112 protein-coding genes, 1 tRNA gene, 1 other RNA gene and 1 riboswitch (2 of these 115 cut by a window edge) are annotated in these 111840 nt (G+C 64.6%); of the genes, 60 read left to right on the forward strand and 54 right to left on the reverse strand.

Annotated elements, in window-relative coordinates:
* A protein-coding gene (gene hisS, locus ACROSR_RS02415) for a histidine--tRNA ligase (protein ID WP_432682286.1) crosses the window boundary here: on the reverse strand, positions 1-1527 show its 5' portion. It extends 108 nt beyond the left edge of the window; 1527 of the gene's 1635 nt are visible here — the first part of the coding sequence; its start codon is at positions 1525-1527; its stop codon lies beyond the left edge, outside the window.
* A gap of 109 nt (positions 1528-1636) precedes the next feature.
* Here hisS and ACROSR_RS02420 point away from each other — a divergent pair, with 109 nt between their 5' ends.
* Entirely contained in the window at positions 1637-1831 is a 195-nt protein-coding gene (locus tag ACROSR_RS02420; RefSeq protein ID WP_432682171.1) for a SlyX family protein, read from the forward strand.
* On the opposite strand, the gene dnaE is transcribed toward ACROSR_RS02420, so the two are convergent.
* Positions 1828-5328 carry a DNA polymerase III subunit alpha gene (gene dnaE, locus ACROSR_RS02425; protein ID WP_432682172.1) on the reverse strand — a complete coding sequence of 1167 codons (3501 nt, stop codon included), beginning with the start codon at positions 5326-5328 and terminating at the stop codon, positions 1828-1830. The genes ACROSR_RS02420 and dnaE overlap by 4 nt on opposite strands.
* Positions 5329-5529: 201 nt before the next feature.
* Between dnaE and ACROSR_RS02430 the strand changes: the two genes are divergently transcribed.
* Genes ACROSR_RS02430 through ACROSR_RS02445 form a run of 4 tightly spaced genes read left to right on the forward strand, consistent with a single transcriptional unit; the run spans position 5530 to position 10200 of the window.
* Positions 5530-7047, forward strand: coding sequence for an ABC transporter ATP-binding protein (locus tag ACROSR_RS02430; protein ID WP_432682173.1), 1518 nt, complete (start codon positions 5530-5532; stop codon positions 7045-7047).
* 48 nt (positions 7048-7095) lie between these two features.
* Positions 7096-8178: an ABC transporter permease gene (locus tag ACROSR_RS02435; RefSeq protein ID WP_432682174.1), complete on the forward strand. Its 1083-nt coding sequence runs from the start codon at positions 7096-7098 to the stop codon at positions 8176-8178.
* The gene (locus ACROSR_RS02440; RefSeq protein WP_432682175.1) at positions 8178-9098 is read left to right on the forward strand and encodes an ABC transporter permease; all 921 of its coding nucleotides are present in this window, start codon (positions 8178-8180) and stop codon (positions 9096-9098) included. Before ACROSR_RS02435 ends, ACROSR_RS02440 begins: the two co-directional genes overlap by 1 nt.
* 28 nt (positions 9099-9126) lie before the next feature.
* The gene (locus tag ACROSR_RS02445; protein ID WP_432682176.1) at positions 9127-10200 is read left to right on the forward strand and encodes a BMP family ABC transporter substrate-binding protein; all 1074 of its coding nucleotides are present in this window, start codon (positions 9127-9129) and stop codon (positions 10198-10200) included.
* Between the two features lie 48 nt (positions 10201-10248).
* Here ACROSR_RS02445 and ACROSR_RS02450 read toward each other — a convergent pair whose 3' ends face one another.
* From ACROSR_RS02450 to ACROSR_RS02460, 3 genes are read right to left on the reverse strand one after another with little or no spacing between them, the layout of a single operon-like run.
* Positions 10249-10869 (reverse strand): class I SAM-dependent methyltransferase, encoded by a 621-nt coding sequence (locus ACROSR_RS02450; RefSeq protein WP_432682177.1) that lies wholly within the window; start codon positions 10867-10869, stop codon positions 10249-10251.
* Between the two features lie 12 nt (positions 10870-10881).
* Positions 10882-11580 carry a CDP-alcohol phosphatidyltransferase family protein gene (locus ACROSR_RS02455; protein WP_432682287.1) on the reverse strand — a complete coding sequence of 233 codons (699 nt, stop codon included), beginning with the start codon at positions 11578-11580 and terminating at the stop codon, positions 10882-10884.
* Positions 11581-11627: 47 nt separating this feature from the next.
* On the reverse strand, positions 11628-12290 hold the full coding sequence (locus tag ACROSR_RS02460) for a phosphatidylserine decarboxylase (RefSeq protein WP_432682178.1): 663 nt from the start codon (positions 12288-12290) through the stop codon (positions 11628-11630).
* A gap of 286 nt (positions 12291-12576) precedes the next feature.
* Here ACROSR_RS02460 and ACROSR_RS02465 point away from each other — a divergent pair, with 286 nt between their 5' ends.
* From ACROSR_RS02465 to ACROSR_RS02485, 5 genes are all read left to right on the forward strand, one after another.
* Positions 12577-13512, forward strand: coding sequence for an aldo/keto reductase (locus tag ACROSR_RS02465; RefSeq protein ID WP_432682179.1), 936 nt, complete (start codon positions 12577-12579; stop codon positions 13510-13512).
* A gap of 3 nt (positions 13513-13515) precedes the next feature.
* A complete protein-coding gene (locus tag ACROSR_RS02470; protein WP_432682180.1) occupies positions 13516-14172 on the forward strand; it encodes a DUF938 domain-containing protein in 657 nt (218 codons plus the stop codon).
* A gap of 71 nt (positions 14173-14243) precedes the next feature.
* Positions 14244-14585 (forward strand): carboxymuconolactone decarboxylase family protein, encoded by a 342-nt coding sequence (locus tag ACROSR_RS02475; RefSeq protein WP_432682181.1) that lies wholly within the window; start codon positions 14244-14246, stop codon positions 14583-14585.
* A gap of 51 nt (positions 14586-14636) precedes the next feature.
* Entirely contained in the window at positions 14637-15398 is a 762-nt protein-coding gene (locus tag ACROSR_RS02480; protein WP_432682182.1) for a glycoside hydrolase family 25 protein, read from the forward strand.
* A 105-nt stretch (positions 15399-15503) separates the two neighbouring features.
* Positions 15504-17459 carry an AsmA family protein gene (locus tag ACROSR_RS02485; protein WP_432682183.1) on the forward strand — a complete coding sequence of 652 codons (1956 nt, stop codon included), beginning with the start codon at positions 15504-15506 and terminating at the stop codon, positions 17457-17459.
* A 67-nt stretch (positions 17460-17526) separates the two neighbouring features.
* Here ACROSR_RS02485 and fdhF read toward each other — a convergent pair whose 3' ends face one another.
* From fdhF to cysQ, 3 genes are all read right to left on the reverse strand, one after another.
* The gene (fdhF, locus tag ACROSR_RS02490; protein ID WP_432682184.1) at positions 17527-20301 is read right to left on the reverse strand and encodes a formate dehydrogenase subunit alpha; all 2775 of its coding nucleotides are present in this window, start codon (positions 20299-20301) and stop codon (positions 17527-17529) included.
* 140 nt (positions 20302-20441) lie between these two features.
* A complete protein-coding gene (locus ACROSR_RS02495; RefSeq protein WP_432682185.1) occupies positions 20442-21242 on the reverse strand; it encodes a 3-deoxy-manno-octulosonate cytidylyltransferase in 801 nt (266 codons plus the stop codon).
* Positions 21239-22015 (reverse strand): 3'(2'),5'-bisphosphate nucleotidase CysQ, encoded by a 777-nt coding sequence (gene cysQ / locus ACROSR_RS02500; protein WP_432682288.1) that lies wholly within the window; start codon positions 22013-22015, stop codon positions 21239-21241. The genes ACROSR_RS02495 and cysQ overlap by 4 nt, the downstream gene beginning before the upstream one ends.
* Positions 22016-22173: 158 nt before the next feature.
* Here cysQ and ACROSR_RS02505 point away from each other — a divergent pair, with 158 nt between their 5' ends.
* On the forward strand, positions 22174-22995 hold the full coding sequence (locus ACROSR_RS02505; RefSeq protein ID WP_432682186.1) for an ABC transporter permease: 822 nt from the start codon (positions 22174-22176) through the stop codon (positions 22993-22995).
* 70 nt (positions 22996-23065) lie between these two features.
* Here ACROSR_RS02505 and ACROSR_RS02510 read toward each other — a convergent pair whose 3' ends face one another.
* Positions 23066-23746, reverse strand: coding sequence for an FkbM family methyltransferase (locus ACROSR_RS02510; protein ID WP_432682187.1), 681 nt, complete (start codon positions 23744-23746; stop codon positions 23066-23068).
* A 75-nt stretch (positions 23747-23821) separates the two neighbouring features.
* On the opposite strand from ACROSR_RS02510, the gene pth reads away from it, so the two are divergent.
* From pth to ACROSR_RS02525, 3 genes are all read left to right on the forward strand, one after another.
* The gene (gene pth / locus ACROSR_RS02515; protein WP_432682188.1) at positions 23822-24541 is read left to right on the forward strand and encodes an aminoacyl-tRNA hydrolase; all 720 of its coding nucleotides are present in this window, start codon (positions 23822-23824) and stop codon (positions 24539-24541) included.
* Positions 24542-24646: 105 nt separating this feature from the next.
* On the forward strand, positions 24647-24967 hold the full coding sequence (hmuQ, locus tag ACROSR_RS02520; RefSeq protein WP_432682189.1) for a heme-degrading protein HmuQ: 321 nt from the start codon (positions 24647-24649) through the stop codon (positions 24965-24967).
* Positions 24968-24990: 23 nt separating this feature from the next.
* Positions 24991-25362: a DUF2237 family protein gene (locus tag ACROSR_RS02525; RefSeq protein ID WP_432682190.1), complete on the forward strand. Its 372-nt coding sequence runs from the start codon at positions 24991-24993 to the stop codon at positions 25360-25362.
* 21 nt (positions 25363-25383) lie between these two features.
* Here ACROSR_RS02525 and ACROSR_RS02530 read toward each other — a convergent pair whose 3' ends face one another.
* Positions 25384-26079 carry an NUDIX hydrolase gene (locus tag ACROSR_RS02530; protein WP_432682191.1) on the reverse strand — a complete coding sequence of 232 codons (696 nt, stop codon included), beginning with the start codon at positions 26077-26079 and terminating at the stop codon, positions 25384-25386.
* A gap of 22 nt (positions 26080-26101) precedes the next feature.
* Positions 26102-26488, reverse strand: a complete 387-nt coding sequence (locus ACROSR_RS02535; RefSeq protein WP_432682192.1) for a DUF983 domain-containing protein — start codon at positions 26486-26488, stop codon at positions 26102-26104.
* Between the two features lie 224 nt (positions 26489-26712).
* On the opposite strand from ACROSR_RS02535, the gene ACROSR_RS02540 reads away from it, so the two are divergent.
* The 4 genes from ACROSR_RS02540 to ACROSR_RS02555 all read left to right on the forward strand — a co-directional run bounded on the left by ACROSR_RS02540 (position 26713) and on the right by ACROSR_RS02555 (position 28702).
* Positions 26713-27219, forward strand: coding sequence for an EF-hand domain-containing protein (locus tag ACROSR_RS02540; protein WP_432682193.1), 507 nt, complete (start codon positions 26713-26715; stop codon positions 27217-27219).
* A gap of 64 nt (positions 27220-27283) precedes the next feature.
* A complete protein-coding gene (locus tag ACROSR_RS02545; protein ID WP_432682194.1) occupies positions 27284-27877 on the forward strand; it encodes an RNA polymerase sigma factor in 594 nt (197 codons plus the stop codon).
* Positions 27867-28208, forward strand: a complete 342-nt coding sequence (locus tag ACROSR_RS02550; RefSeq protein WP_432682195.1) for a hypothetical protein — start codon at positions 27867-27869, stop codon at positions 28206-28208. The genes ACROSR_RS02545 and ACROSR_RS02550 overlap by 11 nt, the downstream gene beginning before the upstream one ends.
* Positions 28208-28702, forward strand: coding sequence for a periplasmic heavy metal sensor (locus tag ACROSR_RS02555; RefSeq protein WP_432682196.1), 495 nt, complete (start codon positions 28208-28210; stop codon positions 28700-28702). The genes ACROSR_RS02550 and ACROSR_RS02555 overlap by 1 nt, the downstream gene beginning before the upstream one ends.
* Before the next feature lie 66 nt (positions 28703-28768).
* On the opposite strand, the gene ACROSR_RS02560 is transcribed toward ACROSR_RS02555, so the two are convergent.
* The 4 genes from ACROSR_RS02560 to trpA form a co-directional block, all read right to left on the reverse strand.
* Positions 28769-29419: a 50S ribosomal protein L25/general stress protein Ctc gene (locus ACROSR_RS02560; RefSeq protein WP_432682197.1), complete on the reverse strand. Its 651-nt coding sequence runs from the start codon at positions 29417-29419 to the stop codon at positions 28769-28771.
* 162 nt (positions 29420-29581) lie between these two features.
* On the reverse strand, positions 29582-30745 hold the full coding sequence (locus ACROSR_RS02565; RefSeq protein WP_432682198.1) for an alpha-hydroxy acid oxidase: 1164 nt from the start codon (positions 30743-30745) through the stop codon (positions 29582-29584).
* Between the two features lie 202 nt (positions 30746-30947).
* Positions 30948-31436, reverse strand: coding sequence for an Hsp20/alpha crystallin family protein (locus ACROSR_RS02570; RefSeq protein ID WP_432682199.1), 489 nt, complete (start codon positions 31434-31436; stop codon positions 30948-30950).
* 163 nt (positions 31437-31599) lie between these two features.
* Positions 31600-32391: a tryptophan synthase subunit alpha gene (gene trpA / locus ACROSR_RS02575; protein WP_432682200.1), complete on the reverse strand. Its 792-nt coding sequence runs from the start codon at positions 32389-32391 to the stop codon at positions 31600-31602.
* A 127-nt stretch (positions 32392-32518) separates the two neighbouring features.
* On the opposite strand from trpA, the gene ychF reads away from it, so the two are divergent.
* From ychF to ACROSR_RS02635, 12 genes are all read left to right on the forward strand, one after another.
* On the forward strand, positions 32519-33616 hold the full coding sequence (ychF, locus tag ACROSR_RS02580; protein WP_432682289.1) for a redox-regulated ATPase YchF: 1098 nt from the start codon (positions 32519-32521) through the stop codon (positions 33614-33616).
* Between the two features lie 117 nt (positions 33617-33733).
* A complete protein-coding gene (locus ACROSR_RS02585; RefSeq protein WP_432682201.1) occupies positions 33734-34174 on the forward strand; it encodes an ion channel in 441 nt (146 codons plus the stop codon).
* A 236-nt stretch (positions 34175-34410) separates the two neighbouring features.
* Positions 34411-34513, forward strand: a riboswitch (TPP riboswitch).
* Positions 34514-34559: 46 nt separating this feature from the next.
* On the forward strand, positions 34560-35354 hold the full coding sequence (gene thiD / locus ACROSR_RS02590) for a bifunctional hydroxymethylpyrimidine kinase/phosphomethylpyrimidine kinase (RefSeq protein ID WP_432682202.1): 795 nt from the start codon (positions 34560-34562) through the stop codon (positions 35352-35354).
* Positions 35351-36337 (forward strand): FAD-dependent oxidoreductase, encoded by a 987-nt coding sequence (locus tag ACROSR_RS02595; RefSeq protein WP_432682203.1) that lies wholly within the window; start codon positions 35351-35353, stop codon positions 36335-36337. The genes thiD and ACROSR_RS02595 overlap by 4 nt, the downstream gene beginning before the upstream one ends.
* Entirely contained in the window at positions 36321-36518 is a 198-nt protein-coding gene (gene thiS / locus ACROSR_RS02600) for a sulfur carrier protein ThiS (RefSeq protein WP_432682204.1), read from the forward strand. The genes ACROSR_RS02595 and thiS overlap by 17 nt, the downstream gene beginning before the upstream one ends.
* A 1-nt stretch (position 36519) precedes the next feature.
* Complete coding sequence (locus ACROSR_RS02605) at positions 36520-37290, forward strand: thiazole synthase (RefSeq protein ID WP_432682205.1); 771 nt, start codon at positions 36520-36522, stop codon at positions 37288-37290.
* Positions 37287-37886 carry a thiamine phosphate synthase gene (locus ACROSR_RS02610; protein WP_432682206.1) on the forward strand — a complete coding sequence of 200 codons (600 nt, stop codon included), beginning with the start codon at positions 37287-37289 and terminating at the stop codon, positions 37884-37886. The genes ACROSR_RS02605 and ACROSR_RS02610 overlap by 4 nt, the downstream gene beginning before the upstream one ends.
* Entirely contained in the window at positions 37883-38860 is a 978-nt protein-coding gene (locus ACROSR_RS02615) for a ThiF family adenylyltransferase (RefSeq protein ID WP_432682207.1), read from the forward strand. The genes ACROSR_RS02610 and ACROSR_RS02615 overlap by 4 nt, the downstream gene beginning before the upstream one ends.
* Positions 38861-38863: 3 nt before the next feature.
* The gene (locus ACROSR_RS02620; protein ID WP_432682208.1) at positions 38864-39796 is read left to right on the forward strand and encodes an ABC transporter substrate-binding protein; all 933 of its coding nucleotides are present in this window, start codon (positions 38864-38866) and stop codon (positions 39794-39796) included.
* Positions 39793-40479, forward strand: coding sequence for a thiaminase II (gene tenA, locus ACROSR_RS02625; protein WP_432682209.1), 687 nt, complete (start codon positions 39793-39795; stop codon positions 40477-40479). The genes ACROSR_RS02620 and tenA overlap by 4 nt, the downstream gene beginning before the upstream one ends.
* 243 nt (positions 40480-40722) lie before the next feature.
* Entirely contained in the window at positions 40723-42237 is a 1515-nt protein-coding gene (gatB, locus tag ACROSR_RS02630; RefSeq protein ID WP_432682210.1) for an Asp-tRNA(Asn)/Glu-tRNA(Gln) amidotransferase subunit GatB, read from the forward strand.
* Positions 42238-42321: 84 nt separating this feature from the next.
* The gene (locus ACROSR_RS02635; RefSeq protein WP_432682211.1) at positions 42322-43950 is read left to right on the forward strand and encodes an AMP-binding protein; all 1629 of its coding nucleotides are present in this window, start codon (positions 42322-42324) and stop codon (positions 43948-43950) included.
* Positions 43951-44226: 276 nt separating this feature from the next.
* Here ACROSR_RS02635 and ACROSR_RS02640 read toward each other — a convergent pair whose 3' ends face one another.
* The 4 genes from ACROSR_RS02640 to ACROSR_RS02655 all read right to left on the reverse strand — a co-directional run bounded on the left by ACROSR_RS02640 (position 44227) and on the right by ACROSR_RS02655 (position 49058).
* Entirely contained in the window at positions 44227-45249 is a 1023-nt protein-coding gene (locus ACROSR_RS02640; RefSeq protein ID WP_432682212.1) for an aspartate-semialdehyde dehydrogenase, read from the reverse strand.
* A gap of 76 nt (positions 45250-45325) precedes the next feature.
* Positions 45326-46498: an MFS transporter gene (locus tag ACROSR_RS02645; RefSeq protein ID WP_432682213.1), complete on the reverse strand. Its 1173-nt coding sequence runs from the start codon at positions 46496-46498 to the stop codon at positions 45326-45328.
* A gap of 21 nt (positions 46499-46519) precedes the next feature.
* Complete coding sequence (locus ACROSR_RS02650) at positions 46520-47449, reverse strand: histone deacetylase family protein (RefSeq protein ID WP_432682214.1); 930 nt, start codon at positions 47447-47449, stop codon at positions 46520-46522.
* Between the two features lie 61 nt (positions 47450-47510).
* Complete coding sequence (locus tag ACROSR_RS02655; RefSeq protein WP_432682215.1) at positions 47511-49058, reverse strand: cation:proton antiporter domain-containing protein; 1548 nt, start codon at positions 49056-49058, stop codon at positions 47511-47513.
* Between the two features lie 371 nt (positions 49059-49429).
* Between ACROSR_RS02655 and ACROSR_RS02660 the strand changes: the two genes are divergently transcribed.
* The gene (locus ACROSR_RS02660; protein WP_432682216.1) at positions 49430-50113 is read left to right on the forward strand and encodes a hypothetical protein; all 684 of its coding nucleotides are present in this window, start codon (positions 49430-49432) and stop codon (positions 50111-50113) included.
* A 150-nt stretch (positions 50114-50263) separates the two neighbouring features.
* On the opposite strand, the gene ACROSR_RS02665 is transcribed toward ACROSR_RS02660, so the two are convergent.
* Positions 50264-51298, reverse strand: a complete 1035-nt coding sequence (locus ACROSR_RS02665) for a succinylglutamate desuccinylase/aspartoacylase family protein (RefSeq protein WP_432682217.1) — start codon at positions 51296-51298, stop codon at positions 50264-50266.
* Positions 51299-51427: 129 nt separating this feature from the next.
* Between ACROSR_RS02665 and ACROSR_RS02670 the strand changes: the two genes are divergently transcribed.
* Both ACROSR_RS02670 and ACROSR_RS02675 read left to right on the forward strand, forming a co-directional pair.
* Complete coding sequence (locus tag ACROSR_RS02670; protein WP_432682218.1) at positions 51428-52084, forward strand: class I SAM-dependent methyltransferase; 657 nt, start codon at positions 51428-51430, stop codon at positions 52082-52084.
* Positions 52081-52692, forward strand: coding sequence for a methyltransferase domain-containing protein (locus ACROSR_RS02675; protein ID WP_432682219.1), 612 nt, complete (start codon positions 52081-52083; stop codon positions 52690-52692). Before ACROSR_RS02670 ends, ACROSR_RS02675 begins: the two co-directional genes overlap by 4 nt.
* Here ACROSR_RS02675 and ACROSR_RS02680 read toward each other — a convergent pair.
* Entirely contained in the window at positions 52680-53420 is a 741-nt protein-coding gene (locus tag ACROSR_RS02680) for a glutamine amidotransferase (RefSeq protein ID WP_432682220.1), read from the reverse strand. The genes ACROSR_RS02675 and ACROSR_RS02680 overlap by 13 nt on opposite strands.
* Positions 53421-53598: 178 nt before the next feature.
* On the opposite strand from ACROSR_RS02680, the gene ACROSR_RS02685 reads away from it, so the two are divergent.
* Complete coding sequence (locus tag ACROSR_RS02685) at positions 53599-54819, forward strand: 3-deoxy-D-manno-octulosonic acid transferase (RefSeq protein ID WP_432682221.1); 1221 nt, start codon at positions 53599-53601, stop codon at positions 54817-54819.
* On the forward strand, positions 54816-55826 hold the full coding sequence (gene lpxK, locus ACROSR_RS02690) for a tetraacyldisaccharide 4'-kinase (RefSeq protein WP_432682222.1): 1011 nt from the start codon (positions 54816-54818) through the stop codon (positions 55824-55826). The genes ACROSR_RS02685 and lpxK overlap by 4 nt, the downstream gene beginning before the upstream one ends.
* 36 nt (positions 55827-55862) lie before the next feature.
* On the opposite strand, the gene ACROSR_RS02695 is transcribed toward lpxK, so the two are convergent.
* Complete coding sequence (locus ACROSR_RS02695) at positions 55863-56474, reverse strand: DsbA family protein (RefSeq protein WP_432682223.1); 612 nt, start codon at positions 56472-56474, stop codon at positions 55863-55865.
* Positions 56475-56500: 26 nt separating this feature from the next.
* Positions 56501-57016, reverse strand: coding sequence for a DUF721 domain-containing protein (locus ACROSR_RS02700; protein WP_432682224.1), 516 nt, complete (start codon positions 57014-57016; stop codon positions 56501-56503).
* A gap of 80 nt (positions 57017-57096) precedes the next feature.
* On the opposite strand from ACROSR_RS02700, the gene mutY reads away from it, so the two are divergent.
* Both mutY and ACROSR_RS02710 read left to right on the forward strand, forming a co-directional pair.
* Positions 57097-58155, forward strand: a complete 1059-nt coding sequence (gene mutY / locus ACROSR_RS02705) for an A/G-specific adenine glycosylase (protein WP_432682225.1) — start codon at positions 57097-57099, stop codon at positions 58153-58155.
* 22 nt (positions 58156-58177) lie between these two features.
* Positions 58178-59317 carry an alkane 1-monooxygenase gene (locus ACROSR_RS02710; protein ID WP_432682226.1) on the forward strand — a complete coding sequence of 380 codons (1140 nt, stop codon included), beginning with the start codon at positions 58178-58180 and terminating at the stop codon, positions 59315-59317.
* Here ACROSR_RS02710 and ACROSR_RS02715 read toward each other — a convergent pair.
* The 4 genes from ACROSR_RS02715 to petA form a co-directional block, all read right to left on the reverse strand.
* Complete coding sequence (locus tag ACROSR_RS02715; RefSeq protein ID WP_432682227.1) at positions 59314-59979, reverse strand: cupin domain-containing protein; 666 nt, start codon at positions 59977-59979, stop codon at positions 59314-59316. The two genes, ACROSR_RS02710 and ACROSR_RS02715, sit on opposite strands and share 4 nt — an antisense overlap.
* A gap of 125 nt (positions 59980-60104) precedes the next feature.
* The gene (locus ACROSR_RS02720; RefSeq protein ID WP_432682228.1) at positions 60105-60950 is read right to left on the reverse strand and encodes a cytochrome c1; all 846 of its coding nucleotides are present in this window, start codon (positions 60948-60950) and stop codon (positions 60105-60107) included.
* A 16-nt stretch (positions 60951-60966) separates the two neighbouring features.
* Complete coding sequence (locus ACROSR_RS02725) at positions 60967-62289, reverse strand: cytochrome b (protein WP_432682229.1); 1323 nt, start codon at positions 62287-62289, stop codon at positions 60967-60969.
* 12 nt (positions 62290-62301) lie between these two features.
* Complete coding sequence (gene petA, locus ACROSR_RS02730) at positions 62302-62865, reverse strand: ubiquinol-cytochrome c reductase iron-sulfur subunit (RefSeq protein ID WP_432682230.1); 564 nt, start codon at positions 62863-62865, stop codon at positions 62302-62304.
* Between the two features lie 222 nt (positions 62866-63087).
* Here petA and ACROSR_RS02735 point away from each other — a divergent pair, with 222 nt between their 5' ends.
* Positions 63088-63777, forward strand: coding sequence for an outer membrane protein (locus ACROSR_RS02735; protein ID WP_432682231.1), 690 nt, complete (start codon positions 63088-63090; stop codon positions 63775-63777).
* A 30-nt stretch (positions 63778-63807) separates the two neighbouring features.
* On the opposite strand, the gene ACROSR_RS02740 is transcribed toward ACROSR_RS02735, so the two are convergent.
* The 3 genes from ACROSR_RS02740 to dapF form a co-directional block, all read right to left on the reverse strand.
* A complete protein-coding gene (locus tag ACROSR_RS02740) occupies positions 63808-64410 on the reverse strand; it encodes a glutathione S-transferase (RefSeq protein ID WP_432682232.1) in 603 nt (200 codons plus the stop codon).
* A 77-nt stretch (positions 64411-64487) separates the two neighbouring features.
* A complete protein-coding gene (gene mtaB, locus ACROSR_RS02745) occupies positions 64488-65744 on the reverse strand; it encodes a tRNA (N(6)-L-threonylcarbamoyladenosine(37)-C(2))-methylthiotransferase MtaB (RefSeq protein WP_432682233.1) in 1257 nt (418 codons plus the stop codon).
* A complete protein-coding gene (dapF, locus tag ACROSR_RS02750) occupies positions 65741-66574 on the reverse strand; it encodes a diaminopimelate epimerase (protein ID WP_432682234.1) in 834 nt (277 codons plus the stop codon). Before dapF ends, mtaB begins: the two co-directional genes overlap by 4 nt.
* Positions 66575-66681: 107 nt before the next feature.
* Between dapF and ACROSR_RS02755 the strand changes: the two genes are divergently transcribed.
* Positions 66682-66757, forward strand: a tRNA-Lys gene (locus ACROSR_RS02755).
* 132 nt (positions 66758-66889) lie between these two features.
* The gene (locus ACROSR_RS02760) at positions 66890-67051 is read left to right on the forward strand and encodes a hypothetical protein (RefSeq protein WP_432682235.1); all 162 of its coding nucleotides are present in this window, start codon (positions 66890-66892) and stop codon (positions 67049-67051) included.
* A gap of 55 nt (positions 67052-67106) precedes the next feature.
* Here the strand turns inward: ACROSR_RS02760 and pncB are convergent, their stop codons facing one another.
* Complete coding sequence (pncB, locus tag ACROSR_RS02765; protein ID WP_432682236.1) at positions 67107-68399, reverse strand: nicotinate phosphoribosyltransferase; 1293 nt, start codon at positions 68397-68399, stop codon at positions 67107-67109.
* A gap of 162 nt (positions 68400-68561) precedes the next feature.
* On the opposite strand from pncB, the gene cuyA reads away from it, so the two are divergent.
* The 3 genes from cuyA to ACROSR_RS02780 all read left to right on the forward strand — a co-directional run bounded on the left by cuyA (position 68562) and on the right by ACROSR_RS02780 (position 72551).
* Positions 68562-69578, forward strand: a complete 1017-nt coding sequence (cuyA, locus tag ACROSR_RS02770) for a D-cysteate sulfo-lyase (RefSeq protein ID WP_432682290.1) — start codon at positions 68562-68564, stop codon at positions 69576-69578.
* Positions 69579-69690: 112 nt separating this feature from the next.
* Positions 69691-72090: a phenylalanine--tRNA ligase subunit beta gene (gene pheT, locus ACROSR_RS02775; protein ID WP_432682237.1), complete on the forward strand. Its 2400-nt coding sequence runs from the start codon at positions 69691-69693 to the stop codon at positions 72088-72090.
* Between the two features lie 14 nt (positions 72091-72104).
* Positions 72105-72551 (forward strand): YtoQ family protein, encoded by a 447-nt coding sequence (locus tag ACROSR_RS02780; RefSeq protein WP_432682238.1) that lies wholly within the window; start codon positions 72105-72107, stop codon positions 72549-72551.
* On the opposite strand, the gene ACROSR_RS02785 is transcribed toward ACROSR_RS02780, so the two are convergent.
* Positions 72548-72961: a universal stress protein gene (locus ACROSR_RS02785; protein WP_432682239.1), complete on the reverse strand. Its 414-nt coding sequence runs from the start codon at positions 72959-72961 to the stop codon at positions 72548-72550. The genes ACROSR_RS02780 and ACROSR_RS02785 overlap by 4 nt on opposite strands.
* Positions 72962-73299: 338 nt before the next feature.
* On the opposite strand from ACROSR_RS02785, the gene ACROSR_RS02790 reads away from it, so the two are divergent.
* Positions 73300-73638, forward strand: a complete 339-nt coding sequence (locus ACROSR_RS02790) for a hypothetical protein (RefSeq protein WP_432682240.1) — start codon at positions 73300-73302, stop codon at positions 73636-73638.
* Between the two features lie 75 nt (positions 73639-73713).
* Here ACROSR_RS02790 and ACROSR_RS02795 read toward each other — a convergent pair whose 3' ends face one another.
* A complete protein-coding gene (locus tag ACROSR_RS02795) occupies positions 73714-74112 on the reverse strand; it encodes a hypothetical protein (RefSeq protein WP_432682241.1) in 399 nt (132 codons plus the stop codon).
* Between the two features lie 304 nt (positions 74113-74416).
* On the opposite strand from ACROSR_RS02795, the gene ACROSR_RS02800 reads away from it, so the two are divergent.
* Positions 74417-75463, forward strand: coding sequence for a sodium:calcium antiporter (locus ACROSR_RS02800; protein ID WP_432682242.1), 1047 nt, complete (start codon positions 74417-74419; stop codon positions 75461-75463).
* Positions 75464-75499: 36 nt separating this feature from the next.
* On the opposite strand, the gene modC is transcribed toward ACROSR_RS02800, so the two are convergent.
* The 7 genes from modC to ACROSR_RS02835 all read right to left on the reverse strand — a co-directional run bounded on the left by modC (position 75500) and on the right by ACROSR_RS02835 (position 81386).
* A complete protein-coding gene (modC, locus tag ACROSR_RS02805; protein ID WP_432682243.1) occupies positions 75500-76609 on the reverse strand; it encodes a molybdenum ABC transporter ATP-binding protein in 1110 nt (369 codons plus the stop codon).
* 3 nt (positions 76610-76612) lie between these two features.
* Positions 76613-77290: a molybdate ABC transporter permease subunit gene (modB, locus tag ACROSR_RS02810; protein WP_432682244.1), complete on the reverse strand. Its 678-nt coding sequence runs from the start codon at positions 77288-77290 to the stop codon at positions 76613-76615.
* A gap of 1 nt (position 77291) precedes the next feature.
* Positions 77292-78065: a molybdate ABC transporter substrate-binding protein gene (gene modA, locus ACROSR_RS02815; RefSeq protein WP_432682245.1), complete on the reverse strand. Its 774-nt coding sequence runs from the start codon at positions 78063-78065 to the stop codon at positions 77292-77294.
* 65 nt (positions 78066-78130) lie between these two features.
* Complete coding sequence (locus tag ACROSR_RS02820; RefSeq protein ID WP_432682246.1) at positions 78131-78502, reverse strand: winged helix-turn-helix domain-containing protein; 372 nt, start codon at positions 78500-78502, stop codon at positions 78131-78133.
* Positions 78503-78573: 71 nt separating this feature from the next.
* Positions 78574-79605: an NADP-dependent oxidoreductase gene (locus ACROSR_RS02825; RefSeq protein ID WP_432682247.1), complete on the reverse strand. Its 1032-nt coding sequence runs from the start codon at positions 79603-79605 to the stop codon at positions 78574-78576.
* A 216-nt stretch (positions 79606-79821) separates the two neighbouring features.
* Positions 79822-80724: an ice-binding family protein gene (locus ACROSR_RS02830; protein WP_432682248.1), complete on the reverse strand. Its 903-nt coding sequence runs from the start codon at positions 80722-80724 to the stop codon at positions 79822-79824.
* A 269-nt stretch (positions 80725-80993) separates the two neighbouring features.
* A complete protein-coding gene (locus tag ACROSR_RS02835; RefSeq protein WP_432682249.1) occupies positions 80994-81386 on the reverse strand; it encodes a hypothetical protein in 393 nt (130 codons plus the stop codon).
* Between the two features lie 88 nt (positions 81387-81474).
* Between ACROSR_RS02835 and ACROSR_RS02840 the strand changes: the two genes are divergently transcribed.
* The gene (locus ACROSR_RS02840; RefSeq protein ID WP_432682250.1) at positions 81475-83991 is read left to right on the forward strand and encodes a cation:proton antiporter; all 2517 of its coding nucleotides are present in this window, start codon (positions 81475-81477) and stop codon (positions 83989-83991) included.
* A gap of 29 nt (positions 83992-84020) precedes the next feature.
* Here ACROSR_RS02840 and ACROSR_RS02845 read toward each other — a convergent pair whose 3' ends face one another.
* Complete coding sequence (locus ACROSR_RS02845) at positions 84021-85442, reverse strand: dihydrolipoyl dehydrogenase (protein ID WP_432682251.1); 1422 nt, start codon at positions 85440-85442, stop codon at positions 84021-84023.
* A gap of 153 nt (positions 85443-85595) precedes the next feature.
* On the opposite strand from ACROSR_RS02845, the gene ACROSR_RS02850 reads away from it, so the two are divergent.
* The 6 genes from ACROSR_RS02850 to phoU all read left to right on the forward strand — a co-directional run bounded on the left by ACROSR_RS02850 (position 85596) and on the right by phoU (position 91643).
* Complete coding sequence (locus ACROSR_RS02850; RefSeq protein WP_432682252.1) at positions 85596-85883, forward strand: sll1863 family stress response protein; 288 nt, start codon at positions 85596-85598, stop codon at positions 85881-85883.
* Positions 85884-86291: 408 nt separating this feature from the next.
* Positions 86292-87335, forward strand: coding sequence for a substrate-binding domain-containing protein (locus tag ACROSR_RS02855; protein WP_432682253.1), 1044 nt, complete (start codon positions 86292-86294; stop codon positions 87333-87335).
* A 69-nt stretch (positions 87336-87404) separates the two neighbouring features.
* On the forward strand, positions 87405-88781 hold the full coding sequence (pstC, locus tag ACROSR_RS02860; protein WP_432682254.1) for a phosphate ABC transporter permease subunit PstC: 1377 nt from the start codon (positions 87405-87407) through the stop codon (positions 88779-88781).
* Between the two features lie 12 nt (positions 88782-88793).
* Positions 88794-90098 (forward strand): phosphate ABC transporter permease PstA, encoded by a 1305-nt coding sequence (gene pstA / locus ACROSR_RS02865; protein ID WP_432682255.1) that lies wholly within the window; start codon positions 88794-88796, stop codon positions 90096-90098.
* 16 nt (positions 90099-90114) lie between these two features.
* Positions 90115-90912 (forward strand): phosphate ABC transporter ATP-binding protein PstB, encoded by a 798-nt coding sequence (gene pstB / locus ACROSR_RS02870; protein ID WP_432682256.1) that lies wholly within the window; start codon positions 90115-90117, stop codon positions 90910-90912.
* Between the two features lie 11 nt (positions 90913-90923).
* On the forward strand, positions 90924-91643 hold the full coding sequence (phoU, locus tag ACROSR_RS02875; protein WP_432682257.1) for a phosphate signaling complex protein PhoU: 720 nt from the start codon (positions 90924-90926) through the stop codon (positions 91641-91643).
* 54 nt (positions 91644-91697) lie between these two features.
* On the opposite strand, the gene ACROSR_RS02880 is transcribed toward phoU, so the two are convergent.
* The 8 genes from ACROSR_RS02880 to ACROSR_RS02915 all read right to left on the reverse strand — a co-directional run bounded on the left by ACROSR_RS02880 (position 91698) and on the right by ACROSR_RS02915 (position 99756).
* The gene (locus ACROSR_RS02880) at positions 91698-92840 is read right to left on the reverse strand and encodes a M20/M25/M40 family metallo-hydrolase (protein ID WP_432682258.1); all 1143 of its coding nucleotides are present in this window, start codon (positions 92838-92840) and stop codon (positions 91698-91700) included.
* 20 nt (positions 92841-92860) lie between these two features.
* Entirely contained in the window at positions 92861-93034 is a 174-nt protein-coding gene (locus tag ACROSR_RS02885) for a hypothetical protein (protein WP_432682259.1), read from the reverse strand.
* A gap of 1 nt (position 93035) precedes the next feature.
* Complete coding sequence (locus tag ACROSR_RS02890; protein WP_432682260.1) at positions 93036-94163, reverse strand: M20 family metallopeptidase; 1128 nt, start codon at positions 94161-94163, stop codon at positions 93036-93038.
* A 23-nt stretch (positions 94164-94186) separates the two neighbouring features.
* Complete coding sequence (locus ACROSR_RS02895; RefSeq protein ID WP_432682261.1) at positions 94187-95164, reverse strand: ABC transporter ATP-binding protein; 978 nt, start codon at positions 95162-95164, stop codon at positions 94187-94189.
* Positions 95161-96213, reverse strand: coding sequence for an ABC transporter ATP-binding protein (locus tag ACROSR_RS02900; RefSeq protein ID WP_432682262.1), 1053 nt, complete (start codon positions 96211-96213; stop codon positions 95161-95163). The genes ACROSR_RS02895 and ACROSR_RS02900 overlap by 4 nt, the downstream gene beginning before the upstream one ends.
* 4 nt (positions 96214-96217) lie before the next feature.
* Positions 96218-97102, reverse strand: coding sequence for an ABC transporter permease (locus ACROSR_RS02905; RefSeq protein ID WP_432682263.1), 885 nt, complete (start codon positions 97100-97102; stop codon positions 96218-96220).
* Positions 97103-97133: 31 nt separating this feature from the next.
* Positions 97134-98075, reverse strand: coding sequence for an ABC transporter permease (locus ACROSR_RS02910; protein ID WP_432682264.1), 942 nt, complete (start codon positions 98073-98075; stop codon positions 97134-97136).
* A gap of 67 nt (positions 98076-98142) precedes the next feature.
* On the reverse strand, positions 98143-99756 hold the full coding sequence (locus tag ACROSR_RS02915; protein WP_432682265.1) for an ABC transporter substrate-binding protein: 1614 nt from the start codon (positions 99754-99756) through the stop codon (positions 98143-98145).
* A 252-nt stretch (positions 99757-100008) separates the two neighbouring features.
* Here ACROSR_RS02915 and ACROSR_RS02920 point away from each other — a divergent pair, with 252 nt between their 5' ends.
* Positions 100009-100560 carry a cupin domain-containing protein gene (locus ACROSR_RS02920; RefSeq protein ID WP_432682266.1) on the forward strand — a complete coding sequence of 184 codons (552 nt, stop codon included), beginning with the start codon at positions 100009-100011 and terminating at the stop codon, positions 100558-100560.
* Between the two features lie 7 nt (positions 100561-100567).
* Here ACROSR_RS02920 and ACROSR_RS02925 read toward each other — a convergent pair whose 3' ends face one another.
* The 5 genes from ACROSR_RS02925 to rnhB form a co-directional block, all read right to left on the reverse strand.
* The gene (locus tag ACROSR_RS02925; RefSeq protein WP_432682267.1) at positions 100568-102001 is read right to left on the reverse strand and encodes an amidase; all 1434 of its coding nucleotides are present in this window, start codon (positions 101999-102001) and stop codon (positions 100568-100570) included.
* A gap of 96 nt (positions 102002-102097) precedes the next feature.
* Positions 102098-103348, reverse strand: coding sequence for a Zn-dependent hydrolase (locus ACROSR_RS02930; RefSeq protein WP_432682268.1), 1251 nt, complete (start codon positions 103346-103348; stop codon positions 102098-102100).
* Complete coding sequence (locus ACROSR_RS02935; protein WP_432682269.1) at positions 103327-103452, reverse strand: hypothetical protein; 126 nt, start codon at positions 103450-103452, stop codon at positions 103327-103329. The genes ACROSR_RS02930 and ACROSR_RS02935 overlap by 22 nt, the downstream gene beginning before the upstream one ends.
* Positions 103453-103532: 80 nt before the next feature.
* Positions 103533-104648, reverse strand: a complete 1116-nt coding sequence (locus tag ACROSR_RS02940; protein ID WP_432682270.1) for a site-specific DNA-methyltransferase — start codon at positions 104646-104648, stop codon at positions 103533-103535.
* Positions 104649-104745: 97 nt separating this feature from the next.
* Positions 104746-105369 carry a ribonuclease HII gene (gene rnhB / locus ACROSR_RS02945; RefSeq protein ID WP_432682271.1) on the reverse strand — a complete coding sequence of 208 codons (624 nt, stop codon included), beginning with the start codon at positions 105367-105369 and terminating at the stop codon, positions 104746-104748.
* 134 nt (positions 105370-105503) lie between these two features.
* On the opposite strand from rnhB, the gene ssrA reads away from it, so the two are divergent.
* The 7 genes from ssrA to flgK form a co-directional block, all read left to right on the forward strand.
* Positions 105504-105856, forward strand: a transfer-messenger RNA (tmRNA) gene (gene ssrA, locus ACROSR_RS02950).
* Positions 105857-106172: 316 nt separating this feature from the next.
* On the forward strand, positions 106173-107192 hold the full coding sequence (gene dctP, locus ACROSR_RS02955; protein ID WP_432682272.1) for a TRAP transporter substrate-binding protein DctP: 1020 nt from the start codon (positions 106173-106175) through the stop codon (positions 107190-107192).
* 71 nt (positions 107193-107263) lie between these two features.
* Positions 107264-107896: a TRAP transporter small permease subunit gene (locus ACROSR_RS02960; RefSeq protein ID WP_432682273.1), complete on the forward strand. Its 633-nt coding sequence runs from the start codon at positions 107264-107266 to the stop codon at positions 107894-107896.
* A gap of 12 nt (positions 107897-107908) precedes the next feature.
* The gene (locus ACROSR_RS02965) at positions 107909-109309 is read left to right on the forward strand and encodes a TRAP transporter large permease (protein WP_432682274.1); all 1401 of its coding nucleotides are present in this window, start codon (positions 107909-107911) and stop codon (positions 109307-109309) included.
* Positions 109310-109399: 90 nt separating this feature from the next.
* Complete coding sequence (locus ACROSR_RS02970) at positions 109400-110254, forward strand: flagellar motor protein MotB (RefSeq protein ID WP_432682275.1); 855 nt, start codon at positions 109400-109402, stop codon at positions 110252-110254.
* A gap of 92 nt (positions 110255-110346) precedes the next feature.
* Positions 110347-111669: a flagellar hook protein FlgE gene (locus ACROSR_RS02975; protein WP_432682276.1), complete on the forward strand. Its 1323-nt coding sequence runs from the start codon at positions 110347-110349 to the stop codon at positions 111667-111669.
* A 38-nt stretch (positions 111670-111707) separates the two neighbouring features.
* Positions 111708-111840, forward strand: partial view of a flagellar hook-associated protein FlgK gene (gene flgK, locus ACROSR_RS02980; RefSeq protein ID WP_432682277.1) — the 5' end (the start) only. Its footprint extends 1304 nt past the window's final position; 133 of the gene's 1437 nt are visible here — the first part of the coding sequence; it begins with the start codon at positions 111708-111710; its stop codon lies beyond the right edge, outside the window.

The raw sequence follows: 111840 nt of genomic DNA on the forward strand, positions 1-111840 counted from the left end.
CAGTTGCGCGCCAAGGATCAGGTCCTTGATCTGCACCACGCCCTTGTCGAACTCGTCGCTGCCCGCGATGATCGCGATGGGGCTGCCGCGCCGGTCGGCATATTTCATCTGGTTGCCAAAGTTCTTGGGGTTGCCGAGATAAACCTCGGCACGGATGCCCGCCTGCCGCAACTCGCCCACCATCGCCTGATACTCGGCCATCCGGGCGCGATCCATCACCGTGACAACGACGGGACCCTGCGCCGTGGTGTCCATGCGGCCCTTTTCGCGCAAGGCAGCGAGCAAACGGTCCACCCCGATCGAGACGCCTGTGGCCGGCACCGCCTGCCCGGTGAAGCGCTTAACCAGATCATCATACCGCCCGCCGCCGGCAACGCTGCCGAACTGGCGCGGACGGCCTTTTTCGTCAAGGATTTCAAAGGTCAATTCCGCCTCATAGACGGGACCGGTATAGTAGCCGAGACCGCGCACGACCGAGGGGTCGATGATGATGCGATCTGCATTGTAGCCTTGGGCGGCAAGAAGGGTCGCTATCTCTTCGAGTTCGGAGACGCCTTCAACACCTACCACTGAGTCCGAAACGATCTCATTCAAGTACTTAACAGTAAATTCATTTCTTATGGATTTCTCTTCGCTTCCAATTTCGAACTTTCGATTCATTTCGGGATCTTCAGACCAAGATGCCTTTTGCAACGCCACCGAATAGCTCGACCCATGACGATGTGCGATCATGGATTGATCGTGCAGTTCTTGTTCAATGCTTTCGGTCGCTTGAACATAACGCATGACAATCTCTGCCTGTGAATCTGAAAGAGCCGCCCCTTTGGTGAAATCACCTGAGTCGTCGCGGCGTCCTTGGCCCAGCAACTCCCGCACACCGACAGGTCCCAGCCTATCCAACTTGTCAATCGCACGCAGGACGATCCCGCGCTCATGGGCAAAACGCTCTGGCTCGGATGGATCAAACAGCCCTGCGACCTCCAACACCCCGTTCAAAACCTTCCGGTTATTCACCCGCACCACGTAATCGCCGCGCTCAATCCCCACGGCCTCAAGCGTGTCGGCGAGCATCGCGCAGATCTCGGCGTCGGCGGCCATGCTGCTCGTGCCAACCGTGTCCGCATCGCATTGATAGAACTGGCGAAACCGGCCCGGGCCCGGTTTCTCGTTGCGCCAGACCGGTCCCATGGCGTAACGGCGGTAGGGCGTCGGCAGATCGTTGCGGTGCTGGGCATAGACGCGAGCCAGCGGCGCCGTCAGGTCATAGCGCAGGGCAAGCCACGTGTCGTCCTCGTCCTGCCATGCGAACACGCCGTCATTGGGCCGGTCAACGTCGGGCAGGAACTTGCCAAGCGCCTCGACCGTCTCGACGGCGCTCGATTCCAGCGCGTCGAAGCCGTAGCGATGATAGACCCCGGCGATGGCGTTCAGCATCTCGGCGCGCTCGGTCACATCCGTGCCGAAATAATCGCGGAACCCTTTCGGCGTTTCTGCCTTGGGGCGCGGCTGTTTGCGGGGTTTGGCCATGGGTTGATCCTTGCGGCGGCTGTCGCGGCGCGGTCTAGCCGAAGGGTCGCGCAGGGGCAAGGCGGACGGCGTGATTGACCGCCCGCCAGCCCGCGCGTAAACCCCTTGCATGAGCGATATCGAGGAAAAGCTGGCCCACCTGATGCGCGCCGTTGATGACCTGTCCGACGTGATCGCGCGGCAGGACCGCGAGATCGACTGGCTGCGCGCCCGTGTGCAGATGCTGCTGGAGCGCGAAGCGGCGCGACAGGAGGATGACGGGGGCAGCGTGGTGCTGGCTGACACGCCGCCGCCGCATTACTAGATCTCCTCGACCATCATCACGCCGCTCAGGCTTTTGATCGCGCCCTTGATTTGCGGGGTGACGGGGTATTCGACGCCGCTGTCGATCTCGACCTCGCCGGGCAGCCCGTCGCCCATCACCCGGAAATGGATCGGTCCCGGCGCACCCGCGCGCGCCGTCCTTGCGGCCCCTTCCAGCACCGTGGCGACCGATCCGATCACCCCCGGCTGATCCACGAAGATGCGCAGGCCGACGGCCCCGGCATTCGCGACCATCCCGTCGATGGGTTGCACCGCGCGGCACAGCAGTTTCAACTGGTCGCTTTCCAGCGTCGCCTCGGCGGTGATGACGACCTGCGCGCCGGTTTCCAGGAACTCTCGGGATTTCTCCAGCACGTCGGAAAAGATCGTCACCTCGTAGCCGCCGGTGGTGTCGGACAACTGCGCGAAGGCAAAGCGGTTGCCGCGCGCCGACTTGCGCTCTTGCCGGCCGGCCACGACGCCGGCCATCTTGACCAGCGCCGGCCCGTGCTCGACCCGCGCCGTCACCTCGTCCAGCGTCTTGACCTCCTGCCGCTTGAGCACGGTCATGTAATCGTCCAGCGGATGGCCCGACAGGTAGAAGCCCACGGCGCGGAATTCCTCGGTCAGGCGTTCGGCGGGCAGCCAATCCTCGACCGGCACCAGCCGCGGCTCGGGCAGGTCATCGCCCGCCTCGCCGAACAGCGAAACCTGGCTGGAGTGCTTCTGCTCGTGAATGGCGGCCGAGTAGTTCGTCAGCGCCTCGAGGCTCTCAAAAACGCGGCGGCGGTTGCGGTCAAGTTCGTCGAAGGCCCCGGCACGCGCCAGCATTTCCAGCGGCCGCTTGCCGATCCGCTTGAGATCGACGCGCCGCGCCATGTCGTAGAGCGTGGCGAAGGGCCGGTCGGCGCGGCCTTCGACGATCAGCTTCATCGCCTCGACGCCGACGTTCTTGAGCGCGCCGAGCGCGTAGTGCAGCCGCCCCTGCCGCACGGTGAACATCGCCTCGGACCGATTCACGCACGGCCCCGCCCATGGCAGGCCGAGACCCTTCTTCACCTCCTGGAAATAGACAGCCAGCTTGTCGGTGAGATGGATGTCGCAATTCATCACCCCGGCCATGAACTCTACCGGGTGGTTCGTTTTCAGCCACGCGGTCTGGTAGCTGACCACGGCATAGGCGGCGGCATGCGACTTGTTGAAGCCGTAATTGGCGAACTTGTCCAGCAGGTTCCAGACCTCGATCGCCTTGTCGGTGTCGACACCGTTCTTGCCGGCCCCTTCGAGGAACTTGGGGCGTTCGGCATCCATCGCCGCCTGGATCTTCTTGCCCATGGCACGGCGCAACAGGTCGGCCTGCCCAAGCGAATAGCCCGCCATTTCCTGCGCGATCTGCATCACCTGTTCCTGATAGACGATGATGCCCTGGGTCTCGTCCAGGATGTGATCGACCGACGGGTGCAGGTTATCGCGCGCGCTGAGGCCGTTCTTGACCTCGCAATATTTCGGGATGTTCTCCATCGGGCCGGGCCGGTAAAGGGCCACAAGCGCCACGATATCCTCGATGCAGGTGGGCTTCATCCGCTTGAGCGCATCCATCATGCCAGAGCTTTCCACCTGGAACACGGCGACGGTCCGGGCGCGGGAATACAGCGCGTAGGTCGCCGGGTCATCCAGCGGGATCTGTCCGATATCGTTCTCGGCGCCCGGATTGGGCGTGTAGATCGTGCTGCCGCCCTGTGCTGTGTGCAGGTCGCGCCCCTCGGCGTGGATCTGTTCGATCGCGTTCTGGATCACGGTCAGGGTTTTCAGCCCGAGAAAGTCGAATTTCACCAGCCCCGCCTGTTCGACCCATTTCATGTTGAACTGCGTCGCCGGCATGTCGGCGCGCGGATCCTGGTAAAGCGGCACAAGGGCGTCCAGCGGGCGGTCGCCGATCACCACGCCTGCGGCGTGGGTCGAGGCGTTCCTGAGCAACCCTTCAACCTGCTGGCCATAGGTCAGCAGCCGGTCCACGACCTCTTCCTTCTCGGCCTCTTGTTTCAGGCGCGGCTCGTCTTTGAGGGCCTGTTCGATGCTGACGGGTTTGACGCCCTCGACCGGGATCATCTTCGACAGCCGGTCCACCTGCCCGTAAGGCATCTGCAGCACGCGCCCGATATCGCGCACCGCCGCCTTGGACAACAGAGCACCGAAGGTGATGATCTGGCCGACCTTGTCGCGGCCGTATTTTTGCTGGACATACTGGATCACCTCCTCGCGGCGATCCATGCAGAAATCGATGTCGAAATCGGGCATGCTGACCCGCTCGGGGTTCAGGAACCGCTCGAACAGCAGGTTGTAGCGCAGCGGATCGAGATCGGTGATGGTCAGCGCATAGGCCACGAGGCTGCCCGCGCCCGAGCCACGGCCCGGCCCGACCGGGATGTCGTGATCCTTGGCCCATTTGATGAAATCGGCCACGATCAGGAAGTAGCCGGGAAATCCCATGCCCTCGATGATGCCCAGCTCGAAGTCGAGGCGTTTTTCGTACTCCTCGACCGAGGCGGCATGGGGGATGACCGCCAGCCGTTTGTGCAAACCTTCCTGCGCCTGGCGGCGCAGCTCGTCGACCTCGTCATCGGCAAAGCGCGGCAGGATCGGGTCGCGCCGATAGGCCCCGAACGCGCAACGCCTCGCGATCTCGACAGTGTTCTCCAGCGCCTCGGGCAGGTCGGCAAACAGCGCCGCCATCTCGTCCTGGCTCTTGAAATAGTGCTGCGGGGTCAGGCGGCGGCGCGGCTCGCTTTGATCGACATAGGCGCCGTCGGCCACGCAAAGAAGCGCGTCATGCGCCTCGTACATCTCGGATTTCGGGAAATGGACGTCGTTGGTGGCCACCAGCGGCAGGTCCATCGCATAGGCCATCTCGACAAACCCGCGCTCTGTCTGACGCTCGGCCTCGGGGGGGCCGCCGTCGCCGGGGTGGCGCTGCAATTCGACGTAAAGCCTGTCGCCGAACGCGCCCGCCAGCCGCCGCATAAGCGTCTCGGCCGCCGGGCGCTGCCCGCCCTGCAAGAGCCGCCCCACGGGTCCGTCAGGCCCGCCAGTGAGGCAGATCAGCCCGTCTGCATGCTGCTGCAACTCGTCGGCCGTGACATGCGCGAGTTGCCCGTCGCCGCGCAGGTAAAGACACGAGTTGAGCTTCATCAGGTTCTGGTAACCGGCCTCGTTTTGCGCGAACAGTACCACCGGCGCGGGTGGCTTGGCGCGCTCTCCGGGGGCGGGCGTCAGGTATTCCAGATCCATCTGACAGCCCATGATCGGCTGCACTCCGGCCCCGTGCGCGGTGACGGAAAATTCGAGGGCTGCGAACATGTTGTTGGTGTCGGTGACGGCCACGGCGGGCATGTCGAAATCCGCGCACAGGCCCGGCAGCTTCTTCAGCCGCACCGCCCCGTCGAGCAGGGAATATTCGGTATGCACGCGCAGATGGATGAATCGGGGATTGCTTGTCATGGCATCGACATTAGCCCCGGCCCGCGGGGAACGAAAGCCGTCCCTGACCGCGCCGCGGGGCGGATCGTTGATGAAAACCCGCGCAAATCCGGCGGCATCGCGTGCCCGGCGACACGCAAATCCGCACTGGGCCATTGCCGTTGACACCAACGCTGCGTTACTGACGGCCCCATATGCCGCCAGCAGCCGGGGCCCGACCGCGTGACTTCGCCGCTTATCAGTATTGCCAGCCTGACCAAGGGCTATCCGGGGGTCGTCGCGAATGACGCGGTGTCGTTGGATATCCACGACGGAGAGGTGCATGCGATCCTCGGCGAGAACGGCGCGGGCAAATCGACGCTGGTCAAGATGATCTACGGCCTCGTGAAACCCGATAGCGGCAGGATGTACCTGCACGGGGTGCCCTATGCCCCGGCCGATCCGAACGCGGCGCGCAAGGCCGGCGTGGCGATGGTGTTTCAGCATTTCTCGCTTTTCGAGGCGATGAGCGTGGCCGAGAACGTGGCGCTCGGCATGGCGGAACCGCCCCGGCTGCGCGACCTTTCGGCGCGGATCCGCGAGGTGTCGCGGACCTACGGGCTGCCGCTCGACCCGGACCGGATCGTCGGCGACCTGTCGGCGGGCGAGCGTCAGCGGGTCGAGATCATCCGCTGCCTGTTGCAAGATCCGCGCCTGCTGATCATGGACGAACCGACCAGCGTCCTGACCCCGCAGGAGGTCGAGATCCTGTTTCACACCCTGCGCCAGCTGACCGCCGAAGGCGTCGCGATCCTTTACATCTCGCACAAGCTGGAAGAGATCCGCAGCCTGTGCGACCGCGCAACCATCCTGCGCCGGGGGCGTAACGTGGCCACCTGCGTGCCGCGCGAGACCTCGGCGCGCGAGATGGGCGAGATGATGGTCGGCGCCTCCTTCGCCGCACCTGAACACGTGGCACGCGCGCCGGGTGATCTGGCGCTAGAGGTCACGGGGCTGTCGATGCGCGCGCCCTCGGCCTTCGGCACGTCGCTCAAGGATATCAACCTGTCCGTGCGGCAGGGCGAAATCCTGGGTATAGGCGGCGTGGCCGGCAGCGGACAGGACGAATTGCTGTCGGCGCTTGCCGGCGAAACCGTGGGCACCACAGGTACGATCCGGATGAACGGTGTGGCAATCGGTCGGCTGGGCCCCAATGAAAGGCGCCGGCTGGGCCTGCTGACCGCGCCCGAGCAACGGCTGGGCCATGCGGCGGCCCCCGAGATGAGCCTGACGGAAAACGCCCTGATGACCGGCGCTCAGCGCGAGGGGCTGCTGTCGCACGGCTTCATCCGGTGGGGGGCGGCGCGCGATTTCGCGCGGGCGATCATCACCCGGTTCGACGTGCGCACCCCCGGCCCGGACGTGGCCGCGCGCGCGTTGTCGGGGGGCAACCTGCAAAAATTCGTGATCGGCCGCGAGGTTTTGCAGCGCCCCGCGGTTCTGGTCGTCAACCAGCCCACATGGGGGGTCGATGCCGCCGCCGCCGCCGCGATCCGACAGGCGCTGCTGGACTTGGCGACGAATGGTGCTGCGATCCTGTGCATCAGCCAGGATCTGGACGAACTGATGGAAATCTCCGACCGTTTCGGCGCACTCAACGCCGGGCGCCTGTCGGATATCCGGCCCGCACAGGGCCTCGGGGTCGAGGAGATCGGATTGATGATGGGTGGCGTCCACGGACCGGAGGCCGCGCATGCCTGAGCGGTCGGATTCGGGTATTTTTTCCAAGAAGAAGCACGGGCGCGCGCCATGCTGACGCTGGAACTGCGGGCGCAGCCCTCGGCGGTCTGGACCTATGCGACACCCCTTCTGGCGGTGGTGATCACCATGCTGGCCGGGGGGGCGCTTTTCGCGGCACTCGGCAAGGACCCGATCACCGCGATCGCCACGATCTTCTGGCAACCGCTGTTCGGGGAATTCGCCTATTACTACCGCCCGCAGCTGCTGATCAAGGGCGCGCCGCTGGTGCTGATCGCCATCGGGCTCAGCCTCGGGTTCCGGGCGGGGATCTGGAATATCGGGGCCGAGGGGCAGTACATCATGGGCGCGCTTGGCGGCGCGGGCGTGGCACTGGCCTTTTATCCGGTCGAGAGCGTGCTGATCTTCCCGCTGATGGTGCTGGCGGGGGCGCTTGGCGGGTGGATCTGGGCGATGATCCCGGCAGTACTGAAGCTGCGCTTTGGCACCAACGAGATCCTCGTGTCGCTGATGCTGGTCTACGTGGCCGAACAGTTGCTGGCCGCGATGGCGCTTGGGCTGATGAAGAATCCCGAGGGGCGCGGCTTTCCCGGATCGCGCAACCTGCGGGACTATGAAAGCGCGCATAACGCCGATCTGATCGCCGGGAGCGGCATGCATTGGGGGGTGGTCGCGGCGTTCATCGCGGTGATCCTTGCCTATGTGCTGCTGACCCGGCACAGCCTGGGCTATCACATCCGGCTGACAGGGCAGGCGCCGCGCGCCGCGCGGTTTGCCGGCGTGCGCACCGCGCGGCTGGTCCTGGTCTGTCTGGGCGGGGCGGGGGCGCTGGCCGGGCTGGCGGGCATGTTCGAAGTGTCGGGGCCCGCCGGGCAGGTGACCATAGATTTCAACGTGGGATACGGGTTCACCGCGATCATCGTGGCATTCCTGGGCCGCTTGCATCCGGTGGGGATCCTGCTGGCCGGGCTTTTGATGGCGCTGACCTATATCGGCGGTGAAATCGCGCAATCGTCGCTTGGCCTGCCGGCGGCCGCGATCCAGGTGTTTCAGGGTATGCTGCTGTTTTTCCTGCTGGCGCTGGATGTCTTGACCAATTACCGCATCCGCCATGCAAAACGAGAGGCCGCCTGATGGACATGGGATCGATCAGCCCGGCACTGCTGCTCGCCTCGCTGATGGTGGCGGCGACCCCGATCCTGCTGGCCGCACTGGGCGAGCTGGTGGTCGAGCGCGCGGGCGTGCTGAACCTTGGGGTCGAGGGCATGATGATCACCGGGGCGATCTGCGGCTTTGCCGTGGCGGTCAATTCCGGCTCTCCGCTGGTGGGGTTCGCGGCGGCGGCGGCTGGCGGGGCCGCCCTGTCGCTTCTTTTCGCGCTGCTCACGCAGTTCGCACTGGCCAACCAGGTGGCCAGCGGTCTGGCGCTGACGCTGTTCGGCCTGGGTCTGTCGGCGCTTCTGGGGCAGGGGTATGTCGGGATCAAGCCGCCGGCAACGCCGCGGATGGATATCCCGGTGCTGGGCGATATCCCGTTCCTTGGGCAGGTGCTCTTTTCGCATGATCTGGTGGTGTATCTCGGCCTCGCGCTGACCGCTTTGATTTGGTGGATGCTGCGGCACAGCCATGCGGGGCTGGTCCTGCGCGCGGTGGGCGAAAATCATCACGCCGCGCATGCGCTTGGGTACAAGGTCGTGCGTATCCGGGTGTTGGCGATCCTGTTCGGCGGCGCCTGCGCCGGGCTTGGCGGGGCGTATCTCAGCCTCGTGCGTGTGCCGCAATGGACCGAGGGCATGACATCGGGCGCCGGCTGGATCGCGCTGGCGCTGGTGGTCTTCGCCTCGTGGAAGGCGGGCCGCGTGCTGCTCGGGGCATGGCTTTTCGGCGGGGTTACCGTGCTGCAGCTCAACCTGCAGGCCGCCGGTGTCGCGATCCCGGTCGAGTACCTGTCCATGTCGCCCTATCTCGTCACCATCTTGGTTCTGGTCACCATGTCAGGCGACAAGTCGCGCGCGCCAGCCTCTCTGGGCCGCACCTTTCACGCTTCGCAATGAAACAGCCATGCAAACAAGGAGTTTTCGCATGAAAATCACACGGCTACTTACCTCTGCCGCGGTCGTCCTCGGCCTCGCCGCGGGTGCGGCGGCACAGGATCGAACCAAGGTCGGGTTCATCTATGTCGGCCCGATCGGCGACGGCGGATGGACCTACGAGCATGACAAGGCCCGCCTCGCCGTCGAAGAGCATTTCGGCGACCGTGTCGAGACTGTCTACCAGGAAAGCGTCCCCGAGGGTGCGGATGCCGAGCGCGCGATAAGCCAGATGGCGCTGCAGGGGGCGGACCTGATCTTTACCACCTCGTTCGGCTTCATGGAGCCGACGCTGGCGGTGGCCGAAAAGTTCCCGGACGTGAAATTCGAACACGCCACCGGTTACAAGACCGCGCCCAATGTCTCGACCTACTCGGCCCGTTTCTACGAGGGGCGCGCGGTGCAGGGCCATATCGCGGGGCGGATGACCGAAACCGATACCATCGGCTACATCGCCTCGTTCCCGATCCCGGAGGTCATTCGCGGCATCAATGCCGCGTTCCTGCATGCGCGCAAGGTCAACCCGGAGGTCGAGTTCAAGATCATCTGGGCCTACACGTGGTTCGACCCCGCCAAGGAGGCCGACGCGGCCACCGCCCTGATCGAACAGGGCGCGGACGTGATCCTGCAGCACACCGATTCCACCGCGCCGCAGGCGGCTGCGGAAAAGGCCGGTGACGTGATCACCTTCGGACAGGCCTCGGACATGGCCGAATATGCGCCGATGCCGCGCGTCAGCTCGATCATCGACAACTGGGCACCCTATTACATCGACCGCGTTCAGGCGGTGATGGACGGCACATGGGAAAGCCAGCAGATCTGGCACGGCATCGCCGAGGGCATGGTCGAGATCGGCGAGATCACCGATGCGGTTCCTGCGGATGTGCGCGACGAGGCGCAGGCGCTGGAGGCGTCGATGGCCGAGGGCGAGTATCACCCCTTCACGGGTCCGATCGCCCGTCAGGATGGCAGCGCGTGGCTGGCCGAAGGCGAGACAGCCGATGACGACACGCTTCTGGGCATGGATTTCTACGTCGAGGGGATCAGCGGCCAGATCCCGAACTGATACTGTGATCCGACCGCTGAACGGCCCCGCGCCCGGCGCGGGGCCGGGTCAGTGGGCGCGCTTTTCCAGAACCAGAAAGGTCATCAGCCCCATCGGCGGCAGGTCGCGGCGGATGGCGATCTGCAGGCGCGGGTCCTGCAGCACGGTTTGCATCTCGAAATCCGACTGCCAGCCCAGCATGTTCTCAAGCGGCGAGACCGCCCGCGCCAACCCGGCCCATAGTCCGCGGTCGTGCCTGAAATGGTTGGTGATGACCACCTGCCCGCCCGGCCGCAGCACGCGGGCGATCTCGGACATCACCACCTCGGGCTCGGGGACCACCGAGACCACGTGCATGGCCGCGACCGTATCGAAGCTGTCATCGGGAAAATCGAGCGCGCGGGCATCCATCTGGCGCAGCCCGGCGACATGGGTAAGGCCCTGCTTGGCCACCCGTGCGCGCGCCTTGCGCAGCATGTCCTCGCTGTAATCCATGCCGGTCACGCGCAACCCGCGATCATACGCCTCCAGCGACAGGCCGGTGCCGACACCCACTTCGAGCACGTCACCCCCGCGGGTATTGATATGGCGCACCGCGGCGCGGCGCCCGGCCTGGGTGATCCGGCCGAAGGTCGCGTCATAAACCGGCGCCCATCGGGCGTATGAATTCGAAACTGCGTCAAGCTCCATCGGTTACCTCGTTCATTGCAGATCTTCGGATCGCGTCCGGGGATACCAGACGAGAGCCGCCCAGATCGCGACCGCCATGTAGGCCAGGCACATCACGATCAGCGCGGCCCATGTGAAAAGCACCACGGCCGCCGCCACGCAGGCAAAGCCCAACAGAAAGAACTTGACGTTCTCGCGCGAAATGCGGGTCTGCTTGAAGGACCAGATCGGCACAGGTGATATCATCAGAAGGCCGACACCGGCCATGTAAAGCCCGACCAGCCACGAGGGCAGTTGCGGCCAGTCCGGCAGGGCGAACGCCACGAAAAGCGGCAGCATCGCCATAAGCGCGCCCGCAGGGGCCGGCAGGCCGGTGAAATACGCCCCCGATCCCTTGGAAGCCTCTTCCTTGGCGCTGACATTGAACCGGGCAAGACGCATGACACAGCATACCGCAAAGAACAGCACCGCGATCCAGCCCGCGTGGCGCATGTCCTGCAGGCCCCAGTAGTAGATCACCAGCGGGGCCGCGACACCGAAATTCAGGAAATCGGCCAACGAGTCGAGCTCGGCCCCCATGGCGCTGGAACTGCGCAAAAGCCGCGCAAGACGCCCGTCGAGGCCGTCAAGCACACCGGCGACCAACAAGAGCTGCACCGCGCGTACGTAATCGCCCTGCACCCCCATGCGGATCGCCGTCACGCCCGCGCAGATCGCCGCAACGGTCAGCATGTTGGGCAAGAGTTGCGCCAGCGTGACCTCTTTGCGGGACCGTCGTGTCACCTGTCCAGCTCCGCCAGCACGGTTTCCCCTGCGATCATGGTCTGGCCGACACGCACCTGCGGGACGACCCCCTCGGGCAGGTAGACATCCAGACGCGAGCCGAAGCGGATCAGCCCGAAGCGTTCGCCGCGTGACAGCGTCTTGCCGCGCTCCACGAAGCATACGATGCGCCGCGCCACCAGCCCGGCGATCTGCACCACCGGCAGAACACGGCCATCCGCCATCTCGATCACCACGCCGTTGCGTTCGTTATCCGCGCTCGCCTTGTCCAGCGACGCGTTTAGGAACTTTCCGGGGCGATAGGCGACCGCCTGCACCGTGCCGGCCACCGGCGCGCGGTTGACGTGACAGTCGAAGACACTCATGAACACGCTGACACGGGTCAGGGGCGTGTCGGGCAGCCCCAGTTCCGCGGGCGGCGCAACAGGCTCTATCAGCGAGACGATCCCGTCGGCTGGGCTGACGATCACGCCGGGACGCGCGGGCGTCACGCGCTCGGGATCGCGAAAGAAATAGTAGCACCAGACCGTCAGGCCGACCCCGATCCACCCCAGTTCGTCCGCGACCAGAAAGAGGAGCAACGTGACAGCGGCGAAGATCGCCACGAAGCGCCGCCCCTCTGGGTGCATCGGCTTGAGAAACGTCTCGTGCATCTTCATGCGGTCCGGCTCCTGCATCGGGCGAATGGGTACCGCGTAAGGCCCCGAACCCCGAGATGCAAGGTAACAGCGCGATCTCGGCGGGATCCAGCGCCTGCGGTGATGACGGTGGCGGCAGCGACAGGGTGACCCTCTTGCAGGTGGGAAAGGTCGTCGGGCGGTGGTGGCGATTGACCGGGTGCCCCCTGCATCCGCGACACCGCTCACACCCGCTTGATCCCGCGCAGTCGCTTTGCTGGGCATCACCCTGTTCCCTTTGCCGCGCGGCCATGGCACCGTGGCCGGCATGAGCATTCAGATCACCTCCCCCGATGGAACCCCCGCCAGTCGCTTCGCGTTTGGCACGATGCAATTCGGCGGCACGGCGGACGAAGCCGCGTCGCGCGCGATGTTCGACGCCTGCCTCGACGCGGGCATCACACATTTCGACACCGCGCATCTTTACACCGACGGCGCTGCCGAAACCCTGCTGGGCCGCTTTGCGGACAAGCATCGCGACCGATTGGTGATCGCCACCAAGGCCGGCTATTCCGGCGGCGCGGGGCGCGACACCATTCTGACCCAGTTCGAAGAGTCGCGCCGTCGGCTGGGAATGGATCAGGTCGATATCCTCTACCTGCACCGCTTTGATCCCGACACGCCCTTGCAGGAAACCATGGAGACCTTCGCGGATCTGAAATCGCGCGGGCAGATCCGCCATGTGGGTCTGTCGAATTTCGCCGCGTGGCAGGTGATGAAGGCCGACTGCATCGCGGCACGCTTTGACCTGCAGGTCTCGATCCTGCAACCGATGTACAGCCTCGTGAAACGGCAGGCCGAGGTCGAGATCCTGCCGATGGCCGCATCCGAAGGCATGGTCGTGGCAGGGTATTCACCGCTGGCCGGCGGCCTTCTGACCGGCAAGTACGCGCGGGGCGAGACCGGGCGCCTGACCGGCAACGAACGCTACGCGATCCGCTACGGGCAGGACTGGATGACCGACGCCGCCGAGGGGCTTGTCGCGATCGCACAAGAGCTTGGCACCGACCCCGCGACGCTGGCCGTCGCGTGGGCCGCGCATCATCCTGCCGCGCCGGTGCCGCTGATCTCGGGGCGATCTGCGCCGCAGATCGCGCCCTCGCTCGCCGCGCTTGATTTCCCGATGGATGACGCGCTTTACGAGCGCCTCTCGGCGCTGACACCCGCGCCGCCCCCGGCCACCGATCGTACCGAAGAGGGCTGAGGCGTGTCACGGCGCACCCTGCCCCCGAGCGCCTCTGTCGCGCATCAAGGCGCGGATGCGCGGATGCACGCCCCCGCCGCCGCGCGCAACGCCGACGCGATCACCGGGGCGCTGCGCGAGATTGCACCCGAGACCGGGCGCGCGCTGGAGATCGCCAGCGGCACGGGACAGCACGTCGTTGCCTTCGCCCGCGCGATGCCGGGGCTGGACTGGCAGCCCACCGAGATCGACGCCGACCGTCTGGCCAGCATCGACGCCCATGCCGACGCCGCAGACCTTGCCAACCTGCGTCCCGCGATACCGCTGGATGCGACCGCGGCGGGTTGGGGCGCACAGCATGGCGATCAGGCGCTGATCGTGCTGGTCAACCTGCTGCACCTGGTCAGCACGCCCGAGGGACGGGTGGTGATCGCCGAGGCTGCGAATGCCCTCGCCCCCGGCGGGGTGTTCGCCATCTACGGCCCGTTCCTGCGTGCGGGGCGCGCGACCTCGGACGGTGACGCGCGGTTTCACGCCAGCCTCGTCGCCGAGGACGCCACGCTTGGCTACAAGGACGTGGCCGACGTCGAGGGTTGGCTGACTGAAAGCGGCCTCGACCTGACACAGACCCGCGCCATGCCTGCCAACAACGTGTTTCTCGCGGCGCGGCGCGCCACCTGATCTGGATCAAGGCCCCGACTGGCACGCGGTGTTTTCTGCGCCGGACACCCCCAGAACCGAAAGGCCCCGACATGAGCTGGTCCGAGACCAACGACACCACCCGACAGAACCTGCGCCGCCTGAACGCGCTTATTCCCGACACCGCACGCGCTTTCGGCGGGCTCGGCAAGGCCGTGAAAGAGGGGGGCACGCTCGATTTCAAGACCAAGGAATTCGTCGCGCTCGGGATCGCGGTCGCCACGAAATGCGAGCCCTGCATCGCGCTGCATGTCGAGACGCTGATCCGCGCGGGCGCCACGCGTGACGAGATCGGCGACGTTCTGGCGATGTCGATCCAGATGGGGGGCGGGCCGGCGATGATGTATGCCGCCAAGGCGCTCGCCTGTTACGACGAATTGGCGGAAAAGGCCTGACGGCGCACAAATGTGCTGACCGGGCAGGGCGGGCAGGGTAAACCCGTGGGCATGATCCATGAGGGAGCCTCGATCATGCTGCGCGCGCTCGCCATTCTTGTCGCCCTTGCCGCCCTGCCCGCCGCCGCGGGCAACCCGTTCGGCGATTACGACCCGATCGATTTCGGACCCGGCGGACCGGCCGCCTATCCGGTGCACGGAATCGACGTGGCGCGTTACCAGAACCGGATCGACTGGCGGCGGGTGCGCCTGTCGGGCGTCGCCTTCGCCTATATCAAGGCGACAGAGGGCGGCGACCTGAAGGATCCGCAATTCGACCGGAACTGGCAGCTGGCAGCGCGCGAAGGCGTGCCGCGCGGGGCCTATCATTTCTACTACTTCTGCACGGATCCGGAGGTGCAGGCGCGCTGGTTCATCCGCAACGTGCCGCGCCGGGGCCACGCGCTGCCGCCGGTCCTCGATCTGGAATGGAACCCGTTCTCGCCCACCTGCACGGTGCGCCCGCCCGCATCCGAGGTGCGCCGGCAAGCGCGAGTGTTCCTCGATATCGTTGAACGTCACTACGGCAAGCGCCCGATCATCTACACCACACCCGAGTTTTACGCGCAGACCGGGATCGGCGACCTCCGGGCCCAGTTCTGGCTGCGCTCGGTGGCAAAGACACCCGACCGCGTCTATCCCGGCCAGCCTTGGGTCTTCTGGCAGTACACCGGTACGGGGATCGTGCCGGGGGTCGAGGGGGGCGTGGATCTCAACGTCTTTCGCGGGTCGCCGGCCGAATGGCAGCGATGGCTGGGCACGCATCACAGATAGGCCCGTCACCGCGCATCGGGACAACCGCGTGACCGCGAAAGCGGTTGCCCCCGCCAATGCGCCGCGCCTAGACTGGCGCGCAACTCGCGAACAGGGGGCCGGACCATGCGTTGGATCTTTCGTCTGATCGGAGCGGTCGTCGTGATGGCGGCGGTCGGTCTTGGTGCGCTTGTGTTCCTGCCGGGCGAGCGGATCGCGCAGATCGCCGCCGACCAGTTGTCCCGCGCGGCCGGGCGCCCCGTCACCCTGTCGGGCGAGACGACCCTGAGCCTATACCCGGTTCTCGGCGTGGCCACCGGCGCGGTCGAGGTGGCGAATGCCGACTGGGCCGGGGAGACGCCGTTGCTGCGCGCGGAAAGTCTCAAGATCGGGGTCGAGCCGATGGCGCTGCTGCGCGGTGACATCCGCATAACCGGGTTGGAGATCGCCGCACCGGATATCCGCCTGGAGCGGGCCGCGGATGGGCGGGTGAACTGGGAACTCGGGGTCGATGGCGTGGCCACGACCGGCCAGGCAGAAGGTGCGGCGGGGCCTGCGACGTCGAACAGGCTGTCGCTGACGCTTGACCGGGCACTGATCACGGCGGCGTCCCTGCGCTACACGGATCATCGCACCGGCGATGTGCAAACGGTTCGCGACATGGATTTCGACCTGCGCTGGCCCGATTACGACGGGCGGGCCACCGTCAAAGCGGTGTTGCGGCAAGCCGGTGATCCGGTCACGATTACCGGTCATGTCGATCATCTGGGCGCGTTCATCGACGGGGCGGTGACGCCTGTGGCGGCCGATATCGAGGGGCCGGGCGGGCGTATCGCCTTTGACGGGCGCGCCGCGGCGGCGCCGCAATTGCAGGGGCGGCTCGATCTCGACCTGTCCGACACAGCGGCGCTGCTTGCGGCGCTCGGCCTTGGGACGGTCGATATTCCCGAGGGGCTGGGCGCGCCTGTGACGGGCGGCGGCGATATCACGCTGACCGATGCGATGCGGCTGAGCGTGCGCGACATGGCGCTGGACCTGGGCGGCAACGCGATTTCGGGCGATGCCGATATCGACCTGTCGCAAGACGTGCCGCGCATCAGCGCCGAACTTGATGCGGGCGCGCTCGACCTGTCGCATCTGGCCGCGGCCAGGGGCAACGGGGGTGGGTCCGGTAGCGGCGGGGCCGACGGCGGATGGTCGCGCACGCCGATCGATGCCAGCGGTCTGGCGCTGGCCAATGGCGAGGTCGCGCTGGTGGCCGACAGCATCGATCTGGGCGATCTGACGTTTGGCAAAACGCGCTTGACGATCACGCTGGACCGGTCGCGCGCGGTCTTCGCACTGCAAGAGGTGCGCGCCTATGACGGGCTGCTGACCGGGCAATTCGTGGCCAACAACCGGTCCGGCCTGTCCGTCGGGGGCGATCTTACCGCAGAGGGCCTGGACCTGGAGCGTTTCCTGTCCGACGCCATGGGGATCACCCGCTTTGCCGCAACCGCCACCGGCACCGTGGACTTTCTGGGCGTGGGTCAGTCGGTGCACGCGATCATGAATTCGCTGTCCGGAACGGGACGGATCGGCACGGGGCGCGGCGTGATCTCGGGCATCGATCTGGACCGGCTCATGCGGTCGGGCGATGTGACGGGCGGCACGACCGTTTTCGACGAGATGAGCGCCAGTTTCACCATGGAGGACGGCAACCTCTACAATCGCGATCTTGCCATGCGGCTGCCGCTGGCGCGGGCCGAGGGCACCGGGCGCATCGGGTTGGGCGCACGCGATATCGATTACCTCTTCACGCCGGTGCTGCTGGAGGGCGAGACGAGCCGGGGCATTGCCATCCCGGTGCGCATCCGCGGGGCCTGGGCCGATCCGCGCATCACCCCCGATCTGGAAAAGGCGCTGGATCTGAACCTCAAGGACGAGCGCGAAAGACTGGAAGACCGGGCCGAGGAGCGTCTGGATCGAGAGCTGCGCGAAAGGCTGAACCTTGACGCCCGCGAGGGTCAGAGCCTTGAGGATGCGGTCAGGGACAAGATCGAGGATCGTGCCCTGAACTCCCTGCGCAAGCTTTTCGACTGAGCGCCGGATAAGTCGAGTATTTATGGAAAGGTGAACGGGACGGCGTGATGGCTGTCCCGTCCAGGCGTTATTCCGCCGCCATGTCCAATGGGTCCACGCGCACCGCCGAGTACTTGAATTCGGGGATCTTGCCGAACGGATCGACGGCCGGGTTGGTGAGGATGTTCGCTGCGGCCTCGACATAGGCGAAGGGCAGGAACACCATGTCCGGCGCAATGGCACGGTCGGCGCGGGCCATGATCCGGATCGAACCGCGCTTGGTGGTCAGGCGGACCATGCCGCCCGCCTCGACGCCCATGCGGCGCAAGGTCGAGGGGTGCAGCGAACAGCTTGCCTCGGGCTCCATCGCGTCGAGCACGCGCGCACGCCGGGTCATCGAGCCGGTATGCCAATGCTCCAGCTGCCGGCCCGTGGTGAGGACCATGGGATATTCGGCATCGGGCAGGTCATCGGGCGGGATGATCGCGGCAGGGGTGAAGCGCGCGCGCCCCTCGGGGCGCGGAAAGCCGTCGCCGAAGACCACCGTCTCGCCCGGACCGTCAGGTGTCTTGCAGGGATAGGTGATGGCATTCTCATGCTCCAGCCGGTCCCATGTGATGTTGTTCAGCGAGGCCATGTTCAGCTTCATCTCGGCGAAGACATCCGCGGGGCCGTCATACGTCCATTGCAGGCCGAGACGGTTTGCGAGGTCGACGGTGATTCGCCAATCCTCGCGCGCCTCGCCCGGCGGGGCCACGGCGGCGCGGCCCATCTGCACCTGCCGGTTGGTGTTGGTCACCGTGCCGGATTTCTCGAAGAACGCCGAGGCGGGCAGGATCACGTCGGCATAGTTCGCCGTCTCGGTCAGGAAGATGTCCTGTACCACCAGGTGATCGAGTTTCGCCAGCGCGTCGCGGGCGTGCTCCACGTCCGGGTCAGACATTGCCGGGTTCTCGCCGAGGATGTACATGCCCTTTATCTTGTCCTCGTGCACCGCATCCATGATCTCTGTCACGGTCAGGCCCTTTTCGGCACTGAAATCATCCGATTGCCAGACATCGGTGAAGCCGTGGCGCACGCGGTCATCGGTGACCGACTGGTAGTCCGGCAGGAACATCGGCACGAGACCCGCATCCGAGGCGCCCTGCACGTTGTTCTGGCCGCGCAACGGGTGCAGCCCGGTACCGGGACGCCCGACCTGACCACACATCAGCGCGAGACTGATCAGGCAGCGCGAATTGTCGGTGCCGTGGATATGCTGCGACACGCCCATGCCCCAGAAGATCATCGCGGATTGCGCGCCGGCAAACTCGCGCGCCACGGCGCGCAGCGTGTCGGCGGGGATGCCGCACAGCACCTCCATCTTCTCGGGCGGGAATTGCGCCAGATGCGCCTTCTCGGCCTCCCAGTTCTCGGTGAAGGCCTCGATATATTGCTGGTCGTAGAGCCCTTCCTCGACGATCACGTGGCAGATCGCGTTGAGCATCGAGACATCCGCGCCGGGCTTGAATTGCAACATGTGGGTGGCAAAGCGGCGCAGGCCCTGCCCGCGCGGGTCCATCACGATGAGTTTGCCGCCCCGCTTTGTGAATTGCTTGAAATAGGTGGCGGCGACAGGGTGATTCTCGGTCGGGTTGGCGCCGATGACGATCGCCACGTCGGCATTCTCGATCTCGTTGAAGCTGGCGGTCACGGCGCCCGAGCCGACATTCTCCATCAAGGCCGCCACGGAGGAGGCATGGCACAGCCGCGTGCAGTGATCGAGGTTGTTGTGGCCAAACCCTTGCCGGATGAGTTTCTGAAAGAGATACGCCTCTTCATTGGTGCATTTGGCACTGCCGAAACCGGCGACCGAGGCGCCGCCGTGGTCGTCCTTGAGGCGCTTGAGCCCGCCCGCGGCGACATCCAGCGCCTCGTCCCACTCGGCCTCGCGAAAAACCTGATCCCAGTTGCCGGGATCGACGTTGAGACCCTTGGCCGGGGCATCGTCGCGGCGCACCAGCGGTTTGGTCAGACGGTGCGGATGGTGAATGTAGTCATAGCCGAACCGCCCCTTGACGCAGAGCCGGCCCTCGTTGGCGGGGCCATTGATGCCGTCGACATACTTGACCGCGCCATCCTTGACCTTGAGCGCGACCTGGCAACCGACACCGCAGAACGGGCAGACGCTTTGCACCTCTTCGTCAAAGTCGGCGCTGTCGCCCTGTTGTGCGTCGTCCAGCACCGCGGCCTCCATCAGTGCGCCGGTGGGACAGGCCTGCACGCATTCGCCGCAGGCCACGCAGGTGCTGTCGCCCATCGGATCGTCGAAATCGAAGACCGGGTAGGCGTCATGCCCGCGCCCGGCCATGCCGATCACGTCGTTGACCTGCACCTCGCGGCAGGCGCGCACGCACAGCCCGCATTGAATGCAGGCGTCGAGATTGACGCGCATCGCGACATGGCTGTCATCGAGCAGCGGGACGCGGTCGCGCTCGACCTGTGGAAAGCGGCTATGGGTCACGCCCGTCGCGTCGGCCATGTCCCACAGGTGGCTGGAGGCGTCATGCGACGCGGCGCGGTCGGGCTGATCGGCGAGCAGCATCTCGACCACCATCTTTCGTGCGGTCTGCGCGCGGGTCGAATCAGTGGTGACGACCATGCCGTCCCTGGCCTCGCGGATGCAGGAGGCGATCAGCGTCCGCTCGCCCTCGACCTCGACCATGCAGGCGCGGCAGTTGCCATCGGGGCGGTAGCCCGGTGCGGGCGTGTGACACAGGTGCGGGATCTTCAGACCACGGCCATGCGCGACGTCCCAGATGGTCTGTCCCGCCTCGGCCTCGACCTCTTGGCCATCGAGGGTAAATGTGATCGTCCCGGTCATGCGCATGCCTCCTTGCCCAAGGATGTTACATCACGCGTGGCGCGCCGTCAGTCTGCCAATCACGACACCTTACCGCAATTTTACGCCAAGCCCCGCGGCGGGGTTTCCGATCGGCGTCACGGGCGCACCTCCGCGCCGGATCACTCCAGCCCCATCTCGCGCATCATCTGTTCGAGTTTCGGTGTGTCCTCGGGGTTGTTGAGCTCCCAGAACTGGCGCCCTCGGGCCGTCACTTCGACACAAAGCACGGATCGCCCGTTTTCCAGGAATCGCAGCTGTTCGAGGCCTTCCAGCCCTTCCAGCGGGCCGGGCTGCCAGCCGGGATAGGCCGCGAGCGGCGCAGGCCGGTAGGCATAGACGCCGACATGGTGAAAGACCGGCGTGGGTACATCCGGGGCGTAGGTGTGCGCGGTGTAGGGGATCACTTCCTTGGAGAAGTAGAGCGCATGCCCGCCGCGCGTGAAGACGGCCGTCGTACCACCGACCCGGCCGGCCGCGCGATCGGCCAGAAACCCGTTGAGCGCCGCCCCGTCACAGCGCAGCACCGGGGTGGCGACCTCGGCCGACGCATCGGCGCGCAGCCCCGCGACAAGATCCTCGACGAACCACGGCGGGGTCAGCGGCGCGTCGCCCTGCAGGTTGACCACGATCTCGTAATCGCCGCCGAGCGCGTCATGCGCCTCGGCGCAGCGCTCGGTGCCGTTGGCACAGTCGGGCGACGTCATCACCACCTCGGCGCCGAAGGCCTCGACGGCCGTTCTGATACGGTCGTCATCGGTGGCCACCACCACCCGCGCCACGTCGCGCACCGCGCGCGCGGCGTCCCACGAGCGCTGGACGAGCGATTTGGCCACGCCGCCCGCGCCGGTAAGCTGCGCCAGCGGCTTGCCGGGATAGCGCGAAGATGCGTAGCGCGCGGGGATGACGACCAGAACGCTCATGCGGTACCTGCCTTCAGCTCGACGCCGGGGGCATGGGCGATGAAGAACGGGTTCTCGTACCCGTCCTTGCCATAGGTCAGGGGCGCGTGATCGTCAAAGCGCACGACATGGCCGCCGGCACCCGCAAGCACGGCATGACCCGCGGCGGTGTCCCATTCCATCGTGCGGCCAAGGCGGGGATAGAGATCGGCCTCGCCCGTCGCCACAAGGCAGAACTTCAGCGAGGACCCGGCGCTGGTCATGTCCCTGACCGCGTACCTGCCGATATAGGCGTCGGTCGCGGCATCGCGGTGCGATTTGCTGGCGACGACCATCAGCGCGGCATTGTCGGGCGACGCGACGCGGATCGGGCGTTGCACGCCGGGGGTATCGCGGTCGAACGGCCCGACCTCTTCGACGGACGTGCCATCGGGCAGCGTGTAGAACATGCGGCCCTGCGCCGGGGCATAGACCACGCCGCGAATGGGCAGCCCGGCCTCGACATAGGCGATGTTGACGGTGAAATCCCTGCGCCGGTTGATGAATTCCTTGGTGCCGTCCAGCGGGTCGACGATCAAAAAGGTATCGACGCGCTGCGTGTGCGAGGCCGCCTGCTCTTCGGTTACCAGCGCGACATCGGGAAAGGCCGCGCGCAGGCCCGCTGAGATGCTCGCATCGGCGGCCTCGTCGGCTTCGGTGACGGGGCTTTCATCGGATTTTACCTTCACCTCGAAATCGTCGGCCTCGTAGATCTCCATGATGCGATCGCCGGCCTCGAAGGCCAGTCGCCGCATCTCTGCCGTCAGCGCATGATGGTCCAATGTCTGCTCCTTTGTCCGGCGGGCGATGCTGCGCCCTTAATGAATAGATCACGCTTTGCCCCTATGGTACATCTCGTGTCGAATGCAAGAAACGCGGATGCACAATCCCAAGGCAGTCAGGCAGTTTTCCGATGTTCCACACCGTGCGCCCGAGATCGAGCCTGCAATCGGCACTCATCATTCTGGAGCTGATCTATCACACGACCGTCCGGAACATTCGTCAGGGCCATGGCAACGCCGTCATCGCGCTTGTTCTCAACATCCTGACGGCCGTGATCATCGTGATGGCATTCTACGTGATGTTCAGCCTGCTCGGGCTGCGCGGGGCAAAGCTGCGCGGCGATTTTCTGTTGTTCATGATGTCGGGCATCTTCCTGTACCTGACGCATATCAAGGCCGTCGGGGCCGTGGTCGGATCAGAGGGGCCCGCCTCGCCGATGATGCAGCACGCGCCGATGAACACGATCGTCGCGATATGTGCCGCGGCACTTGGATCGCTTTACATCCAGGTGCTGTCGATGGGCGTCATCCTGTTCGTCTATCACGCGGCGTTCACGCCGATCACGATCCATCAGCCGGTGGCGGCCTTCGGCATGCTGATGCTGGCCTGGTTCACCGGGATTGCCGTGGGGCTGATCCTGCTGGCGATCAAGCCGTGGTTTCCGACCTTCGTGTCGATCTTCACCACCATCTATCAGCGCGCCAACATGGTCGCCTCGGGCAAGATGTTCGTGGCCAACAGCCTGCCCGCGTTCATGTATGACATGTTCTCGTGGAACCCCCTGTTTCACACGATCGACCAGGCGCGGGGGTTCGTGTTCATCAATTACTTTCCGCACAAGACGTCGCTCGACTATCCGATCTATCTGGGCATATGTTTTCTGGTCATCGGGTTGATGGGCGAATTCTATACCCGACAATTCGCCTCCAAAAGCTGGGACGCCCGGCGATAAACACGCCCTCTCGCCGTGCGCCACGACAATGTCCCCGGCATCCCGGTACCATCGCAGGCGGGATGCGCCGCTACCGCCCCCGGACGCGGCGACAGCACAGGACCCGGCCACAGGACGGCCCCGGATCGTAGGTCAGCCCCGATGCGGACATGCAATCAACGATGCGCTGGACGACCGTGTCGGCGTACCGACCGGGATGAAGTTCCATCATTACGCTGCGCACATGGGACGGCCACGGCGCATCGAACAGGTATTGTTCCGCCCCTTCGATATCCATGACCACGACATGCGGGCGCACATCGTCCAGCAACGCATCGAGGCCAAGCGCGGGCACGTCCACCTGGCGCGTGGCGTTGCGGCGATGATCGGCGATGCGCCCCGCCCAGAAACTCTTGCCCCGGTCAAACGCAATCGGCCCCGCCGGACTGTCCCGGCCGGTCACCGCCCCGTGCAACAGCGTCACGGCCCCGTATCTATTGCGGTCGAGGTTGGCGCGGATCACCGGCAGCATCGCGGGATTGGCCTCGACGCATGTGACATTTTCCGCGCCGGTCACACGCGCGCAGACGGCCGCGACATAGCCGATTCCCGCCCCCAGATCGAGAACCCGCGCACCCGCGCGCAGACGCATGCGCGCCGCGTGCGCCTCTTGCGCCTCGTAGGTGCCGTCGCCCAGCTTGGACGCGAGGCGCGCGGTAAGCAGCGCGTCGGGCACTGTCAGGTGCAGACCGTCGATCTCGTACTCTGCCATACCCGCACCGACCATTGCTTGATTCCATGGGGCCAAAGCCCTAGACCACCCTCGATCAAGACGGGAGTTTGGGCAATGCAGCTCTTTGTGGGCCTGGGCAATCCGGGGGCGAAATACGCACGAAACCGGCACAATATCGGCTTCATGGCCGTCGACGCGATCGCCGCCGATCACGGGTTCGGCCCATGGCGCGCCAAGTTTCAGGGCCAGATGGCCGAGGGCGTGCTGGCGGGCGAGAAGATCATCCTGCTGAAACCCGAGACCTTCATGAACCTCAGCGGACAGTCGGTCGCCGCGGCGGCGCGGTTCTACAAGCTCGGCGCCGCCGAAGTGACCGTGTTTCACGACGAGCTGGACCTCGCCCCCGGCAAGCTGCGCGTCAAGCAGGGTGGCGGGCATGCAGGCCATAACGGGCTGCGCTCGATGCAGTCGCATCTCGGGGCAGAGTATCGGCGCGTGCGGCTCGGCATCGGACATCCCGGACACAAGGACCGCGTCTCGCAGTACGTGTTGCAGGATTTCGCGAAGGCCGACGAGGCGTGGCTCGACGACATGATGCGCGGCATCGCCGACGGCGCACCGTGGCTGGCCGAGGGCAAGCCGGACAGGTTTCAGAACGCCGTCGCGCAGCGCATGGCCCCCGCACGCCCGACCAAACCGAACCCCGCGCCGCAACCAGCCCCCGAGACCCCGGGTCAAGGCGCGCCGAAACCCGACGCCACCCCGGACGACCCGGCGCCGACAGACGATGCCGCGCGCAGCCCATTGCAGCGGCTTGTCGACAAATTCCGGTGACCCGCTTGCGCTTGAATGGCGGACCGCTATGGTTTCGGTGAATTCCGGTACGCTTGCCCTTGCCCGGCCGGCCCCGGCCCGCGCAACCAGACAGAAGGGGGCGACATGACCTACATCGCCATGAACAGGTTCCGGGTGAAACCCGGCCATGAGGCCGCGTTCGAACGGATGTGGGCCGAGCGAGAGAGCCATCTTTCAAGCGTCCCCGGCTTTCGCGAGTTTCGCCTGCTGAAAGGTCCCGAGGGCGAGGGGCACAGGCTGTATTCCAGCCACGTGATCTGGGACAGCCGCGCGGCGTTCGACGCCTGGACGAAATCCGAGGCGTTCCGCGCGGCGCACAAGGATGCGGGCAACCAGTCGACACGCGACGCCCTGCTGGGACCGCCGGAGTTCGAAGGCTTCGAGACCGTGCTCGAAGAACGCTGACACCTGACCGAAAGGAAAACACCATGGAGATGGAGCAATCGGTGAACGTCCTCGGCGGTGCGCTCGAGCACTGCTCGGACGATCCGCTGACCGGGTTCTTTCGGGACGGGCATTGCAACACCTGTGCCGAGGATCAGGGCAGCCATACCGTCTGCGCGCTGATGACGGCGGAATTTCTGGCCTATTCGAAATATGTCGGCAATGACCTGAGCACGCCGCGCCCGGAGTTCGGCTTCGCGGGGCTGAAACCCGGCGATCAGTGGTGCCTGTGCGCCGGGCGGTTCCTGCAGGCGCATGACGAGGGATGCGCGCCGCAGGTGCGGCTTCAGGCGACGCATATCCGGGCGCTATCCATCGTGCCGATCGAGATCCTCAAGAAACACGCGCCCGAGTAACGCACGCGCCCGGCGGCGCGATCACTCTGTCGCCGGGGCGCCCTTGAGACGCAGGAACAGGCTTTCCTCGTCATCGTTGCGAAAGAACGGCACGGACGCGGGCGGCGTGCGATCATGCGCGCGGGCGGTGACCTCGGCCAGGACAACCTCGGTGATGAAGGGCAGGTCGAACTTGCGCACATCCGCCAGCGGGATCCATTGCAGATGGCTCAGCTCATCGCAGGCGTCCGAAAAGTCGTCCGGATCCCCGACAAGCGCCTCCGCATGCACGAGAAAAAACCGCGCGTCAAAGCGGCGTGGTCGGCCCGGCGGGGTGATAGCGCGAAACACGAATTGCAGCGGGTCCGCCACGGGCACGAGGTCGCGCGCAGCAAACCTTTCCCAGTCATCCGGCACCGGCCCCGGCCACGCGCCGGGCTGACCAAGCGCCAGCCCCGTCTCCTCGAACAATTCGCGCACCGCAGCCGTGGCAAGCGCATGGGCGATATCGCGGTCGCAATCCTCGCACAGACGTTTGGAACAAAGCGGCGGCAAAGGACGGGCAAGCGGGACATCCGCATCCGCCCGGTCTACCGCACCGCCGGGAAACACGAACTTGTTGGGCATGAAGGCCGCCGTCTTGCCGCGCTGGCCCATGAGGACATGCGGACGGTCGGTATCGCGCAGCACGATCACGGTGGCCGCATCGCGAATGGCGGTCTTGTCGATCTCGGTCATCTGCCCTCCCGGCTCGCAGGGTTCAGCGATCCTCACCGAACCCATGCATGAACCGCGCCCATTGAAAGGCCACTATGGCCCCCTTCAATCTGGGCAGAAGATACAGCGACAATGTGACCGTGCCAACGCCGAAAATGGTGAACAGAACCAGCGGCTCGGGCCGGAAATGCGTGAATGTCACATGAAGCAGAGGGGCCATCAGGTGCCCGACGATCAGGATCGTAAGATAGGCGGGCCCGTCATCGGCGCGATTATGGCTCAGATCCTCGCGGCATACCGGGCAGCTTTCACGCACCTTGAGATAGCTCTTCAGGATCGGCCCCTTGCCGCAATTGGGACATTTCCGGGAAAATCCCTTGCGCAACGCAGGCCACAAGGGGCGGTCGGTCTGGGCGGTGGTGTCATGCATGGCACTGGCCTTTCTGTGTCAGCCGCTAACCTGACGATTACGGCGCCGCATTGGAAGGGGACAGGGTGTCATTGCGGCGCGATGTCGCGAAAATCGGGGCGCGGTGTGCCGATGATGTCGTGATCGCGACGGAAACCCGCACGGGCGGCGTATCATGAACACGTTCGGATCGGCGGTCTCTTTCCCGCCGCGCCGACGTACCAGACACCACAGGAGATTTCACGATGAAAAATGTAATGCTGTTCACGGGGCTGGCGACGATCATTGCCTTTGCCGGACCGGACCGGGGAACCGCCGCAAGCCACAAGGATGGCATGCATGCGGGCGGAATGCACGGCTCGATGCAGATGCGACCCGGCTTCGACGAGATTGACGCCGATGGCGACGGCAAGATCACGACCGAGGAAATGACCATGCACATGCAGTCGCGATTCGACGGGGCCGATAGCGACGGCGACGACGTGATCTCGCGCGAGGAACTCGTCACGCACATGATGGCACGGCAGACCGAGCGCATGGGCCAGCGCGCCGATCACATGATCGAACGCTACGATAGCGATGGCGACGGGGCCCTCAGCATGCAGGAGATGCGGGACCGGCGGTCGGGCCGCATGATGAAACGCATGGATCTCGATGGCGACGGGGCGGTGTCCCGCGCCGAGTTCGAGACGGGGCACGGCCGCCACGGCGATCGGCACCACGGCATGAAAGACCGTAGCGCCGACCAGTGAGGGCACATATCTGCCCCCGGCGTCACTGGTCAAGGATGCGGGGGGGCGGGTACGCTCGGAGGCGATGCCGATGCCGTTCGACGCCATGGAGGATCTGCCCGACGAAGCGTTGCTCGCACGCTTTGCCGATGGCGATGCGGCGGCGGCACGTGTGCTGACCATGCGGCTCACGCCGCGGCTCTTCGCGCATGCCTGGCGCCTTCTCGGCAACCGCGCCGAGGCCGAGGACGTCACGCAAGAGGCGATGCTGCGCCTGTGGAAACAGGCGCCGGACTGGCGCGAGGGCGAGGCGAAGGTGACCACATGGCTCTACCGTGTGGTGGCCAACCTCTGCATCGACCGCCAGCGCCGCGCACGTGGCGGAACGGTCGCGATCGACGCCATACCAGAGCCCGCTGACGGCCGAGCAAGCGTGGTCGAGGACATGCAGCAGCGCGCCCGCGCCAACGCGCTGCAAGAGGCGCTGAACGATCTGCCCGCACGGCAGAGGCAGGCCGTCGCGCTGCGCCATATCGACGGGCTGTCGAACCCCGAGATCGCGGACATCATGGAGATCACGATCGAGGCGGTCGAAAGCCTAACCTCGCGCGGGAAACGTGCGTTGTCGGCGGCACTTTCGGGACGAAAAGAGGAATTGGGATATGCCGATGAGACATGACGATCACGACGACACGGTGCTCGATCCATTCTTCGACGCCGCCCGCGACGCCGCCCCCGCCCCGACCGAGGATATGCTGGCGCGCGTTCTGACGGATGCCGAAACGATACGGACCGCCGCGCTGTGGCCGGCACCACGACACAGCTGGACGACGCGTGTCCGGCACCTTCTGGGTGGCTGGCCAACCATGGCGGGGCTGACCACCGCGGCGCTGGCGGGGCTGTGGATCGGTGCCGGCCTGCCCGACCGTGTGATCGGCACGGACGAGGCGAGGTACCTTGTTGATATCACACCCGAAATGGCCTTCGATCTGGGCGATGGAGACGACTGATGGCAAACCCGACGCGCGGACTCCGCGGCGACCGCCTGACCCGAATCGTTCTGGTGGCATCGCTTGCGCTCAACCTGCTGGTCGTGGGGCTGGCGGCCGGCTGGGCCCTGCGGCACACGGATGGGCCACATCCGTCGCGGCTTGACATGGCGGGGGGGCCGCTGACCCGCGCCCTCAGCCAGGAGGATCGCCACGAGATCGGGCGACAGATGCGTCAGGCGTGGCGTCAGGTCGATGGCGGACGCGCCGACATGCGCGCCAGTCTCGACGCGATGGTGGCCGATTTGCGCGCCGTGCCGTTCGATCCCGCACAGGTCGCGGAACGGATGCGACAGCACCGCGCCCGCTTTGCCGTGCGCTTCGAAATGGGGCAGGACATCCTGGTCACGCACCTGTCGAACATGACCGACGCCGAGCGCCGCGCCTATGCCGACCGTCTGGAAGACAAGATCAGGGCCTATCGCGCGGCGCACGACCACCACCGTGGCGACTGAAAATGCAAAACGCGGCCACCATAGGGGGCCGCGTTCGATTGCGTCGCGAAAGATCCGACAGGCCGATCAGGCTTCGTCGGTGGCCGCCTCGGCCACCTCTTCGACATCCGCCTCTTCCTCGTCCTCGTCGTCCTGCGACTGAAGCGCCGACGGCGCGGAGATGTTGCAGATCACGAAATCGCGGTCGATGGTCGGCTTCGCACCCGCGGGCAGATCGACCATGGAAATGGTCATCGTGTCGCCGATGTTCTCCATCTTGGTCAGATCGACGACGATGTTCTCGGGAATGTCGCCCGCGGTCACGACAAGCTCGATCTCGGGACGCACGATCGTCAGGACGCCGCCCTTGCGCAGCGCCGCGCACTCTTCCTCGCCCTGAAAATCGATCTGGATGAACAGGTTGATCTTGGTCGTGCGGCGCAGGCGCAGGAAATCGACATGCGTCGGCAGATCCCGGACGATATCACGCTGGACGTCACGGCAGATCACGCGGACATCCTCGTGACCGTCGACCTTGAGATTGAAAAGCGTCGACTTGAACCGACCCGCCTTCAACCGCTTGATCAATGCATTGTAAGGCAGTTGTATCGGCAGCGGGTCCGTATCGCCCCCGAACACGATCCCCGGAACCAGATGCGCACGGCGCACCGCACGAGCGGCGCCCTTGCCCGTCCCCGTACGTTCCTGGGCGTGAAGATCAGGAATTTCTCCAGCCATCTTGAATACTCCATAGGTTAGAGCAGGGTGCCTCCAAGGCTGTCACCCCGCATGAGAGTGCGCTGATAGACCACGTCACCCGGCTTGAAAAGGCCCGAATCGGGTACTTTCCGGTTTCTTCTTGGCAAAAATACCCCGATCCACCGGTCGGGGGTCCGGGCGCTACTCCCAGCCGTCGGCGAACCCCTTGGGCACCATAAGCACATCGCGGTCGAGATCATGCACGTCGCGCCGCCCGCACAAACCCATCGAACTGTCGAGTTCCTTGTAGATGATCTCGAGCGCACGGGTCACGCCGGCCTCGCCCATGGCGCCCAGCCCGTAGGTCCAGGCGCGGCCGATATAGGTCCCCGTTGCGCCAAGGCTCAGCGCCTTTAGCACGTCCTGGCCCGACCGGATGCCGCTGTCGAGATGCACCTCGATCTTGTCGCCCACGGCATCCATGATCGCCGGCAGCGCACGGATCGCGGAAATCGCCCCGTCAAGCTGCCGCCCGCCATGGTTGGACACGATGATCGCGTCCGCCCCGACGTTCAGCGCCTCGGCGGCATCGCGCGGATCCATGATCCCCTTGATGATCAGCGGGCCGTCCCACATCCTGCGGAACTGCTTGATCCGCTCCCAGTCAAGCGCCTGGTCGAACGCCTCGGCGGTCCATGTGCTCAGCGACGAGGGGTCCGTCACCCCCTTGGCATGACCCACGATATTGCCGAAACTGCGCCGCTTGGTGCCCAGCATCCCCAGGCCCCAGCGAACCTTGGTCATCATGTTCGCCACGCTCGACGGTGTCAGCTTCGGCGGCGCGCTAAGCCCGTTCTTGAGGTCCTTGTGCCGCTGCCCCAGCAGTTGCAGATCGACCGTGATCATCGCCGCCGAACACTTGGCGTCCTTTGCGCGGTCGAACAGCCGTTGCATGAAATCGTCGTCCTTCAGCGTGTAGACCTGCATCCAGAACGGCTTGGTCGTGTGTGCGGCCACATCCTCGATCGAACAGATCGACATCGTGGACAGCGTGAAGGGCACTCCGAACGTCTCGGCCGCGCGCGCCGCCTTGATCTCGCCATCGGCGTGCTGCATGCCGGTCAGCCCGACCGGCGCCAGCCCGACCGGCATCGCCACATCCTGCCCGATCATCTTGGATGCCACGTTGCGGCCGGTCATGTCGATGGCGACGCGCTGTTTCAGGTGGATCTTGTCGAAATCCGAGGTGTTCTCACGAAAGGTCTGTTCGGTCCAGCTGCCGGATTCCGCGTAGTCATGGAACATCCGGGGCACGCGGCGTGCATATATGTCCTTGAGATCCTGAATATTCGTGATGACAGCCATGCGCCCTCCAGCCTAGATGCAAACTCCGTACAGATTTGCGCCTTATGGCACAATCGAACGACGTGTCGCAGGAAAAAGTTGCGGAGATGCGGCGCGCCATTGTGGCCCGCGTCCGGCCTCGAACGGGCGACCCGTCATGGCTTGACATGAAAAACGCGCCCCAATGGGGCGCGTTTTGGTCAACACGGACGGTGTGACCGGGTTACGAGGCTGACTTGATCTCGATCTGTTTGGCGTCCGATTTCGACTGCTCCGTCTTGGGCAGTGTCACGGTCAACTCGCCATTGCTGAAGGTTGCCGAGACGTTATCCTCGTCAATCTCGTACCCCAGCGGGATCTGCCGTGCGAACCGCCCGACGAACCGCTCGGATACGCGGCGGTCATTGTCGTCATTCTCGACCTTGCGTTCGCCGCTGAGCGTCAGGACGCCGTCTTTCAAGGTAAGTTCCACATCGTTCTCGTTCAGCCCCGGTACCTCGGCATCGACCCGAACGTGGTCTTCCGCATCGGTCACGTCGACCCGCGGCCAACCGCCAAACCCGTCGAGGGCCCACAGGTCGCGACCGAATTCACGAGAGGCGCTATCGAACAAGCGGTTCATCTCGTTGTGCAGTGCTGCGAAAGGATCGCGTTCGCCTGCCCAGTTTGCAGGGCTGCGGGTGTTCCATGGCATCAGTGATCTCATGTTCATCGCTTCCCTCCTTTTTGTTCCGTCTCGATCTTGGTGGAGGGGACGGCGACGCCGCCATTGCCGGGGCCTGCCATCCCCTTTCACCCCGAAAATGGGAAGAGCGAGCCGAACCTTCAAGGGGTTCGGATCATTTTTATCGTTCAAAAGCAGTGTATTGACCGGATCAGGCGCGATGTGCCCCGCCAGCCAGCCCGCGCACGAACTCGATCACGTCCGAGACCGGCCCGCCCTTGGCGATCTCGGCGACGATGGCCGAGCCGACGACACAGCCATCGGCCACGCCGGCGATCAACTGCGCCGTCTCGGGATTGCGGATGCCGAAGCCCACCACCACCGGAAGATCGGTCTTCGCCTTGATGCGCGCCACGTCCGGTTCGACATCGCCCGCCTCGGCCGAGGCCGCGCCGGTGATCCCGGTGATCGAGACGTAATAGACGAACCCGCTGGTATTCTCGAGAACCTTGGGCAGGCGCTTGTCATCGGTCGTGGGCGTCGCCAGCCGGATGAAGTTCAGCCCGGCCTTCGATGCGGGCAGGCACAGTTCGTCATCCTCTTCGGGGGGCAGATCGACCACGATCAGCCCGTCGATCCCCGCCGCCGTCGCATCGACCAGGAACCGTTCGACCCCCCAGCTGTAGATCGGGTTGTAATAACCCATCAGCACGATCGGGGTCACATCGTCGATCTCGCGAAAGCGCCGCGCCATCTGCAACGTCTTTTCCAGTGTCATGCCACCGGCAAGCGCGCGCTGCCCGGCCTGCTGGATCGTCGGCCCATCCGCCATCGGGTCGGTGAAGGGCACGCCCAGTTCGATCACGTCGACCCCCGCCGCGGGCAATCCCTTCATCACCTCGAAGGACCGTTCGACATCCGGATCACCCGCCATGATATAGGACACGAAGGCCTTTTTCCCGGCGGCTTTCAGTTCGGCAAACCTGGTGTCGATACGGGTCATGGGGGTGTGTCCTTCAGATGCGTTCCGGGCGGTTTGGCGCAAAGCGCGGGCGAAATCAATGCCCGGCTTGACCTTGCCCCGTCCGACCCCGTACATGCCCGCAATTCACGGGCTGGGAGAGTGGCAGATGGGCTTCAGGATGGGTATCGTCGGCTTGCCCAATGTCGGCAAATCGACGCTTTTCAACGCGCTCACCCGCACGGCGGCCGCACAAGCCGCGAATTTTCCGTTCTGCACGATAGAGCCGAACGTGGGCGAGGTCGCGGTGCCCGATGCGCGGCTCGACCGGCTGGCGGCGATCGCGAAGTCGAAACAGATCGTCCCCACCCGCATGACCTTCGTCGATATCGCCGGGCTGGTGAAGGGCGCGTCGCGGGGCGAGGGCCTTGGCAACCAGTTTCTCGCCAATATACGCGAGGTCGACGCCATCGCCCATGTCCTGCGCTGCTTCGAGGATGGCGATGTGGCGCATGTCGATGGCCGTGTCGATCCCGTCGCCGATGCCGACGCGGTCGAGACCGAACTGATGCTCGCCGATCTCGACAGCATCGAGAAACGCCGCGCCGGTCTCGCGCGCAAGATCAAGGGCGGCGACAAGGAGGCCGTGCAGGCCGACCGCCTGCTCGCCCTCGCGCAGACAGCCCTTGAAGAGGGCAAGCCCGCCCGCACCGTCGCAATCGACGAGGACGACCTCAAGGCGTGGAAGATGCTGCAGCTTCTGACCTCCAAGCCCGTCCTTTTCGTCTGCAATGTCGACGAGGCTCACGCCGCCGACGGCAACGCCCATTCAGAGGCCGTGGCACGCATGGCCGAGGCGCAGGGCGCGGCCTCGGTCGTGATCTCGGCGCAGATCGAAGAGGAAATCAGCCAGCTCGACGCCGAGGAGGCGGCGATGTTCCTGGACGAGATGGGGCTCGACGAGGCCGGTCTCGACCGGCTCATCCGCGCCGGCTACGACCTGTTGCACCTCGAGACCTATTTCACCGTCGGCCCGAAAGAGGCCCGCGCCTGGACCGTGCCCACCGGCACAACCGCGCCCAAGGCCGCCGGGGTCATACACGGCGATTTCGAACGTGGCTTCATCCGGGCTGAAACCATCGCCTACGACGATTTCGTCAGTCTCGGCGGCGAACAGAAGGCCAAGGATGCCGGCAAGATGCGCGCCGAGGGCAAGCAGTATATTGTCAAGGATGGCGACGTGCTGCATTTCCTCTTCAATACCTGACCCGCGCGCACCGGTCCCCCGCAGCACACATGGTGCGGCCCGAACGGCTGGATGGGACGCCCGCGTCCAGGCGGGTCACGGAACGCACGAAACCGTGGCAGGAGCCTTGTGACGTCAATGACCGCATTCATCATTCTTGCCGTTGCCGCGCTGCTGATTTCCGCGACGGTCCTGGTCCACTACGAGGCATTGCGCATGACCGGGCGGTTGATCCGCCATCTGCCGATCCGCCCGCGACAACGTGTTCTGGTCGTCATCTTCGCGTGCTTCGCCGCGCATCTCGTCGAGATCATCCTCTATGCCGCCGCGATCGCGGCGCTGCATCAAAGCGCGCGTTTTGGCGGGATCGAGGGTCAGGCCACGGCGACGGCGCTCGACTTCTTCTATTTCTCGATCACCAGCTTCACCACCCTTGGTATCGGGGATGTCTATCCCGAGGGACCGCTCAGGATCCTCGCCGGCATCGAATCCCTCAACGGGTTTCTGCTTATCACATGGTCTGCATCGTTCACCTATCTCGTCATGCGGCGCCACTGGCACCCGGATCTGGATGACTAGCGGCCGCGCTCGCCCGCATTGACGGGACCACGGCGCAAACCCCACCGCCCCGCGCCGTCTGTCCGGACTGCGTCCTACCGTTTTCATCTTTCTCCAAATACTCCCGCCGGAGGCGCGTCACACATCAGCGCGCGGTCGGGCGACTGGCGCAGAGATCAGTCCCGCCGGGCCGGGTCCCGACCTCGGGCGCCGCGGATGTCGCCCCTTGTCGGGTCGGCACCTAATTGCTATCTCGAAAGTATCCGTTGGGGTGCCCGATCACGGGGCTGAGAGGCAACAGGCCAACCCATCGAACCTGATCCGGGTCACACCGGCGTAGGGAACGGAGCCTTGTCTGCCAACCGGCGCAGCACCTTCGTTCCCGATAACGAGAGAGGAACGCAGGATGGCGACAACAGCGCTGACGATTGCAGGCTCCGACAGTGGCGGTGGCGCAGGCATTCAGGCCGACCTCAAGACATTCTCGGCGCTTGGTGTCTACGGGGCCAGCGTGATCACCGCCGTCACGGCGCAGAATACCGTTGCGGTGACCGACGTACACCCGATCCCCGAGGCCAGCGTCGCCGCGCAAATCGCGGTGGTGCTGGATGACATCCGGATCGACGCGATCAAGATCGGCATGCTGGGTGATGCCAGCCTGATCGAGACGGTTGCGCGGGCGCTTGCCGACCATGCCGGCCCCGTGGTGATCGACCCGGTCATGGTCGCGAAATCCGGGGCCCGGCTGCTGCCCGACAGCGCGCGTGCCGCGCTTTTGACACATCTGGTGCCACGCGCCGACCTGTTGACACCGAACCTGCCAGAGGCGGCGGCGCTTCTCGGGCTGCCCGAAGCGCGCAGCAACGCCGACATGCAGGATCACGGCGCGCGACTGCGCGACATGGGCGCGCGCGCGGTGCTGATGAAAGGCGGCCACGGCAAGGGCGAGACCTGCACCGACTGGCTGATCGGCGACGAGGCGATCCGCTTCGACGCACCCCGTATCGCCACGCGCAACACCCACGGCACGGGCTGTTCCTATTCCTCGGCCATCGCGGCGGGGCTTGCGAAGGGGCATACCCTGACGCAGGCGGTCGAGCGCGCGCATGGCTGGCTGCACGCGGCGATCCGGGCCGCAGATCGGCTACAGATTGGCGAGGGGCACGGACCGGTGCATCACTTTCACGAGGTCTGGACATGACGGCACATGTCACAATTCGCGGCGCAGGCGTCGTGGGGCTGTGCGTGGCGACCGAGCTGATGGCGCGCGGCGTGTCCGTCACCCTGCGCGACCCCAACCCGCTGCCCGGCCCCCATGCCTGTTCATGGTGGGCGGGCGGCATGCTCGCGCCCGAATGCGAAGGCGCCACCGCAGAGGAACCCGTGGTGCGGCTGGGGCGCGAGGCCGCCGATTGGTGGGCCGCACGCGGCGTGGCGGTGCAACGCCAGGGCTCGCTCGTGATCACACTGGGGCGCGACCGGCGAGAGCTTGACCAGTTCGCGCGTCGCACCACCGGGCACCGGCTGGTCACCGGCGACGATCTGACGGCATTGGAGCCGCATGTCGCCGACCGGCACGACCGCGCGCTGTGGTTCGAGACCGAGGCGCATATCGACCCGCGCGGGGCGCTTGCGCATCTGCGCCGGACGCTGGAAGCGGACGGTGCGCGTTTCGAGCAAAGCGATGAGGCCCCCGACGGCCCGGTGATCGATTGCCGCGGCCTTGCGGCGCAGGACGCCCTGCCCGATCTGCGCGGCGTCAAGGGCGAGATGGTCGTGCTGCGCAGCCGAGACGTGACCCTCACACGGCCGGTACGCCTGCTGCATCCGCGCTTTCCGCTCTATATCGTGCCGCGTGGCGACGGCATCTTCATGCTGGGCGCCACCCAGATCGAAAGCGGAGAGCGTGGCCGCGCCTCGGCCCGCTCGGTGATGGAGCTTCTGTCGGCGGCCTACGCCCTGCATCCGGCCTTCGGCGAGGCCGAGGTGGTGGAAATCGGTGCGGATGCCCGCCCCGCCTTTCCCGACAACCTGCCGCGCATCACGCGGCAAGACGACACGCTGCATGTCAACGGCCTCTTTCGTCACGGTTTCCTGCTGTCGCCCTCAGTGGCGCGGCAGGTGGCGGGGCTGGTGCTGGGCGACAATCAAAGACCGGAGATGTACCATGAAGATCACGCTTAACGGCACAAGGCACGAGACCGGCGCGGACAGCCTCGCGGCCCTTCTCGACGAGATGGGCTACGGCGACGTCAAGGTTGCCACGGCCGTCAACGAGGAATTCGTGCCGGCCGCGAACCGCGCCGACCACCGCTTGGCGGATGGCGACCGGATCGAGATCGTCACGCCACGCCAAGGGGGCTGACATGCCAACGTATTACGACACCGAAGTCGCCTCGCGGCTGATGCTGGGCACGGCGCAATACCCCTCGCCGGCGATTCTCGCCGAGGCGTTCAGACGTTCCGGCGCCGGGATCGCCACGGTGTCTGTGCGGCGCGAGGCCGGGTCAGAGCGCGCCGGCCAGGCGTTCTGGGATCTGATCCGCGATCTGGGCGTGCATGTGCTGCCCAACACTGCCGGCTGCCATTCGGTGCGCGAAGCGGTGACAACCGCGCAGATGGCGCGCGAACTATTCGATACCGACTGGATCAAGCTTGAGGTGATCGGCCACGCCGACACGCTTCAGCCCGATCCGTTCGGTCTGGTCGAGGCCGCGCGCATCCTGACCGATGAAGGCTTCAAGGTGTTTCCCTATTGCACCGAGGATCTGGTGATCTGCGAGCGGCTGGTCGAGGCGGGGTGCCAAGTGCTGATGCCATGGGGCGCGCCGATCGGCACCGGTCTGGGGCTTAACAACATCTACGGGCTGCGCACCCTGCGCGCGCATTTCCCCGATCTGCCGCTGGTCGTCGATGCCGGACTGGGCGTGCCCTCGCAGGCGGCCCACGCGATGGAGCTGGGGTATGACGCAGTGCTCTTGAATACCGCCGTTGCCAAGGCGGGAGATCCGGCGGCGATGGCCGACGGCTTTGCCCGCGCGCTGGAGGCTGGGCGCATGGGGTTCGAGGCCGATCCGATGATGCCGCGCGACATGGCCGCACCATCGACGCCGGTGCTGGGGCAGGCGTTCTCATGACGGATCTGCCGCGCTTCTACCCGATCTTCGATTCCGCCGACTGGCTGCGGCGCACGCTGCCGCTTGGCGTGAAACTGGCGCAGCTTCGGATCAAGGAACTGTCCGGCGACGCGCTGCGCGCCGAGATCGCGGACGCACAGGCGCTGTGCCGCGCGCAAGGTGCCATCCTCGTGGTCAACGATCACTGGCAGGTGGCGGTCGATGCAGGCTGCGATTGGGTGCATCTGGGACAAGAGGATCTCGATGACGCTGACATTCCGGCCATCCGCCGCGCCGGGCTGCGGCTGGGGATCAGCACCCATGACCATGCAGAGCTTGATCGCGCGCTGCAGCACGCCCCCGATTACGTCGCGCTCGGCCCGGTCTATCCGACCATCCTGAAAAAGATGAAATGGCACGAGCAAGGGCTCGACAAGGTGACCGAATGGAGGAGGCTGATCGGCGATATCCCCCTCGTCGCGATCGGCGGCATGTCGGTGGAGCGCGCGCCGGGCGCATTTGAAGCCGGCGCCGATATCGTCGCGGCGGTCACCGACATCACGCTGAACGACGACCCCGAGGGCCGCGTCCGGCAATGGATAGGGGCCACGGGATGAGCCGCTACGCCCGCCAGATTGCCCTGCCCCAGTTCGGCGAGGTCGCCCAAGGCAGGCTGACAGCCGCGCATCTGCTGGTCGTCGGCGCCGGCGGGCTGGCAGCGCCGGTGCTGCAATACCTCGTGGGCGCGGGCGTCGGTCGGATCACGCTGATGGATGGCGACCGCGTAAGCCTCACGAACCTGCACCGCCAGACGCTGTTCCGCATGGACGATATCGGCCGGCCCAAGGCCGAGGCGGCGGCGCGCCACATGGCCGAGTTGAACCCCGATTGCACCGTCACGGCGGTGCCCGAACCGCTCGACCCGGCGAACGCGCCGGATCACGTTGCCTCCGCCGATCTCGTGCTGGATTGCGCCGACAGTTTCGCGGCAAGCTACGTGGCCTCGGACACCTGCCTGGCGGCGGGCACCCCGCTGATCAGCGCCTCGGTGGTCGGCATGTCGGGCTATTGCGGCGGGTTCTGCGGTGGGGCGCCGTCCTTGCGCGCGGTCTTCCCCGACCTGCCCGAGCGCGCGGGCAGCTGCGCCGCCGACGGCGTTCTGGGGCCGTCGGTCGGCGTGGTCGGCAGCCTTCAGGCGCAGATGGCGATAGCCGTCCTGACCGGGATAGCACCGTCGCCGCTGGGGCAACTGGTCACGTTCGAGGCCACCGGTCACCGCTTTGGCGGGTTCCGCTTCGACGCGGCACCGGAACCCGGTGGCGGCTTTGCCTTCATCGCGCCGCAACAAGCCCGCCCCGATGACTGGCTGGTCGATCTGCGCACGGCGGACGAGGACGGGCCGGCCCTGCCGCGGGCCAGCCGCCGAACCGTGACCGATTTCGACCACCCCGACACCCGCCCCGAGGGGGCGCGCGCCGTGCTCGCCTGCCGCACCGGGCTGCGATCGTGGCAGGCGGCGACGCGGCTGCGCAGCACCTGGGACGGAGACATTGCCCTGATCGCCCTGGGCGATCTTCATGAAGGAGACTGACAGATGCGCTATCTTTCGCTGATCCTCGCGCTGCTGGCCGGACCGGCCATGGCCCAGGACAAGATGACCCTGATCCTGGACTGGTTCATCAACCCCGATCACGGGCCGATCATCCTGGCCGAGGAGCTGGGCTATTTCGAAGAGGCCGGGCTGGAGGTCGAGGTGGTCGCCCCCGCCGACCCCTCGGACCCGCCCAAGATGGTCGCCGCCGGGCAGGCGGACCTGGCCATTGCCTATCAGCCGCAACTGCATCTGCAGATCGAGAACGGGCTGCCCCTGCGTCGGGTCGGCACGCTGATCGCCACGCCACTCAACTGCCTGCTGGTGCTCGAGGACGGGCCAGTGAAATCCACCGCCGATCTCGAGGGCCGCAAGGTCGGGTTTTCCGTCTCGGGCGTCGAGGAAGTGCTCTTGTCCGCGATCCTCGGCCAGCACGACCTGACGCTCGACGATATCGAACTGGTCAGCGTCAACTGGTCGCTGTCGCCCTCGCTGATGTCGGGGCAGGTGGATGCGGTGATCGGGGCCTACCGCAACTTCGAGCTGAACCAGATGCAGATCGAGGGTGTGCCGGGCCGCTGCTTCTACATCGAGGAAGAGGGCGTGCCCGCCTATGACGAGCTGATCTACGTCGCCAATCCCGACCGCATGGATGCGGACATGCTGCGCCGTTTTCTGCACGCGACCGAGCGCGCCACGCAATACATCCTGAACCATCCGCAAGACTCGTGGGAGATATTCGCGGGCACCTCGCGCGAGTTGCAGGACGAGCTGAACGAAAAAGCCTGGGTCGACACCTGGCCGCGTTTCGCGACCCGGCCCGCAGCCCTTGATCACGCCCGTTACACCCGGTTCGAGCAGTTTCTGCTGGACGCCGGCATGATCGAGGACCACACGCCCGTCTCGGGCCTTGCCATGGATCTGAACGCCCAATGATACATGAGTACGGCACGACCTTTCCCCGTCTGCGCGATGCGGCTGGGCCGGTCTGGACGAAGTACACGCATCACGCTTTCGTCGAGGGGCTGCGCGAGGGGTCACTGCCGCGAAAGGCGTTCCTCGGCTATCTGGTACAGGATTACGTCTTTCTTGTGCATTTCGCGCGGGCCTGGGCGCTGGCGGTGACCAAATCGGACGCGCTGGAGGAAATGCGCGCCTGTGCGGCCACCGTCGATGCGCTGGTCAATCAGGAACTCAGCCTGCATGTGCAGACCTGCGCCGGTGAGGGGCTGAGCGAGGCCGATCTCTATCATGCCGAAGAGCATCCGGCGAACCTTGCCTATACGCGCTATGTGCTCGATGCCGGGCATGCGGGGGATTTCCTCGACCTGCTGGCGGCGCTCGCGCCCTGCGTGATGGGCTACGGCGAGATCGGCGTGCGGCTGGCTGCGGATGCGACGCCCGATCACCCCTATGCCGACTGGATAGGCACCTATGCCGGCGACGACTACCAGCAGGTGTGCCGCGACGCAGGTAAACTGTTCGACGGGGCCATGGCGCGTCGCCTCGGAGACACCCCAGAGGCAACCCCCGGCTGGGACCGCCTGTGCCACCGGTTCACCACCGCCACGCGGCTGGAGGTCGGGTTCTGGGACATGGGGCTGTCTTTCGGGCGCTAGTGGCCTTGAGCGGACGTTGAGAGTATAGCCTGCGCGGGAACAAGCCCGAAGGGCGCCGCGCATCGCCGGGCCGCCCCCCGGCACGGCGACGCGCGGCTCGTCACAAGATCTCCAACGACCGCTCCAAGCCATAACCGGCAGCGCCCCTCCGGGCACCTTGTCTCGGATGTCGAACGCGCACCCCTTGCCCCCTCGGGCCCCGCCGCGTAAATAGCGCATCAAACCCGAACATGGAGCGTCGCGATGCTGGACCTCACCTATGAAGCGCCCAAACCACGCGTCATCGCGGGCGCGAAACACGACTGGGAACTGGTGATCGGCATGGAGGTGCACGCGCAGGTCACCTCGAACGCCAAGCTGTTTTCGGGCGCCTCCACCCGCTTCGGGGCCGAGCCCAACTCCAACGTCTCCTTCGTCGACGCCGCGATGCCCGGTATGCTGCCCGTGATCAACGAGTTCTGCGTCGAACAGGCGGTGCGCACCGGGCTGGGCCTGAACGCGCAGATCAACCTGTGGTCGGCGTTTGATCGCAAGAACTACTTCTATCCGGACCTGCCGCAGGGCTACCAGATCAGCCAGCTATACCATCCATTGGTGGGCGAGGGCGAGATCCTTGTCGACATGGAACCAGGCATCGCCCGCAACGTCCGGATCGAGCGGATCCACATGGAACAGGATGCCGGCAAATCCATTCACGACATGGACCCGACCGCGTCCTTCGTCGATCTCAACCGCACCGGTGTCTGCCTGATGGAGATCGTCAGCCGTCCCGACATCCGCGGCCCGGAAGAGGCCGCGGCCTATATCACCAAGCTGCGCCAGATCTTGCGCTACCTTGGCACCTGCGACGGCAACATGCAGAACGGCAGCCTGCGCGCTGACGTCAACGTCTCGGTCTGTCGGCCGGGCCAGTACGAGAAATACCAGGAAACGCAGGATTTCAGCCATCTCGGCACGCGCTGCGAGATCAAGAACATGAACTCGATGCGGTTCATCCAGATGGCAATAGATCACGAGGCGCGTCGCCAGATCGCCATCGTGGAATCGGGCGGCGCGGTGGTGCAGGAAACCCGCCTTTACGATCCCGACAAGAACGAGACGCGGTCGATGCGCAACAAGGAAGAGGCGCATGATTACCGCTACTTCCCCGATCCCGACCTGCTGCCGCTGGAGATCGAGCAGGGCTGGGTAGATGCCATCAAGGCCACGCTGCCGGAATTGCCCGACGCCAAGAAGGCGCGCTTCGTGCTGGATTTCGGGCTGAACGAATACGACGCCTCGGTGCTCACGGCCGATCTCGCCAATGCAGCCTATTTCGAGGCCGTCGCGGCCGAGGCGGGCGACGGCAAGCTCGCCGCGAACTGGGTCATCAACGAGCTGTTCGGCCGCCTCAAGAAAGAGGACCACACGATCGAGGACAGCCCCGTCAGTCCTGCGCAACTGGCCGGCATCGTGCGGCTGATCAAATCTGACGCCATCTCTGGCAAGATCGCCAAGGACCTCTTCGAGATCGTCTATACCGAAGGCGGCGACCCCGAGCAGATCGTCGAGGCGCGCGGCATGAAACAGGTCACCGATACCGGCGCGATCGAATCCGCGGTGGACGAGATCATTGCCGCCAACCCCGCGCAGGTGGAAAAGGCGCAAGCCAACCCCAAGCTGGCGGGCTGGTTCGTCGGGCAGGTGATGAAGGCCACGGGGGGCAAGGCCAACCCCAAGGCCGTGAACGAGATCGTCTCGGCCAAGCTGGGGCTGTGACCCCCTCCGATCTATTGCTTTGAAAGCCATCCCGAATTCCCTACGCTCTGATGAACGGGCGGTGAGAGAATCAGGGAGGGCTTCATGGGCTGGATGACCGACGAGACCGGGCTGGAGCGGTGCGAGGCGAATTTCGTGCCGCTGACGCCGCTGTCGTTTCTCAAACGTGCAGCGCATGTCTACCCGGATCGCGAGGCGCTGGTCTATCACGGGTTCCGCAAGACCTATGCCGAATACCACGACCGTGTCACGCGGCTGGCCTCGGCGCTTGTCAAGCTCGGCGTCGCACCGGGCGAGGTCGTCTCGACCCTGCTGCCCAACCTGCCCGCCCATGCCGAGGCGCATTTCGGGGTGCCGGCGGCGGGCGCGGTTCTCAACACGATCAACACGCGGCTCGAGGCCGACACAATCGCCTACATCCTCGATCACGGCGAGGCGAAGGTGGTGCTGTGCGATCCGCAATTCCTGCCGACGCTGGTGCAGGCGACCGAGTTGATGGAGCGGGCGCCGCCGACGATCATCGAGGTGGCCGATGACGAGGCCGGGGTGCACGCGCACGGGCATTACATGGAATACGAGGAACTGCTGGCCACCGGCGATGCGGATTTCGCGTGGATCATGCCGCAGGACGAATGGGAAAGCCTTGCGCTGAACTACACCTCGGGCACCACCGGCAAGCCCAAGGGCGTGGTCTGCCATCATCGCGGCACGTACCTGATGACCATGGGCACGGTCGTCAGTTGGCAATTGCCGCGTTATGCGCGCTACCTGACCATCGTGCCGCTGTTCCACTGCAACAACTGGAACCATGTCTGGCTGATGCCGATGCTGGGGGCCACGGTGGTGGGCTGTCGCGACATCACCGCCAAGGCGATCTACGACGCCATCGCCGACGAGGGGGTCACGCATTTCGGCGCGGCGCCCATCGTGCTCAACACCATCGTCAATGCCAAGCCCGAGGAACGGCGCGAATTCGATCACGTGGTGGACGTGTTCACCGCCGGCGCCCCGCCCCCCGCCGCGACGCTGGCCGCGATCGAGCCCCTCGGCTTTCAGGTGACGCAGGTCTACGGGCTGACCGAAACCTACGGCCATGTCACCGAGTGCCTGTGGCAGGAACGCTGGAACGATCTGAAGGACGACGACCGCTACGCCATCAAGGCACGCACCGGGATCGCCATGCCGATGATGGAGGATATCACGGCGATGGATCCAGAGACCATGCGACAGACCCCGATGGACGGCAAGACGCAAGGCGAGATCATGATCCGCGGCAACGCGGTGATGAAGGGGTACTTCAAGAATCCCAAGGCGACGAAAGAGGCCTTTGCGGGCGGGTATTTCCATTCGGGCGATATCGCGATCCAGCATCCCGACGGCTATCTGCAGATCGCCGACCGGGCCAAGGACATCATCATCTCGGGCGGCGAGAATATCAGTTCGGTCGAGATCGAGGGCGTGATGATGCGCCACCCCTCGGTGCTGCTATGTGCGGTGGTCGCCAAGCCCGACCCGAAATGGGGCGAGGTGCCTTGCGCCTTTGTCGAATTGAAGGACGGCGCCACGGAAACCGAGGAGGCCCTGATCGCGTTCGCGCGCGAGAAACTCGCAGGATTCAAGACACCCAAGGCGGTGGTGTTTCAGGACCTGCCCAAGACCTCGACGGGCAAGATCCAGAAATTCGAGTTGCGACAGGTCGCCCGGTCGCTCTGAGCCGGACGTACCGACCGACCGATTGACGGGATAGTCCCAGCCGCGCATCGGCGGGCCGCGGTGCGGCGATCCCGCGTCAGGGCTGCAGCGCTTTATGGCAGCCAAATCCGAAAAAGACCCGAGCGGCGTGCAGGGTGCAGCCAAATCGCCGTGCCGTGGGGGCGGCCCGGCGATGCGCGGCGGCGTGCAAGCACGCCTTGGTTCCGCACATGAGTACCAGGTTCAGCTGGTCCGCGAACAGCCATCACCCGGCCCCACGACCATGACCCTTGCCGATCAGCCCTTCTTCAGCACCCGCTGGCCCAGCAGTTCGGCGATCTGCACGGCGTTCAGCGCGGCCCCCTTGCGCAGGTTGTCGCTGACGCACCACAGGTTGATGCCGTTATCGATCGTGGAATCCTGCCGGATGCGGCTGATGAAGGTCGCGAAGTCTCCGACGCATTCGATCGGCGTGACGTAGCCGCCATCCTCGCGCTTGTCGATCACCATGATCCCCGGTGCCTCGCGCAGGATGTCGCGCGCCTCGGCCTCGTCGAGATGATCCTCGAACTCGATATTGATCGCCTCGCCATGGCCGACGAAGACCGGAACGCGCACGCAGGTCGCAGTCACCTTGATCGACGCATCGACGATCTTCTTGGTTTCGGCAACCATCTTCCATTCTTCCTTGGTCGATCCGTCCTCGAGGAAGCCATCGATATGCGGGATCACGTTGAACGCGATCTGCTTGGGATAGACCTTGGCCTGATAGTCGTCGGTGGGGTTGTAGACAGACTTGGTCTGGTCCCACAGCTCGTCGATCCCCTCCTTGCCCGAGCCGGAAACCGACTGGTAGGTCGAGACCACTACGCGCTTGATCCGGGCCCGGTCATGCAGCGGCTTCAGCGCCACGACCATCTGCGCGGTCGAGCAGTTGGGATTGGCGATGATGTTCTTCTTGGAATAGCCCAAGACCGCGTCGGCATTCACTTCGGGGACGATCAGCGGCACGTCGGGATCGTAGCGATACAGCGACGAATTGTCGATCACCACGCAGCCCGCCTTGGCGGCCTTGGGCGCGTAGGTCTTGGTCGCGTCCGATCCGATGGCGAACAGCGCGATGTCCCAGCCGGTGAAATCGAACGTGTCGAGGTCCTGGGTCTTGAGGGTGCGGTCGCCAAAGCTGATCTCGGTGCCAAGGCTGCGGCGCGAGGCCAGCGCCGCGATCTCGTCCACAGGGAACTCGCGCTCGGCGAGGATGTTCAGCATTTCGCGGCCCACGTTGCCGGTCGCACCGACGACGGCGATTTTGTAACCCATGTGTATCATGCCTCCTGATCGGGGTTTGCGACGCGGGTCATACAGCGATTGCGGGCGATGCGAAAGGGGCCACCGGTCAGGCCATGCTGTCGTGACTGAACAGATAGATCACCAGTCCGGCCAGAAGGGCAAAGCCGAACAGCGCGAAGATCGCGGTGTAGCCGGCCAGCGGCCCCGCCTGTGCCGCCGTCGCATGCACCGGACCAGAGACGAACTGCGCCACGCCCACCCCGCCGATCCCGAAGAGGTTGAGCAGCGTGACACCACGCCCCGCCAGATGGGCGGGAAAGAACGCCTTTCCATGTGCGATGATCACCGGGAACGACGCCCCCGAAAAACCGATCACCGCCAGCAGAACGACAGAGAGGACAAGGCTTTTATCCGGCCAGATCATCAAGGTCAGCGTCGCCGTCGCACAGGTCAGGCTGCCCGTGAAGATGATCCATTTGCGGGTCTGAAAGATCCGGTCGAGCGGGCCATAGGTCAACGTTCCGGCAATCATCGCCAGCCCCATGACCAGTGTCGCCTGTCCCACCTGCGACGTGTTCAATGCGTAGACATCCAGCAGGTACGGCCCCGCCCAAAGCCCGCGCAACGCCGCACCCGGCGCATACGCCACGAACATCAGCGGCAGGATCGCCCAAAGCGCCGGCATCTTCAGCAGGTCGAGGATCGATCCGGGCGCTTCGCCGATCACCCGGCCGGGATCACGTACCAGAAGATAAATCCCCGCCGCGACGATGGCCGACAGGCTTGACAGCCCCCAAAGCGCCGCGCGCCAGCCCATCGTCTCGGCCGCGAAGGCCATCGGCCACGCTGCCACGAGATTGCCCACCGACCCGACGCCCAGCATCAACGCGGCAAGCGTCGCGAACCGCGCCGGCGGGAACTGAAGCGCGAAGATGTAATAGGACGCCATCAGAACCGGCGCACAGCCCACCCCGATCAGCGCCATCGCGGCTTTGACGTGCAGCGGCGTGGTGGCCAACGCAAACAGCGCCGCCCCGCCACCCCCGCCGACCAGCAGCAGCATGGCGGCGGTGCGACGTGGCCCGAACCGGTCCAGCGCCCATCCCACCGGCAGTTGCATCACCGCGAACGCGATGAACCACAGACCCGACGCAAATGCGAGATCATCCGGCGTCATCCTGATATCATCCGCCAGCGGACCGCTTAGAACGGCCAGAAAGGCGCGGAAAAACTGGCTCAGGACATAGGCAAGGCAGAGCAGGGCGAGACCGGCGCGCATGCGGGAACTTCCTTGATGCGGTCAGGCCACGCCGCGCGCGATCAGCACATCGACATGCGCCGCCGTGCTGTCGGCGAGCGCGTCAAGATCGTAGCCCCCTTCGAGGCTGCTCACCAGCCGCCCCTCGCACAGCTCGTCGGCCAGATCGCACAGCCGCTCCGTGACCCAGACGAAATCGTCGGTCTCAAGCATCAGGTCTGCCAGCGGGTCGTTGCTGTGCGCGTCGAACCCTGCGGAGACGAGGATCAGCTCTGGCCGGAACGCGCGGACACGCGGAAGGATCGTCTCTTCATAGGCACGACGGAACTCCGCACTGCCCGAACGCGGGGCCAGCGGCACGTTCAGGATCGTGCCATGCGGTCCGGTTTCGTGCGCCCCGCCGGTGCCGGGCCAGAGCGGGGATTGATGCGTTGATGCAAAAAGCGCCCGCGGCTCGTCCTCGAGCAGGTCCTGCGTGCCATTGCCGTGATGCACGTCGAAATCGACGACCGCGACACGGTCCAGACCATGATGGTCCAGCGCATATTTCGCCGCCGCGGCCACGGTCCCGAAAAGGCAGAACCCCATCGTGGTCTCCCGTTCGGCATGATGCCCCGGCGGGCGCATGGCGACATGCGCGTTGCGTACCTCGCCGCTCAGGACCAGATCGACGGCCCGCAACGCACCGCCAACGGCCCGGTGTGCGGCCGCAAGCGTACCGGGAGACATCCATGTATCCGCGTCGAGCGACACGAAGCCGGACTCGGGTGCGGCGTCACGGATGGCGTCGATATGGGTCTTTGGATGCACCCGCAGCAAATCGTCCTCGGCCGCCAGCGGGGCCTCCATGCGCATCAGATCCTTGCCGTCGAGCGCGGCCAGAACACGCTCCAGCCGGGCTATCTGTTCGGGGTGGCCCGGTGGCGTTTCGTGCGCGAGGCAGGCATCATGGGTAATGAGGGCGGTGGTCATGCGGCTCCTTTCAGGTCTCGTGACAGAGAACCCGGAATTCAAAGGATTGTCCAGCGCCCGCTCAGCCCTGTTGCATGGCCTGTTCGGTCTGCTGCGCAAGCGTGATGCCGGCCTGGCTCATGGTAAGATAGGTGTGATCGGCCCCGGCCTCTCGAATCTGCGCCTCGTGCGATTCATGCAGGGCATGCGCAACGATCGGCCCGGAAAAGCCACGCTGCCGCAACGAACGTGCGGCGATCAGCTTGGCTTCGAGATCATCCATCGCAAGGATCGCCGCCTTGATGCCGTCGAAATTGCAACTGCGCCAGAAATTGCTGTCCTCTGCATCGGCGAACACGACATTGCGCCCGGCCTTGGTGTGGGCCTCGGCCTTGTACTTGTCCGCGTCAAGGCCAATGGGTTTCAGCCCCTGCTCCGTGACATGCGTGTAGGCCGCGCTGCCGGTTCGCCCCATCCCGAAGATCAGGACGTCGGCATCGCCCATGTCCTTGGGTTGTTCATCGGGATGGATCGTGTCGCGCTCGTACCGGCGCAACCCGGCCTCGAACCGCTCGTAAAGGGGATGCGCAAAGCGGTTGAGCGGGGCCGAAATCACGAACGAGATCGACACGGCGATTGCCAGCGGTACAAGAAAGTCCGGCAGCACGCCTGCCGCCACGATCAGCCCGAATTCCGAGTAGGCCGTCAGGCTGAGCGCGGACAGAAACGCGCTGCGGGCGCGCAGCTTGAACGTCACCAGAAGCGCGAAGAACAGCGCCCCCTTGAGCGCCAGCGCGATCCCGACGGCCACGGCAAAGACCAGCGCGCCCCAATCCGGCAGACCGGTCAAGCCGATCTGCAGGAAAAAGCCCACAAGAAAGATCTCCTTGAGCGACCAGAGCGACGCCCCCAGTTCCTTGGCCCGGACGTGGGTCGACAGCAGAACCCCCATCACCAGTGCGCCGATCTCCGACGACAGCCCCATCGCCTCGAAGCCCATGCCGCCGATGACCAGCGACAAAAGCATGCCCATCAGCACCAGCAACTCGTCATGGCCCGCCAGGTCCAGCAGCCGGTGCAGAAGCGGCCGCAGAAGCGGCACGGCAAAGACCAGCAGCGCCCAGATATTCGGCGTCTGGCCCGACCAGATCGCAAGAACCACAAGCGCGATGATGTCCTGCACGATCAGGATGCCGATGGCGGTACGACCGTGAAAGGCGCCAAGCTCGCGCTTGGCTTCCAGCAATTTCGCGGCCAGCACGGTCGACGAGAACGACAGCGCGATCGCGACCAGCAGCGCCGTGTTCCAGTCAAGCCCCATGAGAAGTTTCAAACCGGGCATGAACACCAGCACCGAGATGGCGAAATGCAACAGCGCCCCGCCAATCACCTGCGGCTGCGCGATCTGGTTGAGCTTGAGCTTCAGCCCGACGGTAAACAGCAGCAGCAGAACACCGAGATGCGCGATATGATCAAGCGCCTCGCCACTATAGACCGGAAGACCCAGCAGGGGGCCGAATATGTTGATTGCGAAACCCGCGGCCAGAAAACCGACAAGCGGCGGCAGCCCGAACGGGCGCACGGCAATACCGAAAAGAAATGCGAAACTGATGGTAATGACTTCGAACAACGCACACGACTCCAACGGATCTCGGGGCAGTCAGGGCGTCATTGACCGGCCTCGTCCGGCAGGCACACGTTCGGATGGCGCCGATCCCCCTGACCGTGCGGGGTAGAGTGGCCGAGGAACGCCGTTGCGACAAGCCTCAATGTCGCGTTTTTTATCAAGGTCGGACCGGAAGGCTGAAAGTGTGACGCCGTCGCGTTTGTTTGTCTGACCCTCGCGTCGGTCTGCACATGTCCATGCGCCCTTTTGCCGACGGCGATCGTCATCCATCCGGCTTTCTTCCCGTGCCGCACCTGTCCAGACGCGGACTTGATACGCGATGATGCGTGCTGTATCGCATCACATCACGCTTTCGGAGGAACAAGGTCCCGATCATGCTGCGCGTCAATGAACCCTCCGGCCTAAGCCATGCCGACAGCCTGCTATTCGGCGCGGCCTACGCCACCCTGCTCTTCACGATACTCTATTACGTCACCGGGCTGCACGACGCATTCAGCGCAGGTTTCGCGATCGAGGACGGTCCGGTGGAATGGGCCACGGCGATGTGCCTGTTGCTCTCGTCGCTGGTTCTCGCGCACAACGCCGTCTCGCTCTGGTCCAGGCGAGGGGCCCGCGCCGGCGTGATCACGGCGATCTACGCCCTCGCGTTCTTCTTTGCCGCGGGCGAGGAGATCTCGTGGGGCTTTCGCCTTTTCAACTGGGAAGCAGGCGAATTCTTCCGAGAGCATAACACCCAGCAGGAAACCAACCTGCACAACCTCGTGCTCGGGGACGTGAAACTGGTCAAGACGGTGTTCGGCAGCGGCCTGACGGTCGTCATCATGCTGTATCTCATCGTTCTGCCGCTGGTCTACCGCCATGTCGCGCCGATCGGGCGGATCGCGGACTGGCTGGTCGTGCCCGTTGCCGATACGCGCCATGTCCTTCTCACCGTGGCCGCCAGCCTTGTGATGCTGTCCGTCGACATGCGTTTCAAATGGGAACCCTACGAATTCATCTTCAGTCTGCTGACGCTGTCGATCTTTCTGCGCCCACGCAACGCGACATCGGTCACCTGACCACCAGCCCCGAGGCGAACGCCGCAAGGCGTGCGCCGAGATATCCTGTGCGCCGCAGGCGCGCCTTTCTGATAGACCCTGTCGGCCGCGGCACGACTGGCCGCCACCATGCAGGTGGATAACGGGCCGTCGTGACGGCGGTCCGTGCTGTCAGATGATCTCGTCCTCGTCGTCCAGCGGGGCCGCGTCCAGATGCGCGCTGATGCCTTCGGCGGCGGCTTCGGCGCGGGATGTCTCTGCCACATGAAACAGGGCGTCGCCCTCGTAGACGACCGGCATGTTCGTGCGCCCGATGACGATACCGCTCTGCTCGGCGACGACATCGCTTTCGACATCCCCGAACGCGTTGGCAACCGCGCCCAGGACCGTACCCGGCTGCACCGGGTCACCGACCGCGATATAGCCACGAAAAAGCCCGCCGCGCGGCGCCCGGTACCAGGTGGAGCTGCGCGCCCGCACCGGCTTGACCCTGTTGCGCGGCACGCCCTTGGCCCCGATCATTCCAAGATGCCGCATGACACGCAGCAGACCCGATACCCCGGCCCGCGCCGCGAACTCGTCGAATCGCAGGCCCTCGCCCGCCTCGTAGAGCAGCACATCGACACCGGCCGCTTCGGCCGCCATGCGCAGCGATCCTTCGCGCAGCTTCGACTCCATCATCACCGGCGCCCCGAAGGCCAGCCCCAACTCCTCCAGCCGGTCATTGTCGGGTGTCAGCCGGATCTGCGGCAGGTTGGTGCGATTGATCGCGGCCGAATGCAGATCCACCCCGACATCGGCGCGCATCACCACCTCCTGCATGAAGATATGCGCGAGTTGCGAGGCCATGGACCCCGCGCTCAGGCCCGGAAACACGCGGTTGAGATCGCGCCTGTCCGGCAGGTAGCGCGAATGGTTGAGAAACCCGAAGGTGTTTACGATCGGCACCGCCAGCAGCGTCCCCGCCATGGTCTTCAGCGCGCCCGACCGCAACAGCCTGCGCACGATCTCGACCCCGATCACCTCGTCGCCGTGGATGGCCGCCGAAACGAACAGGACCGGCCCCGGCCGCTTGCCATGCACCACCTCGACCGACAGGTGCACCGGCGTGTGATTGGACAAGGTGCTGACCGGGATATCGACCCGCGCGCGCGTGCCGGGGGCCACCGTGGTGCCGCCGATCTCGAAGGGTTTGCGCTTGGCCATCGTGCTCCGTTCCGTCCTGTTTGCCGCCCGACCGGCTTAGGCAATCCATGCCGCCCTGTCCATGCCTTGGCGGCTTGATGTCGGGGCCGATCTCCGGCTAAGGCAAACGTGCCACAAGGAAAGCCGCGCATGCCGTCTGTCGCGCCCGCCATCTGCCCGGTCTGCCGGGATCCCGCGCCTGCCACCTTCGGTGTGTTCGACGGTCTTGGGTATTGGCGCTGCGGAGCGTGTCAGGCGCGCGGGATGAACCCCGCGCATCATCCACAGGCCGCCGACGAAAAGGCCGAATATGACCAGCACGAAAACAATGTGGACGACCCCGGCTACCGGCGCTTCCTGTCCAGGCTCGCCGATGCGCTGCGCCCGCATCTTGCACCGGGGGCGCAGGGTCTGGATTACGGCTGCGGTCCCGGACCGGCACTGGCGGCGATGCTGCGCGAGGCCGGGCACGATATGGCGGTTTACGATCCGTTCTACCAGCCGGACACGGATGCGTTGCACAAGCGCTACGACTTCGTCACCTGCACCGAGGTTATCGAGCATTTCCACCGCCCCGCCGCGGAATTCGACCGGCTTGGCGCGCTGTTGCGCCCCGGCGGATGGCTGGGGGTGACGACCTGCTTTCAGACCGATGACGCGCGGTTTGCGGGCTGGCACTACCGCAAGGACCCCACGCATGTGGTGTTCTATCGCGCCGTAACGCTGGAACACGTGGCTGCCACGCGCGGCTGGTCCTGCCGCATTCCGCGCAAGGACGTGGCCCTGATGCAGGTGCCCGGCCCATGACCACCGCGCTGCACGAGGAACGCTTGGCGGCCGTGATCCGCGCGGTCAACGAGACCGGCGCACAGACGGTCCTCGACCTCGGCTGCGGCACCGGCGACCTGATCCTGCGGCTTGCGATGCTGCCCCGGATCACGCGGATCACCGGGATAGATAGCGATCTGGCCTCCTTGCGCCTTTTGCGGGCAAGGTTGGCGGATCTGCCCGCCGACGCCCGCGCGCGGGTGCAGATCGCCCATGCCTCGATGACGCGCACGCATCCCAGCCTGCGCGGCTACGACTGTGCCTGCCTCGTCGAGACGATAGAGCATCTGCCGCCCGGCGATCTCAACCGGCTGGAGCGCGCGCTATTCGCCGACATGCGGCCGCAGCATATCATCGTGACCACGCCGAATGCCGACTATAACCCGGTGCTCGGTGTGCCGCCGCACCGCTTTCGCCACCCCGATCACCATTTCGAGTGGTCGCGCGACCGCTTCGGCCGGTGGGCCGACGGCGTGGCGGCGCGGGGCGGCTACAGCGTGACGCGACGCGACGTGGCGGGAACACATCCCGCACTTGGCGGGGCCAGCCAGATGGCGATCTTCCAGCGATCGGGTCAGGCCCCGTAGCGCCGCACGAAGTTGCGCAGGATCTTTTCCGGCGCGTGCACATCGGCGGCCCGGCACATGGCGATCAGGTCGTCGGCGGTCTCGGGCGGGAAATAGCCGCGATGACGGTAGATGCGGATCCGCGTCTCGAACCCCGCCGCGTCGGCCTCGGGGTGGAACTGCGTGGCGTAGACGTTCCGCCCGAAGCGCACCATCTGATAAGGGCAGGTGGGCGAGGCGACGAGGTGCACACAGCCCGCCGGCAGCGCCTGCAACGCCTCCTTGTGGCCCACGAAGGCGGCAAAGTCGCGCGGCACGTCGCGCAAAAGGGGATCATCCGAACCGGCCTTGGTCAGGGTGCAATCGGCGGTGCCGACAGGCTCGGCATGGGCGCGCTTGTCGACATCGCCGCCCAGATGCTTGCCGAGGATCCCGATCCCGTAGCAACAGCCAAGAAACGGCACGTCCTCGCCGGTGATCCGCGGCATAAGCGACAGCACCTCTGCCTCGATCCGCGCCTCTTGCGGGGTCTTGGCAGGGGCCGCGTCGCTGACGCAGCCGGGACCGCCCCCGACGATCACGCCCGCGACATCGGCAAGGTCCAGACCCTCCGGCAGGCCCTGCTGATCCAGTCGGATGCGGCGGGTCTGCGCCTCGGTCAGCCCGCCCTTGCGCAAGATCGCGGCGAACTCGTCATCGGCGGCCTCGTCTTCGGGACGCAGTTGCAGGATCAGGAACGGCTTTGGCATGGGGCGACCTTTCGGGGCTGGATCGTCGGTGCCCGCTCTTGTGCGCCGCGTCAAGCCGACAGCGCCGCCATCTTGACGCGCGGCACCAGAGGGATAGGGTGCGCCGACCAATGTTCGAGAATGTTCCATGACCCACAACATGCCGTCATCGCCCACGCGACAGCGGGCCTGATACACCTTGGCCCGCTCGCTCAGCCTTGCGGCCTATATGGCGTATGCGCGACGGGCCGGGTCGCCCCCTGCACCGCCCGAGACGCCCCGTCCCGACGGCCCGGTGATCTGGGCGCATGACGCGGATGCCCGGCGGACCGATACGCTGATCGAGCTGAGCAAACGACTGACACAGCAACGACCGGATCTGCACATGATCCTGACAGCCCCCCCGCGCGCGCCGCAGCGCATGACGCCCGGCGGGCCGGTCATCTTGCAGGACTTGCCAGACGACACCGGGGCGGCGGCAGCGGTCTTTCTGGACCACTGGCGCCCGGATATCTGCCTGTGGACGGGTGGAGACCTGAAACCGGCGCTGCTCGTCACCGCGGCGACCCGGAATATCCCGCTATACCTGGTCGACGCGGATGAGACATCCTTTGATCGTCCGGTCTGGCGGTGGTTTCCCGCGCTGCCCGGCGCCGTGCTGGGCCGCTTTGTCGAGATCCACGCCCGAAGCGACGCGGCCGCACGGCACCTGCGCCGCCTCGGTGCGCCGGACCGGATCGTGCATGTCGCGGGGCCGCTGCAGGAAGGGGCCCTGACACTGCCATACGACACGTCCGACCGCGAGGAAATGGCGCGGGTCCTGCGCGGGCGGCCGGTCTGGCTGGCCGCGATGGTGCAGACCGGGGAATTGGACACGGTCCTCGCGGCGCACGAGCAGATGAGCCGTGTGGCGCACAGGTCTCTTCTGATGCTGGTGCCGGATGATCCGGCCGACAGCCATGCCTTCGAGGCGCATCTGACCGGGGCACGCTGGCGCTACGTCACGTGGTCCAAGGGCGAGCTGCCCGGCGAGGCGACACAGGTGGTTCTGGCCGATACCCGTGGCGAGATGGGGCTGTGGTACCGGCTGGCCCCGGTCACCTTCATGGGGTCATCGCTGGTCTCCGGCCATCACGGCCGCAATCCGAACGAGCCTGCTGCACACGGGTCCGCCATCATCCACGGACCGAACGTCGCGCGCTATCTGGACCGCTACGCCCGCTACACCGAGGCGGGCGCGGCGCGCCTCGTGCGAGATGCCGGAACGCTGGCGGGGGCGGTGCAATCCCTGATGCCGCCCGATCAATCCGCCCTCATGGCGCAGGCGGCGTGGGATGTGGCGTCGAAGGGCGCGGCGGTCACGGATCGCATCGTGGACATGCTTCTCGACCGGCTCGATCAACAGGCGGCGGCACGATGAGACCCCCCGGCTTCTGGTTCACACCACCCGAGACACCCGGTCTTCGGGCGCGGCTTCTCTCGCCGCTTGGCTGGGTCTATGGACAGGCCACCGCGCGGCGCATGGCGCGCGGGACCGGATGGCGCGCACCGGTCCCGGTGATCTGCGTGGGCAACCTCAACGCCGGGGGGACCGGCAAGACGCCCACGGTGCAGGCCCTTGTCGAGCATCTGCAGACGCGCGGGGTCACGCCCGCGATCCTGTCGCGCGGGCATGGTGGGCAGCTTGACGGGCCTGTTGCGGTTGATCCGCGACAGCACACGGCGGGCGACGTCGGGGACGAGCCGCTTTTGGCCGCAGCCTTTGCGCCGACATGGGTGGCGCGCGACCGCGAAAAAGGCGCGCGCGTCATGCTCGGGACCGCGACGGATGCGGGCCAGAGGATCGATTGCATCGTGATGGATGACGGGTTCCAGAACCCGGGACTTGTCAAGGATCTGTCCCTGATCGTGGTGGACGCCGTCAAGGGCTTCGGCAATGGCCGCTGCATCCCGGCCGGCCCGTTGCGCGAACCCGTGGCGCAGGGTATGGCACGCGCTGACCTGCTGGTGTCGATCGGGCCAACCGTCGCGCAAGACGCCTTTCGGGCGACCTGGGGCGACACAATACCCATCCCCAGGCTTGAGGGCCGCATGGAGCCGTTACAGACCGGGATGGACTGGCACGGCGCGCGCGTTCTGGCATTTGCCGGGATCGGTCATCCGGAAAAGTTTTTCGCCACGCTCAAGGCGCTCGGGGCCGACCTGGTACGGGCCGAGGCCCTCGACGATCACCAGCCGCTGACCGAGTCGCTGATGACCCGTCTGGACCGCGAGGCGACACTGCTTGGCGCGCAACTGGTCACGACCGAAAAGGACGCGGTGCGTCTGCCCTACGCGTTCCGGCGGCAGGTCGTGACCTTGCCGGTCCGGCTGCGGATAAGGGAGTGGGGGGCACTCGACGCGGCGCTCGACCAGATCGGGCTGTAACGGGCGGGGGCCGGGGAAGACCGCCCCCGACACAATTCACTCGTCCAGTTCCTCGTCGATGATCGCCTTGAGATCGTCATAGGCCATGTTGGCATATTTCTGGTCGTTCACGATCAATGTGGGTGTCGAGTTGACCTCGTCGGCCTCGGCGTTTTGCTGATACCATGCAACAAGCGCCTTGGCCTTTTCGTCATCGCTCAGACAGGCCTCCAGCGCGTCGGGTTCCAGCCCCGCCACCTTGCCGATTCGGCGCAGGTTTTCAGCAATCTCCGTCGGCTCGCCCTGTGTCCAGTCACGCTGTTGCGCATAAATCATGTCGGCGATCCCAAAGAACTTTTCCTCGCCGCCGCAGCGCGCGACCATCGACGCCCAGAGGCCGAACCTGTCGAAATAGACGTCACGGTAGATGAACCGCACCTTGCCGCTGTCGATGTAATCCGACTTGAGCTGCTTGAAGGGGCCCGCGTGAAAGGTCGCGCAATGCGGACAGGTGAACGAGGCGTATTCGATCAGGGTCACCGGCGCATCCTCGGGGCCCATCGTCATCTCGGTAACCTGGGATGTGTCCGGCGAGTCGGTCTGCTGTGCCGTCACGGGGCCTGTCAGCATGGCAAGGGCAAGCACCCCGGTTGCGATCAATCGTTTCATCATCTCACCTTTTCAGTTCTGGACCATCAGCGTCGTGATCTGGTCAATACGTTGCACGCCAGCGATTCCAGCGCGGACCGCAATCCGTCATCGGCCACGGGAGCAGCCATTTCAGCAGCGGCACGGGTTGTCTCGGGGGCGGGTGTGATCGGCGTTTTCGACGGCGTTGCGGGTCGGTGATCGAAATTCACCTGACCTTCGGCAAAGCCGGTCGAGGCCGTTTGCGTGATCCGGATGCGCGCGATGGCGTTGTAGCCGTAGACCGCATTCACCTTTTCGCGCAGCTTTTCCTTCTGCATTTCCAGCATAGGCGCCTGTGCGCCGGTGGTCAGCAATGTCAGCGTCGCGCCCATGCCTTTGCGTGCGTAGGACACTTCGACCGGACGCGCGATCGCGGCGATGTCCGCGCCGGCGATCTCGGGCCAATGGGTTAGCAGGCGCGACTGTGCAAAGCCCCGGCTTTCCGAGGCACGACGCACGCTGGATTGCACCAATGCCGACGTGCGCTTGAACCCGTATGTCGTCGAGTGTCGACCGGCCATGCTTGGCACCCTCCCATTGCCGCCTAACTTATGGCATGTGACGGCGGATGCCAGACCAGATTGAGCGTGGATCATAAACTATGCGTTATCGTGCCGATGCGGAGGACCTTCTGGGATGGTACGACACCCATGCGCGCAGCCTGCCCTGGCGTGTGGGCCCGGACGCCCGCGCGGCCGGCCTGCGCCCCGACCCCTACCGCGTCTGGCTAAGCGAGGTGATGCTGCAGCAGACGACCGTCGCGGCCGTGCGCAGCTATTTCGAGCGGTTCACGACGCTCTGGCCGACGGTTGCCGATCTCGCCGCCGCACCCGATGCAGAGGTGATGGGCGAATGGGCGGGTCTTGGATACTATGCGCGGGCGCGCAACCTGCTGAAATGCGCGCGGGTGGTGACCGACGACCATGGCGGTGTCTTCCCGCAGACCCGCGGGGCGCTGATGGACCTGCCCGGCATCGGCCCCTATACCGCCGCCGCGATCGCCGCCATCGCGTTCGACCGCCCCGAGGTGGTGGTGGATGGCAATGTCGAGCGCGTGATGGCCCGGCTGTTCGACATCCACACCCCCTTGCCCGCGGCCAAGCCGGAACTGACGCGCGCAGCCGCGCATCTGACCCCCGAGGACCGGCCCGGCGACTACGCGCAGGCGGTGATGGATCTGGGCGCGACAATCTGCACGCCAAGATCGCCCGCCTGCGGGATCTGCCCGTGGATGGACATCTGCGCCGCGCGGGCGGCCGGTACGGCCCCCGATCTGCCCCGCAAGACCCCGAAGAAGGCCAAGCCCGTGCGCTTTGGGTATGCCTATGTCGCGCGCCGGTCCGATGGCGCCTACCTGCTGGAGGAACGGCCCGCAAAGGGTCTGTTGGGCGGCATGCTGGGATGGCCGGGCAGCGCGTGGGACGACGACCCCGCGCCCGCCCCGCCCCTTGCGGCCGACTGGGACATGATCGACGCCGAGGCGCGGCACACCTTCACGCATTTCCACCTGCGGCTGCGCGTGCTGGTGGCGGACGTTCCCCTTGACGCGTCATCGGACACCGGGGCATTTCGCGATCCCGGCAGCTTTCGCCCCGCACATCTGCCGACCCTGATGCGAAAGGTGTTTGACCTCGCGCAGGGTGCGTTCGAAAATGACTGAAACCACTGTCAAAGGACCGACCATGATCCCCTCAAGCCGGGTCGCCCGATTGCACCGTGCCTTGCCCTTCTGGCTGTCCTTGCTGCTTGTGCCTGTCGCGGTTGCGGGCGCGGTGATCGGCGGTTGGTCGGTACTCCTGCTGCCTGTCGTGACATGGTACCTGTTTTCGATCCTCGACGCGCTTCTGGGGCTTTACACCGAGAATGCCGACCCCGAAACGCCCGAGCATCAGCTGAGCTGGTACAAGGCGATCACGGTGATCTGGGTGCCGGTGCAGTTCGGGCTTCTCTACTGGATGATCTGGTACGTGACCGGCCCCGGAGATGCGCATCTGTCAGCCCTGGAAACCATCGTGCTGTTCTTCGGCGTCGGCGCGATCACCGGCACGGTCGGGATCAATTACAGCCATGAGCTGATGCACCGGCGCAACCGGGTCGAGCGGTTCCTCGGCGACGTCCTGCTGGCCATGGTGCTCTATTCGCATTTCCGGTCCGAGCACCTGCAGGTGCATCATCGCCATGTCGGCACGCCGGGCGACCCCGTGACGGCGCGGTACAACGAGGGGTTTCACCGTTTTTTCCCGCGCGTGCTGAAACAGTCGCTTGTGTCGGCCTTCCGCGCCGAGACGGCCATGCTGGCACGCAAGGGGCGCCCATGGCACGATTCCGCCAATCCGTTCTTCCGCTATTGGGCATTACAGGCGATCATGCTGGGTCTGGCCGTGCTGGCCGGCGGCTGGATCGGTCTGGGGCTGTTCCTGTGGCAGGCCATTGTCGCGATCTGGCAGCTGGAGCTTGTGAATTACATAGAGCATTACGGGCTGACACGCGCGCATCTGGGCGGCGGCAAGTACGAGCATGTGAAACCGCGCCATAGCTGGAACGCGGCGCACAGGGCCTCCAATTGGCTGCTGATCAACCTGCAACGGCATTCGGACCATCATTACAAGCCCGATCGGCGATTTCCACTATTGCAGACCTATACCGAGGCCGAGGCTCCGCAATTGCCTTATGGCTATCCGCTCATGACCATGGCGGCGATGGTGCCGCCGCTCTGGCGACGGGTGATGAATTCGCGCGTGCGGCGCTGGCGCCGGAGATATTATCCCGAGGTGGCGGACTGGACACCCTACAATACGGCAAGCAATCCCCAGCCGCGTTAAGCTGCCTGATCCGCCAGATGCCCCGTTTTCACGTAAATCAGGCAACCGTCATCCGAAAACGGCGCGTGTTCCGACAGATGCGGGTTCCGGATCCACGTGCCCGCGGGGTAGTCGCCATTCTCATCCTGAAAGGTGCCGCTGATCACGAAGATCTCTTCGCCGCCATTATGTCTGTGCGTGCCCAACCGGGTGCCGGGCGCCCATCTGACCAGCGCCACGTTCTCGTTCACGGCGCTGTGCAGCGGTAGCACCTCTAGCCCCGCAACCTGGCCGGGCCGAAACGTGGCACGGTTGGTGTCGATATGGAACTGGTCCGTATCCGACGGGTCGAACTGGTGCAGCTTGACGAGGATCGTGCAGCCGTTTCTCGTGTGGGGCTTGTGGCGCGTTCCGATCGGATTGCGGACATAGGTGCCGGCCGGGTAGTCGCCCGATTCGTCGGAAAAGACGCCGTCCAGCACGAGATATTCCTCGCCGCCGCCATGGGTGTGCGCATCGAACCATGAATCCGGCGCGAAGCGCACGATTGTGGTGGCCCGCGCCACCTCGTCCCCCACACGGTCAAGCATCATGCGATCCACACCGCCCGCCGGGGACTGGACCCAGTCGTAATCCTCGGGGCGGATGACGACCCGTTTCGAGAAATCGGCATTGATATGCATCACGGATCTCCTTGTCTGACACCTGGCAGAGATAGGCATACGCTAGGCCGGGTCAATGAACCCACAAAAAACCCCCGCAAGCCAAGGCTGCGGGGGCATGATTGCGGCGCGGTGACCAGCGTGCCTTAGTGGTTTTTCTTGCCCTTGACCGGCGCCCAGATGCGCTTGTTGGTCAGGTAGAGCAACACGGAAAGAACGGTCAGGAAGATGACCCCGGTCAGACCGGCATTCTTGCGTGCCATCATCTTGGGTTCCGCGGTCCACATCAGGAAAGCGGCCACATCCTCGGCCTGTTGCTCAATCGTGGCCTGGGTGCCGTCGTCAAACTCGACATCATCGCCCCAGAGCGGCTGCCCCATGTTGATCCAGCTTCCGGGAATGGTGCTGTTGCCTTTATCGTCCTTGCACTCGGACGGGACCCCGCCGGCACCGAAGGCCACGTTGTAGCTGCCCTCCATGTCGTCCGGCGCGCAGGCCGGCGGATCCTCGTAGCCGACCAGCAGCGAGTAGATGTATTCAGGCCCGCCCATACCGTTGACGAGCTGCGAAATCCCGGTTCCGTAGGGCCCGTGGAAGCCCGCGCGCTTCTTCGCCATCAGTGACAGGTCGGGCGCGTTTTCCAGTGCCGACATCGGGAAGTCGTCCGTCGGCGTCGCCTCGCGGTACTCGTCGGCTTCCTCGTCGTAGACCTCGTATTGCGCCGCATAGGCCCGCATCTGATCTTCAGGCAGGTTCGGCCCGCCGTCGTCCGACAGGGTTCGCAGCGGCACATATTGCAGGCCGTGACACGCCGAACAAACCTGCGTGTAGACCTTCAACCCACGCTGAAGCTGGGTCTGGTCGAAGGCGCCGAAGGGACCTTCGAAAGAAAAGTCCCGGTCCACGATCACGGTTTCGGCGCTGGCAGCCCATGCGCCGCCCCCCGCAAGGGACAGCGCCGTCAGGGCGGCAATGCCTGTTTTCTTGAACATCGATCTTCGTCCTTTCTTATTCGGCCGGTGCCTGAGACGGGGCGTGATTCGCGGCGAAATCTTCCTCGATCGTGGCGGGTGCCATCTCCGGTTTTTCGATCACGCCAAGCAGCGGCAGAATCACCAGGAAGTACGCGAACCAGTAGGCCGAGCCGATCAGCGCGATGGTCGGATAGATCCCCTCGGCCGGCATTGCGCCCACCCACATCAGCAGCATGAAGTCGACCACGAGAAGCGCGAACCACCACTTGAACATCGGGCGGTACCGGCCAGAGCGGACCGACGACGTGTCGAGCCACGGGGCCAGTGCCATCACCGCGATCGACCCGAACATGGCGAGCACGCCGAAGAACTTGGCGTCGATGATCCCGCCGGTGATCCAGCCTGCGAACATCACGACCCAGACACTGTCGTCAAAGGCGCGCAGGATCGCGTAGAACGGCAAGAAGTACCATTCGGGCACGATATGCGACGGCGTCACAAGCGGATTCGCCTCGATGTAGTTATCGGGGTGACCCAGATAATTGGGCATGAAGCCGACGATCGCGAAAAAGATGACCATGATCACGGCGAGCGCGAAGAGGTCCTTGATCACGAAGTAGGGCCAGAACGGAAGCGTGTCCTTTTCGGCATCCGCCTTGGAGGTGCGACGCACTTCGACGCCCGTGGGGTTGTTGTTGCCCGTGGTGTGGAACGCCCAGATGTGCAGCGCCACCAACCCCGCGATGATGAAGGGCATCAGGTAGTGCAGCGAGAAGAACCGCGTCAGCGTCGCGTTGTCGACGGCGGGGCCGCCAAGCAGCCAGGTCTGGATGGTCTCGCCCACGAAGGGGATCGCACCGAACAACCCGGTTATCACCGTGGCGCCCCAGAACGACATCTGCCCCCAGGGCAGCACATAGCCGGTAAAGGCGGTGGCCATCATCAGCAGGTAGATCAGCATGCCGATGATCCACGTGATCTCGCGCGGGGCCTTGTAGGACCCGTAATAGAGGCCGCGGAAGATGTGCAGGTACACCGCGACAAAGAACAGCGACGCGCCGTTCATGTGAAGGTAGCGGATGAAGTGCCCGCCATTCACATTGCGCATGATGTGCTCGATGGACGCGAATGCCATGTCGGCATGCGGCGTGTAGTGCATCACCAGAACGATGCCGGTGATCATCTGCAACGCGAGGCAGAACGTAAGAACAATACCCCAGATCCACATGAAGTTGAGGTTCTTGGGGGTCGGGATCATGATCGTGTCATACATGAGCCCCGCGATTGGCAGACGCTTGTGCAGCCACCTCTGCCCGCTCGTGGTCGGCTCGTAATGATCGTGCGGAATACCGGACATCGTGTTGTTTCCTTATCCCAGTTGTATCGTCGTGTCGTCGACGAATGAGGCGACGGGAATGTGCAGGTTCTCGGGGGCCGGACCCTTGCGAATACGACCGACACCGTCGTAGTGCGATCCGTGGCAGGGGCAGAACCAGCCCGAGAAGTCACCGGCCTTGTTGCCGCTCGGCACGCAGCCGAGATGGGTGCAGACGCCGATCTGGACCAGCCATTCACCCGCCTCGTCGAGCGTGCGATTTGCGTCGGTTGCCGGCGCATCGTCTGGCATGTTCGGGTTTCGCGCGATCTGGTCGGGCAGATCTTCGACTGCGGTGTTGCTTCCCGCTTCGATCTCATCCTGCGTACGGCGACGGATGAAGACCGGCTTGCCGAGGTAGCTCACACTCAGCTCCTGGCCGGCCTGCACGCCACTGATGTCCACCCGGATGGTGGACAAGGCCTGCACGTCGGCCGACGGGTTCATCTGATTGACAAGCGGCCAAATGGCCGCCCCGGCTGTGACGGCACCTGCCCCGGCTGTGGCAAAATACAGAAAGTCCCTGCGGGTGCCTTCTTGGTCGTCAGTGTGGGACACGAGGTTCACTCCATCTGTCAGAGCCAGTACCGCTTGCTCGAAATGGCTGGACAGCAGTATGGCGATACGAATTGTAACTGCCTATCTAGCGGGGCTGACCCAAGGCGTCCAGCCTGCATTACCCGAAGATGTGACCGGGGCGCGCTTCTGTCGCGCTTGTCGCCTGTCCTGCGGCAGTATAGACACGCGCGAAAGCCGTTTTTTCATGCGAAAGCTCCGAACATGCTGACCAAGCTCAAATATGCCGTGCTGGCATTGACCTTCACCGCGGCCCCGGCCGCCGCCGAACTGGAACTCAGCCTCTACCTGGGTGTGCAGGGGGCCTATAGCGGCACCGATTCCGTACGATTGCCCGGCGGGACGACGCAGCGGCGCAACATCGACTGGGATGTCGATTCGTTCGACAACCCGCCCTACTATGGCGGACGCGCGATCTGGTGGACCGACAGCGATTTCGGCTTCGGCATCGAGGGCACGCACGCCAAGGCCACCGCGACGTCGGCAGATCGCACCGCGCTTGGCGTCGAAAGCCTGGAATTCACCGACGGGCACAACATCATCACCGCCAATGTGATGAAGCGCTTTCCGGGGGCCTTTGCATCAGCCCCGAAATTCACGCCTTATATCGGCGCCGGTGTCGGCGTGGCGATTCCGCATGTGGACATCCGTGTGGCGGGAGCGGGCAACCGCACCTTCGGGTATGAAACGACCGGGCCTGCCCTGCGCGGCATATCCGGGCTGAAATACGCGATCAACGACGACTGGGCGGTTTTTGCCGAGTACCAGGTCACCTGGTCCGACAACGACGCCACCATCGATCCCGATATCTCCATGCCGGGTCAGACGCCCGGCAAGCTCGAGACAGAGCTTGTCACGCATGCGGTCAATGTCGGGCTGAGCTACAGCTTCTGATCCGCAGTGTGGCATGCGCATGGCGCCCGGTCATTCCGGCGCCGTAATGCGCATGCTGTCACGCAGCGAAAACTCGGCGTACCACGCGTCGAGCGCGGGCCGCCCGGTGCGCCAGCCGCGTGCGTTATGGCGCAGGTCAAGATAGCCCAGCATGCAGCCGGTGGCGATATGGCTCATGTCCAGCGGCCCCGCGAGATGGCTCATCCAGCGGGCCTCGATGGCGTCCAGCGCACGCGCGATCTTGGCCCATTGCGCCTCGACCCAGGGCTCATAGCGCATGTCTTCGGGCCGAAACCGTCCCTCGTAGGCCATCAATACGGCCGCATCCATCATGCCCTCGGCGGTGGCTTCCAGTGTCAGGACCTCCCACAGCCGCGATTGCGGGTAAAAGCCGCCTCCGGCCAGGTCATCGAGATAACGGGTGATGACCCGGCTATCGAATAACGTCGCTCCGCCGTCGCGCACCAGTGCGGGGATCTTGCCCAACGGGTTGGCCGCGGCGGCCTGCGCGTCGGTTTCCAGCGGCGTAGTGGTGACATTGACCACCTCGACGCTTTCGACGAGGTCCGCCTCGACCAACAGAACGCGCACCTTGCGCACGAATGGTGAAAGCGGCGAGGCGATGAGCTGCATGATGTGACCCCTTGAGTTTGCAGGCGCGACGCTAGGCGCTTGCAACCGGGGTGTAAAGCCGCGCCGCGGCTCTGGTGTCAGGCCGCAACGAGTTGCGTGTCGGTATGGCCGGTCACGGTAGCGGTCACGATTTCACCTTCCGGTCGATCCGCACCGAAGCTGACTTCGGTGAATTGCTCGGTCCGGCCCATGCGCGGATGCTCCATCAAGACGCGATGCACACGACCCGTCTGTCCGGCAAGATGGGCCGCGACCCTGTCCGACCCGGCCGCGCGCAGGCGCGCGGCACGGTCCTTTATGGCGCGCCCGTCGACTTGCGGCATGCGCGCCGCGGGCGTGCCGGGGCGGGGCGAATAGGGAAACACGTGCAGCCACGTCAGGTGGCACTCCTCGACCAGCCGCAGCGCATTGGCGAACTGCCCCTCGGTTTCGGTCGGAAACCCGGCGATGATATCGGCCCCGAAGGTCATCTCGGGGCGCAGGCGCCGCGCCTCCTCGCAAAAGCGGATCGCATCGTCGCGCAGGTGGCGCCGTTTCATCCGCTTCAGGATCAGGTCGTCGCCATGCTGAAGGCTGAGATGCAGATGCGGCATGAGGCGCGGCTCGGTCGCGATGGCCTGCATCAGGTTTTCGTCCACCTCGATCGAATCGATCGAGCTGATACGCAGGCGCGGCAGGTCGGGCACCAGCTTGAGGACACGCATCACCAGATCGCCCAGCCGTGGCTGCGCGGGCAGATCCGCGCCCCAGCTTGTCAGGTCGACACCTGTCAGCACCACCTCGTTGTAGCCCGCATCGACCAGACGCTTGATCTGGTCCACGACGACCCCGGCGGGCACGCTGCGCGAATTGCCGCGTCCGTAGGGAATGATGCAGAAGGTGCAGCGATGGTCGCAGCCGTTCTGGATCTGCACGTAGGCGCGGCTACGGGTGCCGAACCCGTCGATCAGGTGGCCCGCGGTCTCTGTCACGCTCATGATGTCATTGACCTGAACGCGCTCTGTTTCACCCACGAAATCGGCGGCAAGCCGGCCCCACGTGTCGCCCTGCATCTTCTCGGTATTGCCGATCACGGCGTCGACCTCGGGCATCGCGTCGAATGTTTCGGGCTCGGTCTGCGCGGCGCATCCGGTCACGATCAGGCGCGCGTCGGGATTTTCCCGGCGCAGGCGGCGCACCTCCTGCCGGGCCTTGCGCACGGCCTGCGCCGTCACCGCGCAGGTATTGACCACAAGCGCGTCCGTCAGCCCCGCCTGCGCCGCCAGATCCTTCATCGCCTCGGTCTCATACGCGTTGAGACGGCAGCCGAGCGTGGTGAACTTTGGAGCAGTCATGCGAACCTCTGCAGGAATTCGGGGGTCAGGACGCCGGTCGCGACATGCGCGGTCTCGCCAGTCATCCAGACACCATCGTCTCGCCAGTCGATATCAAGCGTGCCGCCGTCGAGATCAATCCGTACGCGGCGCCCCGTCAGCCCGCGTCGCGCGGCGGCCACCGCGGTGGCACAGGACGACGACCCCGACGCCAGCGTGATGCCGACGCCGCGCTCCCACACGCGCATTCGAATGCGATCGGGGCCGACAAGCTGTGCGACCTGCACATTCGTCCGCTCCGGGTAAAGCGGATGATGCTCGTAGCGTGGACCGAACCGGTCAAGCGGCACAGCCTCGGCATCCGCCACGAAGAAGGTGCAATGCGGATTGCCCATGCCGGTGCCCGTGGGGCCACCCTCAATCGGCAATTCCAGCGTCTCCATCCGTTCGGCCAGGGGAATGGCGTCCCAGTCCAGCTGTGGCTGGCCCATGTTGACGGATACCCGTCCATCGCCCGCGTCCACCGCCTCCAGATGTCCGCGCGCGGTGGTCAGCCGCAGGCTGGTCTGGCCCGTCTCGTCCATCAGGTAGCGCGCGATGCAGCGCGTGGCATTGCCGCAGGCCGCCGACAGCGACCCGTCGGCGTTGTAGAAGACCAGATGCGCATCCTCGCGGCCCGCCTCGATCACGGCAAGCTGATCGAAACCGATGCCGCGATGCCGGTCCGCGATGCCCGTGACAAGCGCAGGGGACGGCACGACCCCGCCGGCACGCCCGTCGAGCACGACGAAATCGTTGCCGAGGCCGTGCATCTTCATGAAAGCCAGTCCGGGATCGCGCGTATCAGTCATGACCCCGCATATAACGACGCTTTCGGGATGAATCCATATGGGGCCTTGGAATACAGTCACTTTCGGGGTTGACCGCCCGCGCCGCTGTTTCTAGTTAGCGCGTCAGTGGGCCGTTAGCTCAGTTGGTAGAGCAACTGACTTTTAATCAGTGGGTCGCAGGTTCGAATCCTGCACGGCTCACCACTGACACCTTGGGAAAAAGACGTTCGCAACAAACGCAGGACGGGTTTGACGACAGATCCTGTACGCGGCACCGCATGTGTCCCCGTAAGGAAAGGTTTGTCACCGGGCGGGGAGTCGTGCACCCTGACAACCATGACACTCAAAAAGTTCCGCCGGTTCCTCTACATGCTCTCGAAGTATCTCGGCGACGCTCAGGCGGTCACGTCGACGCGCAAGGGTTCTGTATCCCGCCGCGTCGGGCGCAGGATCGCGGGGCGCATCACCGGGAAGGGACTGGGCAAGCTGTTCAGATGAATGTGCCAGTTGCGAGAGCGCGCCGATCGGTGCGACATCCTGCGACCGCCCCTGTTCAGACGGTCAGGTCCATCGCCTCCTGCTGGCCGACGCCGAAGACACGTTGATATCTCGCTATCTCGTCCGGCGGGCCCATGGCCTTGTTCGGGTTGTCCGACAGTTTCACAGTGGGGCGCCCATTGGCTGAAACGGCCTTGCAGACCAGCGAAAAGGGCGCCAACGCATCGTCCTGTGTCAGGCCTCTGAAATCGTTGGTCAGAAGAGTGCCCCAGCCGAAGGACGTCCGCACCCGGCCCGCGAACCGGGTATGGAGGTCGATGATCTTGTCGACATCGAGACCATCCGAGAAGATCAGCATCTTGTCGCGCGGGTCCTCGCCTCGCTCTTGCCACCAGCGTATCGCCGCCTCTGCCGCCACCTCGGGAGACCCGGAATCGACGCGCATACCGGTCCAGGTGGCCAGCCAGTCAGGCGCGTTTTCAAGGAAACTCGTCGTGCCGAACGTGTCGGGGAGGATGATCCGCAGATTGCCATCATGCTCTTCGTGCCAGTCGGACAACACGTCATACGGTGCGCGGGCGAGCGCGTCGTCATCCGGCGCAAGCGCGGCATATACCATCGGCAATTCATGCGCGTTCGTGCCGATCGCCTCGAGATCGCGATTCTTCGCGATCAGGCAGTTGGACGTTCCGACGAACCGGTCCCCCAAACCTTCGCGCATGGCCTGCACGCACCAGTCCTGCCACAGGAAGGAATGGCGGCGCCGGGTGCCGAAATCGGCGATGCGCAATCCCTCGACGGGGCGCAGCCGCTCGACCTTTTCCCAAAGCTTGGTCATCGCGCGCGCATAAAGCACCTGAAGCTCGAATTTCTTCATGTCGCCCAGCACCGCGCGGGCCCGAAGCTCCATCAGGACGGCCAGTGCCGGTATTTCCCAAAGCATCACCTCGGGCCATTTGCCCTCGAAGGTCAGCTCGTATTGCCCGTCGACGACCTCGAGGTGATAGGGCGGCAGGTGCAACGCCTCGAACCACCGCATGAACTCGGGCGTGAACATCTGACGCTTGCCGTAGAAGGTGTTGCCCCGCAACCACGTGCTCTCGCCGCGTGACAGGGACAGCGTCCGGATGTGGTCGAGCTGTTCGCGCAGCTCACCTTCATCGACCAGTTCGGCCAGCCTGATGGACTTGGTGCGATTGATCAGCGAAAACGTCACGGTCGTGTCGGGGCGATTGCGAAAAACCGACTGACACATCAACAGCTTGTAGAAATCTGTATCAATCAGAGACCGAACGATCGGATCCAGTTTCCAGCGGTGATTATAGACGCGGGTTGCGATATCGACCATTGGACGGTCTCCGGTTGGGCATCCCGAGGGTTTAAGCAAACTGGTCTGTGCTGTGCAAGGCGTAAGGCCCGGACGTCAGGCACCCCGTCTGTGCGACATTGACATTGGCTTGCGTTGCCATGCCTGCGTAGAGTGGCCGGGATACATATCATGGAGATGAAAATGCACCTGTCCCGCTACCCCCGCCACTTCCTCGCGCATCTGCCGACCCCCCTCGAACGCCTGGATCGCCTGACCCGGGAACTGGACGGGCCGGAAATCTGGATCAAGCGCGATGATTGCACCGGGCTCAGCACCGGCGGCAACAAGACCCGCAAGCTGGAATTCCTGATGGCCGAGGCGGAACTGCAGGGGGCGGACCTCGTGATGACCCAAGGCGCAACCCAGTCGAACCACGCGCGGCAGACGGCCGCCTTCGCGGCCAAGATGGGCATGGCCTGTCATCTTCTGCTGGAGGACAGGACGGGGTCGAACAACGCCAATTACAATCACAACGGCAATGTCCTGCTGGATCATCTGCACGGCGCCACCACCGAGAAGCGGCCCGGCGGTGCCGACATGAACGCCGAGATGGAGAGCGTTGCCGACGCGTTCCGCGCCGAAGGCCGCAAGGTCTACACCATTCCCGGCGGCGGATCGAACCCCACGGGCGCGCTTGGCTATGTGAATTGCGCCTTCGAGATGCTGGCGCAGTTCAACGACCGCGCGCTGAAGGTGGACCATATCGTGCACGCGACCGGCAGCGCCGGCACGCAGGCAGGGCTCATTACCGGGCTCAAGGCGATGAATGCGCAAATCCCGCTACTGGGCATCGGTGTCCGCGCGCCGCGACCCAAGCAGGAGGAAAATGTCTACAACCTTGCCTGTGCGACGGCAGAAAAGCTGGGCTGTCCGGGCGTGGTTGCCCGCGACGACGTGGTCGCCAATACCGATTACGTCGGCGACGGCTACGGCATTCCGACCGAGGCCGGTCTCGAGGCGATCCGCATGTTCGCAGAGCTGGAGGCGATCCTGCTTGATCCCGTCTATTCGGCAAAGGGCGCCGCAGGCTTCATCGACCTTGTCCGCAAGGGGCATTTCAAGAAGGGCGAACGGGTCGTTTTCCTGCATACCGGCGGCGCGGTGGCGCTTTTCGGGTACGACAACGCGTTCGATTTTTCCGGTCAGTGGACGGGCTGAACCGCGCCCGGTGGCGCCATGGGGCCGGCCCGCTGCAAAGCGGGGTTTTCCAAGGGGATGATATCCTTTAAGGCGTCCCTCAACCCCGATACATACAGGCGGAAGAGCACGCATGAAGTTCACACTTTCCTGGCTGAAAGATCACCTCGACACCACGGCCACGGTCGACCGGATCTCCGAGGCGTTGACCGATCTGGGCCTCGAGGTCGAGGGGATCGAGGATCCCGCGGCGCGGCTTGGCGATTTCACGATCGGCCACGTGCGAAGCGCCGAGGCCCATCCCGATGCCGACCGCCTGCGCGTCTGCCAGGTGGCGACCGCGGACGGCGACACGCAGATCATTTGCGGCGCCCCCAATGCCCGCGCCGGGATCACGGTGGTCGTCGCAAAGCCGGGGGTCTACGTGCCAGGCATCGACACCACCATCGGCATCGGCAAGATCCGCGGTGTCGAGAGCCATGGCATGATGTGTTCCGAGCGCGAGATGGAGCTTTCCGAAGAGCACGAGGGCATCATCGAATTGCCCTCGGGCGAGGTTGGCGAGCGGTTCGTGGACTGGTTGGCGGCCCATGATCCGGCCAAGGTGGACCCGGTGATCGAGATCGCGATCACGCCCAATCGCCCCGATGCCCTGGGGGTTCGCGGCATCGCACTGGATCTTGCGGCGCGCGGGCTCGGAACGATGAAACCGGCGGTCATGGCGGATATCGAAGGGCAGTTTCCATGTCCCGTCACCATTTCGATCGACGATGACACCCGGTCGGATGGCTGTCACGTGTTTGCCGGACGCCTTATCCGCGGGGTGCGCAACGGTCCCTCGCCCGCGTGGCTTCAGGACCGGTTGCGGGCCATCGGCCTGCGCCCGATCTCGGCACTGGTAGATATCACCAATTTCTTCACGTTCGATCGCAATCGCCCGCTTCACGTGTTCGACGCGGACAAGGTATCGGGTGACCTGCGTGTGCATCGTACCGAAGGCGGAGAGACCCTCAGGGGGCTTGATGAAAAGGATTACAGCTTTGATGCCGGTCAGGTGGTGATCTCCGACGCGGCCGGCATCCAGAGCATCGGCGGCATCATGGGCGGGCTCGCCACAGGCTGCACCGAAGAGACGGAGAACGTTCTGCTGGAGGCCGCCGTCTGGGACCACATCCAGATTGCCGCGACGGGCCGCGCGCTCAAGATCAACTCGGATGCGCGCTACCGCAACGAGCGCGGGATCGACCCCGAGTTCAACATGCCCGCGCTCGACCTTGCGACGCAGATGATCCTTGACCTGTGCGGGGGCACGCCGTCGAACCGCGTGGTCGCCGGCAAGGTGCCCGATGTCGCCCGGTCCTACAGGCTCGACCCTGCGCGGGTGCAGTCGCTGGTCGGCATGGATATTCCGGAAAGCGAGCAACGCCAGACGCTTACCGCCCTCGGTTTCAAGCTGGAAGGCAACACCGCGCATGTGCCAAGCTGGCGCCCGGACATCCGGGGCGAAGCCGACCTGGTCGAGGAGGTCGCGCGCATCGCCTCGCTGACAAAGCTACGCGGGCGCCCCTTGGCCCGTGCCGACGCGGGTGTGCCCAAGCCGATCCTCAGCCCGATGCAGAAACGCGAACGCGTCGCGCGTCGGACCGTGGCGACACTCGGCTACAACGAATGCGTCACCTACAGCTTTATCGACAAGGCCGCCGCGCAGCTTTTCGGCGGGGGCGACGATGCGACGATGCTCGCCAACCCGATCAGTTCCGAGATGAGCCACATGCGCCCGGATCTGCTGCCCGGCCTGTTGCAGGCTGCGGCGCGCAATCAGGCGCGCGGGACAATGGACCTGGCACTGTTCGAGGTCGGGCATGCCTTTCAGGGCGGCGAGCCGGGGGAACAACATCTTCAGATCGCCGGCCTGCTGGTCGGGCGCACCGGCCCGAAGGACGTGCACGGAGCGTCGCGCGCGGTCGATCTGTATGATGCCAAGGCCGACGCGGAGGCCGTGTTGACCGCCATAGGCGCGCCGGCAAAGGTACAGATCCTGCGGGATGGTCCAGGCTGGTTTCACCCCGGTCGACATGGGCGGATATGCCTCGGACCGAAAACCATGCTTGGCGTGTTCGGCGAGCTTCACCCCAAGATCCTGCAGGCGTTGGACGTCAAGGGGCCGGCGATGGCCTTCACGGTGTTCCCGGCGGACGTCCCGCTGCCCCGCCGGTCCTCGGCGTCACGCGGGGCGCTGGAATTCAGTGACCTGCAAGCGGTTGAGCGGGATTTTGCGTTTGTCATCGACGCGAACGTCGAGGCCATGACGGTCGTGAATGCGGCCCTCGGGGCGGATAAATCGCTTATCACGGATGTCAGGGTGTTCGACGAGTTCACGGGCGGCAGCCTGGGGGCAGATAAAAAATCCCTTGCCATCGCGGTTCGGTTGCAGCCACGAGAAAAAACGCTGACTGAGACCGAGATCGAGGCGATCTCGACCAAGGTTGTCGAGAAGGTTCAGAAAGCCACCGGCGGCACGCTGCGCGGCTGACCAAGGAGGACAGAATGTTGAACGTCTATCTGTCGGGCGAGATCCATACCGACTGGCGAGAGCAGATCATAGAGGCATCCCAAGGGCTTGAGGTGTCGTTTACCGGCCCGGTGACGGATCACGCGGCAAGCGACGACTGCGGTGTGGCGATCCTCGGCGCCGAGCCGGACAAGTACTGGCATGACCACAAGGGCGCGATGGTCAACGCGATCCGCACGCGCAAGGGTCTCGAAGACGCGGATATCGTGGTCGTACGTTTCGGGGATCGCTACAAGCAGTGGAACGCGGCCTTTGACGCGGGTTTCGCGGCTGCGCTTGGGAAATCAATGATCATCCTGCAACCCCCAGAGCATGACCACGCCCTGAAAGAGGTCGATGCCGCGGCCCTCGCGGTGGCGCGAGAGCCGGGACAGGTCGCTGATATCATTCGGTATGTTCTGAGAGGAACCCTACCGGCCTAGCTGCGGACCACGTAGACCGAACATTCGGCATGGGTGACGACGTGGCTGGCATTGGTGCCCAGCAGATAGTCCTGCACCTTGGGGTTGGCGGAATCCATCACGATCACGTCGACCTTGCGTTCTTTCGCCAGCTTGACGATCTGGCGATGCACCGCCCCCTTGCGCACGACGGTCTCGTATTCGACGCCCTCGGGGGGATGGGCCGCGACAAATTTCTTAAGCTCATCACCCCAGTACGCATCTGAGTCGTATATGTTCATGTTGCGCTCGAACTCTGGCGCGATGGTCGCCACGATGAGTTTTGCGTTGTGCCGCGCGGCCATCTCCCACGCCTCGGTATACGCGGTGTAGTCCAGTTTGACGTGGCGCAGGTTGATCGGGCAAAGGATGATTTTCGGATTACGGCACATTTGGGGCTTCCAGTACTGGTGTGAGCGCGCCCAATAGTCTGATTCGCGCTTTCGGCAGGTGTTGGATGCGACGAACTGGTAGCAACAGCGACGCATGCGCCAAGTTAGCGCAGATTTCCGCGATTGACCCCACCTGCCCCGGAGATCGCCGATGTCTTGCGGCGCGGCATCGACGACCGTTAGCCGCGTGACCAGAACGGCGCAATTCGTGGACGATGACGCCTCAGCGGATGACACGAGGGCCGACACGGGCGGCCGGACCACGGGTTGCCCTGCGCATGGCCCGTTTTAGGTGTCGCGCTCATGCCAATGGAAACGGGAAGGGTAGACTGATGACGATGTCGAAGATTTTCACAGGGCTGACCGTTGCAATCCTTGCGGCCCCCGCATTCGCCGCGACGCAAGCGGAACTGCAAGAGGCGCTGGTCGGCAATACCTATCAGGGGGGTATGGGTGGCGGTCAATACAGCAGCTACTTTGCTGCGGATGGCACGTACCATGACACATCCACGTCCGGCCGGTACGAGATCACCGAAGATGGCGTGTGCTATCCCGACACCGACTATGGCTGTTACGAGGCCGTGATCGACGGCAGGTCACTCGAATGGGTCAAGGACGGCGAGAGTGCCGGGCGCGGCGAGATACTCGGGGGTGATGCCCTGAACCTGATGGAGTGACAGCCCGCTGCGCGGGCAGCACGGATGTCGCCGCATAGCGCCACGGGCCGGTGGTACACCGGCCGTGGCGTGCGATCATTCGGGAAACTGCGCGTTGCACCGCTGCACACCCTGCGTCGCCTGTCGACGCAGTTCCGGCAGCATGTTCCGATACTGCGCCGCCTTTTGACGCTCTTCGGCAATGTCGATCGCGACCGGGGTCGTTTCCGTCCGGTATTGCGTGGACGGGCATGAATACGGGATCGTCATCTTGGTATATGGGTCTGTGCGAAAACAGGTCTGATTGACGGTGTAGGGGACGCGTTGAGTGTGGATCGCATACCCGCGGGTGATGTTGCCCTCGGCCGTCGCCAAGGCGCTTTCGACACTGCGGTACTGTTGTGTCGCGTTGGAAATGCACCGATCCTTCGGGGTGGCGCAGCCCGACAACACGGCCACGGACGCGGCGAGGCAAGACATGAACAGCTTTTTCATTCGGCAGCGACCCTCTGGTGCGGATGTGACCAACGCGACCACGTACGGTCCACTAACACGGTTTGAATCCGAAATCTCGTCGCGCTGCGCCGGGGTGTCAAGTTCGTCGGATCATCGTACCCTTGCCATGCTCAGCGGTGCGATATGCGGGGCAGCATCAACACGGCCCATCGGCCGTGGCGGGCGTTCATCCCCGCGTCACGACGAAACCCATTGCGACAAATGGTTATAAGATATTTGCCTGCAATGCGGTACCAAGGACCTGCGGGACGTGCAGGACTGTCCGACATGAAAGGACCGTGTCATGTTTGAAAGCTGGTCGCTGACCGAACTATCGCTCGGCTTCGCACTGGCGGCAGCCACGGTGCTGGTCACCGGCTTGAAAATCACGACGGTCGTGGACCGTCTGGCGGACCGTACCGGGATCGGCGAGGCGATCGCGGGGGCCGTCCTGCTTGGGGCCGCAACATCGTTGAGCGGCGTGATCGTGTCGGTCACCGTGGCCCTCGACGGATACGCGTCGCTGGCCTACTCCAACAGTATCGGGGGCATCGCCGCGCAGACCGCCTTTCTGGCGGTCGCGGATATCGTGTACCGCCGGGCCAATCTGGAACATGCCGCCGCCGACCTCGCCAATATCTTCCAGTCGGTCACGTTGATCGTGCTGTTGACGCTGCCGCTTCTTGCCTCGACCTGGACCGACGTCACGGTGATGGCCGTCCACCCGGTGTCCCTCGCGATCCCGATCATCTATGTCAGCGCGCTGTTCGTCACCCGCGCCTTGCGGGAAACCCCCATGTGGCGGCCGGTGGCGACGGCCGATACCCGCGAGGACACACCCGAAAGCGAGAGCGCCGCGGCCGCGCAGACAAGCACCGCGCGGCTTTTCCTGAACCTGTTGCTGCTGATGCTTTTCATGGGGGCTGCGGGCTGGGTCATCGCCAAGACGGCGGGTGCCCTAAGCGGTCGGCTGGCACTGTCGGAATCGCTTGTGGGGGCATTGGCGACGGCGGTCGTGACGTCGCTGCCCGAACTGGTGACGACCATCGCGGCGGTACGTCGCGGCGCCTTGCAGCTTGCCGTTGGCGGGATCATCGGAGGCAACACGTTCGACACGCTGTTTCTGAGTGCGGCCGACATCTCCTATCGCGACGGATCCCTCTATCATGCGATCGGCATGGGGGATCAGTTCTGGAACCTGACGGCGCTTCTGATGACCGCGGTTCTTCTGGGCGGCCTGATCCTGCGTCAACGGGACGGCCCCGGCGGCATCGGCATGGAAAGCGTGGCCCTGCTGGGCATCTACGCCGGGGCGATCGTGTTGCAGGTGATGGCAGTCCCGCCCGCGTGAGGGCGCAATGGCCCGTCAGGGTTGCGGGTTACCGCGTCATTCGCCGGGTGCAATCCCGCGCGGCAGGGCCTGGCGGTCGAACGACACGGCCTTGACCAGTGCAAGGACCGGCTGACCCGTCGTCAGGCCGAGATCCGCGATGGCGGCGCGGGTGACACGCGCGCGCAGATGCTGCCCACCGACGTCCAGCAGCACCTCGGCGAAGGCCGACGCCGGCTCGGGGTCGATGGTCAACACCGTTGCATCCAGAATGTTGCGGATGCTCAGGCCCTCGGGGCGCGACAGCGCCAGCGAGACGTCGCGCGCGCGCACCCGCAGCCGGACGTCCTGTCCCACGCCCAGCCGGATCTGCGGCACCTCGATCCGGTCCCCGCCAAGATCCACCCGGCTGAGATGCAGCGCGCTGTCCTGTGCGACGATCCGCCCCGTCAGCATCGTGCCCGCCTCGAACCGTCCCTGCACATCGGCCAGATCGAGCCGTTCCAGTGTCTCGACCACGCCGCCGGCGGCGACCACGCGCCCCTCGGCCAATGCCACGATGCGGTCGCAAAGCTGCGTCACCTCTTCGAGGGCGTGTGTGACATAGATCACGGGCACGTCGAAGGCGCGTGGCAGGCGGTTGATATAGGGCAGGATCTCGCCCTTGCGGCGGGTGTCGAGCGCGGCGAGCGGTTCGTCCATCAGCAACAGCCGGGGTCGCGCCAGAAGCGTGCGCCCGATGGCCACGCGCTGCCGCTCGCCGCCCGAAAGCTGATCGGTGCGGCGATCGAACAGCGGCGCGAGGTCGAGGCCATCGACCACATCGTCAAAGGAGTAGCGGCCCGGCAGGGTCGCGGCCCGCTTGTGCGCATAGGTCAGGTTCCCGTGCGTGGTCAGGTGTGGAAACAACCGCGCATCCTGAAAGACATAGCCCACGCCGCGCCGATGCGGCGGCATTGCGGACCCCGCGCCCAACCAGACCTCGTCGCCATAGGTGACACGCCCCGACGCCCGCCGTTCATACCCCGCGATGATCCGCAAAAGCGTGGACTTGCCGCAGCCCGAGGGCCCGAACAGCGCGGTGATGCCCTGCAGGGGAAACTGCTGCGCGATCTCCAGCGTAAAGCCCGGATATCCGACACGCACATCGGTGGTAAGCTGGGTCATGGCCTACCCCGCATGGACAGGAAACCGCCGGTTGACACTGTAGACCGCAAGAAGAACCGTGAACGAGAACACCAGCAGGATCGCCGCGAGGCCGTGCGCGGCGGCGTAGTTGACCGTCTCGACCTCTTCGTAGATCTGGATCGACACGACCTTGGTCTGGCCGGGGATATTGCCGCCCACCATCAGGACCACGCCGAACTCGCCGATCGTATGCGCGAAACTCAGCACGGTTGCGGTCAGGTATCCACGCAGCGCCATCGGCGTCGCCACGCTGAAGAACGCATCCAGCGGGGAGGCCCGCAACGAGGCGGCGGCCTCGAGGGGCGCGCGGCCGACGCTTTCAAACGCGCCCTGCAACGGCTGAACCATGAAGGGCAGCGAATAAAGCACCGAGGCCACGATCAACCCGAGAAACGAGAATGTCAGCGTCGATCCCGTCACCGATAGCCACGCCCCGCCAAGAGCCGAGTTGGGGCTGAGAAAGATCAGCAGGTAAAAGCCCAGCACCGTCGGCGGCAGCACCAGCGGCAGCGCCGTTATCGCCTCGACAACCGATTTCAGACGCGACCGGGTAAAGGCCAGCCACCATGCGATCGGCGTGCCGATAACCAGCAGGATGGCCGTCGTAACGGCCGCCAGCCGGATCGTCAGCCAGAGCGGGCCAAGATCGGGCAGCTCCATGTCAGTCGGCCGTGCCGTACCCGAAGCGGTCGATCACCTCGGCGGCGTGTTCGCTGCGCAGGAACTCCAGAAACGCCCGCGCCGCCGCGTTGTCGGGTGACAGCAGAACCGCGTCCTGCCGGATCGGTGCAAACAGATCCTGCGGCACGTCCCACCGGCTGCCGGTGGACCCCGCGCGCGGGCTGATCACCGCCGACAGCGCGACGAATCCCAGCTCTGCGGCGCCGGTGGCCACCATGGAATGGGTCTGGCCGACATTCTGGCCCATCACGATCCTGGGCTGAAACGTGTCCCAGATCCCGAGAGCGCGCAGCGCCTCGCGCGCGGCCACGCCATACGGGGCGAGATCGGGATTGGCGATGGCCAAGAAGCGCAGATCGGGATCGTCGAGTGCCGCGCGCCCGTCCCCGTCGATGCGGTCGGGGTCGGCGCTCCACAGCGCGAGGCGGCCCACGGCATAGGTGAAGCTGCTGCCCTCGACCGCGTGACCCTCGGCCAGTAGCCGGGCCGGCGTGTCGGAATCGGCGGACAAGAGCAGATCGAACGGCGCCCCCGCACGGATCTGGGCATAAAGCTTGCCGGTCGAGCCGGTGGTCAGGCGTATGTCATGCCCGGTCTCGGCGCGGAATGCCGGCACGAGCGCCTCTGCGGTTTCAGCGAAATTCGCTGCGACGGCGGCAAGCGCGGTCCCGGCGCGGCCGGGCACCGGGGCCGCGATCAGGATCATGACGGCCAACGCGGCAAGACACGTGCGGGGATGGATCAAGGCGGGCATGCGGTGGCTCCGGAGAGATATGTTTGTACGACCATATCGCCGGGTGGGCATCACACTGTCAAACGTTATTTTCCATCGGGAATATCGCGAAGACGCGCCTGAAGCGCCGTGATCCGTGCCGCGCCGGCCTCTGCCGCGTCCGCCTCGAACCCGCGGTAGAGGTCAAGCACCTCGCGCCCGGCATCGGTCAGCACCGCCCCGCCGCCGCCCGGCCCGCCCCGCGTGCTGTCCACCAGCGGGTCGCGGAACATCGCGTTCAGTGTTCCGATCAATTGCCAGGCGCGCTTGTAGCTCATGCCCATTTCGCGGCCCGCCGCGGCGATAGAGCCGCAGCGGTCGATACGCTCGAGCAGTTCCGCCTTGCCGGGCCCGATCATCTCGGTATCACCGAAGACGATGCGGATGCGAAGACGCGGGCGATGGGTTTGCCGTTCCATGTCGGGACATTCGGCGTCCGCCGCGCGATTTGCAAGCGACCGATACCCGCGTGGACGACGCGTCGCCCGCCTTACGCGACCTTGACGACCATCTTGCCGAAGTTCCGCCCCAGCAGAAGATCGTTGAGTGCGCCCGGCGCCGCCTCCAGCCCGTCGACGATCTGTTCCTTGTAGTGAATCCTGCCCTCGGCCAGCCATCCGGTCATCTCGCGTGCAAACTCGTCATAGAGGCTCGTGGGGAAGCTGTCGAAGATGATGAAGCCCTGCATCTTCACCTTCATCTTGAGGACCGTGCTCATGATGGCGGGACCGTGATCGCCGCCCTCGGGCAGGCCGGTCAAGTTGTACCACGAAACAACGCCGCAGACCGGAATACGGGCAAACGGGTTGAGCAGCGGCAGCACGGCATACAGCACCTTGCCGCCCACGTTCTCGAAATAGACATCGATCCCGTCGGGACAGGCGGCTGCCAGTTGGTCCGCGAAATCCTCGGCCCGGTGATCGATGCACGCATCGAAGCCGAGCGTCCCGGTGACGTGAGCGCATTTCTCGGGTCCGCCGGCGATGCCGACGACGCGGCAACCCTTGAGGCGCGCGATTTGCCCCACCGTGGCCCCGACCGGTCCCGAGGCCGCCGCGACCACCACGGTTTCGCCCGGCTGCGGCTCGCCGATCTTCAACAGGCCCGCATAGGCGGTGTAGCCCGGCATGCCCAGAATCCCGAGCGCCCAAGACGGGTTGTCCGGGGACCGCCCGAGATTCATCACGCCAGCCCCGTCGGACAGGGCATAATCCTGCCAGCCGCTGCCGGCCAGCACATGGTCGCCCGGCGCGAATCCGTCCACGTTCGACGCCTCGACCTCGGCCACCACCTGCCCGGTCATCACGCCGCCGATCTCGACCGGCGTCGCGTAGGATTTCGCGTCGTTCATCCGACCCCGCATGTACGGGTCAAGCGACAGGTGGGTCGTCCGCAGGCGCATCTGACCCGCGCCCGGTTGCGGCACCTCGGTTTCCTCGAGGCGCAGGGTGGTCTCGTCGGGCAGTCCGTTCGGCCGGTTGGCAAGAACGATGCGGCGGTTGCTGTCGGCTGTCTGCGGCATGGATCAGGTTTCCGTTCTGGTGTGTTTCGGACCGTGTTTCGTGGCGATCCGGTGCATTAGGCGGGCATCGCCCGCGCGTCTCGCATAACAGACCAGGACCGGAAGCGCGAGCTGAAGACCGCCCCCACCCGTTCAGGATGGAGGCGGGGGCCATTCGACCAACCGGCCCGATCCGGAACATACCGCGTGTCAGACGGGTTCCGCGGCTGACACGGTTTAGGCCGACACTTGCAGACCGACGTGGGTGCGCCTCTGCCGGGCGCGGCCGGCACCTGCCCGCAACAGCCCGAGACCGCCGAGGGCGCCGAACAGAAGGACACCGGCAGCCGGCAACGGGATCACGGCCGGTCCGTCATTGGTGCTATCGGCGCCGCTGAAGCCGCCGCTGCCGAAATCGCTACGTCCGGTTCCACCATCGAACACATCGCAGTCATTGGAAACCGTGTTCGTGTCCATCGTCACGGCCCCCGTCAACGCGATGGCGCGTCCACACAGGATGGCCGACCCCGTGTCGAGCGTGATCGACGATTCCGCGATGATATTGCCTGCGAATATCGTGCCCGTTCCCAGCGTTGCCGAGCTGCCGACCTGCCAGAAGATGCCGCTGTCGGACATTCCGTTGAGAATGCTGACGGTCGCGTTGGAGGCCGTGGTCAGCGTCGATCCCATCTGGAACAGGAAGATACCTGTGGGATTACCTGCAAAGTCCAGGGTCAGATTGCCGGTCAGCTGGGCCGATGTGTCGAAATTGTACACACCCGGCGACAGGGTGAGCCCGCCAAGGTCCACCCCGGTCTGATCGCTCGTGCTGGCGGTTGTCCCGAGTGCGGTGAACGCGGCGCGGGCGTCGGTCTGCGCGAGGGACGCCACGGCATCGGTGACATGCTGCGTGCCGGTCAGCGTGATCGACCCGCCGCCGGTGAGCGACGTCCCCGGCGAGAGGCCCAGATCACCTTGGATCGTGGTGGGCCCGGTATTCGTGACTGTCGATGCGCCAAGAACCGCGAATTCCGCGGCCGACCCCAGGATGGTCGCGGCCGACGCCGGGCTTTTGTCGACCGCCACCAGCAGCGTCAGGGCGGCCGCCAGTATCGAGGTCGTACTTTTCAGGGTTTTCATTGTGGGAACCATGCTCCATTTGCGGCGAACCGCGTTTCCAACAGGCGTATCGCCCGTGTTCGATCGGATCGGACTGGAGCATGAAGAGGCCCCGCGTTGACGTGTCGTGTCGAGGCACTGCACCAATTTGACCGTGATACTTCATTGCCGGACGCGACCGTGTTTCATGGCCGCGTCATCGACGTTCCGACCGGTTCCGGATCTTGCGATCTCGTCACTGGCAATTCCCGCAACAATGGTCATTTTTGACCACGGCGTGCTAACATGGATCAGTTTTCGGGCGCGCGATGACACGCCGGCATGGTGCGCATCGAATGGGTGCGATCGAACGTAACCGGGCGCGGGACAAAACGTACGTCATGAGCGGTCGGCGCAACCCTGTCTTGCGCCGCGCGTCTGGGGCCGCGGGTGATCGTGTCGGGTGGCCCCTGCGCACTGCCGGCGGTCTGGATAAGTGTCCTGAACGCCACGCCCGGCAGGAACAGCGAAATGCTGTGTGTAAGGCCGTCTGCTGCCTGCACGAAGGCCTGCGTGTAGCTGGCCGGGACGGGGCCGGCCTCGGGCGCGGTCACAGCGAATACTGGCAAAATGGGCGCAAGCAGCCGCAGGCTGACCCCGCGACGGGCCAGGTCCACCAGCATGCCCAGCGCAACGATGAGCACGCCGGTGACGCCGGCATTGTGGACGGAACGGGGGTCACGGGTCCACTTTTGCGCATGCGCTCCGTGATCGCTGTGCTAGTTTCCAGTCATGGATATCGTGCTGATTACAACTCTTCTTGCATCCCTTTTTCTCCTCATCGGGATCGCAGAGCCGTTGGCGGCGCGGTTGCGGCTTCCGTATAGCGTGATCCTCGCCATTCTCGGCATCCTGATCGGGGCCAGCGCTATCTTCTTCCTGCGCACAGACCTGACCGATGCGCTTAATCCGGTGGCAGAGGCCATTCTCGGGCTTCCCATACGGTCCAACGTGTTTCTTTACGTTTTCCTGCCGACGCTGCTGTTTCAGGTGACCCTGGGCGTGAACCTGCGCCGGATGCTGGACGACTGGGTGCCGATCCTGGTGCTGGCGGTCGTGGCGGTGATCGTGGCCACGCTGAGCGTCGGCTATGCGCTATCCTGGGCAAGCTCGCTGCCGCTGGCGGCCTGCCTGCTGATCGGGGCGATCGTGTCGACGACCGATCCGTCGGCGGTGGTGTCGATCTTCCGGTCGATTTCCGCGCCGCGCCGGCTGGCGCGGATCATCGAGGGCGAAAGCCTGCTGAACGACGCGGCCGCGATCGCCCTTTTCGGTCTGTTCATGGGATTCGTGATGCTGGGCGTGCCGGACCCGAAACTCGGGGCCGCGTTCGCGCGGTTTCCACTCTTGATCGGCGGCGGGGCGATCACCGGTTGGCTTGCGGCGCGGATCGCGGTCTGGATCATGGCGCGGTTCAGCCAGTTCGAACTGGCGCAGATCTCGATCTCGGTGGCGCTGCCGTATCTCGCCTATATCGGCGCCGAGCAGAGCATCGGCGCGTCGGGCGTGATCGCCGTGGTCACCGCCGGGCTGACGCTGAACCTGACGGGGCCGGGGCGCCTGCCACCGCAGGCCTGGACCAATCTGCGCGAACTTTGGGACGTTCTGGCCCATTGGGCCGGGGCGTTGATCTTCATTCTTGCCGCGCTTTTGATCCCGCGCCTGCTGGAAGAGGTCCGCGTCGAGGATGTCGTGCTGGTCGGCGTGGTGATCGCGGCCGCGATCGCCGCGCGGGCCGTGATCCTCTTCGGGTTCCTGCCGCTTCTGACGGTGCTGCGGCTGTCGCCGGCGATCGAACGGCCCTACCGGGTGGCGATCCTGTGGGGGGGCTTGCGGGGCGCGGTGACGCTGGCGCTCGCGCTGGCCGTGACCGAGAGTTTCCGGGTACCGGTCGAGGTCAAACGCGTCGTCGGCATCCTCGCCACCGGTTTCACGCTTTTCACGCTGATCGTGCAGGGCACGACGCTGCGGACGGTGATCACCTGGCTCGGGCTCGACCGGCTGTCCCGGCTCGATCAGGCGTTGTCGCGGCAGGTGGTCGCGGTGGCGCTTCAGACCGTGCGCGAGGACGTGGCGCGCACGACCGAGAACTACGAGATGGATCACGATATCGTCCGGTCCGAGGCCAAGCGTTTCGGTGAACGTCTGGATACCGCCGTGAAACTGGCCGAGGATAGCGTCGATATCGTCAATCGCGATCGCGTGACGCTTGGGCTGATCGCGCTGGCGGGCCACGAACGCGACACCATCCTCGTCCGCGTGCGCGAGCGGACGATCTCGGCGCGGATGACCGAACAGGTTCTGTCGGATGCCGATCGCCTGATCGAGGGCGCGCGGTCGCAGGGCCGCAGCGGATATCAGCAAGCGGCGCGTCGCAGCGTCGCGTATGGGCGGGCCTTCCGAACCGCGGTGATCCTGCACAGGCGGCTCGGGTTTTCCCGGCCCCTCGTACGCATGACCGCCGACCGCTTCGAAGCCCTTCTGTCGCAACGCCTGATCCTGCGCGATCTGGGCGCCTTCATCGACAAGCGTATCCGCCGCATTCACGGCCGGCGGGTGGCAGACCTGCTGCACGACCTGCTGTCGCGGCGGGTCGAGGCGGTGGAAACCGCGCTGGAGGGGTTGCGCCTGCAATATCCGGGCTATGCCGAGAAACTGCAGCGCCGCTTCATCCGGCGCACAGCGCTGCGGCTGGAAGAACGCGAATACACCGCGATGCGCGAGGACGGGCTGATCGGCGCCGAGGTCCATACGGCGCTGATGCAGGATCTTGCGGCGCGCCGCTCCGCCGCCGAGCAACGTCCGCGCCTCGATATCACGCTGCAGCGAACAGACGTCGTCCGACAGTTTCCCTTGTTCGCCGATCTCGACGACGCCGCGCTGAAGCGCCTGGGCCGGGCGCTCGAGACGCGCTACGTCAATGCCGGGGATATCGTCATGCACAAGGACAGGACCGCGAAAAGTGTCTTCTTCATCGCGTCGGGCGCCGTGGAGCTGGAAACCGCGAGCCAGACCTGGCGGCTTGGCCGGGGCGAGATGTTCGGCGAGATGGCGCTGTTGATGAAGAAAACCCGGCGTGCCGAGGCGCGTGCGATTGCCCCATCCACGCTGCTTGTTCTCGACGAGACGCGCTTTCGTCGCCTGCTGGACCGCAGCGAGGCCCTGCAGGAGGCCGTGCGCGCCAGTGCGGCGAAACGGGGCATCGAACCGCAGACGCTGTTCGATGTCGGCAATGCCGACACCGCGTAGGGGGCGTCAACGGCCGGCCTTGGGATCGCTCAATCAAGCGCGTCGTGACCAATCGCCTCGCAGCGCGACAGGTCCGATCCGCCCGTGCCGCACACCTGCTTGGCAAGATCGCGCAAGGCGCTGCGCAGACCTTCCTCAAGCACGGGGTGATAGAACGGCATCGCAAGCATATCGTCCACAGTCATGCCGCGCTCGACCGCGAGGGCCAGAAGATGGGCAAGATGTTCGGCGGCGGGCACGCACATTTCGGCGGCCAGGATGCGCCCGGTCTGCCGATCGGCATGCAGGCGCATCCCCCCGGCCGCCGTCTGCGCCATGCGTGCGCGGGCCTGTCCGGAGAAATCCGCGCGGCCCGTGGCAATGTCATGCGCGCCAAGATCCGAAAGCGGCGGGCCGACCCGCGCCACTTGCGGCGCGCAGAACACGATCGACAGAGGCGTCCGACGACACAGCCCCTGTGCCGACGCGTCGGGGGCTGCCATGCGGCCCGCGATATGCCCCTCGTCGGCGGCCTCGTGCAACAGCGCGCGATACCCGTTGGCATCCCCGGCAAGAAAGACCGGCAGATCACCGATCCGCTGCGTCGCGGGATCGACCTGCGGCATACCACGGTCGTCAAGCGGCACATCCAGCGTCTCCAGCCCCAACCCCGCGACATTGGGCCGTCGCCCCATCGCGGCCAGCACGATGTCGGCGTCGAAGCTGCCGCCTGCACCGGTCACGCGGATCGCGTCGCCCGCTGTGTCCAGTTCGGCCGGCCCCCCCAGATGCAGCGACATCTCCGCCTCGATCAGCGGGCGGAACGTCGCCAGAACCTCTGGGTCGTCGATTCCCGCCAGCCCCTCGGCCGCGTCGAATCCGGCCACATCCAGCCCTAGCCGCGCCAGTGCCTGCGCCATCTCCACCCCGATGGCGCCCATGCCCACCACGGCGACACGGCGCGGCAGGTCTGCTTGCTCGAACAGGCTGTCTGTCGTCAGGATGCGATCGCCGAATTGCGCCCACGGCCCCGGCACGACGGGGCTGCTGCCGGGCGCGAGGATGATGGCGCGGGCCTCGATCTCGTGGCCATTCACCTCCAGCCGGTTCGGACCAAGCAGGCGCGCGCGGCCCGAAATGGCCCGTTCGCCCAGCTTGTCCGGCGTGGATCGCGGCCCCTCGACAAAGCCGTCACGCATCACGCGCACCCGATCAAGGACGGCGGGAATATCGGCCGACAGCCCGTCGCCACCGCGTATGCCGAACGCGTCGAGCGCATGGCGCCGGTGAAACGTCTTCGCCGCCTCGATCAGCGCTTTCGAGGGCATGCACCCCACGGCGGCGCAGGTCGTGCCCCAATGCCCGTCATTGATCAGCAGGACGTCATCGGTGTAACGGCGCACCTCGCGTAGCGCGGACAGGCCGGCGCTGCCTGCGCCCACGATGACGGTGTCGGCTTTCTTGGGTTCCATGGGATCAATCTCTCCGTGACGGTGTCAGACAGGGCATCGGGTCCCTTCACGCAATTTCCGTGCCGCGAGTCTGCATGCTTTTCAAGCGACGCACAAATGAATAGATTTGAATTGCGTAGTCATGCGCAATCCACTCCAGAAGGGGAGCCGAAAATGTCCGAGAAAGAAGAGTACATCGAAAAGACTAAGGCCAAGATCGACCAGTGGAACGCCGAGATCGACAAGATGAAAGCCAAGGTCGACGAGGCCACCGCAGACTCGAAGGCCGAGTACGAAAAGCAGCTCAAGGAAATGCGCGAAAAACGCGACGAGGCCGAGGCCAAGCTGAAAGAGCTGCGCGAGGCCGGCGACGATGCCTGGAGCGACATGAAATCCGGGTTCGACAAGGCATGGGACAGCATTTCCGGCGCATTTGAAAACGCGATGTCGCGGTTCAAGTAAACATCTCAGGCAGGCGCCGTTCGGGTGACGTTTCCCGGCCCGGACGACCGGGGTATCGGCGGCTGGGCCAACACATGTGAATAGACGTTGCCGGAATGTGCCTGCCTGTAGCGACCGGGGCCTTGTAGCCCCCACCCCCACGATTCGAACGCAAGGCTTCTGGCGGCGGTGCCGCACTGCCCACACGCACTGCCCGCACAGGGGGCGTCTGTCCTGATATTACCGTGATCCATGCATGGCTGCCGCAGGGTCGCAGCGGGCGATCGCGCGACCGACGCTTGGGGTCTACAGGACGACACCGATGCGATCAGTGTTTCATAAAACCGTTACAAAAGTATAGCAAAGGTGTCACTCGGACCGCTTAGGACGGCGATGTTCCTTAACGAAACACTGACAGCAGGAGCTTTCATGTCCTACACCAAACTTTCCGTTTCGGCACTGGCGCTGGCCGCCATGTCCGCGACGACGGCAAGCGCACAATCGCGCGAGGAGATCCGCATCGTCGGCTCGTCCACCGTGTTCCCCTACACACAGGCCGTGGCCGAACGGTTCGCCAACAGCACCGAATTCCCCTCGCCCATCGTCGAATCGACCGGCACCGGCGGCGGCATGCAGATCTTCTGCCAGGGCATTGGCGAATCGCACCCCGACCTGACCGGCGCCTCGCGCGGCATGACGAGGTCGGAGTTCGAGCTTTGCGCCGAGAACGGCGTCGAGGACATCACCCAAGCCAATATCGGTTCCGACGGTCTGTCGATCGCCATCTCGAACCAGAACGACTACGACTGGGACATGACGCTGGGCGAAGTCTACCTCGCGCTGGGCGCCGAAGTGCCGGTCGATGGTGAATGGGTCGAAAACCCCTATACCATGTGGAACGAGATCAATTCCGACTTCCCGGAAATCGAAATCCTCGTGCTCGGACCGCCGCCGACCTCGGGCACGCGCGATGCGTTCGTCGAACTGGCAATGCATGCCGGCTGTGAAGAGCTGGACTACGTGGCTGACGGCGATTTCGACGGTGACTGGGTTGAAGAGAACTGCTCGCGCATGCGCACCGACGGGCCGTTCATCGAGGCCGGCGAGAACGACAACCTGATCGTGCAGCGCCTGAACTCCGACCAGAACGCCATGGGCATCTTCGGTTATTCGTTCCTCTACGAGAACCAGGACACGCTGAAAGCCGTCACAATCAACGGCGTGGCTCCGAATGCGGACACCATCGCCGATGGCGATTACCCTGTCTCGCGCCCGCTGTTCTTCTACGTCAAGAACGCGCATCGCGGCGTGATCCCCGGCCTCAACGAGTTCATCGAAGAGTACATGTCCGAGGATGCAATGGGCCCCGGCGGCTACCTGACCGAGCGTGGCATGGTCGCGCTGAACGATGCGCGTCGCGCCGAAGTGCAGGATGCGGTCCTGAACGGCAAGACCATGGAAGCACCGGAATAACCGGCTGATCCACGGCCCGCCCGGACCGTGTCCGGGCGGGCCATTTCATTTTCGGACGAAAGTATAGCCATGACGCTCGCGGCCTTCGCCATTCTCATCGGCCTCACCCTTGTCGGGTATTTCGTGAACATGCGGGCGGCCCGCGCGATCCGCGATGGCGGCACGCGGCTGCATTCGCTCGAAAGCTTTCACGGCATGTTCTCTGCCCTGTTGGTGCTGGTGCCGGTCCTCGTGCTGATCCTGCTGTGGCTGGCGCTGGAAGGCCCGGCCATCGACGCGCTGGTCATGGCCAGCCTGCCGTCGGGGGTGCTTGAAGGGCTTGGGCTCGGCGATATCCAGCTTGTCCTTGCCGAGATAAAGTCGATCGCCGGCGGGCGCATCTTCGGAACCCCCGAAGACTGGAAGCTGGAAGCCGCCGACCAACTGATATTCTTGCAGGGTCTAAGCGACTGGCTGTTGCTGGCGGTCATCGTGGCGGGGTCCGCCGCCTTGTTGGCCTACGCGCGCCGCCGGGTCACGTCCGACTTCCGCGCCCGCCAGCGGGTCGAGCGCATCACCTCGGGGCTGATGATCTTCTGCGCCACGGTCGCGATTTTCACCACGCTCGGTATCGTCTTCGCGTTGGCCTTCGAGACGGCCAAGTTCTTTTCGATGGTGCCGTTCACCGAGTTTCTCTTCGGCATCAACTGGGAGCCGCAGATCCCCATCCGCGAAGACCAGATCGCCGCCAAGGGTGCGTTCGGCGCGGTGCCGGTCTTTCTGGGCACCATCGTGATCGCCTCTGTGGCGCTGCTGATCGCCGTGCCCGTGGGGCTGATGACGGCAATCTATCTCAACGAGTTCGCGGCGACCCCGTTTCGGCGTGTGGTCAAGCCGGTGCTTGAAATCCTGGCCGGCGTGCCGACGGTGGTCTACGGCTTTTTCGCCATTCTCACGGTCGCGCCGGCGCTCAGGGCTTTCGGCGACAGCATCGGGCTGGACGTGGCGCCCAATACCGCGCTGGCCGCGGGCAGCGTGATGGGTGTGATGCTGATCCCGTTCATCTCGTCATTCGCCGATGACGCGCTTTCGGCGGTGCCCGGCAGCCTGCGCGACGGCGCGCTAGCCCTTGGATCGACGCGCGCTGAAATGGTTCTGAACGTCCTCTTTCCGGCCGCGATCCCCGGCATCGTGGGCGGCGTGCTTCTGGCTGTCAGCCGCGCGATCGGCGAGACGATGATCGTGGTGATGGCCGCGGGCCTGATGGCCAAGATGACGATCAATCCGCTCGACAGCGTGACCGCCGTGACGGTCCAGATCGTGACCCTATTGATCGGCGACACGTCCTTCGACAACCCCAAGACCCTCGCGGCCTTCGCGCTTGGCATGGTGCTGTTCCTTGCCACGCTGGTGATCAACGTCTTTGCCTTGCGGATCGTCCGCAAGTACCGTGAAATATATGATTGAGGCTGCGCAGACATGACCGACATCACCCCTGACCACGCCGGCAGCCCCGGTCCGAACCGCGCGACCGAAGCGGTGCGCCAGAGCCTGTCGCGACGCAATCGCAAACAGAAGACCCTTCAGGGCATCGGGCTTGCCGCGATCGGCTTCGCGCTCTTGATGCTCTTCATCCTGATCGCCTCGCTTGTGGCGACCGGGCATCACGCGTTTACCCAGACCCATATCGAGGTCGAGGTCTATATCGACCCCGACGAGGTGCCGCAGGACAACCCGTCAGACGGTAACTACCAGGATTTGCTTCTGGCCTCGATGGCGGAGTACTTCCCTGATCTTGACATCTCGGAGCGGTCGGATGCGCGGGAATTGTCGCGAATCCTGTCGGATCGGGCGCAGTTCACGCTGCGCGACAGGGTGGTGAACAATCCGGACCTGATCGGCGAGACCATCACGCTGAACGTTCCCACGGCCGATGATTTCGACCAGCTCAACAAGGGGCTGGTAGAGCGCGACACCGCGCAGGAAAGACGGCGGGTCGACGATGCCGCGATCGCGCGCTTCGATTCGCTGGACGAGCGGGGCATGATCACGAAACCGCTGAACTGGGCGCTGCTTACCAACGCCGATTCGCGCTTTCCCGAGGTGGCGGGCCTGAAGGGCGCGATCGTCGGCTCTTTCTGGGCGCTGCTGACCTGCTTCATCATCTCGTTCCCGCTGGGGATCGGCGCGGCTATATACCTTGAAGAGTTCGCGCCCAAGAACCGGCTGAACGACCTCATCGAGGTGAACATCAACAACCTTGCCGCGGTGCCCTCGGTGGTCTTTGGCCTGCTGGCGCTGGCGGTGTTCATCGGCTGGTTCGGGATGCCGCGCTCGGCGCCGTTCGTCGGCGGCATGACGCTGGCGCTGATGACCCTGCCGACGATCATCATCGCGACGCGCAACGCGCTCAAGGCGGTGCCGCCGTCGATTCGCGAGGCGGCCCTCGGGGTGGGCGCGTCCAAGCATCAGGTGGTGTTCCACCACGTCCTGCCGCTGGCCATGCCCGGCATCCTGACCGGCACCATCATCGGGCTGGCGCAGGCCCTCGGCGAGACCGCGCCGCTGTTGCTGATCGGGATGAACGCCTTCATCACGTCGGCGCCGTCGGGGCCCTTCGACAGCGCCACCGCCCTGCCCACGCAGATCTTCATCTGGGCCGACAGTCCCGAGCGCGGGTTTGTCAGCCGCACGTCGGCGGCGATCCTCGTCTTGCTGACATTCCTCATCACGATGAACGCCATCGCCATTTTCCTGCGCCAGAAATTCGAGCGGAAATGGTAGAAAGGACCGGAAACAAATGTACGACGTGAAAAGAACGGAGCCCGACGTGGACCAGACCGACACCAAGATCGCCGCCCGCAAGGTGCAGGTATTCTATGGCGCCGACCAGGCGATCAAGGATGTCGATATCGATATACAGGACAAGACCGTGACGTCTTTCATCGGTCCGTCGGGCTGCGGCAAGTCGACATTCCTGCGCTGTCTCAACCGGATGAACGACACGATCGACATCTGCCGGGTGCAGGGCGAGATCAAGCTTGACGGGCAGGACATCTATGACCGGTCCATCGACCCGGTGCAGTTGCGCGCCAAGGTCGGCATGGTGTTCCAGAAGCCCAACCCGTTCCCCAAGTCGATCTACGACAACGTCGCCTACGGCCCCAAGATCCACGGCATGGCCAGCAACAAGGCCGAACTCGACGACATCGTCGAACGCGCCCTGAAACGCGGCGCCATCTGGAACGAGGTCAAGGACCGGCTCGACATGCCCGGCACCGGGCTTTCGGGGGGGCAGCAGCAGCGGCTGTGCATCGCGCGCGCCGTCGCGACCGAACCCGAGGTCCTGCTGATGGACGAGCCGTGCAGCGCGCTCGATCCGATCGCCACCAGCCAGGTCGAAGAGCTGATCGACGAACTGCGCCAGAATTACGCGGTGGTCATCGTGACCCATTCGATGCAGCAGGCCGGGCGGGTCAGCCAGAAGACGGCGTTCTTTCACCTCGGCAACCTGGTGGAATACGGCGACACCGACACGATTTTCACCAACCCGCAGGACCACCGGACGGAAAGCTACATCACCGGCCGGATCGGGTAAGGAGCAGTAAAATGAATTCGCAACACATCGTTTCCTCGTTCGATCGCGACCTCGAAGGACTTCAGGCGAGGCTGATGAAGATGGGCGGTCAGGTGGAACTTGCCGTCGGCAACGCGATCAAGGCGCTTGAGACACGGGATCTCGAATTGAGCCAGACCGTGCGCCGCAACGACAAGATCATCGACGGCATGGACGAGGACATAAAGGCCGAGACAGCCCGCGTTCTGGCCCTGCGCGCGCCCACGGCGGGCGATCTGCGAACGGTTCTGTCGGTGATGACCATGAGTTCACATCTGGAACGCTGCGGCGATTATGCCAAGAACATCGCCAAGCGCACCACGGTCCTTGTCGAGACCAACCCGATCGAGGGCACGGTTCCGGCGCTTCGGCGCATGGTCCGCATGGTCGAGAACATGCTGGCAGACTCGCTCGATGCCTATATTCAGCGCGACGCGGAAAAGGCCGAGGATGTGCGCACGCGCGATCTTGAGGTGGATCAGATGTACAATACGCTGTTCCGCTCGTTGCTGACGCACATGATGGAAGACCCGCGCAACATCACCGCCTGCATGCATCTTCACTTCATCGCCAAGAACATCGAACGCATGGGCGATCACGCGACCTCGATCGCCGATCAGACGATCTACCTCGTGACCGGCGAGATGCCGGACGAAGACCGGCCCAAGGGCGACACGACCGCGTACAACGCGCCCGAGAGCCAAGCGACCTGAATTGCGCAGGGCGCGTGCGCGCCCGGTCGGGCGCGTCCTGCATATGAAACGGGATCAGGCCCCGAGCCGGCAATACAACGCCGCAGCAAGCCGTGCGCGCTCTACAAGGCTGTCTACCTCGATATGTTCGTCCAGCGTATGCAGACCCTTGCCGCGAACGCCGATCGAATCGAGGGTCGCAAGGCCAAGCGCGCCAGTGAAATTGCCATCCGAGCCGCCCCCGGCGGAACAGGCGGGCAGGTCGAACCCGATCTCTGACGCGATACCGCGCGCGACATCCAGCATCTCCATGGTGCCCGGCTGGCCCTCTTGCCACAGGGGGCGGGTCACGCCGCGCCGCACCTCAAGGCGCACTGCGCCTTCGTCGCTGTTCAGCCCCATCATCCTTTGCACGCCTTCGTCTAGAAGATCCTGGGTCTTCGCCATGCTCAGCACCTCGGCATCGCAGCGCGACGACACGCAGTTGACCCACTGTCCCCCATGGATGACGCCGACGGAAAAGGAGCAATCCTCGGTCGTGAACGCCTCGATCTCGGCCACCTTTCGGGCCATCTCGGCAATGGCCGAGCGGCCCTCGGACAAGGCCCAGCTGGCGTGGCTGGGGGTGCCGCGCGCCTGAAGGTCGAACCGGGCGATGGCATAACGTCCGATCACCGCGCTGCCATCCGGGCAAGCCGGCTCCGGCACGAGGACGTATTGGTGGCGCTTTGCCTCGGCCTCGATCAGGGCGCGCGCTGACGGCGTGCCGATTTCCTCGTCCGGGGTGAACAGCACCGTGACCGGAAGCGGTGTCTCGATGCCCGCGTCAAGGATCTTGCGCAGCGCGTCGAGATAGACGTAATTGCCGCCCTTCATGTCCATCAAGCCGGGTCCGTAGCAAAGATTGCCGTCCCGCCGGAACGGCAGCGTCTGCAACGTCCCGACCGGATGAACCGTATCCATGTGCCCCAGCAGCAGGATCCCGCCGTCGCCCGCACGCGGGTGCGGGATCGTTGCGCGCACACTGTCGCCCAGACCCATCCGGCCCGGAATACGCTCGACACGGGCACCAAGCGTGGCAAGGTCGTGTTGGACCAGATCCATCATCCGGTTGACGGCAGCGGCATCGAAGGTCGGGCTTTCGGTCTCGATCCAGGGGCGCAGGCCCTGCAACATCTCGTCGGTCGCGAAGGGAAGGGTCAGCGGATCTTGGGGCATTGTCATCTCCGGTCGGGGTGTCAGTTTCGCAGTATCGCGACCACGGTCACGATGCACAGCCCGCCCAGCAACAGCGCAAGCGCAATGAAACCGCCGACTGGCCGAACGGGTTGTGCCACGCCGCATTGCGGGCACCTGGGGGTCTTGCGATCCAGCGGATGACCGCAGGCCAGGCAGTGCGTCTTGCCGGCCATGTCACGCGACATGCCTCTGACCCAACCGCGTGAAGACCTCGATGCAGGGATCCATGAGGGCCGTTTCGCAGTATTCGTCGGTCTGGTGCGCCATCGCCATCGCGCCCGGCCCCATGATGAGGGTTGCGGGGTTGCCCATCACGGGCTTCAGCACCGATGCGTCAGTGAAATAGGTCGCCGTGCCAACCGTGGGATCGGTGCCCGAGACATCCCGGACCACGGAAAACACCTGCTGGATCCATGGGGTGTCGGGATCGGTGTAGACGTGATCCATATCCGTCAGGGGTGTGATCTCGACGTCGTCCAGCAGCGCGGCAAGCTGCGCCCTGATCTGCGCATTGGTTTGCCCGACGGTGGAGCGGATGTCGACGCCGACCCGCGCCAGATCGGGAACCGAGTTGACATTCATCCCCGCCGTCATGTTGCCGACGTTCAAGGACGGGCCACCCATGACCGGGTGCGCGTCCACGCCGAAATCGAACGCGCGCAGCGTCTCGACGGTCCTGCATGCGGCGAAGATCGCGTTCACCCCCTTTTCGGGCATGGAGCCATGGGCGGTGACGCCCTTGTGGACCAGCGACAGCCACAGTGCCCCTTTATGTCCGACAAAGGGGCGGTTGTCGGTGGGTTCCGCAACGATCAGCGCCTCGCATGTGCCCAGCAGGTCCGGACGGTTGGCCAACGCCAGGACACCCTCGCAGCCGGTTTCCTCGCCCGCGCTGAAGATCAGCTTGACCTCGGCCCGGCGCACCGGTTCGCGGGCAAGGGCCAGCCCGGCCATGACACAGGCGGCGACGCCGCTTTTCATGTCCGACGTCCCACGCCCGTAAAGACGGCCATCCCTGATCTCACCGGCGAAGGGATCGACGGTCCAGTCCGCCTGCCCCAGCGGCACGGTATCAAGATGCCCCGAATAGACGATCACGTCGCGCGTTGCGGCTTCGGTGGCGGGAAGGGTGGCGATCATGTTCGGGCGTTGCGGCTGCCAGTCGTGCCAGGTGATCCGGAATCCCGCGGATTCGAGAAGCGCGGCAATGAACCTTGCGCAGTCGGATTCGTTTCCGGGCGGATTGATGGTATCGAATGCGATCAGCTTGCGGGTCAGATCCAGCCCGGTCATGTCAGTCATTTCGGTCTCCGGCAAAAAACGTGTCAACGAAGATGGCACGCGGCCATGTGCCCGGGCGCAACCTCGCGCAGGGCGGGTTCCTCGTGAAAGCAGCGATCCACGGCGAACGGGCAGCGGGTGTTGAAGTTGCAGCCCTTGGGCGGGTTCAACGGGCTGGGCACGTCCCCCTTGAGGACCGTGCGCGTGCGGCGCTTGCGCGGGTCGGGGTTCGGCACCGAGGCCAGCAATGCCTCTGTGTAGGGGTGCTGTGGCGACCGGAACAGGCTTTGCTTGTCGGTGATCTCGACCAGCTTGCCAAGGTACATCACCCCGATCCGGTGGCTGATATGCTGAACGATGGCCAGGTCATGCGCGATGAACAGGTAGGATAGCCCCATATCCTCTTGCAGGTCCATCATCAGGTTGATCACCTGTGCCTGCACCGACACGTCGAGCGCTGACACCGGCTCGTCCGCGATGATGATCTCGGGGTTCAGGGCGAGCGCGCGGGCGATCCCCAGTCTTTGGCGCTGACCGCCCGAGAATTCGTAAGGAAAGCGGTGCATCGCGTCCTGCCGCAGACCGACACGGTCAAAGAGGTCCGCCACTTTCTCGCGGCGCTCGGTGGCCGACAGCGTGCCATAGTTGCCCAGCGGCTCGCCCACGATGTCACCGGCTCGAAGACGTTGGTTCAGCGATGCGTAAGGGTCCTGGAAAATCACCTGCATCTGCTGGCGATACGGGTGCATTTCCCGGCGGGAGACATGGGTGATGTCCTGACCTTTCAGCAGGATCTGCCCGCTGGTGGGATCGTCGAGGCGCAGGATGACCTTGCCGGTCGTGGACTTGCCACACCCGGATTCGCCGACGATGCCAAGGGTCTCGCCCGCGTTCACCTTGAACGACACCCCGTCCACGGCATAGACGCGCGCCGTCTCGCGGTTCCGCAGCCCTCCGCGGATCGGGAAATGCTTGGTCAGGTTGTTGACTTCGAGAAGGGGAGGATCGGATTTCACGGTCATAGGGTCCAGTCCGGCAGGTTTTCACTTTCCCAACAGGCGGCAACGTGGTCGGGCTTTTTCGGCTCGAGGGGCGGGTATTCGGCATGGCAGCGATCCGTCGCGAAACGGCACCGCGCAGCGAACGTGCACCCATCCGGAAGGTTGGTGAGCGACGGGACAATGCCCGGAATTTCCGACAGGCGTTCCGTCCGCGCCCCGGAAAATTCGGTGGTCAGCCGCGGCACCGACCGCATCAGCCCGCGTGTATACGGATGCTGCGGGTTCTCGAATATCTCGTTCACGTCGGCCTCTTCGACCTTGCGCCCGGCATACATCACCAGCACCCGGTCGGCCATTTCGGCGACGACACCAAGATCATGCGTGATGAGGATGATCGCGGTCTGCATCTTGTCCCGGATTTCTTCCATCAATCGCAGGATCTGCGCCTGGATCGTCACATCAAGCGCGGTGGTCGGTTCGTCCGCGATCAGCACGGACGGGTCGCACGACAGCGCCATGGCGATCATCACGCGCTGCCGCATCCCGCCAGACAGTTGGTGCGGATATTCACCAAGACGGCGGCGCGGTTCCGGGATGTGCACGAGATCCAGCATCTCGATGGCGTGATCCATCGCCTGCTTCTGGGACAGGCCCTGATGCAGCATGATCGACTCGGTCAACTGATCGCCGACGCTGAGCACGGGATTGAGCGACGACATCGGATCCTGGAAGATCATCGAGATCTTGTTGCCCCGGATCTTGCGCATCTCGTCATCACTGATCTCCAGCAGGTTGCGCCCGTTGAACAGGATCTTTCCAGAGGCGAAACGCGCCGGGGGACGGGGCAGAAGCTGCATGATGGACAGAGAGGTGATCGACTTGCCGCAACCGGATTCGCCCACCACGCCGAGGATCTCGCCGGGTTTCACCGCAAAGCTCAGGCCATCCACGGCCTTCACCACGCCGTCGCGGGTGTCGAAATAGGTTCGCAAATCATCGACCTGCAGCACCGGCTTTGCCTGATCCTGTGCACGCAGGGTGCGGTCCGCGAGAACTGTGTCTTCGGTCATGATGTCAGACCCTTCTTTGCATGCGAGGATCGAGAGAGTCGCGCAGCCCGTCGCCGAAGGTATTGATCGCGAACACCGTCAGCGCCAGGAACGCGCCCGGATAAAGGATGATCCCGGCGGTCTGGAAGAAGTACATGCGGCCTTCGGCCATGATGTTCCCCCAGCTCGGGATTTCCGGCGGCGTCCCCGCCCCGACAAAGCTGAGATATGCCTCGAAGATGACGGCCTGCGCACAGATGTATGTCGCCTGCACGATCAGCGGCGGGATCGTGTTGGGCAGGATGTGGCGGATCAGGATGCGCGGTGTCGAGGTGCCGCACGCGATGGCCGCCTGCACATAGAGCTGGTCACGCAGCATCAGCACGACCGAGCGTACAAGACGCACGACCCGCGGAACTTCGGGGATGGTCAACGCAAGTATCACGTTCTGCACGCTGCTGCCCCACAGCGCCACGAGCGCGATGGCCAGCAGGATCGACGGGATCGACATGAGCGCATCCATCAGGCGCATGATCACGGCATCGACCGACCGGATAAAGCCGGACACGAGACCGATGAACAACCCCAGCGATGTCGCCAGCGCGGCGACCGTGAGCCCGACAACCAGCGAGACCTGCCCGCCATGCAGCACGCGGCTGAAGAGATCGCGCCCATACATGTCGGTGCCGAACAGCGCGTCGGAAGACGGGGCCTGCAAACGCTCGCGGGGGGTCTGTTGCATCGGGTCCGGCAGGCCCAGCCACGGGGCGAGAAAGGCCAGCCCGGCCATCAACAGCAGGACGACAGTGCCGAACAGCATCGTCGGATTGCGGTGGAACGCATCCGCCACGACCCGGACACGGTGTGCCAGGCGCGCAGCGAAGGACAGTTCTTGAACTTGAAGGCTCATTGGGATTCCCTTTGACGTCCGAAGGCCGGGGTCAGTACCGGATGCGTGGATCGAACAGGACGTAGGTCAGGTCGATCGCGAGGTTCAGCAGCACATAGGTGAAGGAAAACACGAGGATCACGCCCTGGATCACCGGGTAATCCGTCCGCAATACCGCATCGACCGTCAGCCGCCCGAGACCGGGAATCGCAAACACGCTTTCGGTCACCACGACGCCGCCGATCAACAGGGCCACGCCCAGCCCGATCGTGGTGCTGATCGGGACCATAGCGTTCTTGAGCGCGTGCTTGACCAAGACCGTGCGGGTGGCCAGCCCCTTGGCATAGGCTGTCCGCACGTAGTCCTCGTTCAGAACTTCAAGCATGGTGGCCCGCGTCATGCGTGCGATCAGCGCCATGTAGACCGCCCCGAGCGTCAGGGCCGGAAGGGTGATATGCGACAGAAATCCCGGTACGCTTTCGAAAATGCTGACATAGCCCTGAACGGGGAACCAGCCGAGTGTGCGCGATCCCCCAAGGATAAGCAGGTAGCCGATCACGAAGACCGGCACGGAAAAGCCGAACACGGCAAGCGTCATCACCGCGCGGTCGATCCATGTCCCGACCTTCCACGCCGCGATCACCCCAAGCGGAATTGCAACGCTGATCGCGATGATCATCGTGCACAGGGTCAGCAGCAGGGTCGGCTCGACACGCTGACCGATCAGTCTGGTGACAGGCAGGCCAGAGTAGATCGACTCTCCCATGTCGCCTTGCAGAAGATTGACCAGCCACCCCCCGAACTGGATATACAAGGGGTCGTTCAGGCCAAGCTGTTCCCGGATCTTGTCCACCTGGTCCTCGGTCGCGAAGTCACCGGCAATGATGACCGCGGGATCGCCGGGGCTGAGATGCAGCAACATGAACACGAATACCGCCACGATCGCCATGATCGGAATGGTCGCAAGCAGGCGGCGAAGGATATAGACATACATTTGCGGGTCGGCCTTCCAGATGAAAAGGACGGCGCGACAATCGGCGCGCCGCCCTTGTTGGCTGTCATCACTCGACGGAAATGTTCCAGAAGAACGGAACCGGAGCCTCGAGAACGCCCTTCACGTTGTCGCGGAAGGCCGTCGGCTGATAGTACTGGCCGGTCGGGATATAGGGCACGAAATCATAGAGTTCGGCCTGCAGTTCCTCGACGATCTCCATCTGCTTGTCCGCGTCGGTTTCGCGGGCGAAGGCGTTGCGCAGATCCTCGATCTTCTGGTTTTCCGGCCAGCCGAACCACGCCGTGTCACCCGATGCCGCGACCGAGATGTTGGTGATCGGGTTCAACTGATCAGCGGCCAGCCACCAGGTCGGGAAAATGTTCCAGCCGCCATCCTCGGGGGCGTCGCGCACCGCGCGGCGCGACGTCATCGTGGCCCAGTCCATGGCGACCAGACGCACATTCATCCCGATGTCGCGCAGCGCCTGCGCCGTCACCAGCGATTGCCCATGCGCGACCGGAATATCCGTCGGGTCAAGGATCAGCACCTCGCGCCCGTCATAGCCCGATTCCTCGAGCAGTGCCTTGGCCTTTTCGATGTTCTTCTCGCGCAGCGGTTCGCTGCCGATATCCGTCTCGTAGGGGCCGCCACACATGAAATACGCGCCGCAGAACTCTTCGAAGTATTTCGGGTCGCCCATGATCGAGTACATGTAATCGGCCTGTTCGACAGCCCAAAGCGCCGCCTGACGTGCCCGCTTGTCGTCGAAGGGCGGGTACTTGAAGTTGAAGCGGATCACGCCCTGTGTCCCGAGCGGATCGACGGTTTCGATATTGATCGCCGGATCGGACTGGATCATCGGCAGCAGATCGACTGCCGGCTGCTCGTAATAGTCGACCTCGCCGGCCATGAGGGCCTGGCTGGCGGTCGCGGCATCGGGGATGTAGCGCCATTCGACGCGGTCCACCTTGGCGACCTTGCCGCCCGCCGCATAACTCGCAGGCTCGTCGCGCGGGACGTAACCGTCGAATTTCTCGTAGATGACCTGGTTGCCGGGCTGCCATTCATCGGCGATGAAACGGAACGGACCCGACCCGATGATCTCTTCGACCTGCGCGTTGGGGTCGGTCTCGGCCAGCCGCTTGGGCATGATGAACGGCACGTTCGACGAAATCTTGCCAAGCGATTGCAGCACCAGGCCGTACGGCTCCGACAGGGTCAGCACGACGGTCTTTTCATCCGCGGCCTCAAGGCTCTCGGTGACGCGCATCAGCTTTTGGCCCATGCCGTCCCGTGCCCCCCAACGCGTGATCGACGCGACCACATCCTCTGCGGTGACCGGTTCGCCGTCATGGAACTGCAACCCGTCCCGCAGGGTGATCGTATAGGTCAGACCGTCCTCGCTGACCTCGTGGCCGGCGGCCATCTGCGGCTGCACGTCGAGGTTTTCGTCCAGCGCGAACAACGTGTCAAAGACCAGATATCCGTGGTTGCGGGTGATGTAGGCTGTCGTCCAGATCGGATCGACATTGCGCAGGTCGGCATGCGGCACGACCTTGAGCACGGATTCGGCATTTGCGGGAACGGCGGCGGCCATCATCGCGGCGACGGCGATCGGCGCCGACAGCGCAACCCGCCGCGCGGATTTCCTGAATTCGTCTGCAACTGCAGTCTTGGGCATTTGAAACTCCCTGATTTGCGTTTCGCGATGATGGATGTCGCCATGATCGCGTTGGCAGTTTTGTTTGCATGTCGGACATTTTGTGCGCCGACATATGGCAGCGTAAGCGCAGAGACCGCCGCGATGCAAGTATCTTGCATGGTATGGCTTCGCATCCGGGGAAAATCGCGTATGTTTTTCCCCATGTGATGTCTTATGTGGCGGACGCGGACATCGGCTGACCACATAATCAACGAATGGAGACGGCGCGGCATGATTGGAGACAGGATCAAGTCCCTTCGCAGGGTTCGCAAACTGACCCTGAAGCAGCTGGCAGACCAGGCCGGTCTTTCAGAGGGGCACATGTCCAAGATCGAGAACGACAAGACACAGCCCTCGGTTGCGGTCCTGCACCGGATCACGCAGTCCCTCGATGTCACGATCGGCATCCTGTTCAACGAAACGGCCAGCCATGAGCAGCCGGTCTCACGTGACGGAGAACGGCCCGTCATCGACCTCGATCCTGTCCGCCGTGGCACCGGCATCCGCCTTGAACGGATCATTCCGCACTCTCCGGATCACATCCTGCAGTGCAACATCCACATCATCGAACCGGGCGGCTCGAGCGAGGATCACATTCAGCATGTCGGCGAGGAAATGGGATACGTTCTGGACGGCGAGCTGGAGCTGTTTCTGGACGATGCGGTGTTCCACCTCGGCAAGAACGACTCGTTCCACTTCAATTCGAGCCGCAAACATGCGTATCGCAACCCCGGCACCACACGGACGCGGATACTTTGGGCAAACACGCCACCGACCTTCTGACGCGGGGTCAGGCCAACGGCGCGGACGGTGGCCTCGCTTGCGGCCAGCCGGTGCGGGCATGATACAGGTCGGCGATTTCGAGAAGCCGCTGATCGCATCCTTTCCGACCGATCATCTGAATGCCCATCGGCAGGCCATTGGCTCCGAAACCGGCGGGCATGGCGATGGCGGGCAGGCCCGCAAGGCTTGCGGGAACCGTCGCCTCCATCCAGCGATGATAGGTGTCCATGCCGACGCCCGCCACCGTCGCGGGCCAGTTCCAGTCGATCGGGAAGGGCCAGACCTGTGCGGTCGGCAATACAAGGGCGTCGTAGCGATCGAACAGATCGGCCGCCGTGCGGAACCAGTCCGAGCGGATCACGCTGGCATTGTGGACATCGCCCGCACGCAACGCGAGGCCGCGTTCGATTTCCCAGACCACCTCGGGCTTGAGCCGGTCGCGTGTGGCCGGATCGTCCAGCAGGGTCGAAAGATTGGATGCCATCGTCCAGCTTCGCAGCGTGGTCCAGCTGTCCCACAGCGCGTCGCGGCTGAACGGGGCGGCGATGGCATCGACACGACATCCCAGCTCGGCAAGCGTGCGACAGGCGGTTTCGCACAGCTCCAGGATACCGGCCTCCATCGGGTAGGCGCCGCCCCAGTCGCCCAACCAGCCAATGCGGATGCCCTCGGGATCGAGGCCGGCCAGATCGGCCCGTGTGCCGCTTAGCCCGAAGGGCTGCCTGTCATCGGGACCGGCCATGACCGAAAGAAGCATCGCGAGGTCCGCGGGGCTGCGGGCCATCGGACCCGCGGTGGACAACGTCTGCAGAAAGGCGTCACCCACCGGTTCCGCCGGGACGCGCCCCCAGCTTGGACGCATGCCGTAGACGTTGTTCCAGCCCGCCGGGTTGCGCAGGCTGCCCATCATGTCCGACCCGTCGGCAATCGGCACCATCCGGGTCGCAAGCGCCACGGCCGCGCCACCGGATGACCCGCCGCAGGAAACGGCCGGATCGTACGGGTTGCGCGTCGCGCCGTAGACCGGGTTGTAGGTATGGCTGCCAAGCGCGAATTCCGGGGTGTTGGATTTCCCGATCACGATCGCCCCGGCGGCGCGCAGGCGCGCCACGAAAAGATCATCGGCCTCCGCGATGCTGCCGACCAACGCGGGCGACCCCTTGGTCGTGGGAAAGCCCTTGGCATTTGCCATGTCCTTGATGCAGATCGGCAGACCGGACAGCGCCCCGCCACACGGCGCGTTGTCCCGCGCGCGGGCCTCGTCCAGCAGCGTCTGGCGATCCTTCAAGGCGACGATCGCGTTGAGCGAGTCGTTGGTGGCCTCGATACGGTCGAGTGTAAGGCGCATCAGGTCTTCCACACCCTGCGTACGATCCGCAAGCGTGTCGCGCAGCTCTGTCGCGTTCAGATCCAGGATGTCCGTGTCAGTTCCGTTTGCCATGGTTTCAGTGCCCCGACCGATCTGCCCGGCCCTTGATTTCATGTTTCGATGTGGAACGACGTGATCGGACCCGGCGTGTGGCGGGTCCGCGTCGCGTCAGCGATCCGTGATTTCCGCCGTCGCGACGACCGCGTGCATCAACACGTCCGTGGCGGCGGTCGCCCATTCGGGCGTGATCTCCTCGGCCTCGTTGTGGGACAGGCCGTCCTTGCACGGACACATCAGCATGGCGGTCGGGTAGACCGAATTGATGCGACAGGCATCGTGCCCTGCCCCCGAAACCACGTCCATGTGACCATGCCCCAGGCGGTCGGCGGCGTCTCGCAGGCGTTGCACCAGCGTCTCGTCGAAGGAGGGCGGATCGAAGGCACCGACGATCTCGGCGCTGAACTTGACGCCGATATCCGCACAGATACCGGGGGCGGTTTCGTTCAGTTCCGTGACCATCGCCTCCAGCGTCTCTGGGACATGGCTGCGGAAATCGACGGTGAAGACCACCTTTTCGGGAATGATGTTGCGGCTGTTGGGATAGACGTCGACATGGCCGATCGCGCCGACCGCGTTCGGCTGATGCCCGATCGCGATATCGTGCACCAGCTCGGTGACGCGCGCGAGGGCCCGGCCCGCATTGCGGCGCATGTACATCGGGGTCGATCCGGTATGCTGCCCCTTGCCCGTCAAGGTGCACTCTATCCAGCGCAGGCCCTGCCCATGCGTGACCACCCCCACAGGTTTGCCCGCTTCCTCCAGGACCGGACCCTGCTCGATGTGCAACTCGAAGAACGCATGCATCCTGCGGTCGCCGACGGGCTCCTCGCCCTTCCAGCCGATCCTCTCCAATTCGTCGCCAAAGCGCTTGCCGTCGGAATCGACACGATCATAGGCCCAGTCCCGTTCGAGAACCCCGGCGAACACCCCGGACGACATCATCGCCGGTGCGAACCGCGAGCCTTCTTCATTCGTCCAGTTGGTCACGACGATGGGGTGTCGTGTCCGTATGTCGAGGTCATTGAGCGTACGCACGATTTCGAGCCCGGCCAGCACGCCCAGGACGCCGTCGTACCTGCCGCCGGTCGGCTGCGTGTCCAGATGCGATCCGACATAGACAGGCAGCGCCTGCGGGTCACTGCCGGCACGGTGGGCGAACATGTTGCCCATCGTATCGACCCCGACGGAACATCCGGCATCCTCGCACCATGTCCGGAACAGCGCGCGGGCCTCGCCATCCGCGTCGGTCAAGGTCTGACGGTTGTTTCCGCCGGCGACGCCGGGCCCGATCTCGGCCATGTCCATCAGGGCCTGCCACAGCCGTTCGCCATCGATCTTCATGTTCTCGCCGTTTGCCATCCTGCCCCCGTTTCCGCTGCACTATCGGTAATTGCGGCCAGCATGCGGAAAAAGGCAGGAAGAACAACATCAAAATGATTTCGATGGCCGCGGTCGTCTATCATCGCGTCAGGGACGGTCGCCGCAGGGTCCGGCGGCACCGTCTAGGCGACGCCGGCCAAGGGCGCCGGTCATACGGCCATCGTTAGGTCGGAAGCTCCTGCATCTCTGCCCGGATCTGCTGGCGCAGCACGTCGATTGGCACGGTCTTGCCGTCGCGCTTGAAACACCAGTAGGTCCACCCGTTGCACGAGGGTGCCCCCTCCAGATGCGCGCCGACCTGATGGATCGATCCCTTGACATCGCCACCGATCAGCGTGCCATCGGCACGGACCTTGGCCTTGTACCGCTTGTTCATCGAATAAAGCTGCTCACCGGGGCGCAGCATGCCTCGCTCGATCAGTTGACCGAAGGGCACGCGCGGTTCGGCGCGTTTCGAGGTCGAGACATGCAGTGCCTCGCGGTCATACCTGCGGATTGCGGCAAGGCGTTTTTCGGCGACGTCGCGATACGCCGCCTCACGCTCGATCCCGATATAGTCACGGCCCAGCATCTTGGCCACGGCCCCGGTCGTGCCGGTGCCAAAGAACGGGTCCAGCACCACATCGCCGGGATTGGTCGAGCCGACCAGAACACGGTGCAGCAGGCTTTCGGGTTTTTGCGTCGGATGCGCCTTTTCGCCCATGTCATTCTTGAGACGCTCATGCCCCGTGCACAGCGGCAGCACCCAGTCCGAGCGCATCTGCACCCCGTCATTAAGCGATTTCAGCGCCTCGTAATTGAAGGTGTAGCGCGCCCCTTCCTGCTTGCTGGCCCAGATCATCGTCTCATGCGCGTTGGTAAAGCGTTTGCCGCGGAAATTCGGCATCGGATTGGACTTGCGCCACACCACATCGTTGAGAACCCAGAACCCGGTATCCTGCAACGCGGCGCCGACACGGAAGATGTTATGATAGGACCCGATGACCCAGATCGCCCCGTTCGGCTTGAGCAGGCGACGCGCGGCTGCCAGCCACTCGCGCGTGAAGCGGTCATAGGCGGCAAAGCTTGCGAACTGATCCCACGCGTCATCGACGGCGTCCACCTGGCTGTTGTCGGGTCGGTGCAGGTCGCCACGCAATTGCAGATTGTAGGGGGGGTCGGCGAAAATCAGATCGACACTGGCCTCGGGCAGGTCGTTCATCACCTCGATACAGTCACCTGCCACGATCGTGTTGCGCGGCAGCACCGGCGCGGTCTTGGGTCTGGCCATCGTATTCATCTTTTGCCTCTTTTCCGGCGCTGAAGCGCTCTGCTCTTTGTGGCCTCAAGATGAGTCAAACCTGATTCGCCGTCAATTTCTTTTTTGAATCAATGGCTTAGTTATTTACTTGATACAAGATATTGTGGACTGGTCTGAAAGAACGTCTATGGTGAGGGCTGACACCAATATCTAGCAGGGCGGCCTTGTGGGCTTGGGTCGGGTAGCCCGCGTTGGTTTCCCACCCGTAGTCCGGAAACTGTTGCGCCAAATCCCGCATCAGGCGATCGCGGCAGGTTTTGGCCACGATCGACGCTGCCGCGATCGACACCGAGGCCGCATCGCCCCTGACGACGCATCGCGCCGGCATGGTCAGGCCGCGCGGCATCAGAATGCCGTCGATGAGCGCCATGTCCGGCATCGGGTCAAGCCCCGCAAGCGCCCGTTCCATCGCCAGATGTGCAGCGCGCAGGATGTTGAGCCTGTCGATCTCGTCCACCGAGGCATGCGCGACCGAGACCTGCGCAGAGGCGCGGATCGCCGCGCACAGCGTTTCGCGCCGTTTGGCGCCAAGCTTTTTCGAGTCGTTCAGCCCCGTGGGGATGTCCTCCGGGTCCAGGATCACTGCGGCGGCCGTAACCGGCCCGGCGATCGGGCCGCGTCCGACCTCGTCCACCCCGGCAATGCGCAGGAACCCCGCCGTGCGGGCCTGCGTTTCATGCGAGAGATCCGGGCCTGTCATGGACGATGCAAATGACACGTGACCATGGAAAACGCAAAGCGCCATGAAAGTTGCGACAACACGGGCGCGACCGTTCTTTCTGGGCGGGCGCCTGCGGCGTCGGGATCACCGCGCACCGGACCAGGGCGTCGTGCCCTCTTGATTTCCCCGACGACCGCGACTACGTTTGAACTGTCCGAAAGGACTATGGATGTAGATGGGACAGACGCGGCTATACAGGACCCCGGGGCGGTACCGGGCGGGTCCACCACAAGCGTGACGCAGGTCACGTTTCTGCTGGGCCCGAAATAGGATCGACTGGTGGTCAAATCTGTTCTTGCATCTCGGCTGTCTGCCACCGTTATCGGCGAAAACAGTACAATTGCAAATGACAATCGTGCTCCGGTGGCCGTTGCTGCGTAAGCAGTAACAACACCGAAACTTAAGCCCTGATCGTTAGCACGGTCAGGCGGGGCCGCAGGGGGCCTGGCAACAGAACCCCTGCACTAAACTTCCCCACAAAAAACTGGCAACCCGTTGCACACCAAAGCGGTTATCGCGTGGTCGCGTGAGGTGACCAAGCGTGTCCCACCTCGGGTTTACGTTCGCGCATCCGCGGCCGGCCGCGATGCGTGGCGCATCGCACAGGCAAGGACGTGCGGGCAAGATTGTCAGGACGGGGCTGGACAACACGGGATGAATATTGTCAGCTTGCGCGGAAAACACGGGATCCTGCGGACAGATACGCGATATCGAAATCGTCATTGTCCAAGGGAATCTCAACAAAAAGATGTGTGTTTCGCATCAATCAGGGAGAAGAAACCATGCGCAAGTATCTAAGCTACACCGCGGTCGCTGCGGTCACTCTGGCCTTCGCCGGTGAGGCCATGGCGACAGAGTGGAATGTCTCGCTCTGGGGCAAGCGCCGCGCCTTCACGGAGAACACCGAAAAGCTGGCAGAGCTGGTGGCCGAAAAGACGAATGGCGAGTTCACGCTGAACATCAGCTATGGCGGGCTGTCGAACAACCGCGAAAACCTGGACGGAATCTCGATCGGCGCGTTCGAGATGGCCCAGTTCTGTGCGGGCTATCACCGCGACAAGAACCCGACCATCACGGTGCTGGAGCTGCCGTTCCTCGGGGTGGAAACACTGGAACAGGAACGCGCCCTGTCGATGGCGCTTTACGATCACCCGGCGGTCAAGGAAGACATGGCGCGCTGGAACGCGACGTTGCTGATGCCCTCGCCGATGCCGCAATACAACCTCGTGGGAATGGGCGACGCACCGCGCAACCTGGAAGGTTTCGAAGGGATGAGCGTGCGCGCCACCGGCGGCATCGGGTCCGCGATGGAAGCCGTCGGCGCCGTGCCCACCTCGATGTCGGCGACCGAAGTGCGGCAGGCGATGGATAGTGGCGTGGTCAAGGCGGTGGCCTTTGCCCCGCATGCGCACATGGCCTTCGGCACGATCGAGAACGGCGAATGGTGGACCGAAAACCTCAACCCCGGCACGGTCAACTGCCCCGTCGTGGCCAATACCGATGCATTGAACGCGCTGTCCGATGAACACCGCGAGGTGCTGATGGGGTCCATCGACGAGGCGCTCGATCACTATGTCGACAACTACCAGAACAACACGCTCGAGGCGTGGGGTCCGGCCCTCGAAGAGCGCGGGATCGAAGTGATCCGCTTTGACGAGGCATCGATCGAGAACTTCGAAGAGGCGGTCGCGGGCCCCGCCGCCACGGCATGGATAGAGGACATGGGCAACCGTGGCCTTCCCGCACAAGAGCTTTACGATTTCGCCACCGGCACGCTGGCGGATCTCAAGAGCGGCTCCTGAGAGATGCCACCGACCCGCCGCGCAAGGTGTGCGGCGGGTCCCGCCAGTCAAGATCATAGCGGGAGATAGCCATGGCCGGGGCGGCAACTGTCCTGTCTGATGACAGCGCGTTGAGCAGGCTGGATCGCGGCCTGTACAGGGCCGAACGGACGCTCGCGCTTGTCAGTGGCCTTGCGGTGTTCTCGCTCATGGTGCTCGCCGTGATCTCGGTCGGCGGGCGCAACTTCTTCAACCAGCCACTGCCGGGTTACGTGGACTGGATTGAACAGATCATGCCGCTCATCGCCTTCATGGGGGTGGCCTACACGCAGCGTGACGGTGGGCACATCCGGATGGATATCTTCGTGGGACTGTTTCATGGCCGCATCTTGTGGCTGATAGAGTTGATCACGACGCTGTTCGTTCTGCTGCTGATCGCCCTGTTGATCTGGGGCACATGGGCACATTTCGAGCGCAGTTTCGACTGGAACGCTCCACTATGGAGCCGCGACAGCTCGATCGACATCGCGCTGCCGATCTGGCCGGCCAAGCTGCTCGCCCCGGTCGCGTTCAGCGTTCTGGCGCTGCGGCTTGCGCTACAGGCCTGGGGGTTCGGGCGGGCCCTGATCGAAGGCGCAGAGCGTCCCGTCGCCGTGCCGCTGATCGAGGACGCGGCGGCGCAGGCCGCGCGTGAGGCCGCACAGCTCGACGGTCGCGACACGTAAAAGGATGCGCTGATGGAGCCGATCGATATTGGTCTCGTGGTGACCGGCGGTATGCTGGTCGTCGTCATTCTGGGCATGCGGGTGGCCTTTGCCGCCGCCACCGCGGGCGTGGTCGGACTGATCTGGATCTTCTGGTCCAAGAAAGGCTACGCGGGCGACGAGTTTCTGTGGGCCCTGACCGTCGCGGCCAAGACTGCGGGTCAGGTGCCCCATTCCAAGGTCAGCTCGCAGGCGCTCAGCCTCATTCCCACCTTCATCATGATCGGCTATCTTGCCTATTATGCCGGTCTGACCAAGGCCCTGTTCGAGGCCGCGAAACGCTGGATCGCATGGGTTCCGGGCGGGCTTGCCGTCTCGACCGTGTTCGCCACGGCAGGGTTCGCCGCCGTGTCGGGCGCCAGCGTCGCCACCGCCGCCGTGTTCGCGCGCATCGCGATTCCGGAAATGCTCAAGGTAGGGTATGACAAGCGGTTCGCGGCCGGCGTGGTGGCAGCGGGCGGCACGCTGGCAAGCCTCATCCCGCCCTCGGCGCTTCTGGTGATCTACGCGATCATCGTTGAACAGGATGTGGGCAAGCTGCTGTTGGCGGGCTTTGTGCCCGGCGTCTTCTCGGCCTTCGTCTATGCCGCGCTGATCATCGGGCTGGCCCTGACAATAAAGGGGTTCGGCCCGCCGGTGACGGGGTTCACATGGCGCGAACGCTTCGTCTCACTGCCACCGGCCCTGCCGATCGTCTTCGTCGTGGTGACGATCATCTTCTTTGTCTACAACCCGTTCGGCGGGGATGCGTGGGGCACACCGACCGAAGGGGGCGCGATCGGCGCCTTCGTGGTCTTTCTGATGGCCCTTTATCGGGGCATGCGGTGGCCGGAATTGAAGAGTGCCCTGCTCGAGACCGCGAAGCTGTCGGTGATGATCTTCACCATCATCTGGGGTGTGCTGATCTATGTCCGGTTTCTCGGCTTCGCGGACCTGCCAAGTGCCTTCGCCGACTGGATCACGTCGCTTACGATGTCACCGATGCTGATCCTGATCTGCATCCTTCTGGCCTACGCGGTGCTTGGCATGTTCATGGACGCCATCGGCATGCTGCTCTTGACGCTGCCGGTGGTCTATCCGGCCGTGATGGCGCTTAACGGCGGGGCCTTGGTGTCGGCGGCCGACAGCACCTTCGGCATGTCCGGGCCGATGTGCGCGATCTGGTTCGGGATTCTCGTGGTGAAGATGGCCGAGTTCTGCCTGATCACCCCGCCGATCGGGCTCAACTGCTTTGTGGTCGCGGGCGTCCGTGACGATCTGAACGTGCAGGACGTCTTCAAGGGCGTGATGCCGTTCTTCATCGCCGATGCGATCACCATCGGCCTGCTGGTGGCGTTCCCGGCCATCGTTCTTTGGCTGCCAGGACAGGCGTGACACGCGGAAATCGCTAAAACTGGTCGTGTTAACATACCGGTAATCGCCCACGTGCTACCTCTCTCAGCGGGTGAGACAGAGGTGGTGAGAATGGACGTGCGCAGCAATGTGCCGCCAGTCATCATCAAACGGAAAAAAATTGTGGCCGGGGGCGGTCACCATGGCGGCGCCTGGAAGGTGGCCTATGCCGACTTCGTGACCGCGATGATGGCATTTTTCCTTTTGATGTGGCTGCTTGGCGCGACGACCGATGACCAACGCAAGGGCATCGCCGATTATTTCAGCCCGACCGTGACCTTGAATCGGGGGTCTGGCGGGGGCGACGGGGTGTTTGGCGGCGACAGCGTCTTCACCGAGAACACGCTCGCGCAGACCGGGGCAGGTGCATCCGACACGTATGCAACCGACAGCCAGCAGGCGCGCGGGGCATCGGGACAGTTGCGTGCGCGTACCGACGAGGACCGGATGCCCCCCGAAGATGTAGCCTTCGGCAAGCTCCACGATATGCTCACCACGCCTGGCGGCGAAAGCATCGTGACCGATGACCTAAGGCAACATATCCTGACACGTGTCACCGATGAAGGGCTCGTGATCGAACTGTTCGATCTGGAAGGGCGTCAGATGTTTGTCGAGGACACCGAGCCGACGCGCTTGCTCGGGGATCTGACAGCACTGGTAGCGCGTGTCACGAACCTTGTTGAAAACGAGATCGCGGTCACTGCGCATACCCGCGCAAACCCGGTCACACTCGCGAGGAACCCGGTCTGGGACGTCACGACCGGCCGCGCGACCCGTCTGCGGCGCATGCTGGAATCCGACGGTGTAAGCAGCCATCGCATGAAACGAACCACCGGTCACGCCGATCGGTCGCCCGCAACCGCCGACCCCATGGCGCTGCGGAACAACCGCCTGGAAATCATCCTTTTGCGGTCGGATCGAGTGTGAGTCGCAAAAGATGTGATTCATTAGCCGTCTGTTAAACGAACGCGCTTATGACTGTATCTCGAACTTGGCCGATACATCAGAAAGGCGTGTCCATGACGATTTCCTCCTCTCTCAATGCCGGTGTCGCGGGGTTGAACGCGAATGCGTCGCGGCTTGCCACCATCTCCGACAACATCGCGAACTCATCGACATTCGGCTATCGCAGAGTCGAATCGAACTTCGAATCGATGGTGATGGCGCAGAATGGGGGAACTTATTCCGCCGGCGGTGTCCGCGCGACGACGCAGCGACTGATCGACCAGGGCGGATCACTGATTTCGACGTCGAACCCGACAGATCTCGCGGTCAGCGGTCGGGGGTTCCTGCCCGTCGCACAGCTGAGCCAGGTAACCGCCGGCAACGACAGCCCGGAAATGTTGCTGACCTCCACAGGATCCTTCCGGACCGACGCCGAGGGTCGCCTCGTGACCCAGTCGGGGCAGGTTCTGCTGGGATGGCCCGCAAATCCCGACGGCACGATCCCCAATTTTCCGCGCGATACCACCAACGCGCTGGAGCCTGTGCGGATCAGCACCAACCAGCTGAGCGGCGAACCCACGACGCGGGTCAACCTCGGTGTGAACTTGCCCGCAACCGCAACGGATCCTGGTGCAACGGGCACCCCGCAGCAACTTTCGGTAGAGTATTTCGATAATCTCGGGCGGTCCGAGACACTCGGCGTCACCTTCACGCCAGGCAGTTCCAACCAGTGGACCATGACCCTTACGGATTCAGCACAACCGGGTGTCGAAATCGGAAAATACGCGCTGACATTCAGGGACGACCGGGACGACGGCGGCACTCTGGTGGCCCCCGACCCTGCCGCCATCCCCCCGGTCATACCCGTAGACAACATTGGCGCAGGCACCACCTACGATCCCGCGACCGGACGGCTCACCGTCCAGGTGGCAAGCGGAGATATGGAGATCAATATCGGCCGCCCCGGCGCGTCCGATGGGCTGACGCAGCTTTCCGACCGCTTTGCCCCGCTCTCGATTTCCAAGGATGGCACAGCCGTCGGCAGCATGACGTCCGCCGAAGTGGACGAAAACGGCTTTGTGCGGGCATTCTTCGATACCGGCGCCACGAAGGTGATTGCCCAGGTACCGCTCGTCGATGTGCCGAACCCGAACGGCATGATGTCATTCGACGCGCAAACCTATAAGCCGTCGATGGACAGTGGCGCGTTCTTTCTCTGGAACGCCGGAGAGGGACCCACGGGTGAGATCGCAGGCTTTGCCCGGCAGGAATCCGCCACCGACGTGGCCGGTGAGCTGACCAGCATGATCCAGACGCAGCGCGCCTATTCCTCCAACGCCAAGGTCATCCAGACCGTCAACGAAATGTTGCAGGAAACCACCAACATCATCCGCTGACGCGAAGGTCGTTCACCGGAACATGAAAGGCACACAGCATGTCCATCTCAGGGGCCTTGTCCAATGCGCTCAGCGGGTTGACCGCCAGCTCTCGCAGTGCCGATGTTGTATCCGCCAACATCGCGAACGTCCTGACCGAAGGGTACGCCCCACGCGACGTTTCCCTCCAGT

Source organism: Roseovarius tibetensis (genome assembly GCF_050896375.1).
In the GTDB taxonomy this organism is placed as follows: Bacteria; Pseudomonadota; Alphaproteobacteria; order Rhodobacterales; family Rhodobacteraceae; genus Roseovarius; species Roseovarius tibetensis.

Excerpts from the sequence above, each read along its gene's own strand:
- ACROSR_RS02420 (WP_432682171.1), top strand. The coding sequence starts at position 1,637 with ATGAGCGATATCGAGGAAAAGCTGGCCCACCTGATGCGCGCCGTTGAT.
- dnaE (WP_432682172.1), bottom strand. The coding sequence starts at position 5,328 with ATGACAAGCAATCCCCGATTCATCCATCTGCGCGTGCATACCGAATAT.
- ACROSR_RS02435 (WP_432682174.1), top strand. The coding sequence starts at position 7,096 with ATGCTGACGCTGGAACTGCGGGCGCAGCCCTCGGCGGTCTGGACCTAT.
- ACROSR_RS02440 (WP_432682175.1), top strand. The coding sequence starts at position 8,178 with ATGGACATGGGATCGATCAGCCCGGCACTGCTGCTCGCCTCGCTGATG.
- ACROSR_RS02445 (WP_432682176.1), top strand. The coding sequence starts at position 9,127 with ATGAAAATCACACGGCTACTTACCTCTGCCGCGGTCGTCCTCGGCCTC.
- ACROSR_RS02450 (WP_432682177.1), bottom strand. The coding sequence starts at position 10,869 with ATGGAGCTTGACGCAGTTTCGAATTCATACGCCCGATGGGCGCCGGTT.
- ACROSR_RS02455 (WP_432682287.1), bottom strand. The coding sequence starts at position 11,580 with ATGCTGACCGTTGCGGCGATCTGCGCGGGCGTGACGGCGATCCGCATG.
- ACROSR_RS02460 (WP_432682178.1), bottom strand. The coding sequence starts at position 12,290 with ATGAAGATGCACGAGACGTTTCTCAAGCCGATGCACCCAGAGGGGCGG.
- ACROSR_RS02465 (WP_432682179.1), top strand. The coding sequence starts at position 12,577 with ATGAGCATTCAGATCACCTCCCCCGATGGAACCCCCGCCAGTCGCTTC.
- ACROSR_RS02475 (WP_432682181.1), top strand. The coding sequence starts at position 14,244 with ATGAGCTGGTCCGAGACCAACGACACCACCCGACAGAACCTGCGCCGC.
- ACROSR_RS02480 (WP_432682182.1), top strand. The coding sequence starts at position 14,637 with ATGATCCATGAGGGAGCCTCGATCATGCTGCGCGCGCTCGCCATTCTT.
- ACROSR_RS02485 (WP_432682183.1), top strand. The coding sequence starts at position 15,504 with ATGCGTTGGATCTTTCGTCTGATCGGAGCGGTCGTCGTGATGGCGGCG.
- fdhF (WP_432682184.1), bottom strand. The coding sequence starts at position 20,301 with ATGACCGGGACGATCACATTTACCCTCGATGGCCAAGAGGTCGAGGCC.
- ACROSR_RS02495 (WP_432682185.1), bottom strand. The coding sequence starts at position 21,242 with ATGAGCGTTCTGGTCGTCATCCCCGCGCGCTACGCATCTTCGCGCTAT.
- cysQ (WP_432682288.1), bottom strand. The coding sequence starts at position 22,015 with ATGCGGCGACTGGCCTTCGAGGCCGGCGATCGCATCATGGAGATCTAC.
- ACROSR_RS02505 (WP_432682186.1), top strand. The coding sequence starts at position 22,174 with ATGTTCCACACCGTGCGCCCGAGATCGAGCCTGCAATCGGCACTCATC.
- ACROSR_RS02510 (WP_432682187.1), bottom strand. The coding sequence starts at position 23,746 with ATGGCAGAGTACGAGATCGACGGTCTGCACCTGACAGTGCCCGACGCG.
- pth (WP_432682188.1), top strand. The coding sequence starts at position 23,822 with ATGCAGCTCTTTGTGGGCCTGGGCAATCCGGGGGCGAAATACGCACGA.
- hmuQ (WP_432682189.1), top strand. The coding sequence starts at position 24,647 with ATGACCTACATCGCCATGAACAGGTTCCGGGTGAAACCCGGCCATGAG.
- ACROSR_RS02525 (WP_432682190.1), top strand. The coding sequence starts at position 24,991 with ATGGAGATGGAGCAATCGGTGAACGTCCTCGGCGGTGCGCTCGAGCAC.
- ACROSR_RS02530 (WP_432682191.1), bottom strand. The coding sequence starts at position 26,079 with ATGACCGAGATCGACAAGACCGCCATTCGCGATGCGGCCACCGTGATC.
- ACROSR_RS02535 (WP_432682192.1), bottom strand. The coding sequence starts at position 26,488 with ATGCATGACACCACCGCCCAGACCGACCGCCCCTTGTGGCCTGCGTTG.
- ACROSR_RS02540 (WP_432682193.1), top strand. The coding sequence starts at position 26,713 with ATGAAAAATGTAATGCTGTTCACGGGGCTGGCGACGATCATTGCCTTT.
- ACROSR_RS02545 (WP_432682194.1), top strand. The coding sequence starts at position 27,284 with ATGCCGATGCCGTTCGACGCCATGGAGGATCTGCCCGACGAAGCGTTG.
- ACROSR_RS02550 (WP_432682195.1), top strand. The coding sequence starts at position 27,867 with ATGAGACATGACGATCACGACGACACGGTGCTCGATCCATTCTTCGAC.
- ACROSR_RS02555 (WP_432682196.1), top strand. The coding sequence starts at position 28,208 with ATGGCAAACCCGACGCGCGGACTCCGCGGCGACCGCCTGACCCGAATC.
- ACROSR_RS02560 (WP_432682197.1), bottom strand. The coding sequence starts at position 29,419 with ATGGCTGGAGAAATTCCTGATCTTCACGCCCAGGAACGTACGGGGACG.
- ACROSR_RS02565 (WP_432682198.1), bottom strand. The coding sequence starts at position 30,745 with ATGGCTGTCATCACGAATATTCAGGATCTCAAGGACATATATGCACGC.
- ACROSR_RS02570 (WP_432682199.1), bottom strand. The coding sequence starts at position 31,436 with ATGAACATGAGATCACTGATGCCATGGAACACCCGCAGCCCTGCAAAC.
- trpA (WP_432682200.1), bottom strand. The coding sequence starts at position 32,391 with ATGACCCGTATCGACACCAGGTTTGCCGAACTGAAAGCCGCCGGGAAA.
- ychF (WP_432682289.1), top strand. The coding sequence starts at position 32,519 with ATGGGCTTCAGGATGGGTATCGTCGGCTTGCCCAATGTCGGCAAATCG.
- ACROSR_RS02585 (WP_432682201.1), top strand. The coding sequence starts at position 33,734 with ATGACCGCATTCATCATTCTTGCCGTTGCCGCGCTGCTGATTTCCGCG.
- thiD (WP_432682202.1), top strand. The coding sequence starts at position 34,560 with ATGGCGACAACAGCGCTGACGATTGCAGGCTCCGACAGTGGCGGTGGC.
- ACROSR_RS02595 (WP_432682203.1), top strand. The coding sequence starts at position 35,351 with ATGACGGCACATGTCACAATTCGCGGCGCAGGCGTCGTGGGGCTGTGC.
- thiS (WP_432682204.1), top strand. The coding sequence starts at position 36,321 with ATGAAGATCACGCTTAACGGCACAAGGCACGAGACCGGCGCGGACAGC.
- ACROSR_RS02605 (WP_432682205.1), top strand. The coding sequence starts at position 36,520 with ATGCCAACGTATTACGACACCGAAGTCGCCTCGCGGCTGATGCTGGGC.
- ACROSR_RS02610 (WP_432682206.1), top strand. The coding sequence starts at position 37,287 with ATGACGGATCTGCCGCGCTTCTACCCGATCTTCGATTCCGCCGACTGG.
- ACROSR_RS02615 (WP_432682207.1), top strand. The coding sequence starts at position 37,883 with ATGAGCCGCTACGCCCGCCAGATTGCCCTGCCCCAGTTCGGCGAGGTC.
- ACROSR_RS02620 (WP_432682208.1), top strand. The coding sequence starts at position 38,864 with ATGCGCTATCTTTCGCTGATCCTCGCGCTGCTGGCCGGACCGGCCATG.
- tenA (WP_432682209.1), top strand. The coding sequence starts at position 39,793 with ATGATACATGAGTACGGCACGACCTTTCCCCGTCTGCGCGATGCGGCT.
- gatB (WP_432682210.1), top strand. The coding sequence starts at position 40,723 with ATGCTGGACCTCACCTATGAAGCGCCCAAACCACGCGTCATCGCGGGC.
- ACROSR_RS02635 (WP_432682211.1), top strand. The coding sequence starts at position 42,322 with ATGGGCTGGATGACCGACGAGACCGGGCTGGAGCGGTGCGAGGCGAAT.
- ACROSR_RS02640 (WP_432682212.1), bottom strand. The coding sequence starts at position 45,249 with ATGGGTTACAAAATCGCCGTCGTCGGTGCGACCGGCAACGTGGGCCGC.
- ACROSR_RS02645 (WP_432682213.1), bottom strand. The coding sequence starts at position 46,498 with ATGCGCGCCGGTCTCGCCCTGCTCTGCCTTGCCTATGTCCTGAGCCAG.
- ACROSR_RS02650 (WP_432682214.1), bottom strand. The coding sequence starts at position 47,449 with ATGACCACCGCCCTCATTACCCATGATGCCTGCCTCGCGCACGAAACG.
- ACROSR_RS02660 (WP_432682216.1), top strand. The coding sequence starts at position 49,430 with ATGCTGCGCGTCAATGAACCCTCCGGCCTAAGCCATGCCGACAGCCTG.
- ACROSR_RS02665 (WP_432682217.1), bottom strand. The coding sequence starts at position 51,298 with ATGGCCAAGCGCAAACCCTTCGAGATCGGCGGCACCACGGTGGCCCCC.
- ACROSR_RS02670 (WP_432682218.1), top strand. The coding sequence starts at position 51,428 with ATGCCGTCTGTCGCGCCCGCCATCTGCCCGGTCTGCCGGGATCCCGCG.
- ACROSR_RS02675 (WP_432682219.1), top strand. The coding sequence starts at position 52,081 with ATGACCACCGCGCTGCACGAGGAACGCTTGGCGGCCGTGATCCGCGCG.
- ACROSR_RS02680 (WP_432682220.1), bottom strand. The coding sequence starts at position 53,420 with ATGCCAAAGCCGTTCCTGATCCTGCAACTGCGTCCCGAAGACGAGGCC.
- lpxK (WP_432682222.1), top strand. The coding sequence starts at position 54,816 with ATGAGACCCCCCGGCTTCTGGTTCACACCACCCGAGACACCCGGTCTT.
- ACROSR_RS02695 (WP_432682223.1), bottom strand. The coding sequence starts at position 56,474 with ATGAAACGATTGATCGCAACCGGGGTGCTTGCCCTTGCCATGCTGACA.
- ACROSR_RS02700 (WP_432682224.1), bottom strand. The coding sequence starts at position 57,016 with ATGGCCGGTCGACACTCGACGACATACGGGTTCAAGCGCACGTCGGCA.
- mutY (WP_432682225.1), top strand. The coding sequence starts at position 57,097 with ATGCGTTATCGTGCCGATGCGGAGGACCTTCTGGGATGGTACGACACC.
- ACROSR_RS02710 (WP_432682226.1), top strand. The coding sequence starts at position 58,178 with ATGATCCCCTCAAGCCGGGTCGCCCGATTGCACCGTGCCTTGCCCTTC.
- ACROSR_RS02715 (WP_432682227.1), bottom strand. The coding sequence starts at position 59,979 with ATGCATATCAATGCCGATTTCTCGAAACGGGTCGTCATCCGCCCCGAG.
- ACROSR_RS02720 (WP_432682228.1), bottom strand. The coding sequence starts at position 60,950 with ATGTTCAAGAAAACAGGCATTGCCGCCCTGACGGCGCTGTCCCTTGCG.
- ACROSR_RS02725 (WP_432682229.1), bottom strand. The coding sequence starts at position 62,289 with ATGTCCGGTATTCCGCACGATCATTACGAGCCGACCACGAGCGGGCAG.
- ACROSR_RS02735 (WP_432682231.1), top strand. The coding sequence starts at position 63,088 with ATGCTGACCAAGCTCAAATATGCCGTGCTGGCATTGACCTTCACCGCG.
- ACROSR_RS02740 (WP_432682232.1), bottom strand. The coding sequence starts at position 64,410 with ATGCAGCTCATCGCCTCGCCGCTTTCACCATTCGTGCGCAAGGTGCGC.
- mtaB (WP_432682233.1), bottom strand. The coding sequence starts at position 65,744 with ATGACTGCTCCAAAGTTCACCACGCTCGGCTGCCGTCTCAACGCGTAT.
- dapF (WP_432682234.1), bottom strand. The coding sequence starts at position 66,574 with ATGACTGATACGCGCGATCCCGGACTGGCTTTCATGAAGATGCACGGC.
- ACROSR_RS02760 (WP_432682235.1), top strand. The coding sequence starts at position 66,890 with ATGACACTCAAAAAGTTCCGCCGGTTCCTCTACATGCTCTCGAAGTAT.
- pncB (WP_432682236.1), bottom strand. The coding sequence starts at position 68,399 with ATGGTCGATATCGCAACCCGCGTCTATAATCACCGCTGGAAACTGGAT.
- cuyA (WP_432682290.1), top strand. The coding sequence starts at position 68,562 with ATGCACCTGTCCCGCTACCCCCGCCACTTCCTCGCGCATCTGCCGACC.
- pheT (WP_432682237.1), top strand. The coding sequence starts at position 69,691 with ATGAAGTTCACACTTTCCTGGCTGAAAGATCACCTCGACACCACGGCC.
- ACROSR_RS02780 (WP_432682238.1), top strand. The coding sequence starts at position 72,105 with ATGTTGAACGTCTATCTGTCGGGCGAGATCCATACCGACTGGCGAGAG.
- ACROSR_RS02785 (WP_432682239.1), bottom strand. The coding sequence starts at position 72,961 with ATGTGCCGTAATCCGAAAATCATCCTTTGCCCGATCAACCTGCGCCAC.
- ACROSR_RS02790 (WP_432682240.1), top strand. The coding sequence starts at position 73,300 with ATGTCGAAGATTTTCACAGGGCTGACCGTTGCAATCCTTGCGGCCCCC.
- ACROSR_RS02795 (WP_432682241.1), bottom strand. The coding sequence starts at position 74,112 with ATGAAAAAGCTGTTCATGTCTTGCCTCGCCGCGTCCGTGGCCGTGTTG.
- ACROSR_RS02800 (WP_432682242.1), top strand. The coding sequence starts at position 74,417 with ATGTTTGAAAGCTGGTCGCTGACCGAACTATCGCTCGGCTTCGCACTG.
- modC (WP_432682243.1), bottom strand. The coding sequence starts at position 76,609 with ATGACCCAGCTTACCACCGATGTGCGTGTCGGATATCCGGGCTTTACG.
- modB (WP_432682244.1), bottom strand. The coding sequence starts at position 77,290 with ATGGAGCTGCCCGATCTTGGCCCGCTCTGGCTGACGATCCGGCTGGCG.
- modA (WP_432682245.1), bottom strand. The coding sequence starts at position 78,065 with ATGCCCGCCTTGATCCATCCCCGCACGTGTCTTGCCGCGTTGGCCGTC.
- ACROSR_RS02820 (WP_432682246.1), bottom strand. The coding sequence starts at position 78,502 with ATGGAACGGCAAACCCATCGCCCGCGTCTTCGCATCCGCATCGTCTTC.
- ACROSR_RS02825 (WP_432682247.1), bottom strand. The coding sequence starts at position 79,605 with ATGCCGCAGACAGCCGACAGCAACCGCCGCATCGTTCTTGCCAACCGG.
- ACROSR_RS02830 (WP_432682248.1), bottom strand. The coding sequence starts at position 80,724 with ATGAAAACCCTGAAAAGTACGACCTCGATACTGGCGGCCGCCCTGACG.
- ACROSR_RS02840 (WP_432682250.1), top strand. The coding sequence starts at position 81,475 with ATGGATATCGTGCTGATTACAACTCTTCTTGCATCCCTTTTTCTCCTC.
- ACROSR_RS02845 (WP_432682251.1), bottom strand. The coding sequence starts at position 85,442 with ATGGAACCCAAGAAAGCCGACACCGTCATCGTGGGCGCAGGCAGCGCC.
- ACROSR_RS02850 (WP_432682252.1), top strand. The coding sequence starts at position 85,596 with ATGTCCGAGAAAGAAGAGTACATCGAAAAGACTAAGGCCAAGATCGAC.
- ACROSR_RS02855 (WP_432682253.1), top strand. The coding sequence starts at position 86,292 with ATGTCCTACACCAAACTTTCCGTTTCGGCACTGGCGCTGGCCGCCATG.
- pstC (WP_432682254.1), top strand. The coding sequence starts at position 87,405 with ATGACGCTCGCGGCCTTCGCCATTCTCATCGGCCTCACCCTTGTCGGG.
- pstA (WP_432682255.1), top strand. The coding sequence starts at position 88,794 with ATGACCGACATCACCCCTGACCACGCCGGCAGCCCCGGTCCGAACCGC.
- pstB (WP_432682256.1), top strand. The coding sequence starts at position 90,115 with ATGTACGACGTGAAAAGAACGGAGCCCGACGTGGACCAGACCGACACC.
- phoU (WP_432682257.1), top strand. The coding sequence starts at position 90,924 with ATGAATTCGCAACACATCGTTTCCTCGTTCGATCGCGACCTCGAAGGA.
- ACROSR_RS02880 (WP_432682258.1), bottom strand. The coding sequence starts at position 92,840 with ATGCCCCAAGATCCGCTGACCCTTCCCTTCGCGACCGACGAGATGTTG.
- ACROSR_RS02885 (WP_432682259.1), bottom strand. The coding sequence starts at position 93,034 with ATGGCCGGCAAGACGCACTGCCTGGCCTGCGGTCATCCGCTGGATCGC.
- ACROSR_RS02890 (WP_432682260.1), bottom strand. The coding sequence starts at position 94,163 with ATGACTGACATGACCGGGCTGGATCTGACCCGCAAGCTGATCGCATTC.
- ACROSR_RS02895 (WP_432682261.1), bottom strand. The coding sequence starts at position 95,164 with ATGACCGTGAAATCCGATCCTCCCCTTCTCGAAGTCAACAACCTGACC.
- ACROSR_RS02900 (WP_432682262.1), bottom strand. The coding sequence starts at position 96,213 with ATGACCGAAGACACAGTTCTCGCGGACCGCACCCTGCGTGCACAGGAT.
- ACROSR_RS02905 (WP_432682263.1), bottom strand. The coding sequence starts at position 97,102 with ATGAGCCTTCAAGTTCAAGAACTGTCCTTCGCTGCGCGCCTGGCACAC.
- ACROSR_RS02910 (WP_432682264.1), bottom strand. The coding sequence starts at position 98,075 with ATGTATGTCTATATCCTTCGCCGCCTGCTTGCGACCATTCCGATCATG.
- ACROSR_RS02915 (WP_432682265.1), bottom strand. The coding sequence starts at position 99,756 with ATGCCCAAGACTGCAGTTGCAGACGAATTCAGGAAATCCGCGCGGCGG.
- ACROSR_RS02920 (WP_432682266.1), top strand. The coding sequence starts at position 100,009 with ATGATTGGAGACAGGATCAAGTCCCTTCGCAGGGTTCGCAAACTGACC.
- ACROSR_RS02925 (WP_432682267.1), bottom strand. The coding sequence starts at position 102,001 with ATGGCAAACGGAACTGACACGGACATCCTGGATCTGAACGCGACAGAG.
- ACROSR_RS02930 (WP_432682268.1), bottom strand. The coding sequence starts at position 103,348 with ATGGCAAACGGCGAGAACATGAAGATCGATGGCGAACGGCTGTGGCAG.
- ACROSR_RS02935 (WP_432682269.1), bottom strand. The coding sequence starts at position 103,452 with ATGATAGACGACCGCGGCCATCGAAATCATTTTGATGTTGTTCTTCCT.
- ACROSR_RS02940 (WP_432682270.1), bottom strand. The coding sequence starts at position 104,648 with ATGAATACGATGGCCAGACCCAAGACCGCGCCGGTGCTGCCGCGCAAC.
- rnhB (WP_432682271.1), bottom strand. The coding sequence starts at position 105,369 with ATGACAGGCCCGGATCTCTCGCATGAAACGCAGGCCCGCACGGCGGGG.
- dctP (WP_432682272.1), top strand. The coding sequence starts at position 106,173 with ATGCGCAAGTATCTAAGCTACACCGCGGTCGCTGCGGTCACTCTGGCC.
- ACROSR_RS02960 (WP_432682273.1), top strand. The coding sequence starts at position 107,264 with ATGGCCGGGGCGGCAACTGTCCTGTCTGATGACAGCGCGTTGAGCAGG.
- ACROSR_RS02965 (WP_432682274.1), top strand. The coding sequence starts at position 107,909 with ATGGAGCCGATCGATATTGGTCTCGTGGTGACCGGCGGTATGCTGGTC.
- ACROSR_RS02970 (WP_432682275.1), top strand. The coding sequence starts at position 109,400 with ATGGACGTGCGCAGCAATGTGCCGCCAGTCATCATCAAACGGAAAAAA.
- ACROSR_RS02975 (WP_432682276.1), top strand. The coding sequence starts at position 110,347 with ATGACGATTTCCTCCTCTCTCAATGCCGGTGTCGCGGGGTTGAACGCG.